70 protein-coding genes are annotated in these 93,846 nt (G+C 42.8%); 34 read left to right on the top strand and 36 right to left on the bottom strand.

The window, feature by feature from the left end; genetic code table 11:
• Window positions 1-111 precede the first annotated feature (111 nt).
• Window positions 112-330: a hypothetical protein gene (locus tag DEM91_RS01300; protein WP_249857603.1), complete on the top strand. Its 219-nt coding sequence runs from the start codon at window positions 112-114 to the stop codon at window positions 328-330.
• 111 nt (window positions 331-441) lie between these two features.
• On the opposite strand, the gene aspA is transcribed toward DEM91_RS01300, so the two are convergent.
• The 12 genes from aspA to DEM91_RS01240 form a co-directional block, all read right to left on the bottom strand.
• Window positions 442-1,860 (bottom strand): aspartate ammonia-lyase, encoded by a 1,419-nt coding sequence (aspA, locus tag DEM91_RS01295; RefSeq protein ID WP_249857602.1) that lies wholly within the window; start codon window positions 1,858-1,860, stop codon window positions 442-444.
• A 401-nt stretch (window positions 1,861-2,261) separates the two neighbouring features.
• Complete coding sequence (locus tag DEM91_RS01290) at window positions 2,262-3,176, bottom strand: DMT family transporter (protein ID WP_249857600.1); 915 nt, start codon at window positions 3,174-3,176, stop codon at window positions 2,262-2,264.
• A 162-nt stretch (window positions 3,177-3,338) separates the two neighbouring features.
• Window positions 3,339-3,914: a chromate transporter gene (locus tag DEM91_RS01285; RefSeq protein ID WP_249857598.1), complete on the bottom strand. Its 576-nt coding sequence runs from the start codon at window positions 3,912-3,914 to the stop codon at window positions 3,339-3,341.
• A 1-nt stretch (window position 3,915) separates the two neighbouring features.
• Complete coding sequence (locus DEM91_RS01280) at window positions 3,916-4,506, bottom strand: chromate transporter (RefSeq protein WP_249857596.1); 591 nt, start codon at window positions 4,504-4,506, stop codon at window positions 3,916-3,918.
• A gap of 112 nt (window positions 4,507-4,618) precedes the next feature.
• A complete protein-coding gene (purL, locus tag DEM91_RS01275; RefSeq protein WP_249857594.1) occupies window positions 4,619-8,323 on the bottom strand; it encodes a phosphoribosylformylglycinamidine synthase in 3,705 nt (1,234 codons plus the stop codon).
• Window positions 8,324-8,937: 614 nt separating this feature from the next.
• Window positions 8,938-10,041 (bottom strand): efflux RND transporter periplasmic adaptor subunit, encoded by a 1,104-nt coding sequence (locus tag DEM91_RS01270; RefSeq protein ID WP_004347880.1) that lies wholly within the window; start codon window positions 10,039-10,041, stop codon window positions 8,938-8,940.
• A gap of 93 nt (window positions 10,042-10,134) precedes the next feature.
• The gene (locus DEM91_RS01265) at window positions 10,135-11,379 is read right to left on the bottom strand and encodes an ABC transporter permease (RefSeq protein ID WP_249857593.1); all 1,245 of its coding nucleotides are present in this window, start codon (window positions 11,377-11,379) and stop codon (window positions 10,135-10,137) included.
• A 3-nt stretch (window positions 11,380-11,382) separates the two neighbouring features.
• Entirely contained in the window at window positions 11,383-12,645 is a 1,263-nt protein-coding gene (locus DEM91_RS01260) for an ABC transporter permease (RefSeq protein WP_249857592.1), read from the bottom strand.
• A gap of 19 nt (window positions 12,646-12,664) precedes the next feature.
• Window positions 12,665-13,384 carry an ABC transporter ATP-binding protein gene (locus DEM91_RS01255; protein WP_008123530.1) on the bottom strand — a complete coding sequence of 240 codons (720 nt, stop codon included), beginning with the start codon at window positions 13,382-13,384 and terminating at the stop codon, window positions 12,665-12,667.
• Window positions 13,381-13,935 carry a TlpA family protein disulfide reductase gene (locus tag DEM91_RS01250; RefSeq protein ID WP_249857591.1) on the bottom strand — a complete coding sequence of 185 codons (555 nt, stop codon included), beginning with the start codon at window positions 13,933-13,935 and terminating at the stop codon, window positions 13,381-13,383. The genes DEM91_RS01255 and DEM91_RS01250 overlap by 4 nt, the downstream gene beginning before the upstream one ends.
• 6 nt (window positions 13,936-13,941) lie before the next feature.
• On the bottom strand, window positions 13,942-15,612 hold the full coding sequence (locus DEM91_RS01245; RefSeq protein ID WP_249857590.1) for an ABC transporter ATP-binding protein: 1,671 nt from the start codon (window positions 15,610-15,612) through the stop codon (window positions 13,942-13,944).
• Window positions 15,613-15,631: 19 nt separating this feature from the next.
• Entirely contained in the window at window positions 15,632-16,519 is an 888-nt protein-coding gene (locus DEM91_RS01240) for an NAD kinase (protein WP_249857588.1), read from the bottom strand.
• Between the two features lie 739 nt (window positions 16,520-17,258).
• Between DEM91_RS01240 and DEM91_RS01235 the strand changes: the two genes are divergently transcribed.
• The 6 genes from DEM91_RS01235 (at window position 17,259) to DEM91_RS01210 (ending at window position 25,167) form a co-directional block, all read left to right on the top strand.
• Entirely contained in the window at window positions 17,259-17,828 is a 570-nt protein-coding gene (locus DEM91_RS01235; RefSeq protein ID WP_249857586.1) for a DJ-1 family glyoxalase III, read from the top strand.
• 101 nt (window positions 17,829-17,929) lie between these two features.
• On the top strand, window positions 17,930-18,604 hold the full coding sequence (locus DEM91_RS01230; RefSeq protein WP_249857613.1) for a 2-C-methyl-D-erythritol 4-phosphate cytidylyltransferase: 675 nt from the start codon (window positions 17,930-17,932) through the stop codon (window positions 18,602-18,604).
• Window positions 18,601-20,703, top strand: coding sequence for an ATP-dependent DNA helicase RecG (gene recG, locus DEM91_RS01225; RefSeq protein WP_249857584.1), 2,103 nt, complete (start codon window positions 18,601-18,603; stop codon window positions 20,701-20,703). The genes DEM91_RS01230 and recG overlap by 4 nt, the downstream gene beginning before the upstream one ends.
• 386 nt (window positions 20,704-21,089) lie before the next feature.
• Window positions 21,090-22,040, top strand: coding sequence for a peptidoglycan DD-metalloendopeptidase family protein (locus DEM91_RS01220; protein WP_249857583.1), 951 nt, complete (start codon window positions 21,090-21,092; stop codon window positions 22,038-22,040).
• Between the two features lie 441 nt (window positions 22,041-22,481).
• On the top strand, window positions 22,482-23,339 hold the full coding sequence (locus tag DEM91_RS01215) for an OmpA family protein (RefSeq protein WP_025072061.1): 858 nt from the start codon (window positions 22,482-22,484) through the stop codon (window positions 23,337-23,339).
• 355 nt (window positions 23,340-23,694) lie between these two features.
• A complete protein-coding gene (locus DEM91_RS01210) occupies window positions 23,695-25,167 on the top strand; it encodes an alpha-amylase (protein ID WP_025072062.1) in 1,473 nt (490 codons plus the stop codon).
• 95 nt (window positions 25,168-25,262) lie between these two features.
• Here the strand turns inward: DEM91_RS01210 and DEM91_RS01205 are convergent, their stop codons facing one another.
• Complete coding sequence (locus tag DEM91_RS01205; RefSeq protein WP_249857582.1) at window positions 25,263-26,294, bottom strand: porin; 1,032 nt, start codon at window positions 26,292-26,294, stop codon at window positions 25,263-25,265.
• A gap of 238 nt (window positions 26,295-26,532) precedes the next feature.
• On the opposite strand from DEM91_RS01205, the gene DEM91_RS01200 reads away from it, so the two are divergent.
• Genes DEM91_RS01200 through DEM91_RS01190 form a run of 3 tightly spaced genes read left to right on the top strand, consistent with a single transcriptional unit; the run spans window position 26,533 to window position 30,481 of the window.
• Window positions 26,533-27,423, top strand: a complete 891-nt coding sequence (locus tag DEM91_RS01200; protein WP_249857581.1) for a leucine-rich repeat domain-containing protein — start codon at window positions 26,533-26,535, stop codon at window positions 27,421-27,423.
• A gap of 47 nt (window positions 27,424-27,470) precedes the next feature.
• Complete coding sequence (locus tag DEM91_RS01195) at window positions 27,471-29,534, top strand: RNA degradosome polyphosphate kinase (RefSeq protein WP_249857580.1); 2,064 nt, start codon at window positions 27,471-27,473, stop codon at window positions 29,532-29,534.
• Between the two features lie 44 nt (window positions 29,535-29,578).
• Entirely contained in the window at window positions 29,579-30,481 is a 903-nt protein-coding gene (locus DEM91_RS01190) for a Ppx/GppA family phosphatase (protein WP_249857578.1), read from the top strand.
• Window positions 30,482-30,569: 88 nt separating this feature from the next.
• Here the strand turns inward: DEM91_RS01190 and pncB are convergent, their stop codons facing one another.
• Window positions 30,570-31,790, bottom strand: a complete 1,221-nt coding sequence (pncB, locus tag DEM91_RS01185; protein ID WP_249857576.1) for a nicotinate phosphoribosyltransferase — start codon at window positions 31,788-31,790, stop codon at window positions 30,570-30,572.
• A gap of 224 nt (window positions 31,791-32,014) precedes the next feature.
• Between pncB and DEM91_RS01180 the strand changes: the two genes are divergently transcribed.
• Together DEM91_RS01180 and cysS are read left to right on the top strand one after the other, a co-directional pair.
• Window positions 32,015-32,821: a Cof-type HAD-IIB family hydrolase gene (locus DEM91_RS01180; protein WP_249857574.1), complete on the top strand. Its 807-nt coding sequence runs from the start codon at window positions 32,015-32,017 to the stop codon at window positions 32,819-32,821.
• Window positions 32,822-32,955: 134 nt separating this feature from the next.
• Window positions 32,956-34,446, top strand: a complete 1,491-nt coding sequence (cysS, locus tag DEM91_RS01175; RefSeq protein WP_249857572.1) for a cysteine--tRNA ligase — start codon at window positions 32,956-32,958, stop codon at window positions 34,444-34,446.
• Between the two features lie 120 nt (window positions 34,447-34,566).
• Here cysS and miaB read toward each other — a convergent pair whose 3' ends face one another.
• From miaB to DEM91_RS01160, 3 genes are all read right to left on the bottom strand, one after another.
• Complete coding sequence (miaB, locus tag DEM91_RS01170) at window positions 34,567-35,922, bottom strand: tRNA (N6-isopentenyl adenosine(37)-C2)-methylthiotransferase MiaB (protein WP_249857570.1); 1,356 nt, start codon at window positions 35,920-35,922, stop codon at window positions 34,567-34,569.
• Window positions 35,923-36,397: 475 nt separating this feature from the next.
• A complete protein-coding gene (locus DEM91_RS01165; protein WP_249857568.1) occupies window positions 36,398-37,363 on the bottom strand; it encodes a phosphatase PAP2 family protein in 966 nt (321 codons plus the stop codon).
• Window positions 37,364-37,400: 37 nt separating this feature from the next.
• On the bottom strand, window positions 37,401-38,396 hold the full coding sequence (locus tag DEM91_RS01160) for an NAD-dependent epimerase/dehydratase family protein (RefSeq protein ID WP_249857566.1): 996 nt from the start codon (window positions 38,394-38,396) through the stop codon (window positions 37,401-37,403).
• A 137-nt stretch (window positions 38,397-38,533) separates the two neighbouring features.
• Between DEM91_RS01160 and rnr the strand changes: the two genes are divergently transcribed.
• Window positions 38,534-40,729 (top strand): ribonuclease R, encoded by a 2,196-nt coding sequence (gene rnr / locus DEM91_RS01155; protein WP_249857564.1) that lies wholly within the window; start codon window positions 38,534-38,536, stop codon window positions 40,727-40,729.
• A 132-nt stretch (window positions 40,730-40,861) separates the two neighbouring features.
• On the top strand, window positions 40,862-41,329 hold the full coding sequence (locus tag DEM91_RS01150) for a PH domain-containing protein (protein ID WP_008123916.1): 468 nt from the start codon (window positions 40,862-40,864) through the stop codon (window positions 41,327-41,329).
• Window positions 41,330-41,413: 84 nt separating this feature from the next.
• Here DEM91_RS01150 and DEM91_RS01145 read toward each other — a convergent pair whose 3' ends face one another.
• The 5 genes from DEM91_RS01145 to DEM91_RS01125 form a co-directional block, all read right to left on the bottom strand.
• Complete coding sequence (locus DEM91_RS01145; protein WP_249857562.1) at window positions 41,414-41,953, bottom strand: TIGR00730 family Rossman fold protein; 540 nt, start codon at window positions 41,951-41,953, stop codon at window positions 41,414-41,416.
• 59 nt (window positions 41,954-42,012) lie between these two features.
• The gene (locus DEM91_RS01140; protein WP_102188718.1) at window positions 42,013-42,411 is read right to left on the bottom strand and encodes an HIT family protein; all 399 of its coding nucleotides are present in this window, start codon (window positions 42,409-42,411) and stop codon (window positions 42,013-42,015) included.
• A 12-nt stretch (window positions 42,412-42,423) separates the two neighbouring features.
• The gene (greA, locus tag DEM91_RS01135; protein ID WP_249857560.1) at window positions 42,424-42,891 is read right to left on the bottom strand and encodes a transcription elongation factor GreA; all 468 of its coding nucleotides are present in this window, start codon (window positions 42,889-42,891) and stop codon (window positions 42,424-42,426) included.
• A 948-nt stretch (window positions 42,892-43,839) separates the two neighbouring features.
• Entirely contained in the window at window positions 43,840-44,412 is a 573-nt protein-coding gene (locus DEM91_RS01130) for a porin family protein (RefSeq protein ID WP_249857559.1), read from the bottom strand.
• Window positions 44,413-44,570: 158 nt separating this feature from the next.
• The gene (locus DEM91_RS01125; protein WP_249857558.1) at window positions 44,571-48,002 is read right to left on the bottom strand and encodes a DEAD/DEAH box helicase; all 3,432 of its coding nucleotides are present in this window, start codon (window positions 48,000-48,002) and stop codon (window positions 44,571-44,573) included.
• Between the two features lie 171 nt (window positions 48,003-48,173).
• On the opposite strand from DEM91_RS01125, the gene DEM91_RS01120 reads away from it, so the two are divergent.
• Window positions 48,174-48,641 carry a nucleoside deaminase gene (locus tag DEM91_RS01120; protein ID WP_249857612.1) on the top strand — a complete coding sequence of 156 codons (468 nt, stop codon included), beginning with the start codon at window positions 48,174-48,176 and terminating at the stop codon, window positions 48,639-48,641.
• 65 nt (window positions 48,642-48,706) lie between these two features.
• On the opposite strand, the gene DEM91_RS01115 is transcribed toward DEM91_RS01120, so the two are convergent.
• The gene (locus tag DEM91_RS01115; RefSeq protein WP_249857557.1) at window positions 48,707-49,702 is read right to left on the bottom strand and encodes a YqiA/YcfP family alpha/beta fold hydrolase; all 996 of its coding nucleotides are present in this window, start codon (window positions 49,700-49,702) and stop codon (window positions 48,707-48,709) included.
• A 183-nt stretch (window positions 49,703-49,885) separates the two neighbouring features.
• Here DEM91_RS01115 and DEM91_RS01110 point away from each other — a divergent pair, with 183 nt between their 5' ends.
• Window positions 49,886-53,056 carry a glycoside hydrolase family 2 TIM barrel-domain containing protein gene (locus DEM91_RS01110; RefSeq protein WP_249857556.1) on the top strand — a complete coding sequence of 1,057 codons (3,171 nt, stop codon included), beginning with the start codon at window positions 49,886-49,888 and terminating at the stop codon, window positions 53,054-53,056.
• A 93-nt stretch (window positions 53,057-53,149) separates the two neighbouring features.
• Here DEM91_RS01110 and DEM91_RS01105 read toward each other — a convergent pair whose 3' ends face one another.
• Genes DEM91_RS01105 through DEM91_RS01095 form a run of 3 tightly spaced genes read right to left on the bottom strand, consistent with a single transcriptional unit; the run spans window position 53,150 to window position 55,399 of the window.
• Window positions 53,150-53,680, bottom strand: a complete 531-nt coding sequence (locus DEM91_RS01105) for an RNA methyltransferase (RefSeq protein WP_008123898.1) — start codon at window positions 53,678-53,680, stop codon at window positions 53,150-53,152.
• 15 nt (window positions 53,681-53,695) lie between these two features.
• On the bottom strand, window positions 53,696-54,118 hold the full coding sequence (locus DEM91_RS01100) for a SufE family protein (protein WP_249857554.1): 423 nt from the start codon (window positions 54,116-54,118) through the stop codon (window positions 53,696-53,698).
• A 24-nt stretch (window positions 54,119-54,142) separates the two neighbouring features.
• Window positions 54,143-55,399, bottom strand: a complete 1,257-nt coding sequence (locus tag DEM91_RS01095; RefSeq protein ID WP_249857552.1) for a peptidase U32 family protein — start codon at window positions 55,397-55,399, stop codon at window positions 54,143-54,145.
• A gap of 570 nt (window positions 55,400-55,969) precedes the next feature.
• Between DEM91_RS01095 and DEM91_RS01090 the strand changes: the two genes are divergently transcribed.
• The gene (locus tag DEM91_RS01090) at window positions 55,970-57,010 is read left to right on the top strand and encodes a C1 family peptidase (protein WP_249857550.1); all 1,041 of its coding nucleotides are present in this window, start codon (window positions 55,970-55,972) and stop codon (window positions 57,008-57,010) included.
• 92 nt (window positions 57,011-57,102) lie between these two features.
• Here DEM91_RS01090 and gyrB read toward each other — a convergent pair whose 3' ends face one another.
• A complete protein-coding gene (gene gyrB / locus DEM91_RS01085; protein ID WP_249857548.1) occupies window positions 57,103-59,076 on the bottom strand; it encodes a DNA topoisomerase (ATP-hydrolyzing) subunit B in 1,974 nt (657 codons plus the stop codon).
• A 196-nt stretch (window positions 59,077-59,272) separates the two neighbouring features.
• Between gyrB and DEM91_RS01080 the strand changes: the two genes are divergently transcribed.
• Window positions 59,273-59,965 carry a hypothetical protein gene (locus DEM91_RS01080; RefSeq protein ID WP_249857547.1) on the top strand — a complete coding sequence of 231 codons (693 nt, stop codon included), beginning with the start codon at window positions 59,273-59,275 and terminating at the stop codon, window positions 59,963-59,965.
• A 59-nt stretch (window positions 59,966-60,024) separates the two neighbouring features.
• Here the strand turns inward: DEM91_RS01080 and rpsT are convergent, their stop codons facing one another.
• Window positions 60,025-60,279 carry a 30S ribosomal protein S20 gene (gene rpsT, locus DEM91_RS01075; RefSeq protein WP_008123888.1) on the bottom strand — a complete coding sequence of 85 codons (255 nt, stop codon included), beginning with the start codon at window positions 60,277-60,279 and terminating at the stop codon, window positions 60,025-60,027.
• 219 nt (window positions 60,280-60,498) lie between these two features.
• On the opposite strand from rpsT, the gene recO reads away from it, so the two are divergent.
• Complete coding sequence (gene recO / locus DEM91_RS01070) at window positions 60,499-61,224, top strand: DNA repair protein RecO (RefSeq protein WP_195252834.1); 726 nt, start codon at window positions 60,499-60,501, stop codon at window positions 61,222-61,224.
• 626 nt (window positions 61,225-61,850) lie between these two features.
• Here the strand turns inward: recO and DEM91_RS01065 are convergent.
• Genes DEM91_RS01065 through dut form a run of 4 tightly spaced genes read right to left on the bottom strand, consistent with a single transcriptional unit; the run spans window position 61,851 to window position 66,626 of the window.
• Window positions 61,851-63,482 (bottom strand): murein hydrolase activator EnvC family protein, encoded by a 1,632-nt coding sequence (locus tag DEM91_RS01065; protein ID WP_195252833.1) that lies wholly within the window; start codon window positions 63,480-63,482, stop codon window positions 61,851-61,853.
• Window positions 63,479-64,378 (bottom strand): DUF4292 domain-containing protein, encoded by a 900-nt coding sequence (locus DEM91_RS01060; RefSeq protein WP_249857546.1) that lies wholly within the window; start codon window positions 64,376-64,378, stop codon window positions 63,479-63,481. Before DEM91_RS01060 ends, DEM91_RS01065 begins: the two co-directional genes overlap by 4 nt.
• Window positions 64,375-66,159 carry a tetratricopeptide repeat protein gene (locus tag DEM91_RS01055; protein ID WP_249857545.1) on the bottom strand — a complete coding sequence of 595 codons (1,785 nt, stop codon included), beginning with the start codon at window positions 66,157-66,159 and terminating at the stop codon, window positions 64,375-64,377. The genes DEM91_RS01060 and DEM91_RS01055 overlap by 4 nt, the downstream gene beginning before the upstream one ends.
• 29 nt (window positions 66,160-66,188) lie before the next feature.
• Window positions 66,189-66,626 (bottom strand): dUTP diphosphatase, encoded by a 438-nt coding sequence (gene dut / locus DEM91_RS01050; protein WP_249857543.1) that lies wholly within the window; start codon window positions 66,624-66,626, stop codon window positions 66,189-66,191.
• Window positions 66,627-66,789: 163 nt separating this feature from the next.
• On the opposite strand from dut, the gene dgt reads away from it, so the two are divergent.
• Window positions 66,790-68,127, top strand: a complete 1,338-nt coding sequence (dgt, locus tag DEM91_RS01045) for a dGTP triphosphohydrolase (RefSeq protein ID WP_249857542.1) — start codon at window positions 66,790-66,792, stop codon at window positions 68,125-68,127.
• Window positions 68,128-68,298: 171 nt separating this feature from the next.
• On the opposite strand, the gene DEM91_RS01040 is transcribed toward dgt, so the two are convergent.
• The 4 genes from DEM91_RS01040 to DEM91_RS01025 all read right to left on the bottom strand — a co-directional run bounded on the left by DEM91_RS01040 (window position 68,299) and on the right by DEM91_RS01025 (window position 76,506).
• A complete protein-coding gene (locus tag DEM91_RS01040) occupies window positions 68,299-71,172 on the bottom strand; it encodes a glycoside hydrolase family 27 protein (protein WP_249857540.1) in 2,874 nt (957 codons plus the stop codon).
• An 871-nt stretch (window positions 71,173-72,043) separates the two neighbouring features.
• The gene (locus DEM91_RS01035) at window positions 72,044-74,401 is read right to left on the bottom strand and encodes a GH92 family glycosyl hydrolase (protein WP_249857537.1); all 2,358 of its coding nucleotides are present in this window, start codon (window positions 74,399-74,401) and stop codon (window positions 72,044-72,046) included.
• Window positions 74,402-74,572: 171 nt separating this feature from the next.
• Window positions 74,573-75,562 carry a GNAT family N-acetyltransferase gene (locus DEM91_RS01030; protein ID WP_249857610.1) on the bottom strand — a complete coding sequence of 330 codons (990 nt, stop codon included), beginning with the start codon at window positions 75,560-75,562 and terminating at the stop codon, window positions 74,573-74,575.
• A gap of 116 nt (window positions 75,563-75,678) precedes the next feature.
• Complete coding sequence (locus tag DEM91_RS01025; RefSeq protein ID WP_249857535.1) at window positions 75,679-76,506, bottom strand: glycerol acyltransferase; 828 nt, start codon at window positions 76,504-76,506, stop codon at window positions 75,679-75,681.
• 344 nt (window positions 76,507-76,850) lie between these two features.
• Here DEM91_RS01025 and mraZ point away from each other — a divergent pair, with 344 nt between their 5' ends.
• The 14 genes from mraZ to DEM91_RS00955 all read left to right on the top strand — a co-directional run bounded on the left by mraZ (window position 76,851) and on the right by DEM91_RS00955 (window position 93,241).
• Window positions 76,851-77,327 carry a division/cell wall cluster transcriptional repressor MraZ gene (mraZ, locus tag DEM91_RS01020; protein WP_249857533.1) on the top strand — a complete coding sequence of 159 codons (477 nt, stop codon included), beginning with the start codon at window positions 76,851-76,853 and terminating at the stop codon, window positions 77,325-77,327.
• Entirely contained in the window at window positions 77,327-78,262 is a 936-nt protein-coding gene (gene rsmH / locus DEM91_RS01015) for a 16S rRNA (cytosine(1402)-N(4))-methyltransferase RsmH (protein ID WP_249857608.1), read from the top strand. Before mraZ ends, rsmH begins: the two co-directional genes overlap by 1 nt.
• Complete coding sequence (locus DEM91_RS01010; protein ID WP_249857531.1) at window positions 78,259-78,747, top strand: FtsL-like putative cell division protein; 489 nt, start codon at window positions 78,259-78,261, stop codon at window positions 78,745-78,747. The genes rsmH and DEM91_RS01010 overlap by 4 nt, the downstream gene beginning before the upstream one ends.
• Window positions 78,744-80,900, top strand: coding sequence for a penicillin-binding protein (locus tag DEM91_RS01005; RefSeq protein WP_249857530.1), 2,157 nt, complete (start codon window positions 78,744-78,746; stop codon window positions 80,898-80,900). The genes DEM91_RS01010 and DEM91_RS01005 overlap by 4 nt, the downstream gene beginning before the upstream one ends.
• Window positions 80,901-80,919: 19 nt before the next feature.
• Window positions 80,920-82,371, top strand: coding sequence for a UDP-N-acetylmuramoyl-L-alanyl-D-glutamate--2,6-diaminopimelate ligase (locus tag DEM91_RS01000; RefSeq protein WP_249857529.1), 1,452 nt, complete (start codon window positions 80,920-80,922; stop codon window positions 82,369-82,371).
• A gap of 31 nt (window positions 82,372-82,402) precedes the next feature.
• Window positions 82,403-83,671 (top strand): phospho-N-acetylmuramoyl-pentapeptide-transferase, encoded by a 1,269-nt coding sequence (locus DEM91_RS00995; protein WP_008123857.1) that lies wholly within the window; start codon window positions 82,403-82,405, stop codon window positions 83,669-83,671.
• 151 nt (window positions 83,672-83,822) lie between these two features.
• On the top strand, window positions 83,823-85,154 hold the full coding sequence (gene murD / locus DEM91_RS00990) for a UDP-N-acetylmuramoyl-L-alanine--D-glutamate ligase (RefSeq protein ID WP_249857528.1): 1,332 nt from the start codon (window positions 83,823-83,825) through the stop codon (window positions 85,152-85,154).
• The gene (locus tag DEM91_RS00985; protein WP_249857527.1) at window positions 85,154-86,437 is read left to right on the top strand and encodes an FtsW/RodA/SpoVE family cell cycle protein; all 1,284 of its coding nucleotides are present in this window, start codon (window positions 85,154-85,156) and stop codon (window positions 86,435-86,437) included. The genes murD and DEM91_RS00985 overlap by 1 nt, the downstream gene beginning before the upstream one ends.
• A gap of 86 nt (window positions 86,438-86,523) precedes the next feature.
• Window positions 86,524-87,642 carry an undecaprenyldiphospho-muramoylpentapeptide beta-N-acetylglucosaminyltransferase gene (murG, locus tag DEM91_RS00980; RefSeq protein ID WP_249857525.1) on the top strand — a complete coding sequence of 373 codons (1,119 nt, stop codon included), beginning with the start codon at window positions 86,524-86,526 and terminating at the stop codon, window positions 87,640-87,642.
• Between the two features lie 29 nt (window positions 87,643-87,671).
• The gene (gene murC / locus DEM91_RS00975; RefSeq protein WP_249857524.1) at window positions 87,672-89,045 is read left to right on the top strand and encodes a UDP-N-acetylmuramate--L-alanine ligase; all 1,374 of its coding nucleotides are present in this window, start codon (window positions 87,672-87,674) and stop codon (window positions 89,043-89,045) included.
• Window positions 89,042-89,836, top strand: a complete 795-nt coding sequence (locus tag DEM91_RS00970) for a cell division protein FtsQ/DivIB (protein WP_249857522.1) — start codon at window positions 89,042-89,044, stop codon at window positions 89,834-89,836. The genes murC and DEM91_RS00970 overlap by 4 nt, the downstream gene beginning before the upstream one ends.
• A 68-nt stretch (window positions 89,837-89,904) precedes the next feature.
• On the top strand, window positions 89,905-91,344 hold the full coding sequence (gene ftsA / locus DEM91_RS00965; protein ID WP_249857521.1) for a cell division protein FtsA: 1,440 nt from the start codon (window positions 89,905-89,907) through the stop codon (window positions 91,342-91,344).
• A gap of 48 nt (window positions 91,345-91,392) precedes the next feature.
• Window positions 91,393-92,724: a cell division protein FtsZ gene (gene ftsZ, locus DEM91_RS00960; protein ID WP_028900916.1), complete on the top strand. Its 1,332-nt coding sequence runs from the start codon at window positions 91,393-91,395 to the stop codon at window positions 92,722-92,724.
• A gap of 64 nt (window positions 92,725-92,788) precedes the next feature.
• The gene (locus tag DEM91_RS00955) at window positions 92,789-93,241 is read left to right on the top strand and encodes a GatB/YqeY domain-containing protein (protein ID WP_249857520.1); all 453 of its coding nucleotides are present in this window, start codon (window positions 92,789-92,791) and stop codon (window positions 93,239-93,241) included.
• Window positions 93,242-93,846 lie beyond the last annotated feature (605 nt).

The raw sequence follows: 93,846 nt of genomic DNA, 5'->3' as shown, positions 1-93,846 counted from the left end.
CAAAAGGGCTGACACCTCGTGAGAAGTGTCAGCCCTAAATTATTTTGTTTAATAAAGTTTTACCGGACAGCAATAATCTTCAACACTTCGGGTGGCAAACAAACCAACGATTTGAAGTTTCAAAATGGTGCATACTATAATCCCACAGGTGTAAACTTAGGTGTGGTGACGGGCATCAACAATGTTGCTCAAACATCGAAAACGACTTCTGTTAAGATATATACCCTCCAAGGCTGTGAGATAGGGACAACGAATAATGTTCAGCGTGCATTGCAGCAGTTGCCAAAGGGAGTGTATCTCATCAATCATCAAAAGGTTGTCGTGCCATAAATATGAAGCATTGTGCGGTCTTGTTTTAGCAAATAACAATCAATAAAAAGGACGTGGACAACATTGCCCACGTCCTTTTCATTGAGTCTAAAGAAGTTTCGGATTACCCTGTTATACTTCTATCTTCTTGTGTACGTTGAGCATACCTTTGGGATCGAGAATTTTGTCTACCTCTTCTTTGGACAAGAATCCTTTTTCCACTACAATTTCGTGCAAGCTCTTGCCTGTTTTTAACGCTTCCTTAGCCACTTTGGTACTGTTCTTGTAACCAATGTAAGGATTCAATGCGGTAACAATTCCAATGGAATGGTTCACCACATCAAGATTGTGCTGGGTGTTAATGGTAATACCTTTCACACATTTATCAGCCAATGTATTCATGGCATTGTTCAGCCACTGTGAGCTTTCAAACAGACATTGCACAATGATAGGCTCCATCACATTGAGTTGCAACTGTCCAGCCTCTGCTGCTATGGTGATGGTTGTATCGTTACCAATGACCTTGAAGCAAACTTGATTGGTTACTTCTGGAATCACAGGATTTACCTTGCCTGGCATAATGGAAGAGCCGGGAGCCATAGGAGGCAAGTTGATTTCGTGTAGACCACAACGAGGACCCGATGCCATCAATCGCAAGTCGTTACAAATCTTTGATAATTTAACAGCCAATCGTTTCATGGCACCTGAATAGCTCACATAATCGGCTGTGTCGGGTGTAGCAGCAATCATATCGTCTGCTTCCTTAAAATCCTCTTTTGTGTATTCTGCCAAATACTTGGTCACCAACTTGTCGTACCCTGGTGCTGCGTTAATACCTGTACCAATGGCAGTTGCTCCCATGTTGATGGTCAAAAGGCGCTTGGCGTTTTCGTTTAGGAAGTCTATTTCTTGCTCTAAACTGTGTGCAAAAGCCTTAAACTCTTGCCCTGAAGTCATAGGCACTGCGTCTTGTAACTGTGTACGTCCCATTTTCACAGCATCTTTGTATTCATCGGCTTTGCTGTTGAATGTGTCTACAAGGTGGCGAAGACTCTCCACCAACGTCTTGTTCATTCGATATACAGCGTAACGTAGTGCAGTGGGATAAGCGTCATTGGTAGACTGTCCACAGTTCACATGGTCGTTAGGATAGCAATGCGCATAATCCCCTTTTTTATACCCCATGATTTCCAATGCACGGTTGGCAATCACTTCATTGGCATTCATGTTCACCGATGTACCAGCGCCACCCTGAACCATATCTATAGGGAATTGATCTTGCAACTTTCCCTCAATAACGTCATCACAGGCTTTGCAAATGGCTTCTGCAATGTGTGCATCTAAGAAGTCTGCCTCTGCATTGGCTTTAGCAGCAGCCTTCTTGACATAGGCTATCGAGATAACAAAGTCGGGATAGTCGCTCATCTTTCCTGTCGATATCTTGTAATTGTTAATAGCACGCTGAGTTTGCACGCCATAATACGCATTTGTAGGAACTTGTAATTCTCCTAACAAATCACTTTCTACTCTGTAATTTTGGTCTTTTTCCATTGTGTATTTTTTTTTCGTTAACATTTTATATGGTGATATTTTTCTCTTTATGATATTGTGAGATGAATTCTGAATTTGTCGTGATAAATGTACCCGCCATCACTGCTTTCCTAAAAAGTATATGTGGCATGTCCTCCATTGTAAAGTCCACTAAATGTTTTTAGTGTTTGCGCTGTACTGCTACCACAGAAGATAGACAGAATGATAATCAGGATGTTTTTCATCAATTGATATTTTTGAAATATCGCCTTTCCTTTTTTATAATCTTCTTTTCAGATGATATAAATAGTTGTTAATATGACGGTTTTGCAAGATGGTTTGCACATCTTTATTTCCTTTCGCAAATATAGATATAATATTTGACATGCGCTCTTGTTTACGTCTTATTTTATGGTGTTTTTTCAAATTGAAGAGACAATATCTTTTTCTGCTTTTGTCTTATGGTGTGCATTTTTAAGAATTAACACTGCTACGGCAATCAATATCAACACAAATCCGATGGCTATGTGTACCGTAAACGGTTCGCCAAAGACCATAATGCCGATACACATCGCCGTTAGTGGTTCGAAGGCACCGAGTATTGCCACCAAGGTGCTGCCAATACTCTTCAGCGACAAGATGAGGGTGATGTTGCTTACTACTGTTGGAAGCAAGCCCAACAGGAAGAGGTTGAGCAGGACCGTACCCGTATGAATGGCTGGCAACCCACCTGAGGTGAATATGGCGTATAACATGAGCAGCAGCATCGTGAAGAAGAAAATATAAAAGTTTACTTTTATGGTGGGTATGGTGCGTATGTTCATAGTAGGATAGGCAACCATATAAATAGCGTACGACAGTCCTGACAGAAGCTCTAAGCAGATGCCCAAAACAGAGATGTTGCCAACACCGTTCTCAATTCCTGATAAGAAACATACCCCTGCCACTGCCAGTCCTATGGCTAAAAAGGTAGTACCCGATGCCTTTTCACCCCTAAAAATCATCATTAACAGAGCAGTCCACACAGGATATGAAAACATGATAACGGTTGCGATGCCGCTGGACAGATAACGATAGCCCTCGATAAGGAAAACTGCCGACCCGGTATACATAGTGGATAGCAGCATGAGGCGGAGCGATTCGCCAAAGCGAAGATGTAGACTTTGCCGTTGGTACATCAGCACAACAAGCATAATGAGACAAGCAAAAGCAAAACGATACACTAACACTGCGGTGGAGGGCATGCCCGTTGCTAATACTGGAAGACTAAAGAGTGGTATAAGCCCAAAGGCTGTTGCAGATGTGATGGCTCCTACAAAACCATGTATTTTGTTCATTGGTTTTTAGTTAATGAGTTAATGAGTTAATGAGTTGATAAGTTGTTTTAGTTCACGAGTTCATAAGTTGATGAGTTCATAAGTTGATGAGTTGATCTCCATTACAGCAAACTTGCAAACTAATCAACTCAGAAACTCAGAAACTTACAAACTTATATACTCTCAATACAGCAACATCAACCCTGCGAATGCCGCATAGCAAATCATTCGGATAGGATTAATTTTGATATATTTCGTTCCTATAAATGTTGCGATGAATAAGGCAATACTAATCCAAAACTGCCATGGATTTCCTACCATTGAGCCAAAGTTTTCCTCGTTCATCAGCAGTAGGGTAGCAGCAGCCAAGAGACCAACAACAGCAGGTCTAAGACCACTAAAGATATTTTGCACTGGTTCTGTATTCATATATTTCATAAACATCTTACTAATGAGTATCATGAGGATAAGGGAAGGTAGCACCAAGGCAGTGGTGGCAACAACGGAGCCTAAAACCGACATCCACATGCCATATCCTGCATTGTGAATAGCAGCATAGCCACAATAGGTGGCAGAGTTGATGCCTATGGGGCCAGGTGTCATCTGACTGATAGCCACAATGTTGGTAAACTCCGCACTTGTCAACCAGTGGTGTTGTATCACTGTCTCTGTTTGTATGAGCGACAGCATACCGTAACCACCACCAAAACCAAACAAACCTATTTGGAAAAAGGTAAAGAAGAGATAGAGATAAATCATATTACTCAGTAGGCTTGATAAACTGTCCGTAAATATATCCACCTGCCGCTGCAGCTATGATAATAAAAATAGGGTTGACTCCAACCGCCCATATCAGCAGCGCAGAAATAATGGGTATCCAACAGTTGACTAACGAAATCTTTGCACTCTTTGCTAAGTTGAAGGTGGGTACGGCTATCAAGGCGACAACCGCAGGTCGAATGCCATTGAACATGGCTGCTATCCAAGGCACGTCCATAAAACAATGAAAGAACATCGCAATCAGCAAAATGATGAGAAAAGACGGCAATGCCGTCCCTGTAGCCGTACAAATGGCTCCGGGTGTGCCTCGTAACTTATAGCCAACAAAGGTGCTGATATTGATAGCAAACACACCGGGACAGCTCTGTGCAACGGCGATGAGGTCGAGGAACTCATCTTTCTCTATCCAATGATGCTTCTCCACTACCTCTGTTTCGATAATGGGAATCATGGCATAGCCACCACCAAGGGTAAACGCTCCTATCTTGAAGAATGTCTTAAAGAGCGTCGTCCAGCGGTAGTTGTCCTGCGATGTCTCTGCCGTGTTGGGTGTTTTGATATGATTGCCCATGCGCTATAAAAAGTGATAGTCTCTTTACTTGAATACCTTTTTTATCTACTTATCAACTCGTCAACTTGTTAACTCGTCACCTTGTCAACTCGTCACCTCGTCAACTTGTTAACTATACTTTCCCTTCTATCCACTTTCTCGCATTTACAAATGCCTCTATCCATGGAGTCACTTCATCACAGCGATGCTTGTGTGGATAATAAGCAGTTTGCCAAGGGAAGATAGCGCGTTCTAAGTGGGGCATCATTGCCAAATGACGTCCATCCGCAGAACAGATGCCAGCCACACTGTAGTCGCTGCCATTTGGATTTCCTGGATATTCACTGTAGTTGTATTTTGCAACAATATGATACTTGTCTTCTGACTCTGGCAAGCTAAACTTCCCTTCTCCATGTGCTACCCATATACCCAATTTGCTATGAGCGAGGCTGCCAAGCATCACACTGTTATTCTCTGGAATAGAAAGACTTAAGAATGCACTCTCAAACTTTTGTGAGTCGTTGTGCAATAAGTGTGTGCGGTGTTCATGTTCAGGGTTAATCAAGTTCAGCTCTGCCATCAACTGGCAACCGTTACAGATTCCTAATGAGAGCGTATCCTTACGAGCATAGAACTTATCGAGTGCTTCTTTCGCTTTGGGATTGTATAGGAATGCGCCTGCCCAACCTTTTGCTGAACCCAACACATCACTGTTTGAGAAACCCCCACAGAATACAATCATATGGATATCTTCCAGTGTTTCTCGACCAGATATCAAGTCGGTCATCATCACATCTTTCACATCAAAGCCTGCTAAGTATAAGGCATAAGCCATTTCGCGTTCGCCATTGGTTCCTTTCTCTCGGATAATGGCGGCTTTAATTCCTGATGCGGAGCGACGGTTGGCATCCAACTGGTATTGAGAGAGCTTGCCCGTGAACCCATCCTTGAAGTGCCACTCAACGGGTTGTTGCCAATAGTTCTGTCGGCGTTCGTCTGCTTTTCCATTCATGCTCTGTCGTTGATCCAGCAGATAAGATGTCTGATACCATGTGTCACGCAATGCATCAATCTCAAATTTGTGTTCCCATTCACCTTTCTTTATCACGAGCTGGCGTACTTTGGGGGTAGGGTAGCCTATCTTGGCATATCCAATACCTTCAGCTTCTAAGTATTCGCGCAATGCTTGTTTGTGCGTGTCGGATACCTGAATGATGACACCCGGATTTTCGGCAAATAGGGCTTTCACTACATCCTCTTCTGCAAAATCGTAAAGATTTACGTGGATGCCCCCATCAGGATTGGCAAATGTCATTTCTAAAAGGGTAGTAATCAAGCCACCAGCACTAATGTCATGGCCTGCCATCACCCAACCTTTCTTGATTAAGGCTTGAACTGCTTCAAAACAATCGGCGAAATACTCTGGGTTTTTCACCGTCGGAACGTCACTCCCCACTTTTCCTAAGGTTTGCGCAAAGGCACTTCCACCCAACCGCTGGTCGTCGAAAGAGAAATCAATGTAGTAGAGTGATGAGTTCTTATCGTTCACTAATACAGGTGAAACCACTTTTTTCACATCTTCCACTTCGCCTCCTGCGCTGACAATGACGGTTCCCGGAGAGATGATTTTCTCGCCATTAGGATATTTCTGGGTAAGCGACAGCGAGTCTTTTCCTGTGGGTACGTTGATGTGGAGCGAGCAACAGAAGTCGCTCAACGCCTCAACAGCAGCATACAGGCGTGCATCTTCGCCCTTTTGTGAGCGGCAAGGCCACATCCAGTTGGCTGATAGCGAGATGCCTTCCAGCCCATCTGTGAGCGGAGCCCACACAATATTGGTGAGAGCCTCTGCCACACTGAGCACGCTCCCCGCTTGTGGCGAAGCCAATCCTGCTTGTGGCGCATGCCCTATCGCTGTTGCAATACCTTTCTTGCCGCGATAGTCTAAAGCCACGACACCACAGTCGGAGAGAGGCAACTGTATCTTGCCTTGACATTGTTGGCGTGCAATCCTTCCTGTTACAGAGCGGTCCACCTTGTTGGTGAGCCAGTCTTTACACGCTACAGCTTCTAATTGTAGCACTTTGTCAAGATAGCTATCTATTTGGTCTTGGCTATAGGTGGCGTTTTCGTAATGGCGTTCTACCGTCTCATCTTTCATAATGGTCTTGGGCGAATGTCCAAACATTTGTGCCACATCTAAGTCAAACGGTTTCTTTCCATCCCCTTGTACGAATGAGAAGTGAGCGTCGCCAGTGGTCTCACCTACCACGTAGAGCGGTGCACGCTCACGTTCGGCAATCGCCTTTACGTGGTCAAGATGTTGCTCGTCAATGAGCAGTCCCATGCGCTCCTGACTCTCGTTGGCAATGATTTCCTTGGCACTGAGCGTCTTATCACCAATCGGCAACTTGGTCATGTCAATCTCTCCACCGCAGTCTTCTACCAATTCAGACAAGCAGTTCAGGTGTCCTGCACTACCATGGTCATGGATAGACACCACAGGGTTGCTGTCTTCTTCCACCAAAGCCCTTACCAAGTTGTAGGCACGCTTTTGCATTTCGGGGTTAGCACGCTGTATAGCATTCAGTTCTACACCACTGGTATAGCGTCCTGTATCAACAGATGACACGCTTCCGCCACCCAAACCAATGCGGTAGTTGTCGCCACCAACTACTACCACCTTATTGCCTTTTTGCGGTTCTTTCTTCAAGCAGTCGCGTTTTTTGCCGTAGCCAACACCGCCAGCCAGCATAATTACCTTGTCGTAACCCAATTTTTGGTCGTCTTCTTGGTGTTCAAAAGTGAGTACCGAACCGCAGATTAAAGGTTGTCCGAACTTGTTTCCGAAGTCGCTGGCACCATTCGAAGCCTTGATGAGTATTTGTTCGGGCGATTGATAGAGCCATTTACGCACGGGCAGGATGTTCTCCCATGACCGTGCTTCGCCTTGCAATCGGGGGTAGGCTGTCATGTAAACGGCTGTGCCTGCTAATGGCCAAGAGCCTACGCCACCACCCATACGGTCGCGAATCTCTCCACCTGTTCCTGTTGCAGCACCGTTAAAGGGCTCTACGGTGGTGGGGAAGTTGTGTGTTTCGGCTTTCAAAGAGATGACACTCTCAATGTCTTTTACTTTGAAATAATCACTGGTCGCCTGATTTTCGGGTGCAAACTGTTCTATCATGGGACCTTGTGCAAAAGCCACATTGTCCTTGTAGGCAGACAGTATCTTGCCCGGATTCTCTTTGGTGGTACGCTTAATCATGGCAAAGAGCGAGGATTCTTTTTCTTCACCGTCAATGATAAATGTGCCACCGAATATCTTATGCCGACAGTGTTCAGAATTGATTTGTGCAAACCCGAATATTTCGCTGTCGGTGAGGGGTCTTCCGTTCTGCTTTTCTATGGTGTGTAGGTACGCCATCTCTTCTGGCGAGAGTGCCAATCCCTCTTGCTCGTTATACTGTTCCAGATTTTCAACCAGCTTGATAGGCTCTGGTTGGTGATTCACCTCAAAAATGTCTTGTCCCAATCCGTCGTACATTCTTTGCAACATCGTGTCATGTTCCGCCTCTTTTGAGCGAACAGGGAAGAACTCCTCAATACGCAAAATGCCGCTTAGATTCATATTTTCAGTAATCTCAACGGCATTGGTACTCCATGGAGTAATCATTTCGCGCCGTGGTCCTACGAAGAAACCCTCAAGCTGCTCTGCATCCAAGCAAGTAGCTTGCCCAAAGAGCCAACACAGTTTGTCGATGTCTTCTTGACAAGGTTGGTGGTTTATCTCCGTTGCAATGATATTCTTTTGGGGTGTTTCAAAGAAAAGAATCATATCTGTAAAATTAGTATAAAGGTGAATGTTTGTCTTTTAAGAAAAAGATAATATCTACACCCAAGAATAGTTTGTAGATGGGCATGATTTATCTCTTTGTTGAGGCGAAGCCTATCTTCTCTGCAAAGATACTGCAAACTGTGGACAGCACAAAATAAAATGATTGATATTTGCCTTATACGGTTTTTATAAGGAAGCAAAATAGGCTGTTTTGGTGAGTAAAACAGCCTATTTTGCCAGATAAAACAGTTTATTTTATAAAAGAAGTATCATCATAAAAGCAATAATGGTCATTGCGCTACTGTGTGAATCTGCTTTTTATAGGAATGTGAATAAAAAACGTATTCGCTTTTCGTGAAGGCAAAAAAGAGGGTATAGAGACGTGTAGGATGTGGACGTTAGGCTGGTTCTATAAATTAGCTTTGTTAGATTTTGTGCTTATTTTTGAGGTCAAAAATGTAAGAGAGTGAAGGAGTGTAGCGAGCTACACGACTGAACGAACTTGCATTTTGAACCAAAAAGAAGCGCAAAAGATGACAAAACGTATTTCTTAAAATTTAATTATTATATACGGTGGTAATTTATAGAACCAGCCGTTAGCAATACATAGCGGATTAGTCTTCCTTTACTTTCTTAGGTCCGCGCACCTTTTCGTTCTTGTTCAAGCCGCTTTTTATCTCGATGTTCAGACCGTCGCTCATGCCTGTTTCTACTTTTCGACGCTCGTAAGTCTTATTGTCCTTATCTCCCTTGACGACATATACATAGGTTTGTTTTCCACTAAACTCTATGGCACTCTCGGGAACAGTCAACACGTTTTGCGCACTTGCCAGCACAATCTCGGCATTGGCACTGTACCCACTGCGTATCTTCTTGCCCTGGATGTTACGAATGGCGGCTTTTATCTCAAATTGATTGGCACCGTTTTGCTCAACAGCTTTGGGCGAAACATATTCGAGAGACGCCTGTAAGGTGTTGTCCTGCAAGGCTCCGATGGTTATCTTCATCGGCATGCCTACAGACAGTTGTCCCACTTCCGTCTCGTCGATGTTGCCTCGGAAGATAAGGTCGCCCATGTTGGCTACCGTGGCAATGGTGGTTCCGTCGTTGAAGGTGTTGCTCAAGATGACCGTGTTGCCCACTTTTACGGGTACATCAAGAATTAAACCGCTAATGGTGGAGCGAATAAGTGTGCTGCTGGTGTTGGCATTATTCTTCGACACACCGTCGCGAACCACCTCTAAGTTGTCTTGTGCAGCCTTCACTTCCTCTTGAGATTGCTGGTAGGCTTGCCGTATCTTGTCGTACTCATCGCCTGCTACTAATCCTTTGTCGTAGAGCTTCTTCTCACGGTCGTAGTTCACTTTCGCTTGCTTCACGTTGATTTGCGCCAAGCGAACGCGTGACTGTGCGTTCGACAATTGGTTCATATCTGGCACCACTTTCACCTTTGCGATAATCTCTCCAGCCTGCACCATCTCGCCCGCTTCTTTCATAATCTCGGTGATGATACCCGAAATCTGCGGCTTCACGTTCACCTCGTTGCGAGGTTCTATCTTGCCAGTGATGACAGTCACCTTCTTCAGGTTCGACATCTTGGGGGTAAACTCGTCGTAAACCTCGGGTTGAGGGCGTGACTTGAACCATAGGAAAACAAATGTTCCGATAAAGATGAGGGCGATAACGCCTGCAACGATAAATTTGATATTCTTTTTCATAATGGTGTAATGTATGGTTCACAATGCGCAACTCGTTCTGCGGTCGGCAGTGTGTATCATGAATAGGTTCTATAATCAGTTTTCTTATTTGGATTATTCGTCTCGCATGGCATCCACAGGTTTGATAGACATGGCTCTCAGCGCAGGTGCCAATCCTGCCAAAACGCCAAGGATAGACAGCATGATGACAGCGCCCACGGCAGTCCAGAAGTTTACTTGGAAGTGTGCAGCAGTAAAGCCATCGGTGGTGCTACCCATCTCTGCTAACTGTAGAATGATGACGGCAAAGAGTATTCCACTCATGCCAGCTACCGCTATCAGGATGATGCTCTCTGCGATAATCTGTCCTAATATGGTGCGTGGCGTGGCGCCAATGGCACGCCTGATGCCAATTTCTGTAGTTCGTTCGCGCACTGTTACCATCATGATGTTGGACACACCGATTGCTCCAGCCAGCAAAGTGCCGATGCCTACGAGCCATACCAAGAAGTTGACGCCGGCAAAGAGACTGTCAACCATGCCATACATCACTTCTGTATTGAACACCGTGATGCCCTTTTCATCGGTCGGATCTATGTGGTGCGCACGGGCGATGACATCCCTCATGGGTTGTGCCACCTTGCTCATTTTGACCCCAGGACGCCCAGTAACACAAATAACGTGAACGGTTTGTCCCAAATTGTAGGCTTGTTGCATCAGTGGGAGCGGTATGACGACGCTCTCTTCTGCCGACCCATTGATTTGCATGTTACCTGCGCTATAGTCTACTCCTACGACACTGTAGTAGATAGAGTCTATTCTAATGAGCTGACCGCAAGGGTCTCCACCGCCTGGGAATAGATTTTTGTACACTTTCTTGCCTAATATGCACACCTTCCTGCGTTGCTGCATGTCCATTTCGTTGAGGTATCTGCCGTAGTACATGTGTGGCGTTTCCACCTTAGCGTAATCCGCCATCAGACCTTTGATGTTGCAGTTGCTTTTCTTGTCACCAAACACAGCGTTTCCACCCCATTGTGACAGCCCTGGTGTAACGATGTCTAAGTCACGTACGTTCGCCTTGATACGTTCCACGTCTTTATATTCCAACGTCCATTGGCGTCCCTTCCGATAGCCGTCGTATGGCTTGGTAGTGGGTTGAGCGAAGATGACTGAGGAGTTGGTAGCAAAGCCTTCGAACACTCGATTGAGTAACTCTCTGAACCCTTGTCCACCTCCGATGAGTCCCATGAGCATGAAGATGCCCCAGAAAACACCAAAGCCGGTGAGGAAAGAGCGACTCTTGTTGCGCGAGAGTGTCTCGATAATCTCTTTGTATGTGTCAATATCAAACTTCATGGCTTATTCTGCTCTTAGTGCTTCAATGGGTCTTACGTGTGCCGCTTTGCGTGCGGGAATGAGTCCGGCGATGGTGCCTGCCACCACCATCAGCAGCGTGGCGTTGATACAAACGTCAAGTCCAACGGTGGGATTGACAAACATGGTGGTGGTAAACAAACCCGAATCAACCTTCATGTTGCCAATGGTGGCATTCATGTATTCATTGGCTGCAATGCCTAACACCATGCCGATGTATCCGAAAAAGGTGGTGATGATGATGCTCTCAATGATGATGAGTCGCAGGATAGACCATGGTGTGGCGCCGATAGCCTTGCGGATACCGAACTCGTGGGTGCGTTCTTTCACCGTGATGAGCATGATGTTGGAAACCCCGACGATGCCACTGAGCAGGGTAAAGATGCCCACTATCCATAATGCCGTGCGCAACATGCCCATTCCTGTGTTCATCTGCATGGCTTGAGTAAATCGGTTCCATATCCAAACCGCCTCTTCATCGTCGGGCGCAGCACCGTGGTTGCCGTTGAGATTAGCACGGTAACGCTGTTCGAAAGCTTCGTTTTGCTGTTCTGTCTCCAAGCCTTTGAACGAGAAAACGATGTTGCCCGTCTTGTCGCCCACATTATATATAGTACGATAGGTGGTGAAAGGGATGAACGCATCGGTACCCATCATGCTCTTGTCTACTTGATAAATACCCACAATGTGAAACGCCAAGTCTTCCATTCTCACGATTTGTCCCAGCATATCTTCTACATTTCCCGTGGGTGAAAGCTCTTTCGCCATGTCATCACTGATGACAATTGACTTCCTGCGGTCTCTGATATCTATCTTATTAATAAATCTCCCGTAGATCATGTCACGCTTGTTGATGATGTAATCGTTGGGATATACGCCACTGATGTTAGCGGCAGTGTACTCTTTTCCATGGCTCATAGTGGTGTTGCCATGGTCGAGTTCGGCACCCACCTCTTCCACATTGTCGCTGAATCGCTCTTGGGTGATTTCCATGTCACGGTCGTTCAACTCTATCTTGCGCCCCTCTTTTAGGCCTTTGTGTGCCTTTGACGTTTGTCCGCCAAATATCACCATGGAGGTATTGAGATACCTATTTGAGTTCTGTTGCGTGGCGTTGATCAGTCCGTTGCCTGCTCCCAACAGGAATATGAGCATGAAGATGCCCCACGCTACCGCAAACCCAGTGAGGGTAGTGCGCAGTTTATTGCGTCGTGCGGTCGCCCATATTTCTGTTAAGATGTCTCTCATGTCCAACTTATTTTAAGCATTATTTCATGATACCTCCTGTCCCGAATGGGCTTGAGTTATGGTCGAGATTCTCCTCAATGCGTCCTATCAGTCCGTCCTTGATATGGATAATCTTGTTTGTCTCGTTGGCGACACCGCTCTCGTGCGTTACCACAACAATGGTCATGTGCTCATCTTGGTTGAGCGACTTGAGCAGTTGCATCACCTCCACGCTGGTTTTTGAGTCCAAAGCTCCCGTCGGTTCGTCGGCTAAGATAATCTGTGGTTTGGTAATCAGCGCACGAGCAATGGCGACACGTTGCTTCTGTCCGCCCGACATCTCGTTAGGATAGTGGTCTGCCCACTGCGCCAATCCCAATCTGTCAAGATATTCAAGGGCTTGCTGACGGCGTGTTTTTCGACTTACTCCTTGGTAGAACAAGGGCAATTCCACGTTTTCTACCGCTGTCTTGAAGCCGATGAGGTTGAACGATTGAAAGATAAAGCCAATCATCTTGTTGCGGTATTCGGCAGCACGCCTTTCGCTTAGGTTCTTGATGAGCGTACCCGACAGCACATATTCGCCACTGTCATAATTGTCGAGGATGCCTAATATATTTAATAAGGTAGACTTCCCCGAGCCCGATGCGCCCATGATAGAGACAAATTCGCCTTCCTCTATGTCAAGCGTGATGCCCTTGAGAACGTGCAAGGGCTGTGCGCCAAAATAGGTCTTGTTGATGTCTTTGAGATGTATCATTTGGCTTTTAGACGACAGCATGGTTTCGAAAGTTGCACCAGCTCGGCTAATTTTTTCTCGATTTTTTCCACCATCACCGTTCTCATGACAATCTTTCCTTCTGGATTGATAAGATAGAAGGAGGGAATCCACTTGATGTGAAAATCCTTTGCCACTTTCGATTCTTTCATCTTCTCGAAGTTGCAAACATGGTATGCTTGCTTGTTTTTGCAGTTTTGCTGTACGTATTGGGTCCATGCCTCTTTGTTGGTATCAAACGAAACATGTATGAAAGCCACGCCATGGTCGGCATATTTTGCTCCCAACTCTTCCACTTTCGGTGTGATTTTGCGGCAATCGGGACACCAAGAAGCCCAAAACTCTAACACCACATACTTCCCTCGGACGTCGTTTAGTGATAAGGTCTCGCCGTTGATGGTGGGCAGTGAAAGGGCTGGTGCTGTCGTTCCAACCTCTAAAAGCTGAGTGGCATACTTGGCATCATCATCTTGTGCCAACAATGTTGCAACTGTGCAAAACAGGCAAAAAGTGAGAAATACAATTCTTTTCATGATTAATTATTGTTTTTGTAGATGTAACGTTTGGTCGCAGTAGTCTACTACGGCAGGTCTGTGAGTAATGAATATCACGGTTTTGTCGTGATTAGAGAGAATATTATGTAAGAGTTGTCGCTCCGTTTCGGGGTCTAAAGCACTGGTAGCCTCATCGAATAGCATGATTGGACGGTTGCGCAACAAGGCTCGGGCAATGCTGATACGCTGTGCTTGTCCTTCGCTCAATCCGCCTCCTGCTTCCGTACAAACGGTGTCTAAGCCGTCAGGAAGCTCCATAACAAATGAGGCGCAACTCATTTTCAACGCTGTTTTTATTTCCTCTTCCGTTGCGTTGAGCTTACCCAATCGCAAGTTGTCGCGAATCGTACCACTCATCAGCGTGTTTCCCTGTGGTACATACACAAAGTTGCAGCGCATCAAGGGCGACAATTCTTTTTGCTCCTGTTGATTGTATAGGATGACTTTCCCCTCATTGGGGTGTAACAGCGCCAAGATGAGTCGTATCAGCGTGGTCTTTCCTGCGCCCGTTTCGCCCAAGACAGCCGTGCACGAACCAGGGTAAAAATCAAAATCTAACTGTTCAATCACATTACTGTCGCCATCGTCGTATGCGTAGGTAATGTGTTCCAAGCGCACTCCACACGGTGCTGTCAGAGGGATAGGGTCGCCTTGTTCCTCCAAAGGATTCTCCTCAAGTTCCATCAATCGCTCGGCTGCCGTAAAGACTCCGACAAACACAGGTGCTAAGCGAGTGAGGTCGCGCGCTGGTCCTTGGATACGATTTACTAATTGCAAGAACGCCGTCATGCCTCCGAAAGTCAGCGTTTGGTCAGACATTCGCAAGGCTGCCCATAAGAAAGCGATGAGATAACCCACAGAGAATCCTGCGTTCAGGATAAAGTTTGATACCACACTAAATGCCGTTCGCTTTACCACCCGATGCCGAAGTTCGCTCTGTGTGCTTTCCAATCGATCCACCATGATGCTGTCGCTCTCCAAAGTCTTGATGAGCATACGGTGCTGAATGGTCTCTTGCAGCACACTTTGCACCTTGCTATCCGAGTCGCGTACCTGTCGGGTGAGCCGTCGCATCTGTCCAATATACAGCTTACTTAACAGCACAAACACTGGAATAATGCCTACGATAACAAAGGCAAGTACTTTGTCCATAGAAAAAAGATACAGGAAAGCGCCCACAAACATTGCCACTACCGAAATGGTATTAGGAATAGTTTCGGTTAGAAAACTTACCACCGTGCCAACATCCTGTTCCAATCTGTTGAGTACATCGCCTGAGTGATGCGACTCTTTTCCCGTCCATTCCGACCGCAAAATACGGTCGAGCATGCGTTGCTGCATACGGTTTTGCGCCTTGATGCCCAAGATGTTGCGCACCCAAATGGAACAGATACGCAGGGCGAAGCCGCAAAGAACGAGCAATGCCATCACCCCTACAGACCAGTAGATTGACCCTTCCGCGTGTCCAGACGCCACATCAATGGCATGCTGTACTGCCCACACTTGTGCTAAACTCACCACAACAGAGAGCAAACCAATGGCGGCATTGAGGATAGCCTGCAACTGATTGCCACGCCAAGCACGCCAAAGCCATTTGAAAATGATCTTGGCGGAATATTTGGGGGTAGGAATCTTAAACCATTGTCGGATGTTCATAAGCTGCTATGTCTATGTGTTATCCCCTTGTGTCTGCCCCCCACATCATCTTTTCACGCAGGGTTGAGAAGTAACGTTGACCAAACCGTTTGACAAATAGGGTTGCAAAAGGAGCTTTGCGAATAGTCAGTTGCGTATGCTCACCTAACTTTGTAGAGCGACCGTCAATGGCAGCGAGGAAGTTGTGCGAACGTGATTCTACCGTGAGGGTAATGACATTGTTGTCGTTAATCACGATAGGACGGATGTTCAGACTATGCGGAGCCACAGGTGTGAGACACAAATTGCTGGTCGATGGCACCATGATTGGGCCGCCATTTGACAAGTTGTATGCCGTACTACCCGTAGGTGTCGCAATTACAAGACCATCGGCTTGGTAGGTTACCAAGTAGTCATCGTTCACGCAAGCACGGATGGTAATCATCGCCGCATTGTCACGCTTCAGGATTGCAATGTCGTTGAGGGCGTAAGGGTTGATGTCTAAGGCATCTCCGTTGGTCTCTAATTGAATGACCGAATGCCTCTCTAACTCGTAATGGTGGGCGTAAATGTCAGCAATAGCTTCCTTTAACTCACTCGGAAGGATGTTGGCAAGAAAACCGAGTCTGCCAGTATTTACCCCTATTAGCGGAATTTGTTTGATGCCCACACGTCGGGCAGCCTTGAGAAAAGTACCGTCTCCACCCACAGAAATCACAAAATCGGCATCGAAGTCTTGTCCTTCAAACCGCTGTACGGTCTCCGATTTGAAATGAACATCTTGACATAAGAAGTCGTAAAACGTGCTATCGATGCTCACGTGAGCATCGTGTGCCTGCAACTCCTCGATAATTCGCAGGAAGAAAGCTGTTTTCTCAGGCTGGTATTCGTTGCCAAAAAGGGCAAATCTTAGTTTTGGTTCAGGCATATATGGATCATCTATCGTTAAGTTGTCTTCTTTGTGACGTTCCCAAAGCCATAATAAACAGTGGCGGGAAGGTATCGGGCAATTACTTGCAAATGTACATATTATTATTGATAATTGAATAAAACCACCCATGAAAAGCGTATGAAAATAAAGAAAAAATCATGAAAGCAATAAAAAGAACTGGTCTTGTTTTTGAGCGAGGAAACAGAGAAAAACAGCATTATATTTGACAATTTTAAGGCTCTTAAAAAAGGATGAGTTTTCTATCTCTTAGCTCTAAAAATCATGTTGCTAACAAATTTCTGCCCTGTTTTTTGCCTTTGTCGAACTTATCTCAATGAGTTATGCGTTCTATTCCATGCTCATAGATGCCTTGTAACGTGTCTTTAACAGGCTTAAAGCATGGAGATAAGCCGCTTAACTCATTGGGTTAGTTTTGTTGCAGTTTTCTATAAAAATGTAAATCGTTGATAATAAGCAGTTTATATTTTGCTTAGATTTTCGGCAAATTCAGGACTTTCATGGGAAATAACGCAAAATAAGCTCTCCCAAACATGAGTTTTGTCAACTTTTTTCGCATTGAGGAATGAATCTGGTAAACAACGTTAATCAGCGTCAATCATTCTGAATTGATAACCGAGAGATGTATTTTATCGTAAAAAAATAGTATATTTGCAGAAAGAACCTATTTATATTTCGATCAACCAACGGGTCGTTAGACCCACAAAACAAAAAAACTATGGCAAAGGTATATGAATTTTTGGCAACAGGCTTCGAAGAAGTAGAAGCCTTACTCCCAGTAGATATTTTGCGTAGAGCAGGTGTAGAAATCAAGACAGTGAGCGTTACAGGCGACACATGGGTAACGTCTTCGCATGGTGTTACCATTCAAGCCGATTTGAAATTTGAAGACATTCGTCACTTTGATGATGTAGACATGCTCTTACTTCCGGGTGGAATGCCTGGCGCAACCAACCTAAATGAGCATGCAGGTGTACGGGAAGCCTTGCTTGCACATCACGCCAAAGGCAAGCGGATTGGTGCTATCTGCGCTGGTCCTATGGTCTTAGGAAGTTTAGGACTATTGAAGGGACGTAAGGCAACCTGTTACCCAGGCTTTGAAAAGTATATGGAAGGTGCCGATTATACGGCAGAATTGTTCACCATCGATGGCAACATCATCACAGGAGAAGGTCCTGCAGCTACTTTCCCATACGCTTTCGAAATTTTGAAAGGATTTGTAGGTGAGGCAGAAACCAAAGACTTACAAAAGCAAATGCGGTTTACTCACTTGATGGAAACAAAGTAACTTGCCTTTTCTTATCATTCACTCGTCCACTCATGTACTCGAATACACATCCATGCGACACCTCGTCCACCTGTCACCTCGTCACCTCGTCCACTCATAACATGCGATTTATCATCATTGTAGCAGGTGGCAAAGGACTTAGGATGGGAGGTGACATCCCCAAGCAGTTTAGAATTGTGGGAGGGAAACCTATCCTCATGCATACCATTGAGCGGTTTCATCAGTATGACTCCGAAATAGGAATTATTGTGGTGCTACCTCATTCGCAACAAGCGTATTGGAGACAATTATGCTATGAATATAACTTTCATGTGGGGCATACCGTAGTGAATGGTGGCGCATCGCGCTTTGAGTCGGCGAAAAATGGTTTGTCAGTCATTCCAGTAGAGGTCTGTGGCACGGTGGGTATCCACGATGGAGTTCGTCCTTTTGTGTCAACAGAAGTGATTAACCGATGCTATCTTACTGCTCAAAGATGTGGCGCAGCCATCCCTGTACTTCCTGTGACCGATACGTTACGCCATATCAGCGCAGACGGCAATAGCAAGAACGTGCTTCGCAGTGATTACCGCATCGTGCAAACGCCACAAGTGTTCGACATTGCATTGCTAAAAAAAGCGTTTGCACAACCCGAGCAGGAGGCGTTTACCGATGATGCTTCGGTGGTGGAAGCCATGGGACAAACGGTTGAAATGGTAGAAGGCAACCGAGAAAACATCAAGATTACCACACCGTTTGATATCAAATTGGCAGAACTATTGATACCGCAAACATGACCAGCATACTCAGTCAGGACATCAAATACCTTACAGGCGTAGGACCAAAGCGTAAGGAAATTTTGGAGAAAGAACTCCAAATGTCTACGTGGGGTGACCTGTTGGAGTATTATCCTTACAAGTATGTAGACCGAAGTAGGATTTATCGTATTGGTGAATTGCGCGGCGACTTGCCATTTGTGCAATTGAAAGGCAAGATACTGAGCTTTGAAGAGTTTGATATGGGCGCTCATCGTAAACGAGTGGTGGCACATTTCAGCGACGGGACTGGTGTGGTAGACTTGGTTTGGTTTCGTGGTGCGCAATATGTCTATAAGACGTATAAGGTCAACGAAGAATATATCGTCTTCGGACGACCAAGCATTTATGGCGGTCGTTACCAGTTTGCACATCCCGATATAGATAAGGTGACAGATGTACAGCTTTCAGAAATGGGCATGCAACCTTATTATATGACCACCGAACGCATGAAAAAGATGGGGCTGACCTCTCGCTCCCTTGAAAAACTTACCAAGACTTTGGTGGAGAAACTCTCCGAGCAGACCATTTCAGAAACATTGCCACCTTATATAATAGGACCCTTACACTTGATTTCTCGCACGGAGGCATTGCATAAGATCCATTATCCGAAAAGTCTCGAGGACGTGCAACGAGCCCAAGTCAGGTTAAAGTTTGAGGAGTTGTTCTATGTTCAGCTGAATATTTTGCGATATGCCCACGACCAACGCCGCAAATATCGAGGCTATGTTTTTACACAAGTAGGTTCGTTATTCCATTTTTTCTATCACAACAACTTACCTTTCGAACTCACCAATGCACAAAAGCGAGTGATGCACGAGATACGCAACGACATGGCTACGGGACAGCAAATGAATCGCTTGGTGCAAGGAGACGTGGGATCGGGCAAAACATTGGTGGCACTCATGTCTATGCTCATCGCTATTGGGAATGGTTTTCAGGCGTGTATGATGGCTCCCACGGAGATTTTAGCCGAGCAACATTTTGCCACCATTCGTAAGTTTTTAAGACAGATGCCCGTGCGCATAGAGCTGCTCACGGGGATAGTGAAAGGCAAAAAGCGAGAGGAAATATTAAACGGTTTGCTCACGGGTGAGGTGCAAATATTGGTGGGTACGCATGCTGTCATTGAGGACAATGTACAATTTTCACGTTTAGGGTTGGCAGTGGTGGATGAGCAACATCGCTTCGGTGTGGCGCAACGTGCCAAATTGTGGGGTAAAAGTCAGCAGCCTCCCCATATACTCGTGATGACAGCAACGCCCATTCCTCGCACATTGGCGATGACGATTTATGGCGATTTGGATGTGAGTGTCATCGACGAATTGCCGCCAGGGCGGAAACCAATACAGACCATTCATAAGTATGACAACCAACTCACCAGTCTGTACCAAGGTATAAGGCAACAAATTCGGCAGGGTAGGCAGGTATATATCGTGTTTCCTCTCATTACAGAAAGCGAAAAAATCGACCTGAAGAATCTCGAAGCGGGATATGAGTCACTGTGTAGTATCTTTCCTGATATGAAATTGAGCAAGGTACACGGTAAGATGAAGCCGAAAGAGAAAGACCTTGAGATGCAAAAGTTTAGTAAGGGAGAGACCCAAATATTGGTCGCCACCACTGTGATTGAAGTGGGAGTTGACGTTCCCAATGCTTCTGTAATGGTTATTCTGGATGCACAGCGGTTTGGTTTGTCGCAACTGCATCAGTTGCGTGGACGTGTGGGGCGCGGTGCAGATCAGAGTTATTGCATTTTGGTGACGAATCACAAGCTCACACAGGAAACAAGAAAGCGCATTGACATCATGTGTCAGACCAACGATGGCTTTCAGATAGCCGAAGCAGACCTAAAACTTAGGGGACCTGGAGATTTGGAGGGGACGCAGCAAAGCGGAATTGCTTTTGACTTAAAAATTGCCGACATCGCCCGTGATGGACAGCTGATACAGTTGGCTCGTGATGAGGCACAGAAGATTATCAATGATGATCCTGACTGTGAGAAGAGCCAATACAGCATGCTGTGGAATCGATTAAACGAGCTACGAAAAAGCAATGTGAACTGGGCTGCTATTTCTTAGCGTCATTATTTGCTGTGAATTTGTGGAAAAAAGCAACAATAAAGATACACTTTTTAACAAAAACACTCACAAAACACTGAAAGAAAAGAATAGTAGAGCGTCTGCATAAATATTGCTTAATTATAACAACAAAACCCATGTAATAGGGGAGAATATCCCAAAAAGAGGCATAGACAAAGGTGTATATACGTATTTTTATGGCATTTGTAATTGATACACTTTGGTTAAAGCGTCTATAAAATCTGTTAAGACTGTAACAAGATTGCAATAAATTGACTATTTTTGCAACAGATTTTTAAGAATCATGAGGATTTGATTGATTTGCCTTGAAGATCTGTAAAAGGTTTTTAATAACCTCCATAGGAGACCTAAACCCAAATTTGTATATGAGACTACTGAATAAGATTAAGACATTTGCTTTTATTACTTTGCTTGCAGCATTCGCACAACCAACCATTGCGCAAGACTTATTGGCAAGACAAGCACCCGTAGATAGGAAGATGAAAGCAGTGGATACACTCTTACTTCACAATATTATCGAAAAAGAAAATCTGGAATCTCCAGCAGCTCAGTTATATAACGAATGGGACAATCGTTATGCCCATCGACAGACAGCACTTCCCGATAGTTTTAGGATTGATCTTAGGCATTTCTGCATGCCCACACCGAGCCGTGTAATTACCAGTAATTTTGGTCCTCGTTGGAGAGGACAGCATAAAGGCTTGGATATAAAGGTATATATTGGTGACACAATTCGTGCTGCGTTTAGTGGTAAGGTGCGTATAGTACGCTATGAAGCCGGAGGCTATGGAAATTATATTGTCATTCGTCATGGCAATGGATTAGAGACGATTTATGGACACTTATCTAAGCAATTGGTAAGTGAGAATCAAGAAGTGCGTGCTGGAGATGTCATTGGACTGGGCGGAAATACCGGTAGAAGTACAGGCTCTCACCTGCATTTTGAGACAAGATTGTGCGGTGTAGCATTGAATCCCGCCTTGTTATTTGACTTCCGTGCACAAGATGTGACAGGAGACTATTACACCTTTAGAAACAATTCTTATCAAAAAGAGTCGGCAGAAGCGAATCGCTTACGCGGTAAAATTGGCAATGGGGGTTACACACCAGATCAAGTTCGAGGCGGTGTAGCAAGCAGACGTGAGGATGTGGAAGCTTTCAATACCGTACAGGTACAGTACCACAAGGTACAAGCTGGCGAGACCTTGAACTCGATTGCGCGTAAACGTGGCGTTACAGTAGAACAGATATGTCGATTGAGCCATATAAGTAAGTCTGAAAAAATTAAGCCTGGACGAATCTTAAGATATTCGTAAATGGCTTAGAACTTTCACTCAATGATATCTTATCCTCTACGTTTGGATGAGTAAAATATTAGAATTATTACCAATCTAACAGTCTATCTAATATGGATAGACTGTTTTACTTTATATCAGAAGCGTTAGAGAAAGGATAGAATGAATTTGATTTGATAGTTTGGGGTGGTGAGAGACGTGTTATGGTTCTCTATGCGAAGTCTAACAAGAGCGTTATCCAACGGCAAGTGAACTTACATCTATCGTGTTAATGCACAATAAATTGCGATTGAAGCGGTTAAAATTTTATAATTTGTTTTGATATCTCACATATTTTGATATCTTATTTATATATTTGTACACAAATCGTATCGTGTAGAGATGCTTACTCACTAAATAAATAATAGGAAAGGGCATTGACGCATGAAAGAAAAATATTTAACTAAAAACGAATTGATTATGATGAAGAAACATGGATTAATATTCCCTTTGCTTGCTGCTGCTTTATTGGTTTCGAGTTGTGCAAGTAAGAAAGATTTGGAAAACTGTCAGTCTGAAAATCGTGAGTTGACTTCTAATTATCAGACAGCGAAAGAGCAGTTGGCAGCATCACAGGCGCGTGTTACCTCTTTGGAAGAGCAATTATTGCAACAAAAACGTGACTACGCTGCTTTGCAGAATTCATTGGATAAGAGTTTGTTAAACACAAAATCCAATAATATTAACATCTCTAAATTGGTGGATCAAATTAATGAGTCGAACCAATATATTCGACACTTGGTAGAGGTGAAATCTAAATCTGATTCACTGAACATGGTTTTAACCAACAATTTGACCCGCTCCTTGAGTCGTGAAGAGCTGAAAGAGGTAGATGTTCAGGTGTTGAAGGGCGTGGTTTATATCAGCTTGGCTGATAACATGCTTTATAAAACCGCTTCTTATGAGATTAACGACCGAGCTGCAGAAACTCTGAGTAAGATTGCTAAAATCATCATGGATTATAAAGAGTATGACGTTTTGGTGGAGGGAAATACCGATAATGTTCCTGTGAATCCAAACAGTCCGTTGATGAAGAATATTCGTAACAACTGGGACTTGTCTACGCTCCGTGCATCAAGTGTGGTGCAATACTTGCAAAAGAACTATGGTGTGGATCCTAAACGTATGACCGCTGGAGGACGTGGGGAGTACAATCCATTGACATCCAATAATACAGAGTTGGGTAGACAGCGTAATCGTCGTACTCAAATTATCATCACACCGAAGCTTGATCAGTTCATGGACTTGATTGATGAAGCACCTGAAAATACGAAAGAGTAAATCTTCAGGAAAAACAGGGAGATAGTTTTGCTCTATCACTTGTCGATTTTTCTGCTTTTAGTTGTGGTTGAAATGAAAGACGATTGCTGTATAAAAAGCAGATAGCATTTGAACAATATGAAGAAACGAAGTGTATCTTTCGTTAATGACTTATGGCGTTGCTACCACAACTCCACAGTCTGACGAAAGATACACTTTTTATATGTACCTATCACGAATAAAGTTTGAAAGAAAAGCTTCGCTTATTAGAAGGCGATAGTAGCATTAAAATAGCAAGGATATAATTCAATCGTAAACGGTAAAATTCATGATTTGAAACTTGTGAAGTACTGGTTTTACACAAAGAAATAAAAATATGAATCAAACAATTTTGCAAGGTTTCCACTGGTATACAGAAGGGAACGGAGTGTTTTATAAGCACATGAAGAAAATTTCTGATCAGCTCCAGAAGTTAGGTATTACCATGGTGTGGTTTCCACCAGCTTACAAAGCTGCAGGAGGTGCTAACTCTGTGGGGTATGACCCTTATGATTTGTTTGACTTAGGAGAGTTTGACCAAAAAGGAAGTATTCCCACCAAGTATGGTACGAAAGACGAATATATTGATGCCTGCAAAACCTTGCAGAGTAAAAAGATTGCGGTAATGGTTGATGTCGTCTTGAATCATAAGGCAGGAGGAGATGAGACAGAGCATTTCCATGTGGTAAAAGTTGATCCTAACAATCGTCAGAAGAACATTTCGGCACCCTATGAAATTGAAAGTTATACGAAGTTTACCTTCCCAGGTCGAGGGGATAAATATTCTAATTTCAAATGGGATTTCACCTGTTTCTCTGGTGTTGATTATGCAGTGGGAGAAGATAAAGGTATCTTTCAAATCATCAATGACCATGGAGACGGCTGGGAATCTGTAGTAGGGAATGAGAAAGGTAACTACGATTACTTGATGTACAATGACATAGAGCATCGTAATCCCTATGTAAGAAAGGAACTTAATGATTGGGGAAAATGGTATCATGATCAAGTATTCTTTGATGGTGTGCGCTTGGATGCTGTGAAACATCAATCTCCCAAGTTTTATAAAGAATGGTTGACTTTACTCCGTTCGAACACGGGAAAAAATATTTTTGCTGTTGGTGAGTATTGGACGCCAGGCTTATTGCCGTTAATGTTAGAGTATCTAAAAGCTACCGAAGAATGTATGAGCCTTTTTGACGCATCTCTGCAGCAAAACTTCCATGTTGCTTCAAAGAGTGGAGATTCGTATGATTTACGTCGAATCTTCGATGAGACATTGGTTTCTGCACGTCCAGATAAGGCTGTTACAGTGGTGGCTAATCATGACACTCAACCTTTACAAGCCTTAGAGGCACCCGTAGAGCCATGGTTTAAGCCGTTGGCTTACGCCCTTATCTTGTTGCGACAAGATGGCTATCCTTGTGTTTTCTACCCTGATTTGTTTGGTGCTCATTACAAAGACACAGGAAATGACGGTCAAGAATATGAGATATTCTTGGATAAGGTGGATGGTATCGAAGGGTTGATGAAAGCTCGCAAGGAGAATGCTTATGGATTACAACGCGATTATTTTGAAGATGCAAATTGCTTAGGGTGGACTCGTGAAGGTGACGGGTTTAACCGAGGCTGTGCCGTTGTGATGAGTAATAAAGATCAATACGAAAAACCTATGGAAGTTGGAAAGGCTTACGCAGGACAGTATTTCTATGATTTATTGGGTCGATTTGATCACAAAATTCAAATTGACGAAAATGGCTGGGGTAATTTTACATGTCCAGCAGGGAATGTTTCCGTTTGGGTTCCAGCGTGATTCCTTTGCTCTTTTCTATAATAGTGATGGGGAATATGATACGATTTGTTCATATTCCCCATTGTTGGTAGGATAGTGTGATGTTCATCATAGTATCAGAATCGAGTCATCACTTCAATGACAAACTTATCTTTTTCTGACATTTTTGCGAACTGATTTTGCTCATAAAAGTACTTTTCATAATTCAAACGGATATCTGAGATAAAGGGTTTGTCGATGCTTAATGTTACACCACCAGTGAGACGCGAACGTTTATAGTCGTTGATGATGAGTGTTCCGTTTTCATCTTTCACACCATTCTTATAGCGGAACCCATCACTATGATCGGACATATAATCATAACGAATAAGAGGAGACACTTTTGTAAAGAAACATCTCCTTAGTGGAACGTCGTAATTAATAAAGGTATTGACAGAATTAACATCATGAAAAGCCTGGTGTGCATACGTCTTGTGAAGATATTCCAGTTCAGCATGCCAACCATGAGCATGATAATACATCCCTGCATCGTACATCATGACAGTTAAATGTGCTGGACTAATCTTTTGAGCACTAAGTGTGAAGTTCCATTTTCCTGCGACAAACGCTTGTAATTTGGTGGAGAAATTAATTTCATTCGTCCAAAAATCTACTTGATGTGTCAGTCCCGAACCATTGAAGATACCGACCTCAAGTCGCATAGGGAAGAACATCTTAAAATTATATCCCGCTGTTAAGCCCACATCGCGCACATCGCCCACCTGTTTAGCAATGAACGATCGGTTGGCAAAATACTGTTGATGGGGTGACCGGTGTGCATCTATCGTAAACGGAACCCGCATTTGTCCAATCGTTATTTGCAAACGTTCTAAGGGTGTTATCTTGGTATAGGCATCCAACATCCTAATTTGACCCTTGTCAGAGAGGTCTATTTCGGTTTTGTAAGATACATTGTTTGCTACGTTACCAGATAAACTAAACCGAGCTGTACGCACTTGAAATCTGCCTTTTTGGTCTTGGGGTTGGTACTCATACTTACCTCTAAAAGTACCGTGAATATGGGGCGTGTAATCTACGTCATTCGTGTTCTGCGAAAAGCCAGACAAGCAGAGGGGTATCATCCATATCGTTAGTTTCAGGGCTCTCATGATTTATTTGAGTTGAGTGATGCTTATTTTGCCACAAAATTACATGTTAACTTTTTTATTGAGGTGATAAATTTGTTACATTTTTATGACAAAAGATAAGCGGTTGCGCACAACAATCAATTGAAAGAATCCTATTTATAACGATAGTCACATAAAAATGTAATATAATTGTAAAAAGCAATACAACAATATTTCGATATTATATCTTAAATTTGCAACAAACTAATTGTATCGTTGTATGAAAGAGAATAAAAAACTCATCAAGGATGTCCTCAAGAAAACCTTAAATAGAGAGGATAAATTCGAGAATTTGGTATTAAATCTTGCCTTGAAAAAAATGGCAGGAGCCAAGGAGGATGCGGCTGGCGTGTTCTATTCCAAGAAACAAAAGCGTGTCATTATGGCATCAAAGACCTTAGAAGGTGTCTACGAAATCCCTGAAGGAACTGAAACAATTGATGATAATGCGTTCTGGGGATGTGCTTATGTGGAGGAGATAAAGATACCAGAGACCGTTACTCGAATTGGTAATGAGGCTTTTGCCAGATGTATGTCATTGAAAAAATTGGTGATTCCTGCATCTGTAAAAACTCTTGGATACAATCCTTTCATCGATCTCAATAGTCATGTAGTAGATTGTCAATCTCCTCATTTCGTGATTGAGAACAAATTGTTGTACTCAGCTGATCAGAAAACGCTCATTGCATGCTTAACGGATGCAGCCATGGTCATCATTCCGAAGACCGTTGAACAAATCTCGGATTTTGCTTTCACCCGTCGTCGAAACCTTAAAAAAGTTGTCATTCCTGACACAGTAAAAGCTATAGGGAGTGATGCTTTTTCTGACTGTGATAGTCTCGAAGAAATCGTGATACCCGCATCAGTAAGCACCATTGAAGGACATGCCTTTGCGGAATGCGACAAATTGAAGAAAATTACCTTTTTTGGAGTAGTAGAGCATGTTGCTCGTACGACCATTTCTAACTGTGAGTCGCTCAAGAAAATCATTGTTCCAGAGGGGGCTTCCAAACATTATATTAAACAGCTCCATGTACCTTTAGAGTTAGAGGACATTGTAATGGAGAATGTGAAAAAGGGAGACAAACATGTTGAAGCCTCGGAAGAATAAGCTTCTCTCTTGTAATTTTCATCGCCAATAATAATCAAGACTGCTTTATGACAACACGGAAAAATAATAAGAATCACAGCTATGTTGAGCGTGATGTAAGTTGGATGTACTTTAATCATCGTATCTTACAAGAAGCACAAAAAGAACATGTGCCTCTGTTAGAACGTCTTTCATTCCTTGGTATCTATTCAAATAACTTGGATGAGTTCTTCCGAGTGCGTGTAGCTTCTCTCAATAAGATTTTAGATAATGGTAGAATTGAGACTCAAACCGAAAAGAAAATCAAGAAAACCATCAAGACGATTAACCGTCTGAACGAAGAATACAACAGAGAATATACCCAGGTCATCAATCAGGTATTTGACGATTTGAAAACACATCATATCCGATTGCTTGACGATACACAACTCAACGAGGAGCAAAAAACTTTCCTGACCGAGTTTTATTACGATAAGTTGAATGGCTCAACCAATCCTATATGGCTCTCACAGATAGATGATATCAGCGTGTTAGAAGACAATCGAATTTATTTAATGGTAAAGCAAACCAAGGAAGGGAACCATAAGCCAAAGTATGCCATCATTAAAGTGCCCGATCGCATCTATGGGCGTTTTATCAAAATACCATCTTCCGACGGTTATGACAACTTTATGTACCTTGACGATGTCATTCGTTATTGTTTGCCACTTGTCTTTATTGGGATAAAAGGCTGTACGTATGAAGCTTATTCCTTCAAGTTCACAAAGGATGCAGAGATGGAGGTTGATAACGAATCTGATTATGGAGTCATGGAACGCATCGCTATAGGAGTGAGCAGCAGGAAACGAGGAGAGGCTATTCGATTGGTTTATGATAAGAACATGCCTTCAGATTTAAAGAAAAAAATGATGCATCGCTTGAATATAAAAGAGTTGGACACACAATTAGCTGCGGGCAGATATCAAAATCATAAGGACTTAATGGATTTTCCTTCATTTGGTCACAATCAACTTAGTTATCCCAAATGGCCAGGAATACTGAAGCCAGAATTCTTGTCAGATGACAGTATCTTTGACCTTATCAAGGCGAAAGATCGATTTATCCATGTTCCTTACCATTCTTTTAATGGATATATTCGACTGCTTAGAGAGGCAGCGTTGCGCCCAGAGGTTCAGGAAATAAAGACGACACTCTACCGTTTGGCAAAAGATTCTAAAGTGGTCAAGGCCTTAATCTGTGCAGCACAAAACGGTAAAAAGGTCACAGCAGTCGTCGAATTGTTGGCTCGTTTTGATGAAGAGAGTAATATCAAGTGGAGTAAACGAATGCAAGAGGAGGGCGTGAATGTTATCTTTGGAGTGGAAGGACTAAAGATTCACTCCAAATTGTTGCATATCACGACCAAATCAGGGAACTTCGCTTGTGTGGGTACAGGTAACTTCCACGAGGGTAATGCCAAGACTTATACCGATTATCTCATGATGACCGCCCGTCCACGTATAGTCAATGAGGTTGAAAAGGTGTTTAGCTTTATAGACAAACCTTTTTCACAAGTACGGTTCAGAGAGCTGATGGTGTCACCCAACTCGATGAAGACGCGTATTATTCGGATGTTAGATACCGAGATGAAGAATGCGCAGGCAGGACTTGAGGCTTGGGTTAAAATCAAAATCAATCACATCACAGATGCTGATATCGTTGAAAAATTGTATGAAGCTTCTTCAGCTGGTGTTCAAATTGATATTCTTCTTCGTGGTAATTGCTCATTGGTACCTGGAATAAAAGGAGTTAGTGAAAATATAAAGATTATAGGAATTATTGATAGATACTTAGAACATTCCCGCATTTTGATATTTTGCAATGGTGGTAAGCCACGTTATTTTTTAGGCTCAGCCGATTGGATGCCCCGAAATCTGATTAATCGTATAGAGGTTATGTCTCCCGTTTATGACGATGATTTGCAGCAAGATTTATTACGTACCATTGAATACGGAATGCAAGATACTGCTAATGGGCGAATCGTAGATGGGTTTGGAACCAATGAAATTCAATCTATTCCTGACCAGCAACAGCCTTTCCGTTCGCAAGAAGCTTTGTTTCGAGCTTATCAAAATGAGCAAGAACAGGCTTAATAGCTGGAAAATAATGAGGTAGAATAATTAAAAACTTAAAAATAATGAAAGCAAAAACATACGCTGCCATAGATATAGGGTCGAATGGTGCTCGCTTACTAATCAAGCGATTTGATGACAATGCGCCCGAGTTCGACCGCATTAAACGCGTCCTATTCATCCGTGTACCGCTACGTTTGGGTAAAGATGTCTTTACATTAGGCAAGATTTCAAAAGAGCGCGAAGTCATGATGATGCACATGATGAAAGGTTTTAAGCATTTTATGTTATTGAATCAGGTGGATGATTATCGTGCTTGTGCAACGGCAGCAATGCGTGATGCAGAGAATGGCAAAAAGATAATGAAATCAATAATGCAGGAAACAGGCATCAAACTGGAAATTATTCGAGGAGAAGAAGAGGCGCGTTTGCTGTGCAATAACGTGATTGAGCAAACCAATAGCAATAGTGGTAGCTATGCCTATGTAGATGTCGGAGGAGGTAGCACCGAAATTTCATTGCTGCATGATGGGGTGTTAGCGGAGAGTCATTCGTTCGATATCGGTACCTTGCGTATGCTCAGTGGAAAAGTAACTAATGCTACCAAGTATCAAATGCGCGGTATGCTGGACATGTATGCTGAAGAGTTTCCTGGTGCGCAAATCATTGGTTCGGGTGGAAACATCAATAAACTCTTCAAGTTGACGCACAATAAAAATGACGAGAAGGTCATAAAAGTGAGTGAACTAAAGGAGATATACCAAGAACTTGCTCAACTCAACGAGGAAGAAAGGAAAGAAAAATATGGTTTGAAAGACGACCGGGTCGATGTTATCATACCAGCAGCAGAAATCTTTCTAATGGTAGCCAGCGGCTTAAAATGCGATGCTATATATGTTCCTAACATCAGTTTGGCAGACAGCATTGTAGATGGTATGTATCGCAGCCAACTCAAGAAGCAGGGATAATACACATCGTTTCATTGATAAGACGGTGCTGTTCAGCACTTCTGATACAGCACCGTCCGTACCATTTCCATTTATATAGACCTCTTGGCTACGCTAATTGCTTGAGGAGATAGGCACACTTCTCAGGATTTCCTACCGTTTTACCTTTATCGCACGACAGTTTTACGCAATCGTGCCATTCGCGTTTTTCTGTAATTCGGCTCTTTGTTAGTTTCACAACAATATTCATTGGTTCCGCATTCTCCACATCGCAGGTTAAGAAAGTCCCCATACCATAGCTGTCTTGTATGCGGCCATTGACATATTCGTGTATTTTGATTGCCTTCTTGATGTCGAGTCCATTGCTATACACCACTTGCTTGGTTTTAGGATTGATACCCAAGCTCTTGTATTTCTCAATAATCTTCTCTGTCTGTTCTTGCTCGTCACCACTATCTACACGCAGTCCTGTAAACATCATAGCCATGCGTTTGGATAGATTATTGAAGAAAACTTTATCGCCAAAGCAGTCGTATAGATAAATACCATTATCGCCATCGTAGACGTCACTAAATTTTTTCATGACATTAAAGTTGCATTCAAAGACACCACTGATGTTTTCTTCAAATTGTATCAGTTGATGACTCATGGTTCCGATAGGCGTCAAATCGTGCTTCATTGCCAAATACACATTGCTTGTTCCTGTCAACTTCCCTGTCCATTTGTGATATCCAGCCTCGTCTTGATAGCCCCCTTGTTCGTAAGTCTCTTTCATTACTTTCACTACCATGTCGTGATGGTCGAATGAGAACCTGCGCCGAGTACCCATATCCCCTAAGACAATACCATTTTTCAATATCTCCCTTGTCTTTTCTATGGCTCTTTTTCGTTCCGTTTCTAAGTCGTATCTCTCAAAATTACCATGTAGATAGTGCATCAACTCGGATATGGTAGCCAAGATAGGCATTTCCCACATAATGGCTGAATACCATTTGCCGCGCACTGTGATTTGCAAATGTCCTGCTTCGTCCTGCGTTACCGTTACTTCGTGAGGATTGAATCGATAACCACGAAGAAACGTAAAATACCATTCGGGAAGGTAGTACATCCTACGTTTCATGAACGAAATCTCCTCCTGCGTTATCATGACTTGCGGCATATAGCCTAGTTGTTCTTCCACCAACCCTGCAAATCCTTCTGGATAAATGGTGTCGTTACGGTCAAAGAAGTTGTATTCTACCTCTGCACGAGGATATTTTTGTAAAATATAATATTGGCAACTAAAAGTATAGGCGTCGTTGTCTGTAAGATGACTGATAATTTGTTTCATATTCTTAGGAAATGTCTATTCTTCGGTTTTCGGCATTGTAGCAAACGCAAAGATACATATTTTCTTGACAAATATCACCTTAAGGGATTGATTATTGAATCTTAACGAAATATTTTTTATTCCCCTTTTTAATAATCGTACCTTTGTAGAAAGACAATAATAGACATCACTGTTTTGGGCAAAGGAGCAACATTCACTTTGAACCAAGGAAAAGAAATCTGCGTATGAATCATAAAATAAAAGCGTTGTTTTTTGATATTGATGGCACACTGGTTAGTTTTCAAAACCACCAAATACCTACCTCCACGGTACAGGCATTAGAGGAGGCAAAGGCTAACGGCGTACAAGTGTATATTTCTACAGGCAGACCGTTGTCGTTAATCACGGTTCTCGGTTCCATTCAACATTTGATAGACGGCTACATCACCACCAATGGCGCTTACTGTTTTGTCGGAAATCACGATGTATGCCAGCACGCCATCCCTCGAGAGAGCGTTGACTTTGTCATTGCGCAAGCTATAGAACAGCAGTTTTGCTGTGTCTTGGTGGGAACCAAACATTTATGTGTGTTTCAGCAAGATGAAACGTTCAACCAAGTTTTCTTAGAGCTTCTTAAGGTTCAGGGCATAGACAAAGCGGTATCACAGGATGTAGTCTTACAAGAGCCTATTTTACAATTAAGCCCTTTTATTACGCAACAGCAAGAAATAGACCTGATGAGCAAGCTTCCCACATGTCAGTCGGGGCGTTGGCATCCTGCTTTTACCGACATCACTTCCCTTTCTGCTGATAAGGGACAAGGCTTGCAAGCGATGGTCAACTATTTGGGACTTTCGCTCGATGAGACGATGGCTTTTGGCGATGGAGGCAACGACATTACTATCATTCAGAAGGCTGGAATAGGGGTAGCTATGGGAAATGCCGTACCTGAATTAAAGCAGACTGCCGATTACATCACTACTTCTGTAGACGAGCATGGAGTTCGAGAGGCACTCATCCATTACGGCATTATTGCTAAAGACACTCTGTAGCAGTACTTCTTCTTTTTCTCTCATGGTTTTTCTTTGAGAGAAAAATAGAATTCTTTTCACTCTTATGTTCAAATCCTATCGTTCTTTTGTCTAAAAGCTGTATCTTTGCAACAGCTAACTATGTTGATAGACTTATGGAACAGAAACTTTTTGTTTATAATACCCTGACACGTAAGAAGGAACTCTTCGAGCCTTTGCATGCCCCCAACGTTGGTATGTATGTGTGTGGCCCTACTGTTTATGGCGATCCGCACTTGGGACATGCCCGTCCGTCGATTACTTTTGACATCCTTTTCCGTTATCTCAAGCATCTTGGGTATAAGGTGCGCTACGTCCGTAATATTACTGATGTGGGGCATTTGGAACACGATGCCGACGAAGGTGACGACAAGATTGAGAAGAAAGCTCGCTTGGAACAGTTGGAACCTATGGAGATAGCGCAGCATTATACCAATCGTTATCATGCTGCTATGGAAGCCCTAAACGTGCTGCCTCCAAGCATCGAGCCGCATGCCACAGGTCACATCATAGAGCAAGAGGAACTGGTAAAACAAATTCTTGCCAATGGTTATGCTTACGAGAGCAACGGTTCGGTGTATTTTGATATTGAGAAATATAACAAAGATCATCACTATGGCATTCTTTCTGGGCGAAACTTGGACGATGTCATCAATAACAGCCGTGAGTTGGACGGTGTAGGCGAGAAGCGCAATCAAGTAGACTTTGCCCTTTGGAAGCGTGCCATGCCCGAACATATCATGCGTTGGCCCAGTCCTTGGAGCGATGGTTTCCCCGGCTGGCACTGTGAGTGTACCGCCATGGGGCGTAAATATTTGGGCAATCATTTCGATATTCATGGCGGGGGAATGGACCTTGTCTTCCCACATCACGAATGTGAGATAGCGCAAGCTGTAGCCAGTCAAGGCGACCAGATGGTGCGCTATTGGATGCACAATAACATGATTACTATCAATGGGAAGAAGATGGGAAAGAGCTTGGGCAATTTCATCACGCTCGAACAGTTCTTTACCGGCGAGCACGATAGTTTGGAACAGCCCTATTCACCCATGACAATTCGGTTCTTCATCCTGTCGGCTCACTACCGTGGAACGGTAGATTTTTCCAACGAGGCATTACAAGCAAGTCAAAAAGGTTTAGAGCGTTTGATGAATGGTGTACACGATTTGGAACGTTTGCAAGCAGTGGCAACCTCGGATGAGACTACACATAAGTTTGTTGCCGAATTGCGCCAACAGTGCTATGATGCCATGAATGATGATTTGCAAACACCAGTTGTCATTAGTAAGTTGTTCGAGGCGTGCCACATCATCAACACTTTGCTCGACCACACAGGCAGCATTGATCAAAAAGATTTAGACGAATTGAAAGAAGTGATGCACTTGTTTGCTTTCGACTTGTTAGGACTTAAAAATGAGCAAGGCAACGACAACGATGCTCGTGAAGCAGCATACGGAAAGGTGGTAGACATGGTGCTTGAGTTAAGGGCAAAGGCTAAGCAGGCTAAAGATTGGGCTACCAGCGACCAAATACGTGATGCCTTGGCTGCTAATGGCTTCGAAGTGAAAGATACGAAGGATGGTGTAACGTGGAAATTGAATAGATAATCCCGTATTTCTTGTATAGTTTATCGGCACAGCGAGTAAGATAGAACACTGTTAAAGGTCTTACTTGCTGTGCCGATAGCATTTGGTGACTTGCTTATTCACCGCTCAATGCGTCGCCCACTACTTCGTAACTTCTTCTCCAAACAGGGTTGCCGAGGTACTTCTCATGATGCGCACACGTACCGTTTCACCAATGTGATGCTTGCCTTTGTCAAACACCACCATCTTGTTTTGCTCTGTTCTGCCACAGAGTTGCTCTCTGCTACGCTTGCTAAATCCCTCTACTAACACCTCAAACTCTTTGCCTTCATCCTTTTTATTAGAGATGGCACTCAGTTCGGTTTGTAGATGTATCATCTCATTGAGGCGTCGAATCTTCTCCTCCTCGGGTACATTGTCGGGCAAATGTTTCGAGGCGTAGGTGCCTGGTCGTTCAGAATACTTGAACATGAAGGCGGAGTCGTAACCCACGGTGCGCATCAATTGGAGCGATAGTTGGTGGTCTTCTTCTGTCTCACCATGATAACCTACAAATATATCGGTAGAAATGCCGCAATCGGGAATGATACGTTGTATGGCACGAATGCGATCCATATACCATTCCACTGTGTATTTGCGGTTCATCAGCTTTAGAATTTTGTCGCTGCCACTTTGTACTGGTAAGTGGATATGCTTGCATACATTGGGCTCTTCGGCGATGACGCGCAAAGTGTCGTCGCTCATATCCTTGGGATGCGATGAGGTAAAACGGATACGAATATCGGGTACTTCATGGGCGACACGGCGCAACAGTTGTGGAAAGTCAATGGTGTGGGCAGCGATAGTCTCTCCATTGTCCAACTGTCGTTCGGGAACAGTGAAGCAATATGAGTTCACGTTTTGTCCTAAGAGTGTGATTTCCTTGTAATGCTTGTCGCGCAAATCACGCACCTCGCGCAGGATGCTCTCGACATCTCTCGACCGTTCTCTGCCGCGCGTGTAAGGAACGATGCAATAATGACAAAAGTTATTGCAACCACGCATAATGCTCACAAAGCCACTCACTTTGCCTATCATCAGGCGTTGAGGCACTACATCCTTGTAGGTCTCTGTTTTTGAAAGTTCTATATCAATAGCCTTGTTGCCTGTCTCGGCTTGCGCCATCATGTCGGGCAAGTTCAGATACGAGTCAGGACCGCACACCAAGTCAGTATGATGATTGTTCAACAAGTCGTCTTTCACACGCTCTGCCATACAGCCTAACACACCTAAAATAAGATTTCTACCTTTCTTGCGTTCTGCATGCAAGGCATCTAAGCGGTTGTATATTTTGTTCTCAGCGTTCTCGCGGACACTACATGTATTTAAGAAGATAGCGTCAGCCTCTTCTTCTTGTTCGCAAAGTTCGTAGCCAGCCATTTGCATGACCGATGCTACTACCTCACTGTCAGCCACATTCATTTGGCATCCATACGTCTCTATAAAAAGTTTTTTCATTGTCTTTGTCATTAGGGTACAAAGGTACAAAATAATTTTGATATGGTTGTGTTCAGTATTTGGTACTTATCAGCTTCTATTTTTAAGCAAATTCATGCTGAATTATCTTTACAAGTGCCTCTCCATAATTCGCGTATTTGTCAGCAAGTGGGGAAGTGGCGCTGAATATGCGAGTATTGGAGAAGTTTATTCTTGCTTGATAATCAGAAAGTTAGTTTTTTTTTCTGTTTTTCGTGTCACCTAAAGCAATGCTTTAAGCTCATTAACTCATGGAGATAACACCGTTAGATGGTGCTTTCAGCAGTGTTATAAACACGAGATAGCGCCATTAAATGCATGTTTTAGCAGATTTTGTTCATAAAAACAGGAAAAATGACTCCTTATTTTACATCAAATAACCCATTTTTTTGTGTAGAATGAGGAGTGTAGAAGTGTTAAATTTCAGTCATTTTTTAGGACAAAAGTGCATGTAGAGCTACCCCTTCATGTTCCTACTGATATACATTAAAAAATAGTAAAAAAGCACTCCTGTGATGAGACCAGCAAAGGCATCAATGGCATAATGTGCCTGAATGTACACGGTCGCCATGCACAAAAAGAGGTAAAAAGGAAGCATGATGTAGAGCAACATCCTATTTTTGGTATGACCTATGAGCAGGAGGCAGATGGTAGAAATGCCTACGTGAGAGCTGGGAAAGGCGGCTGTGGGACGCTCGCCAGCGGCTTTGGCATCCTCTACAAGATGATAAAAGAAGCCTTCGTGGTATCCAGGACTGGGCAAACAGTCTTGATGAAAGTTGAAATAATCGTACATAGGAGGGAAGACTCCTTTTGCTGCTTGTTCGAGTCCGATGGCTTTGAAATAAAAGGTAGGACCCACAACGGGCAGCAATACATAAATGGCATAAAAGAGAAAGAATGCGGCAGTGAGGACAAAGGCACTTCGTTGGAACTCTTTTCGGTGAAAAAACAAGTAGAAAAGAGGCACAGCTGCTACCAAGGGGTAGTACGAAGCATACCCCATATCCATCAATTCGCTGATGATGGGCGAGGAGAAGTGATGTACAAAAGCCAGTGCAGGTTGCATTCCGAAGAGTTGTTGCTCCCAAGTGGCGAAGAGATGATCAAGGTTTGGGAGTACTCTGTTAAGCTCGTAGGTGTCGGGATACCACCACACTAACAACCCCATTTGTACGAAGGAGCGTATCACCTTGATGAACCGACAGGGCAACAAGCGGTAGACTCCCCATAAAGCCATGGTAATAATGGCAATTTGGACACGCCCTATGAGCATTGACTGTGGGTTCACCAACTTGGTATAAGTCAACAAAATCATGAGAAACGTGAATCCCATGTAAAGAAACATAGCCCACTCTATGGGTAACAGTCCGCGTACGGGTTTCTTTTCTCGTGTGAAAAAGTCAGAAATGAAATAGTTCATTTTGATTCAGTTCTTTAAGATAAGCAGGAAAAGGGGGCTATAACCATTGATTTTCCCGATACCATTTAATCGTTTGAGGCACGCCATCGGACAGTGTATAATGTGGGTGATACCCCAATTCGTCCATGGTTGGTTCTATGTTACAGCGCCAGTTGCGTTGGCGTATGATGTTATATTTGTCTTTGTTCAGCGTCGTTGCCTTGCCTGTATATTTTCCCAAGTATTCACAAAGATTGGCGATGAGGCGCAATAACCATATTGGTGTATGTAGATGTAGACACCATGGATTGCCCAATTCCTTTCTGATAAGGTCGTTGAACGCATTAGATTGGTACACTTTCCCATCTGTAATGAAGTATTTACGACCATTCATACCTCGGTCCAAGGCTAAAAAAACCGCTTGAACTACATCGAGAACGTAAACGAAAGTGAGGTCTTGGCGTTGAAAACCTACTGAAAAATCTATGTGATTTTTGATGCTTTTGGCGACCAGATAATAATCTTTTTCGCGTGGACCATAGATGCCTGTAGGACGTAGAATGACGTATGGGAAATCGTTACCAATGCGATCAAGATACTGTTCGGCTGCTAATTTGCTTTTGCCGTAATGAGTATTGGGTTTTGGAACATCGTCTTCGTTGATTTCATGATAAGGTATCGTGTCCTTGATGGTACCAAATACGCCTAATGAACTGAGGTAGATGAACCGTTTCATGGGCATGCGAAGTTGGAGTAGGGCATCAACAAGGTGTTTTGTCCCTTCGGTGTTTACCTTGAAAAAATCTTCTGCATGCACGCTCTTCGTAATTCCTGCGGCATGAACCACATAGTCAAATGTATAATCTTTGAGTTGTTTGACCAATGTTTCGGTAGATGATAGGTCGAGTGTAATAAAATGGATGCGCTTATCTTGGAGGTATTCACGTGAAGAAGAAGGCCTCACAGCCGCCCATACCTCCATACCTCGTTGTAAGGCTTCGCTGACAATAAAGCTGCCAACAAAACCACTTGCACCCGTAATAAGAATATTCATCAATAAATATAATTAAGGTGCAAAGTTACAGAAATATCTTCGAAACTCAAATTTAATGCAAAATATTCGATACAAAACGGTGCGTTATCAATTCTTTTTTGTTAATTTGCAATTATCATTATAAAACACAAAACGTTATGGGAAAAGGAAAAAAAGGTGGGAAACGAATGTCAAAGAAACAGTTAAGTGAAAAACTGGAAGGCTTCTTCTCTACACAACCCGGGCAAACCTTTGGTTTGAAGGACATCTTTCGCTCGTTGAGATTAGACACACATCCTTTGAAAATGTTGGCTATTGACATCATGGAAGAGATGGCGTGGGATGACTTTTTGACTAAAGTATCTGACAACTCTTATCGTCTCAACGAGATGGGGCAGATTTTGGAAGGTGTATTTTGCCGTAAGGGGAATGGTAAGAATTCGTTTATCCCAGACGAAAGTGATAAGCCCATCTTTGTTCCAGAACGTAATTCTATGTCTGCTTTGAACGGTGATCGTGTGAAAGTCTCGCTTTTAGCACGTCGGGAAAAGCACATCAGAGAAGCACAAGTCATTGAAATATTATCACGAGCACGCGATCAGTTCGTTGGGAAATTGCGTGTAGAGAAAGATATTGCTTATCTTGTTACACAAGAAAATTTGTTTGTACACGACATTTTGATACCGAAAAGTAAGCTCAAAGGAGGAAAAAATAATGAGAAAGTGGTAGTCAAAGTAACCAAATGGCCCGATCCAGAGCATAAGAACATTGTGGGACAAGTCGTGGATATCTTGGGTGATACAGGCGACAACGATGCTGAGATGAATACTATTTTAGCCCAATATGGCTTGCCTTATAAGTATCCTAAAGCTGTAGAGCAGGCTGCTGATAAGATTTCAGGCGATATATCTCAAGCAGAATTGCAAACTCGGGAGGACTTCCGAGACGTCTTTACCTGTACCATAGACCCCAAAGATGCCAAGGATTTTGATGACGCACTGTCTATTCGGAAGTTGAGTAGAGGCATGTGGGAGGTCGGCATCCATATCGCAGACGTCACACACTATGTGAAAGAAGGCTCTATCATTGACAAGGAAGCTCAAAAGCGTGCCACTTCGGTCTATTTAGTCGACCGTACTATTCCCATGCTCCCAGAACGATTGTGTAACTATATCTGTTCGCTTCGACCTGATGAGGAGAAACTTTGTTATAGTGTCATCGTGAATATGGATGAGCAAGGTGTGGTAGCAAACACTCGGATAGTGCATACTGTCATAAAAAGCAATCGTCGCTATGCCTACGAAGAGGTGCAACAACTTCTTGAAGAGAATGGAGTTAAGGATGGAACAGGGCAACCTGCTCCCCAACCACGCAATGGTAAATATGTAGGAGAAAATGCCGAAGAACTTATTATGCTCGATAAATTGGCAAAGAAGTTGCGTGAGGCAAGATTTAAGAATGACGCAGTGAAGTTTGATAGTGAAGAACTTCACTTCGATATAGACGAGACAGGAAAGCCCATCAGATGTTATTTTAAGCGCTCGAAAGATGCCAACAAGCTGATTGAGGAGTTTATGTTGCTAGCAAATCGCACGGTGGCAGAGAGCGTGGGAAAGGTAAAGAAAGACAAGAAATCAAAGACATTGCCTTATCGTGTGCATGATGTGCCAGACCCACAGAAGCTTGAAAACCTAAAAGACTTTGTTGTTAAATTCGGCTATAAGGTGAAAACAGAAGGTACAAAGGGCGAGATGGCACGCAGTCTCAATAAACTTATGGACGCTGTAGAGGGAAAAGACGAGCAGAAATTGGTACAGACGGTGGCATTAAGGGCGATGATGAAGGCAAAATACACCATTCATAACATAGGACACTTTGGGTTGGCATTCCCTTATTACACCCATTTTACATCTCCTATTCGTCGTTATCCTGACATGATGGTGCATCGGTTGCTAACCCGATATGCGCAAGGTGGACGGAGTGCCAACAAGGAATATTACGAAGAACTGTGTGAGCATAGTTCGGAGATGGAACAAATTGCTGCCAATGCAGAGCGTGATTCTATCAAATATAAAATGGTAGAATTTATGGGAGAGCATCTTGGTGAAGTGTATGATGCACACATCAGTGGCATTCAGAATTATGGTATCTATTGTGAAATTGATGAAAATCACTGCGAAGGGTTAGTGCCTATACGCGACTTGGATGATGACTATTATGATTTTGATGAAAAGAATTATCTATTAGTAGGACGTAGACATCATCATAAATATCAGTTGGGAGATGCCATTCGGATTAAGGTTGCACAGGCTAACCTTGAGAAGCGACAACTCGATTTCACGATTGTAAAATAGTTGTTCATCAATAGAAGTAGGGCTACTTGCCGTCAACAGTGGGGGATGAAAATAACTTTCGAGTAGGTGAATGTTTACCACACCGACAGTCAGCTCATGATAATGAAGCGGCAGTAATTTCAGTGAGATAACATGAAGTATATAGATAAACATTTAATGGAAGGTGAACAGGTTGTTTACATTCCGCAGTTGCACTCTTCTCTTTATTGGGGAGCATTGTCTTGGGCTGTTTTCGGAATCGTTATCATGGTGTTTCCTACCGACGGAACACTCTTCAAAATTCAGTTGTCAGCAAGTCTTATCCTAATTCTGATCAGTGTTTTGAAGTGCATAAAGATGTACGGAGGTCGTCAATATGTCCTCACTAACCGTAGAATTATTGCCAAAAAGGGGTTGGTGCAGCGTGACTCGCTTGAACTCTTGTTGCGCAAATGCGAAGGTGTACAGATAAGGCAGAGTGTCTTGGGACGCATCTTTGACTATGGAACAGTAATAGTAACCACGGGAGAAGCAACCAACTACTTTGAATACATCAAGAATCCGATTGCGTTTAGTAGTGCTATCAATCAGATGATAGACTCATTAAAGTCGTTTGAATAAATCTTTCATCGGCAGACAGAAGGTGTCGGTTCTGTCTGCCGATGATAGGAAAGAGAAAGAAAATCTTTGTGGATATGTGTTTCTTTATGCGTTCTCGTTGATGAAATGTGCTATTTCATCAAGGGAGTTTGCTATCTTTATTTGTCGGTGATAGTCGCCTCTAATCATTCCCCTTCGTGTCATATCATCCAGTAGGGCAATGAGCGAATCCCAAAACCCATTGATATTGTATAAGATAACAACGTGATGGTGGTAGCCAATAGAATGTGCTGAAACGATAGAAAATATCTCGTCAAGGGTGCCAACACCGCCAGGAAGTGCTATCGAAATGTCACTTTGTGCAAGCATCAGCTCTTTTCTGTCACTTAAGTTGACGCAGGGAATTTCTATGTCTACGGCATCTGATACCTTTCCATTCTTTTCAATGATGGACGGAATGACCCCAATTGTTCTGCCACCTCTTTGGTGTACTGCCTTGGCAATACAATCCATGAGTCCTAAGTTGCATCCGCCAAACACCAAGTCGTGGTGTTCTTCAGCCATCCAGTTGCCTAACTCTTTCGTTCTTTCAAAGTAAACAGGATCAATGTGGTCGTTGGCGGAACAGAAAACTGCAATTTTCATATTGTCTTTTGTTGTAGATAAGATGCTGAAAGGAATTTCCTTATGGTCTCTTGATGTTTTTACAATTTCATAAATTCACTGTGGATACGTTCCGCAATAGCAGTGAATTCTTCTTCAGAAAAGATAATTCCCTTTTTATGGAAATCTACATCGCCCTCATTATCCATAGGGATGAGGTGGATATGCGCATGCGGCACCTCCAAACCTAAAACGACTTGAGCCACTTTCTTGCATGGATAAGCACTCTTAATAGCCTTAGCTACCTTTTTCGCAAACACTTGGAAAGCAGCTAACTCCTCATCTTCCATGTCAAAAATATAATCAACTTCACGACGTGGAATGACTAATGTATGCCCTTCTTTCAAGGGATTGATGTCTAAAAAGGCATAAAATTGAGCATCTTCTGCACATTTATAGCTTGGAATTTCACCAGCAGCAATTTTTGAAAATATATCCATAAGTTATCAAATTTATTCAATAGAGATGTTGTCAATACGTAGATGAATCGTGCCAGCTGGAATCTTGATTTCAACTTCATCACCCACCTTCTTGTTTAATAATCCTTGTGCAATAGGAGTCTTGATAGAGATTTTCCCTGCTTTCAAATCCGCTTCGCTTTCACTTACAATGGTGTAAGTCATTTTAGCTTTGGTTTTTAGATTGGTCATCTCTACCTTTGACAGAATCTGAACCATGTTAGCACTCAGCCGAGAGACGTCCACTATCTTTGCTTCTGCAATGGTCAGCTTCATTTTGTTAATCTTATCTTCAAGGTGAGCCTGTGCTTCTTTAGCAGCATCGTATTCAGAATTCTCACTTAAGTCTCCCTTATCACGCGCCTCTGCAATGGCAGCTGATGCCTTTGGGCGCTCGATAGACTCGAGCCTATTAAACTCGGCTACAAGATTGTCGTAGCCTTCTTGCGACATGTAAGCCATAACGTTATAAGTATTTTTGTTATTAATTGTTTTCCGTGAGGAATATAAAACAAAGAATTCCGACAATCAACTTATGTGTCGGAATTCTCTTTCCTCAAATCTTTTATATTTATTTCTTTTTGCAAAGGTAGCGATTCTTTTTCAATAAACAAGTATTTTCACATTAATTATTATACATCGAAACAGCTTTGAAATGCAATAAAAAAAAGCCATAATGATTGATTTATATCAAGAAAACAGCACTTTTTGATATTTGTTTGCGTAAACAGTTGATAATATTGTAGCAATCCTCTATCTTTGCATCGTGTTTTTCATAGTATTAGATTTAAGGTTAACAAAGATTGGGACTCAGCGGAGTCCTTTTTTTATGCCCATACGTTATTGACGATACTGATAGAAAGCCCATTTGTGTACTATCGTTGGCATCGTAAAGTAATCTCTCTTGTTTGTTAAAATATTTCATATTTTAAGGCACTAAAATTTGAATATTTGGAATCAAACAGTTAGTTGGTCTCAAATACGCTAAAAATATAAAGTGTTGATACACAAGAGTTTGTTAAAACAATGTGCTCTTTACGTTGCTTAAAGCATTGAGATAGGGTGGTTAAGTCATTACTTCAAGGCAACAACTCCATGTAGATATCCACCCAAAAGAGTGCTTTTAAGCGTGCTAAAGCGTTGTTTTAACCCAAAAACATGACAAAAATTGGTTGGAAAGATGCACTTTCGGATTGGTTTTCTTTCTAAAATCAAAAAAATAAAAAACGCGATTTGTCAAGATAATTCACAGTTTTACGACTTGCTGTTGCTGTGACTTTTTTCCTGTACATCGCTCTCTTATATATGCTGGCAAAACACCTCGAGTACTGTTGATGAAAGCGAGACAACAAAAAAAGCAACCATTTCTGGTTGCTTGATAAGTTTTCCTTTTTCTGAAAGGAGTTCGACTTACAAACCGAACTTGTAACCCAATGTTACTTGGAATACACTATTTTTTGGTTTTCCGTTTTCCCATGCTTTGGTAACTCCCCAGTTGTAACGTCCGTCAATGAAGACATTGGCAAACTCGTATGAAAGACCTACAGGGATAGAGAAGTCAAACGTCTTGTTGTTATAGTCGTTCTTGCCAACTAAGAATGCAGGTTGAACACCTAATTTTACAGCCAATCCTGGAACAACATATACGTTAGCCATTACAGGAACATTGATGTAGCCTAAATCCAGCTTAGTATCTTCCTTCTTAAATTCTTTGCCAAAGAAGTCTAATTTAAAGCCGTCCTTGAACTTTACACCTTCCTGTGCATACATGGCACCTGCAGAAAGGCTTACAATGTCAGTGATTTGATACTCTAATTCTGCACCTGCAACAAATCCAACCTTCATCTTGGTGTTGTCAAACTCGGTCATGGTAGCACCCGTTACACCTACTTGAGGCTTCAAAGAAAGTGAACCTACTTCATGTTGTGCAAATGCACCTACAGACGATAGCAGTACTACTGCCATTAAAATCATTTTTTTCATCTTCAATCTTTTTTACAATTAAAAACTTTACCTAATTATATTAGAATAATAATTTACATTTCCTTTGTAAATGTTCGCTGGCAAATATAGGCTTAAATATACGATGGGCAAGCATTATCCCTTGTTTTTTATGGTAAAAAAATATTATTACAAATTTATTAACGCAAATGATGAGGAATTTGCTCTATCAGTGCTTTGAACAAAGGATTGGCAGATAAAATGGACTTGTTGCCTAAAATGATAAGCTGTTTACGTGCGCGCGTTATCGCTACATTCAACTTTCTGTCAATCAGTTTGTCGTCCTCATAAAAACTATTGGACGTGAGGAAATCCAATTGATATCGGTGCTGGACAGTGAACGAATAGATGATGATGTCTCGTTGACTGCCTTGATACCGCTCTACGGTGTCGATGCACACGTCTTTGAGTGCTGTGTTGCCAGTCTTCTCTATCTCCTGTCTAATCATTGCAATCTGGTTACGATACGGCACAATAACGCCCACAGTGCGTAAAGGATCAAAGTTTTTTTGTGTCAAAGTATAGATACGGTTCAGCAAATCTGCCACTTTCTGCGCTTCGTCGATATTCACTTTGTCCGATTTCCCCATGGCTTCGCTCTTTTTAGAGGCATAGTAGAGCAGCCGATGCTGTACCAATTGTTGGTCTGTCTCGTCCTTCGGCTCTCCCAAGTAACCAATATCAACCGCCAATTGGTGAGGAAGCGGTACGGGTTGTAGCTGCTCTTTGAAGTAAAACATGCGGTTGGGAAAAGCCGATAGTTCAGGATGCATTCTTCCCTGTTTGTGCAATATACCCGTGAAGTCGGTTCGTCCTTGTTGCTCTTCCCAATGTATGAGACGTTCAAAGAGCGAGTTGCGACAGTTGGAAAGTCCGATGGAAAGTAGTTCAGGGACGTCCACCTTTGATTCCTCTTCACTTTGTTGAACAACGGCAGGTAATTGTTTATAATCGCCAATGAGAACAAATTTGTCGATGCTGGGTTTGTTCTCTTCGTTCGATGTTGTGGCGTTTGCAGTAGAACAATGATGCGCCAAAATGCCGATGAGGTTGGGTTCGAGTATCTGACTGGCTTCATCAATGATGGCTAAACTAAAATGTTTCAATGCAAAGATGAAGGGTTTGTGCATCATCATTGAGGTGGTGCTGACAATGATGCGTGTTTTTTCAAGTCGTCTTTGCAGGTCGGTGAGCTTTGTATGGTGTTTAATGGCTTGTCCCAAAAGATGAAATGTGAAGCGTGGCTCGCAGCTAAATTCATTGCCCAAACGCAAATAATCAAGGTCAGCACTTGTCAACATACTGCAAATTTCATCAACAGCTCGATTCGTGTACGCCATTAGGAGCAAGTTAGTATCTGAATTAGCTAACTCTTCTTCCACCACATAACGCAGTGCCATGGATGTCTTACCCGTGCCGGGAGGTCCAACTAATAAGAAATAGTCGCATGCCTGTTTCGCCTGAAGCAACACATCGTCATAATCAGGGTGATAGCTTTTCGTCAGCGTTCTTGTTTTGTCAGCCTGTGGTTTGCGTTGACCAAGCAGCAAATCACGCCTATCTTTTTGTGTTGTCATCAGCGTGTGCAAGGCATGAAAAGCTGAACTACCACTGGCATCGGAGGCACTATGTTCCACAGCATACACCAAAGGCATACGACGAGTATGTGTGACTTCATCACGATGAACAAAGAGGATATCTTCATTTTGTTGTGCATCGGCAAGGTGGATCACGATTTCATGGGTTTTAATGTCTTTCATAAATCCCTTAAATAAGATGCTTCGACGTACATCGGGTACGGCATCGGGATGATAACCATAGAGATATACCATGTCTCCACGTCTAAAGTTGGGCAGGAATTCTGCACCTTGGTCGGGTACGGCGAGTGTGATTTCATCGAAACCTCGTTGTCCTGTCCGTGTTTTCTTGGTGATGTGTAGCCCAGTGTAGATGTTCCCCATTTCTCTTTTTTCACTCAGAGGCATACTCCACAAGTCGGCATTGCTGCGCCCATTGCCATCGGCAGACCCTGCTTTTGAAATGAGTTGTTCTTTCAAAACAAATGTCATCATTCTACAGAAATACGCTTTTTCAAGTGAAGACATCTCCTGTAGTGGTTGCGTTATGGTTTTTATCTGAGGCAACAGGTAACGATTGTAGAAGAAAGTGTCGTTTTTTGCGGTGTTCAGCGTTTGTGCATTCAACAGGTTCAGTATGTTGCCAAAGCCGCCGATAGCACCGTTCATGTCGGTAGCCACGATAAGATTGCGGAGCTTGATGGTCTCTTGCAGCAACATGTCCAATCTGGTAACAGAAAGCAAGCCAGCAGGGAGCGGATATTTAGAATACAACAAAAAAATCTGGGTTGCACTGTTGGGCAGTTGAAAATTGTATTTGAGTACCCCAGCATATAGTAACGCTTGAACATAATGCGACTCAACGTGCTGTGTGCCATGTGAGTTGCGGCGGTTGTACTCTAAGTTCATATTCTTTCCCGACTTCTGTTCTACTAACAATCGGAAGTCTGTTGTCATCAAGTCTACACGTCCCTGAATGCCTAAGGTCTCGCAAACAAATGACGGTTCTAATATGGCATGGTTGCGCTGATAAGTCTTGAAGAGTTCTGTGACAATTTGTTGCATATTCTGCGCTTGCTTGGCAGCATCGGTCTTGAACAGAGTTGGGTTGAGTGTGGTGCAGGTGCAGTACTCCAAAGCCTTTTCTTGATAGTTCTCTTTCAAAGTCTCCGCCAAACTAAAGGGACGGTCTGGCTGTGCAAAAACCATATTGTCTAATGCGCACCCTGCAAAGTTTCCTAAAATGGTATGTTGCGTATTTGGCTTCTCCCTCATGCGATTTAGCGTGTAAACGGCTGGGTGATGACCATAATCTGTAAAGCAAGCAGCAAGAGAACTAATGTCAATGAGGCAATCGGGTTCTACAACAATCAGACGAGGTGTAATGAGATGCTCTTCTATCTGGCAATCCAAAAGGTTGAGTTGCATGCCAGTTCGCAGGATTTCTTGGAGATACGACATATCTGCAAACTGTTGTTTGCTGGCGTATTCCACTTGGAGGAGCTGTTCGTCCGTATCACCATCTGGCAGTACCCATATATATTGGTCGTCCCAGTGTCTCACAATGCAACGGATGTAGCGTTTGTCCAGTCGCAATCCTTTCTGTAACTCCTGCCCACGAGCGGGTAATTTTTCCACTAAAAAGAAAGGGATGGCTTCACGAAACACTGCAGAGATAAATACACAAAGGGAACGAAGATCGTACAAAACATCCTCGGGCAATAACCGTGAACTGCTGTTCGAATGACGCCGCATCCTATGAATGGCATGGGTATCTTGGGCTGATATTTGGCATTGAGAGCAGAGACGGTCTACCCTTGCACGTAGGTCGCCAAAGCTGTAAGTACTGTTTCGTAAACCTGCAGCACACGTTAAGACCAAGGTTTCATGCATCATTTTATTGACAAGTGCAGGAGAGTGTTCATTTGTTTCAATGATTTTCCCCACTTGCTGATAAAGCTCTTTAGCTGTGATATAGGTATCTGTCTGGTTCATACATCAAAAGTTCACCTCCATGGTGTGCAAGTTAAATAGTGTTTCGTTTGCGTTCATCGTCCGCATGGAGTGCAAAGATAACCAAAAATATCAACTTCATCTTGGCATTATTCTTTCATTTTTGGTTATATTTGTGTGCAGGATGGCTGCAATCCTTACAATATAACAATGATGAATCAAAAAGATATTATGCGCAGGGCGATAGCCTTGTCTGAAGAGAGTGTGTTATCGGGTGGGGGACCCTTTGGTGCTGTCATCGCAAAAGGGGACAACATAATCGCAGAAGCCTCGAACACAGTAACGATAGACCATGACCCTACGGCTCATGCGGAGGTGAATGCGATTAGGAAAGCAACGCAAAAATTGGGGACATTCGACTTGACGGGATGTGATATTTACACGTCGTGTGAACCTTGTCCCATGTGTTTGGGTGCTATTTACTGGGCACATTTGGACCGTATCTTTTACGCCAATAATCGGAAAGATGCCGCCCGTATAGGTTTTGATGACGACTTTATTTATCAAGAGATAGCCTTGAGTCCTGCTGAGCGACACAAACAAATGCAAGTTTTATTACCCGATGAGGCTCGAAAGGCTTTTGACAGTTGGGCAGAGAAGTTGGACAAAACCGAATATTGATGCCCTTTAGGAATGCCGTAGTAAAGAAACTACGGCAGCCTTTCTACGCTTTTGGCAAGAAAGGCTTATTGTCCGCCCAACCTATTAAAATAGGTAATGAGTTCTTCCCACGTCTTGAATTCATCGCTACCATACACCAAACAAGTACCCATGAAATCTTTTTCTAAGGTTGGCGTAATGAGATAATCGCCCAAGAGCAAATGCTTTTGGTTGGTAAAGATTACTTTGTTGTATGCTGGTGTAGATAGGTATTCCTCTACCCATGTTTGAACATCAGTCAAACTCGTATGCTCATTCGTGGGTGCAGGAGCAGTAATCAACACTTGGTACTGCTCTATGAGCATCTCATAAGCCTTGTGCATGCTCGATGTGGCTTTGCCGAAGCTGTCATGCAGGGTTTCGTAATCAATGTAAATAATGGGTCTTTCATGCTTTTCTTGCTTGTCGTCAATCCATCGAATGACGGGAATGAGATAATGAAATGCCACCTTGTTGGTTAATTGATGCGCTCCGTGAAAGCGTATCGCGTTGAGGTAGTGTTCATAGAACATGTCAAAAGTATGCACCAGTGGGTCTTTATCGCCAAATAACCCATACACTCTTTCCCTTTCTTCGTCCGTGATAGCCTGAAAACATTGTTGGGTTATCTCTTTATACTCATTGACTAAAGATTTCGTTACGATTACTTCTTGAACTCCGTCTTTACGTGGATTCAAAAATGTTTGTTTGCCCATCATGTTGTGGTCACGCATGGTTTCGCCCATTTGAAAAGCAGGATTCACCACGATACGGTCGTAACCTTTCAGCATCTCTGTGTACATGCCGCCCATGGAAGAGCCAATGATGAGATTGGGTTGATGCTCTTGGCACAGCTTTTTCAATAATTCAATAGCTTCGGCTGGGTGTATAGGCAAATCTTCTGCAATGATATTCGCTTCGGGGAGCAAATCTTTAAGAATGCTGACCGTTCCCGATTGAGCGGATGACATAAAGCCATGCACATACATAATGGTCTTACCAACCATCAAATCAGGATATTGTTTTTGGCGTACGGTGTCCATCTTTTTAGAATTTAGTGATGTGCAAATGTAGCTTTTTTTGAGGAATTGTACAAGTGTCCCTTGTCGTCTCTTCCTTTTTTTAATCAATAAGGCTATTGAATCAGCGAAAAAATCGTTATCTTTGTGGCAGTAATGCTAACCTCTTAGGATAGTTTGTAGAATTTATACCTAACCACTACTCACATGAAAAAAATACTTTTAATAGCTGGATGTCTGTCGTTTTTGGGATTCCCAGCAAGCAGTCAAGGTTTTCCAATCGAAGAACAGAGAATAACCACCGATACAGAATGGCGAGACTTGCAAGATAATGAAGTAAACAGGTTCAAGTTGCACACAAATTATTTTGCGTATGAATCGGTGGAAAAGGCATTGTCTGGTGACCGCAAGGCATCGGAGAACTACCTTTCCCTCAATGGCACTTGGAAATTTCATTATGCAGAAACTCCCGATAACCGACTCAGTGACTTTTACTTAAGTAATTATGATGACTCCTCATGGAAAAGCATGCCCGTGCCAGGCTTATGGGAGTTGAACGGATATGGTGACCCCGTATATGTGAATGTGGGCTTTGCTTGGCGTGGACATTTCAAGAACAATCCACCTTTGGTTCCTATTAAAGACAACCATGTGGGTAGCTATCGCCGCATTATCAATATTCCCGACAATTGGATGGGACGACAGGTAATTGCCCATTTCGGAAGCGTTACCTCCAACATCTACTTGTATGTCAATGGCAAGTATGTTGGCTATGCAGAAGATTCAAAGGTGGCTGCCGAGTTTGACATTACACCTTTCTTGAAAAAAGGACGTAACTTAATAGCCTTCCAAGTGTTTCGTTGGTGTGATGGGTCATATTGCGAAGATCAAGATTTTTGGCGATTAAGTGGCGTGGGGCGTGATTGTTTCCTGTATGCGCGCAATAAAGACGTGCAAGTAAGTAACTTGAAAGTCAACACAGACCTTCAGAATGGTTATAAAGATGGCGTGCTATCTATTGACTTAGACGTGAAGGGAAATCCCACAGTAGACTTTGATTTGCTCGATGCCAATGGTGTTTCGGTGTCCAAACAAACGGTCAACTTCAAAGGATTGCAACATGGAAATGTGCAATTCAACATTCAAAACGTTAAGAAGTGGACAGCGGAGACGCCCTACCTCTTTACCCTACTGACAACAGTAAAGAAAGGTAACAAGGTTGTTGAGGTGATACCGCAGCGCATAGGTTTCAAGAAAGTAGAGATAAAAAACAGCCAGTTGCTCGTTAATGGACAGGCCATCTATATAAAAGGAGTCAATCGACATGAGATGGATCCTGACGGTGGGTATGTTGTGAGTCGAGAACGCATGATACAGGACATACAAATCATGAAGCAATTCAATATCAATGCAGTGCGTACTTGCCACTATCCAGACGACCCGCAGTGGTATGATTTGTGTGATGAGTATGGACTTTATGTGGTGGCAGAAGCCAACCAAGAGAGTCATGGCTTCCTGTATGGAGACGATTCTCCAGCAAAACAACCCATGTTTGCTAAGCAGATATTGGAACGCAATCAGCATAACGTGGAGATGTACTACAACCATCCGAGCATCATTATGTGGTCTATGGGAAACGAAACCGTTGATGGACCTAACTTCACGGCAGCGTTCAACTGGATTAAGAGTGTGGATAAATCGCGTCCCATTCATTGGGAACGTGCAGAAAAGGGTGCCAACACCGAAGTGTATTGCCCCATGTATCGTTCTCAACAGGCTTGTGAAGAGTATGCAAAGTCTACTGCACCCGCTGATCAAAAGCCGCTCATCCAATGCGAATACAATCATGCCATGGGCAATTCGGGCGGAGGTTTGAAAGAATATTGGGACTTGGTACGCAAATATCCTAAATTCCAAGGAGGTTTTGTGTGGGACTTCGTCGACCAAGCTTTGCGTGATAAAAAGCGTGGAATCTATGCATACGGTGGCGATTATAACGATTACGCCCCCAGCGATAACAACTTTAACTGCAACGGACTTATCAGTCCAGACCGTGTACCCAACCCCCATATGTACGAATTGGGTTATGAGTATCAGAACATTTGGGTACAACCAATTGACTTGATGCAAGGGAAAATAAAGGTTAAGAACGAATATTTTTTCCGAGACTTGAGTAATTATGCGTTAGTGTGGACAGTGCTTGCCAATGGCAAGGCGGTGCAATCGGGAACCGTTAACGAGTTACAAGTGCAACCACAGCAAAGTGTCGAGGTGGTGCTTCCATGTCATTTGGCACAAATCACCAGCCTGCCTGAAAATGAGGATGTGCAGTTCAATGTTGATTTTGTATTGAAGCAGCCGGAACCTCTCATGCAGAAAGGGCAGCGAGTAGCTTACCAACAGTTTCCTGTAAAAGATTATTATGTAGAAAAAAGTACGACGTCACTTCCCGAGATGGAACCACTTGTGTGGTATGGGAAATTGAAGAAAATAAGCAAAAAGAAAGATGCACAATTGACATTTGCCAGTCATCAAGTAACGGTGGCGTTTGATAAGCAAACCGGTTTACTTGCCCAATACATGGTGAATGGTAATTCTTACTTGGGTGAAGGGGGGACATTAAAACCTTGTTTCTGGAGAGCAGTGACGGATAACGATATGGGTGCAGGGCTTAGCACCAAGTATCAGGTGTGGCGTAACCCCACTTTGAAGTTAACCGGCATGAAGGTGAAACAACTTAAAAGTAAGGACAAGAAAATTCAGGTAGTAACCTCTACTTACGATATGCCCGAGGTAAAGGCGCAGTTGATAGTAGATTATGCTATCTATCCTTCTGGTGAGATGCGAATAGAACAAAAGTTACAGACAACACAAGGAGCGAATGTTCCCAACATGTTGCGCTTTGGCATGGTGATGCAGCTGCCTTACGACATGGAACAAAGTGAGTTTTTTGGGCGAGGTCCTATTGAGAATTACGCTGACCGTAAGTTCTCTCAACGCTTCGGCATCTATCATCAAACGGCAGACGAACAGTTCTATCCATATATCCGACCGCAAGAAACAGGTACCAAGAGCGACATACGTTGGTGGAAGCAAACCAACAAAAGAGGTATGGGACTATTAGTGCGCTCGGACAAGCCTTTCTCTGCATCGGCATTGCATTATACGGTAGAAGATTTGGACGATGGTGTTGCCAAGGAACAAAGGCATGTGCAACAAGTACCAAAGTCTCTTTTCACCAATCTTTATATCAACAGTGAGATGGCTGGTGTAGGAGGAGTAGATTCGTGGAGTGCCAAAGCCGAGGCTTTGGAAGCCTATCGTGTGGTTTATGGCGACAAGGCGTTTCGCTTTACATTGCTCCCCGTTGGGCGTTAATTAAACGAAATCTTCAAAAATCCTCTGCCATTCGTCAGCTGAGTGGCGAATGGCAGAGGACGAAAGTTGGGGGAGAATGTTGTTAGCGTAAGTTTACAAGAACATTTTACGTGCGAACTCCCACACAACAATGCCAGCAGTTACCGAGACATTGAGCGAGTGTTTAGTGCCAAATTGGGGTATCTCTAAACATCCGTTGCACGCATCAACAGTGGTTTGATTCACACCTTTCACCTCATTGCCAAACACTACGGCATATCGCTGATGACGGTTGAGCGTGAGGTGTTGTAGTTTTGTAGAACCTTCTACCTGCTCAATGCTATACACGAAATACTCGTTTCTTTTCAATTCTTCTACCGCTTCTGTGGCTGATGCAAAGTATCGCCACGCTACACTATCCTCTCCACCGAGGGCAGTCTTGTGTATTTCGGGATGTGGGGGCGTGGCGGTGATGCCACACAGATATACCGCTTCTACTCGAAAGGCGTCGCACGACCGAAATACAGACCCTACATTATATAATGAGCGCACATCGTCAAGCACAACGATGAGTGGTAGTTTGTCGGCTTCTTTGAACTCTTCTACCGACAAGCGGTTCATTTCTATGGTCTTGAGCTTTCTCACTTTTTTGATAAATGATTATAACAGCTTGGATTGATACACCACAGCATACATTTTCATTTGTTTTGTCATTGCCAACAGTCCATTGGCACGAGTGGGCGAGAGATGTTCACGAAGTCCGATGCGGTCGATGAAATACAAATCTGCATCAATGATTTCTTTCGGCGTGTGATTGCTCACCACACGAATAAGTAAGGCAATAATGCCTTTAACAATCAGCGCATCGCTGTCTGCGGTGAATATCAATCTGCCGTCTTTCTCATCGCATTGCAGCCAAACCCTACTTTGGCAGCCATCTATTAAGTTTGATTCTGTCTTGTATTGCTCATCTAATGGCTCTAATTCGTTGCCTAAATCAATGAGCATCTGATACTTGTCCATCCAGTCGGTGAACTCTGAAAATTCTTCTACTACCTCGTCTTGCAGTTCGTTTATGGTCATATCTTTCTCCTTTTTCCTTGTTTTTTATCTCTTGCTTTGTGTTTTTACCAATTTGAAAAGCTTGTCATTAGGGCGCACCTTGTCGGGAACAGCGATGGAGATGCGCCAACCTTTTTCGGCTTTCGGTACGGGTTGTAGCTCGTAGCGTATCTCGTTGGCGTCAAAGTACATCACGCCAGTGGTGGGGCCCGTAATGAGCAAGTGTTCGCCAACCTCAATTTCAGCGGCTTCAACTGCCAACTCAGCTACGCCCAACTTAGAGAAATACTTCACTACCTTGCCCACTAAGATTTTTTTCTCGGTGGCTTTGTTGCCATAGTTCTTTGTCCATTCGCCCAACTTCTGTCCCTGATAGTAGCCGTCCCAAAAGCCTCTGTTGAAAACGGCAGACAGACGTTCGTCCCATGCGTCTTTCTTCTCTTCGGTGAAAGTACCATCGATGACCGACTGAATGGCTTCCTTGTAACACGTTACCACGTTGTACACATACTCTGGACCACGAGCCCTACCTTCGATTTTGAACACGCGTACGCCTGCATCCATCATGCGATCGATGAAGCGAACGGTCTTCAAATCCTTCGGACTCATGATATATTTGTTGTCTATCTCCAGTTGGTTGCCCGTTTCGTTATCGGTGACGGTGTACGAACGGCGGCATATTTGCACGCATTCTCCACGGTTGGCGGAGCGATTAGCGTCATGAAGACTCATGTAACATTTTCCACTTATTGCCATGCAGAAGGCACCATGGCAGAACATTTCGATACGAACCAGTCCACCATGTGGTCCACATATCTGTTGCGCCACTATCTGTTGGTGGATTTCTTTGACTTGATTCATGTTCAATTCGCGTGCCAAAACCACTACGTCGGCAAAGCGTGCGTAGAACTTTAAGGCTTCTATGTTCGAAATGTTGAGTTGCGTTGACAGGTGTACTTCCACACCTTTCTCCACGCAATAGGTCATTACAGCTACATCGCTGGCTATGACTGCCGAAATGTTAGCGTTTTTTGCGGCATCAATGATTTGGTGCATGGTGTGAATGTCCTCGCCATAAATAACGGTGTTCACCGTGAGATAGGTTTTGATGCCATGCGCTTTGCAAGTATCGGCAATGTCGTGCAAATCGTCAATCGTAAAATGATTGGCTGAGTGCGAACGCATATTTAATTGTCCGATGCCAAAATAAACGGCACCAGCCCCTGCTTGTATGGCTGCTGCAAGACTTTCACGAGAGCCAACAGGAGCCATGATTTCAAAATCTGATAGCTGATAGTTCATGGTTGCAAAGTTAAGGTTATTTGTAATAATCACAAAACAAAACCGCTTTGTTTTGTTCATGAGACAGTTCAATAAAGGATGGATAATTGGGCTATAGCGTCGCCTTTTTTTTTCTGAAAAATTTTTACTACGGGGTTCAAAACTCGCGTATTTGCGAGCAACTGTTAGTTGGGTCGCAAATTTGCGAGTATTTTAACTGCTTTATTATCAATCACTTCGTGTTTTTACTTGCCGAACATAGGTGTTGAAGCATTGAGTTAAGGTGCTTAGAGTAATGTAATAACACCACAAAGGTAATGGAGTAGTGAGCCAAAACAGTCATTATAGCGCGATTAACTCATTACTTTTGCGGAAAAAATGCGTTGTGACGAAGATAAAAATGCAATTTTTGATGCCAATTGGAAGCTAGAATCAACTTTTATTTTTCTGAATTATATTTACAATTTGTTCGTTTTCTTTCTCATGAATGTGTGTGATTTTTATACGATAATACAGAATGGCGGCGCTTACAATATGAAATTACTTGATTTTCTTTGTTATTCATTAGAATACTGCTAACTTTGCTTTCGCATGAATAGAATATGGACAGCTTGTTTGTTAGTCATCACCATTTTAGTGGGATGTAGCCACCCTCTTCCTCCAACACGTGTGGACGAGAGGTTTACCGACGATGTACTCATCAAGACAACTCCCGTAAAATATCAAGGAGCGAGTTCGCTGTGTTGGCTTTACGCCATGTTGGGAACCATTGAGTCTGAGCGTTTGATGATGGGGGACTCGGTAGATTTATCGGTCGACTATTTGGCAAGAAAGTTGTTAGAGGAGCAGACACAAGCGGCTTTCTTTATGAGAGGAAGGAAGCCCGTTCAGTTGCGAGGAGTTGCATCCATGACACTTGATTTGATTGAACGTTACGGCTTGTTACATGAGGATTCATACCCAGCTAAAAATGTGAATTACAATGTGTTGCGTAGAAAAATGCGACATTTGGCTTCTTGCGCATCCTCGCTAAGTCAATTGCGGCATCTCATGGAGGATAAGTTAGACCAAGAGCTTGGCTCTTTGCCTCGCTTCGTCTTCTTTTTACACGCCGAATACACGCCTTTGGAATTTGCACACAGTGTGTGTCTGCCTCAAGAATATCTCTCATTGACCAGTTTTACGCACCATCCTTATGGGCATTCGTTTGTGTTGGAGATACCAGACAATCAGTTTAGGCAAGCGTTTAAGAATCTTCCTTTGGATACTTTAATGACGCATCTCAAAAAGGCGTTGCAAGCTGGACATCCTGTTTGCTGGGAAGGTGACATCAGTGAGCCTGGCTTTTCGTTTGCCAATGGTGTGGCAACGCTGGAAAATACGCCTGTTCATGTGACTGCAGAAATGCGACAGCGCGCGTTTGAAGCCTTAAAAACCACAGACGACCATTGTATGGTTTTAGTGGGGATGGCGCACGATAGACAGGGCAGAGTGTTCTTTAAGGCGAAAAATTCATGGGGTACAAACTCCCGTTATCGAGGTTATATGTATCTCAGTGAGGAGTATGTGCGCTTTAAGACGATTGCGCTGTATATGAGTCAAGCAGCTTACCACCAATCAACGGCACGATGATGTTGTGAATGTCAATGACTTATCTTGTCATTCAATAAAAAACGGAACATGATAACGCTTATCATGTTCCGTGTAAATAAGGAGTGAGTTACTTATGCATCAATATTCGCATAGGTAGCATTCTTTTCAATGAATTCACGACGTGGCTCTACGTCATCGCCCATGAGCATGGAGAAAATCTCATCTGCATCGGCAGCATTCTCAATGGTTACTTGCTTGAGCAAACGAGTCTTGGGGTTCATAGTGGTCTCCCAAAGTTGCTCGGGGTTCATCTCTCCCAAACCTTTGTAGCGCTGCGTGTGAATGCTTTTGCTGTCTTCTTCGCCATTGGCGTATTTGTCAATGAACGCCTGTCGTTGTTGTTCGGTGTAGCAATACTCGCTGGCTTTGTTCTTGTATGAGCACTTGTAGAGCGGTGGAGTAGCGATGTAAAGGTGTCCTTCTTCAATGACTTTCGGCATGAATCGATAGAAGAGCGTCATAATAAGGGTGTCTATGTGTGAACCATCGACATCGGCGTCGGTCATGATGATAATCTTGTCATAACGTAGTTTGTCAATATTTGCCTCACGGTCGGCTTCTCCTTCTACACCAAAGCGCACGCCAATGCTTTGAATGATGTTCATTACCGACTCTGCTTCAAAGACACGATGCCATTGTACCTTTTCGACGTTCAAAATCTTACCACGTAAAGGCAAAATTGCTTGTGTGTATCTATCTCGTCCTTGCTTAGCAGAACCACCTGCAGAGTCACCCTCGACGAGGAATATTTCGCAATCTTTTGGGTCTTTGTTAGAGCAGTCTGCCAACTTACCTGGCAATCCTCCGCCACTCATAAAGTTTTTGCGCTGTACACTTTCGCGTGCTTTACGTGCGGCAATACGTGCGGTTGCGGCTAATACAACTTTCTCACAAATCTGTTTGGCCTCTGCTGGATGTTCTTCAAGATAGTTGCTGAGGGCTTCTCCTACAGCCTGTTGAACAGCACCAGACACCTCGCTATTGCCTAATTTAGTTTTCGTTTGACCTTCAAACTGGGGTTCAGCTACCTTAATGGAGATGACAGCAGTGAGTCCTTCACGGAAGTCTTCGCCAGCAATCTCTATTTTTGCTTTCTCTATTTGTTTGGAAATCGTAGGCTCACTGTCTGCATACGTTTTCAACGTACGTGTCAATGCGGCGCGGAAACCAGTGAGGTGAGTTCCTCCTTCAATGGTGTTGATGTTGTTGACGTATGAATGGATGTTTTCTGAATAGTCAGTATTGTACATGATGGCTACCTCAATAGGGATGCCTTGCTTTTCGGTTTTGAGATAGATGACATCATCAAACAGGTGTGTGCGGTGCCTGTCTACGTAGCGAACAAACTCTTTGAGTCCGTCCTTGGCATGAAATACCTCTGTTCGTGTCTTACCTTCATCGTTAGGACGCATATCTGTAAGCGTGATGCGGATGCCAGCATTGAGGAAAGCAAGCTCACGCATGCGCCTTGCAATGATGTCCCACTGGAAATGAGTAGTCGTAAAAATGGACTTATCGGGCCAGAATTGCTGGCGTGTGCCTCGCTTGTCGGTTTCTCCAACAACCTTTACAGGGTAGAGCGCTTTTCCTCTTTCGTATTCTTGTTGATAGATTTTGCCATCTCGGAATACCTGAGATGTCATGTGAGATGATAATGCGTTGACACAACTCACACCAACTCCGTGAAGACCTCCACTGACTTTGTACGAGCCTTTGTCGAACTTTCCGCCGGCATGGAGTACCGTCATGACCACTTCTAAGGCGGACTTGTGTAGTTTTTCGTGTTGGTCTACGGGGATACCACGCCCATTATCTTGCACAGTGATGGACTCATCTTCGTTAATGGTTACCTCTATGTCCGTGCAATAGCCTGCCATCGCCTCATCAATCGAGTTGTCTACAGTTTCGTTGATGAGATGATGAAGACCTTTCTCACTGATGTCGCCGATGTACATTGCAGGGCGTTTACGAACCGCTTCCAGCCCTTCCAATACTTGAATATTACTGGCTGAATAGTTATTTTCGGTATTTTGTTTTTCTGCCATTTTATATCTTGTAAAATTATATTTGCAAATTGAAGAAAACTTAAAGCAGACAAGTTTTCTTTGTCTGCAGAAATACTTCGTACATTGTTGCAAAGATACGAAATTAATGGGAATTGATGAAATGTTTTACAACTAAAAATGCCTAAAAACGAGGGCTGTTTCCATCGGATTTTTATTAAATTTGCAGGTGGAAATCATGATGCAAAAAATTACTTTTTTATTCGTCTTAGGTTTATTCGCCATTTCTTCAATGGCAGGTGTTGTATTTACCACGACACAAAAGGTCAGCTTTCAACGACAACGTTATCAAGTATCTGTTGAGTTTCCGTTAGAAGGTGAGGCAGGAGCTGTAAGGAGTATTCGAAATTGGATCAACGATGTGGTTGGTGTGGAAGACGAACAGGCGAGCGATGAACGCGCTTTCTTTCAGGTTTTAGAGCGTAGTTATCAAGATTATCTCGAGACAAATCCTGAAGGGAGTCGGCACATCGAGATTTATAGAGCTTATGAGGATGAAGATTGTGTGACCTTTGAATCCGTCATTACAGATCAAGATTCTGTGGTTTGGAAAACTTGTGATTGTGCTACATTTAGCAAAAAAGACGGGCATCGCCTAAAGGTGAATGAAATTTTTAATTGTTCTGAAGAAAGAATTAAACAATTAATGTGGGAATGGCGAGGCGATTTACCTGTGGAGGTGGCTTCGGCTAACGACTTGATAGTGGGAGAAGCGGGATTTATTGATGGCTGGGTTGTTGTGATAGGTCCTGCACGAAATTATACGGGTGCACCTTTTCGGATTCGTTATCAGGCAGCAGAACCTTTTTTGATGGGCTCCAAACATGGTGGATATTACCACGATGTGCATACCAAGTCTTCGAGAAAATAGTAAAAGGCCACATTTCATAAGAGATGTGACCTTTGAATATTTTCAATGTTCAAATAGACTTATCCGAGGCTGTTAATGTGTTGTGACAAGCTTGATTTCAAGTTTGCAGCCTTATTCTTGTGGATGGTATTAGTCTTAGCTAATTTGTCTAACATTTTCTGTACTACAGGAAATAGCTTGATAGCTTCATCCTTGTTGTCCATAGCACGCAACTTGCGCACTGCATTACGCATTGTCTTTGCATAATACTTATTGTGCAAAGTCTTAACTTTGTCCTGACGGATTCTTTTAAGTGATGATTTGTGGTTTGCCATCTTCTTTGATTTTCTTTTTATTTCAGTAGTAGTCCCTAGCAGAATCGAACTGCTCTTTTGAGAATGAAAATCTCACGTCCTAACCGATAGACGAAGGGACCGTGCCATTTGATTAGCGGGTGCAAAGGTAGGACAATTTTCTTTATGTACCAAATATTATCGGATATTTTTTAATAAATCAATGAAAATTAGTATTTTTGTTCTTCAAATTCAGAATTTATGTTGGTAAAGACAGAAGCAATTGTACTGCGTGCACTTAAGTATGGCGATGCTCAATTGATCGTGGATTTGTTCACAGAACGAATGGGTTGCGTCACTTTTATACACCGTGTCAAGAAAACGAAGCACGGTCGCATAGGAGTACAATTTTTTCAGCCGCTTACTCATTTAGAAATTGAATATGATGCACTTCACAACGGACGTCTTCCACGCTTGAAAGAGGTGCGTATGGTTAATCCATATTTAAGTATTCCTTTTGATGCATTGAAGCTTTCCATCTCGCTTTTCATTGCCGAATTTCTGTATCAATGTGTGAAAGGAGAACAAGCCAGTGGGGCGTTGTATCAATATGTAACAACAAGTGTACATTGGTTAGATGCTGCGACAGCAGGCTTTGCCAATTTCCATTTGGTTTTTATGTTGCATTTGACCCGATTTATTGGATTTTATCCTAACTTGGAGGACGACACGGGTCATGATTTCTTTGATTTGCGCAATGGCGTTTTTACACCTAATCAACCTGCGCATGGGGATTTTATTGTGCCGAGTGAGGCATCTAAAATTCGCGTTCTCATGCGAATGAATTACGATTCCATGCATGTTTTTAAGTTTACCAGACAGGAACGCAACCGTTGTGTTGAGATGATATTAAAGTTTTATCGATTGCATGTACCTTCGTTCCCAGAGCTAAAATCGCTCTCGGTGTTGCAAGTGCTATTTCAATAAAATACGTTCTTTTGTGCTAAATTGTAAGTCATATCGCCTGTTATGCGGACAGTAGTGGCAACGAGTGATGAAACAACTGCGTAAGAACTTATTGAAAAATGTTAGATGCTTACGGTTGATTGGAGTTAAAAAGTTCTGTAAATAGGTCGAAATTAGTCTTACGATATTAACCCTTGATAAATCGAATGCGTTGCAACCGATAACGTATAAATAAAACTACGAAAGGGAAAAGCGACAACCAACCGAAGAGAAATGCGTGGAAAGAATTAGAACCTATATAATAAAGATAAAACTGAGTAGCTAAAAATGTCAGACAACAAAATAAGCAGGTGATATAAATAGGCAATGGCTCTTTTTCAAGTTTTATCAGTTGTTGACAGTGGGGACATGTGGATGTGCTATCTCTACCTCTAAAATAATATCTGTTCACCACTTTGGGAGGTAGTATTTTCCCACAGTGAGGACATATGTGTGCGGAACTTGCTTTACTTTTCTTTTCCATTATTTAGCAGGTTAAAATCAATTTCTTGTTATAATTGAAAATAATACTCATTGTTAAGAATAGACGTCCCATGTAGATGCACTGTATTCTTCAAAAACATCATGCAGCCAAAGTTAGCCAAGACTTATCTTCCCAACCAAGACTCGGGGTTCAGTTTTGCGGTGCCATGGCGTAGCTGGAATTGTAGGATGTTATCTTTTCCTACGGTGCCGAGTGCCTGCCGCGTACTTACTTTTTGTCCTTTCACAACTCTGACGGAACTCAAATTACAGTAAACAGAAATGTACGAACCGTGACGAACCATGATGACCGTTGTTCCTCCGTACGTCATGACGGCACTCACCTCGCCATCGTAGATAGAGCGAGCTTGACAGCCAGCACTTCCTAAGATATTGATACCTTTATTATCAAGCGTCACATTTTTGAGTCCTTCCACTTGATACTGCCCAAAATGGCTCACAATTCTATAACCTCCTGTGATAGGGATAGGTAATCTCCCTCGATTGGCTTCAAATCCACCACTCAACATTCTATCCACAGAACTCATTTTCAAGCTTTCGTCCGCTCTCTTCTGGGCTCTTTCAATGTTTTCTTTGTTGCGAACAGCATCGCTTACCGCTTTTCGTTCGGCAGCCACACGCGCTGCTTCAGCTTCTCGAGCTTTTTGTTCAGCCGCTTCTCGAGCTTGTGCTGCAGCTCGTGCTTGCGCTTCGGACTGTTCTTGGCGAGCTTTCTCTGCTGCGGCGGCTGCAGCTCGTGCTTGCGCTTTTTGTTGTTCTTCTCGCAGTTTGGCTTCAGCGATACGTCGTGCGTTCTCACGGGCTTCAGTTTCGGCTTCAGCTTTCTTCCTGGCTACTTCTGCAGCTCTCTTTCGTGCAGCTTCTGCCAATGCTGCTTTTCTCTTCGCCTCGGCTTCGGCACGTGCCTTTGCCTTTGCTACTTCTATGGCTATCAACTTATCAATTTCGGCATTCAGAGCAGCATCTTTTTGTCGCTGTTGCGAAATGACAACTTGAATGGTTTTTTGTTCTTTCTGCAGACTGCTTACTTTCTGCTTCTGTTCATTTTGTTGACCTTCAAGTGTTTCCTTTTCCTTCTTTCCTTTCCAAAGCAAGTTATTCTTCTGTCCTTTTACGCGATGCAGTTGTGCTTGTTTGTCGTTTACTTGTTGCTGTTTGGCTTTCAAGCTTTCACCTTGGGCACGTTGGTAGGCAGCATAATCACGCACAAACTGATAGCGACGGTACATTTGCGCAAAGTCTTTTGCCGAAAAGATAAACATTAATTTTTCTTGAATCGTATGGCTACGAGTCATATACGCCATTGATTTGATATATTTCTTCTTTCGTTCAGCCAGTTGTTCCTCTAAGGTTTGGAGCTGTGTATGCAGTATTTGGATATTTCCATCCAAATGCTGAATATCGCTCTCAATGGTCTCTATGTTTTTTTGTCTATCCGTGATGGCAGTGTTGAGAATGAGAAGATCTTGCAAACGCTTCTTCACATCCGACTGATTTGCTCTCAACGCACGCTCTTGTTGCTTGATTTTACGCCGGACTTGACTGCGTTGATTCTCTAAGCCCTTGATGGATGGCGTAGAGTACTTGGCTGTCTTACTATTTTTTTTCTTGACGTTTGTGGTCTTCTTTGTAGTCGTTGTGGTCTTTGCCTTCCTTTTAATAGGAGTCCGTTTCTTCTGTGCCGAAAGAGAAATCGACAAAGACAGTGCTACAAGTATAATTAGATATCGTTTCATTTACTGTATAAAAGCTTTCCTATTATGTCCTCTGCATCTACTCGTTGATAGCGGTTGGAAACGGTGGAGCGTTCTTCCCAATCAGCATCTGTTTTTAGGTCATCCATTGCTATCGTTACTTCTCCATGCTGACGGGTCTTTGCACCTTGGCGAGTCGTAAAAGTAAACGACTGTGTTGAGGGAAAATATTGCAACCCAATACTCTTAAAGTTTTGATAATTCCATGTCAGAACAGATTTTTCTTGTTGACTGTTCACATAATTAATCACCGCAGTAGCTATTCGCCCATTGTTTTTGTTGGCATTCCAAAGATAGGTCATAGCTCCCTTCACTAAAGTAATGGGGTAAAAGTCTCCAGCTTGAGTTAGATTTACTCTAAAGCTTTCTAAGTCAGATGCTTTAACTTGTTTTTCGCCAGGAATCATCAATTGGTTCCAAAACAGCGCCTGCAAGCTATAAAAGTTTAACCCATTGTTTCGCAGAAATGCAACATCGTCATAAGTGGCTTTGACATATTCTTTGTGAATCCTATCAATAACCAGCACTCCATCGGGTGTAAATTCTATCCTACCTACTTCACTACCCAAGAATGGAATGAATAGTTGCAGGCGTATTACCTTGTCTTTACGCATTTTCAATGAGCCTGGTGCAGAGATGCGCTGACTGCCACGTGTTAATTGAAAAGATATTTTTCCCACAATGTTCGGTGCATATACTCCATTGTCTATCACCTTCTCCACGAAGAGGTGTTTACTCATCTCTTCTGCAGGTATTTGAGTGGATTGCTTAGAAATCTCTCCTTTTACGGGTTCCTTCGTCATACTCTTTTTAGATGCACAAGAGGTAATGAAGAGAAGCCCGAAACTCAAGTATAGAAAGTGTATGATGTATTTCATTTTTTGATGTATTTCTTCTGTTTTATCTTTCTTTCAATGAAAGCCTTGTCACTTTTATCTGCCAATTTTAAGGCTTTCGTCCAATACTCCAATGCTTGCTGCATCTGACCGTTCATAGCATAAATATCTCCAGCATGGTCTATGATAACGCTGCTTTGCAAAGAGTCCGTGTCATTTTGAAGAGCTTGGTCAATATACAACTTCGCCTCTGTATATCGCTCTTGTAAGAACAAAATCCAAGCGTATGTGTCCAAATAAGTGGCATTGGAAGGCTCTGCCTTGATAGTTCGATAGCTCATCTCCTCGGCTTTTGACAACTGTTTCCCATCTTCACTCAGGAAGTATGCGTAATTGTTCAGACAACTAATGTTATCGTCTTTCCACTGCAAGCAACTATCGTAGGCAGCAAACGCTTCTGTTTTTTCACCTTGTTGGTGCAAAAGGTCGCCCATCATGGCATAAAACTCACTCACTAATCCAGCATCGCTACTGGCGTTAATCGTACTCACTCCTTTCCTTAAAGCCTCAATGGCTGGTTTTTGATGATCTTGCTGAACGTGCGCCCATGCTAAATAGTAGTAGTAAGCCATTTCGTTAGGAGTGAATTGTGCCCCTTGTTCGCAAATCTCTATGATTTTCTGCCAATTCTTTTTGGGTACATATGTCTGCAAGAGTTGCAGTCGAGCAGCCGATTGTTCTGGTGCAATATCAATCACATGCTGCAAAGCCGCCTGTACTGTGTCCGTTGGCATGTGCTTCAAGTACATGTACGTTGCAGCCAAAGAGGCGATATCTGCATCCTTGGGGTTGGCATTCATTACTTTTTGGAACAGGTTGAGTACTTCTGTACTGTCACGTTGATGCGCTTCATTGTCACGAATTACCTGTTGAAACATCGTTAATTTGGTTTGTAATGGTGTTTGCTTACTCATCAAAATACGATCTCGCAAATCGATAGCCTTGTCTTTATCTCCCACCGTGTTGTAGTAATCGTACAGTGAAGCGAGTACTGTGGCATTGTTAGGCTCTTCCTTGTAAGCTTGTGCAAACAGTTGATAAGCTTTTTTCTGTTTATCGTTCTGCATCAGCCAATTGCCCAACATTACTCGATATTCAACATCATTCGGGAAAGATTTTGTCAACGCTTTCAATGTTTCATAGGCTCTGGTCTTGTTGCCCTGCATCTCATAGATATTCATTCTCGACAAAGTCAGTTCTGCACTTTTGCCTTCAGCCAATTCTATTCTATCTATGATTGACAACATTTTGTCATAATCCTTCTGTTGATTGTATAACTGTGCCAAAATATTGAGCACGTCCGACCGCTCATGATGGCTTTCGTAGATTTGCTCATAAGCAGTAATTGCTTTTTCGTAAGCACCCGTACCGATATAATATTGTGCCACTCGCTCTTGATAATCGGTGTTCTTTGGCTGGAGTGAAGCAGCCTTTTCAAAATTTTGAAGTGCCAACGAGTCATTGCGCTGTTTGGCGTACAGCTGTCCTTGTAAGAAATAAGCTTCGGCAGCTTGTGGGTGAATGGCAAGGCATTGTTTCAACAAGTCAAAGGCTAAGTCATTTTTCCCATTGAGTTGTTGGCACACGGCTTGCAAGAATAGATAGTCATAGCGTGTTTGAGCATCATCCCAAAGCATGGATTTCAGTCCTTCTTCGGTCACAACTTCATCTTGTCTCTCTTGTGCAAGCATGGGCTTCGAGAGAAACAGAAGCATGAATAAAATCCATGTCCAAGGGGTATGATATTGATACAATATTTTCAACTTATTCAATTTTTACGTCTAACCATCAATTATTTGACACCAGTGTGGCCGTATCCTCCTGCTCCTCGCTCGGTTTCGTCTAACTGTGTCACTTCAACAAATTGTCCCTGCTCATGTCGGGCTATGACCATTTGAGCAATGCGCTCACCATCGTTGATAACAAACTCCTTGTCAGAGAAGTTTACTAACAACACCATTATCTCACCTCGATAATCGGCATCGATTGTTCCTGGTGTGTTCAATACAGTTATGCCATGTTTCAGAGCCAGTCCACTGCGTGGCCGTATCTGTGCCTCATAGCCTTCGGGCAGTGCGATATACAACCCCGTAGCTATGAGTTTGCGCTCCATAGGTTTTAAGATCTGCGGAGCTTCTATGTTTGCCCGCAAATCCATTCCAGCACTTTGTGCTGTCGCATAGGTTGGTAAAGGCTGGTGTCCTTTGTTGATAACTTTTATCTGTATCATCTCATTCATTCTTCATTTAATCTGGAAATCGTGCCATCACTTAAGTGGTTCTACTTCGTATGATGCTGATTATAAGATGCAAAAATAACGAATAATCGCCATAATGTGGCATTTTTATCCTTAAAAAGAACCAAATTACACAAATTACTTGTACTTTTGTGCTATGAAGTGGCAAACTCTAATTTCTAACAAACGCTTCGGACAAGAGCTAAAACATGCCGAGCGTCATGACGATCGGTCGGAATTTAAGCGTGATTACGACCGCCTCATCTTCTCTGCGCCATTTCGGCGTCTGCAAAACAAAACGCAAGTCTTTCCGCTACCAGGGTCTATCTTTGTCCACAACCGTTTGACTCATTCTCTGGAAGTGGCTTCTGTCGGTATGTCTTTAGGAATGGATGTCTCCACTTTGCTTTGCGAACGACACCCCGAATTGCGTGGAACCTTGTTTGAACAAATCGGTACCATCGTGAGTGCCGCATGCTTGGCGCATGACATGGGTAACCCTCCATTCGGTCATAGTGGTGAACGAGCCATACAAACTTTTTTCACCGAAGGAGCTGGAAATTACTTACAATCACGTTTAAGCAAACGTTTTTGGGACGATATCACCCACTTTGAGGGCAATGCCAACGCATTCCGATTGCTTACTCATCGTTTCAACGGCAGACGTATCGGTGGGTTTGTCATGACATACGCCACCTTGGCAAGTATTGTAAAGTACCCCTTTGCCAGCAGTTTAGCAGGAAATCACGGCAAATTTGGCTTTTTCTCCAGCGAAGAGAAAACATATATAAAGGTGGCAGACGAGTTAGAAATAGCGAAACTTTCGCAACCAGGCGAGCCGATACGTTATGCCCGGCATCCTTTGGTTTACTTGGTAGAAGCCGCAGATGATATTTGTTATGAGATTATGGATATTGAAGATGCCCATAAGCTCAAGATTCTTTCTTTTGAAGAAACTGCACATTTGCTGATGGGCTTCTTTGATGAAGAAACACAACGGCACATCAAACAGCGTATAGCGGACGAGGGACTTACCGATAACAACGAAAAGGTTGTGTATATGCGAGCCTGTGCTGTCGGCAAACTGGAAAACAAATGCGTTGAAGCCTTTGTTGCTAACGAGGAGGAAATCTTGAATGGAACGTTCGAAGGGAGCCTCATCGACCACATTGACGAAACGCAACGTCAGGCCTACAAGCATTGTTCAGCACTTTCATATCAGCGCATTTATCACAGCAAGCCCGTGTTGGATGTAGAGTTAGCTGGTTATAAAATTATGCAAACGCTGATGGAAACGATGATTGAAGCCGCAGTAAATCCCGAACGGTTTTATTCGCAACAGCTCCTCCGCCGTTTTAGTAGTCAATACGACATACAAAGCCCCGACCTTGAAACACGCATCATGGCTGTCATCGATTATATCAGTGGCATGACCGATGTGTATGCGTTGGAGATTTATCAGAAAATCAACGGCATATCTTTGCCCATCATTTGATAAATTGTAAAGTATTTACTGTACGGTCACACCTTATTTTATTTAAGTCTTTCATTTTTCTCACACTCTTTTTCAAAAATAAGACGCAATGAAGTTTTTCATAGAACTCCATTGCGTCTTATGCGATGAGTTATGCTCAGGGTTATAGGCGAATGGTCTTTATCCCATTTTTTATAGAAACGCCTTTGATTTTTCGTTCACGATGCGACCTGAAAGATCATAGCGAGGTGTTTCATTGTTAGTTTGTAAAGACCCTACAATATTTTTAATAGCAGTGTCATCACCCTTGTGAGTGGCTAAAACATAAACTTTTGTCTCGTAAGCATTGAGCGACCCCACCACCAACTCATTTTCGATTTGAATGTCCGTCTTCGACCAAATTTCGTGGCAATCGTATTTCGTATCCGCTTTGAGATAAAGATAGATGAGTTTTAGTGCGGGTATCTCTACCGTCGAACCACTGCGGTTAGTCACAGATACCGCTATTCGTCCACCTGTCAAATCTTTCACATAGACATCATACCCCGTACTGGAGTAGTTCACCTTACCTGTCGAAAGCGACTCCATATATTCAGCCTGTTGTCCGAGTGCATCTTGGTTAATGGCAAGAATTTCTTTGTTAGTTAGCGTTTCTATGTCGGCATTGGTAATCAGTGGGATAGGTAGGTCTTGAATAGAGTTCGCCTCACCTTTAGGAGTTTCACGGAGGTCACACGTCAAAGCCAGAGGACTTGAAAGCATGCACCACAATGACATTTGTGTACGTGCTTGCGAATCGGTCAAACCTTTAATCTTCCCACCATTCTGTTGATGTGCAGCTGTATTATTGCTTGGTCCTCCTAAGCCATGAAGTCCGATACACATCATATCAAGATCATTAAAACGGTTCACTCCAGCGTACATCCATAAACGTCGAACTTCATCAACGCCACCAATCACACCAGGTCTCGAGTTGTTACCTATCCAGTCTTCACGAGCATCACTTGTGGCACGCCAGCTTGACCCTCCAGCTTCGGCATCCCATGTCCAAGGTTGGGTTTTACCCCACTCACAAATGTTGAACACGAAAGGCGTTTCGCCTTTGGCTTTGCGTGTTTTGTTAAGTTCGGCTATCACCTTGCCCATTCGGGAATAACTTACTTGAGTGCTTGCTTCACGGTTACAGTAGTCATATTTAAGCATATCTATGCCCCATGAGTCGAATAACGCAACGTGTTGGGCTTCATGTCCGTACGATCCTGGTTGATAATTCTCGCAAGTCATAGACCCTGCGTCACTGTAAATGCCAACTTTCAATTGTGGATTGATTTTCTTGAGGGCGGTTTTTAAGCCAGTAATGCCATTAGGAAACTTTAGGGCGTCATATGTCAAGTCGTTCTTGTCGGTGGTTTGTTTAGCCCATGTGTCATCCAACACGATGGAATTGAAACCAGCATCAATAAGTCCATATTTTTGCATGCCTTTGGCAATGTCTATAATTTTATCGTGAGCGATAGAATGTGCAAACCAGTTCCATGTCAGCCAGCTCATCATTGGAGTAGGAGACTGCATGTGAGCGTCTACGATAAGGCGCACTTTAGTCAGTGTTTCTTCTCCTCCGTTGTCCCCTTTGGTTTTCACAGTGTACACATATTCGCCCTCACTTGTGGGCGCTGTGCCTGATACGTACTTGTATTTATTGCCCAAGGCGATGCGATCCTCTTTCAGCGACAAGGTCGGGATTGCCTGAAGGTCAACATCAATGACTTTTTCTCCTTCATTGGGTGTCAATTTGTGCATGTATGGCGCACCTGGGAGGGCATACATTAATGTGGCGCAAGGCATAGAACCAGCAGAGGGATCAACAAACTTCCATGCGGAATTGCCGTCATCGGCACGCCAAAGATTGAGGACACAACCATAGTCAATGCCACCTGTAAAGTTGAGCGAGGGAGAGCTTGCTGTGGGGTTTGTGATTTCGCTTGGAAGGATAGCCACACTTTGATCAGAGAGATAGTACATCTGCCAAGTGCTTGCCTTTGATTTTTCTGTCGCATATCTCACATAACTTTCGTTGGTATGTGTTTGACTACTACCGTTTGCCACGTTGATATAAGTAAGGTAGCACTTCGCAGACAAGTCATAAATGAAATAATGCCCTTGGCTTTCAGATTCAATCATGATAAATTTATCCGCCTCACTTCGTTTGGTGGTATGATGCAAGTTGCTGTCTGTCATCTTGATATAAGCCATGGGCATTTGCAACAAATAAGGATATTTCTTTTCTGCCTCAATGCCATTGGTTGGCGTAAAGAATTGGATGAACTTCACGTCTATTTGGTAGTTGAGGTTGTCTATCGTCACCTTTGCAACGCTACCGCCACCAACACTCACCTTTACATCGCTTTGCCGAAGATCGCCTTTAATAGTTATTGATTGATTTCCCTGTGCATTCAGTCCTTTGAACACTTGCCCGTTGATGGTAACCGTTGCAGAACTGGGCATGCCGTCGCTGAAAAGAATATAGTTGTGTTTAACACCGACTTCTGTTAAGAACCATCTTGAACCAGCGTCCTGAGTGCCGTTGTCCGTCCAAAGTCCAAGCGTAACGGTGCCGTTTTCAGGATTAGAGTTTCCTACGCCTTGAAACCAATTTAAGTAGATACTTGCAACACCAGTGGTGGTGTAGGGTTGAATTTCAAAAGCCCCATCCTGAATCTCCGTGATTTTATAAATGGCAGCCGTTTGTTTTGCATCCGTCATTGACACGAAGCCTTGTTTGGGAGAATACTGGTTAGCTACCTGATAGCTCACCCATTTGTTGGCGGTCATATTATAGATGTAGTAGGAATCGACTTTGTCACTCTTGTAAAAGGCAAACTTGGCATAATTTGCCGAGTTCTTTGTTGGTGATGTGGTTGCGTTGCAATAATAACCTTGTCCATTGGCTATCGTGTAACAGTGTTCAGGCTTTCCATCTGTAGGTAGTGTTTGGCTCGTCTGGATAGCTGCCATGGCATTGAATGCAATAGTTAGTACATACGTTAAAAATAAAAATTTCTTCATTCCAGTGATTTAAGTTAAGTAAGGCTGGTTCTATAAATTAGCTTTGTTAGATTTTGAGCTTATTTTTGAGGTCAAAATGCAAGAGAGTGAAGGAGTGTAGCGAGCTACACGACTGAACGAACTTACATTTTGAACCGAAAAGAAGCCAAAAGATAACAAAACGTGTTTCATAAACATTTAATGACTATGTGCGGTGGTAATTTATAGAACCAGCCGTAAGTAAATTTGTAGTTAAGTGAGCTTGTAAGTATCGTTCATCTGTTTTCTGCGTGTCAAAGATAGCTAATATTAAACAGATATACAACTATTTTTCTTCTTTTTCCAAAGGGATTACATCAGAGCACTGTACTTAAATACAAGATGATGTGAGTTTTCATTCCTATGCTCATGTGGGAACGTTTAGCGTTGTAGAAATCAATTATTTTCCGATAGCTACCACCCAATCATAGAATGAAAATTGGTGTCGGTTATTAAATGTGGACAACGAGCATCCTAAAAAGCCGAATAGTAGTCATCTCATTTTCATCTATGTCACGTAGAAGAATTGGTAAAAATCTTGACAATTTGCTTTCGTTTGCCTTGCGTCATTTAGGTGCTTTTCTTAACTCATGGAGATAAGGCGACTAACCCATGGAGATAAGGCAACAAAGTTACGGAGATAAACCGCTTATCTCCATGAGTTAATAACGCTATGATATTTGAACGACGTCAACGTTCCTAAGAGGGATAACTAAAACTTTGAATATAAGGAAGTTATGAAGAGAAAAGAAAATGTGCATAACTGTCAAATTTTGAGTAGCTATGCACGTTTTCTTGAGATTTTGGAGGTTGTTTATACTTCCAAATAAAATGTGAAATATATTTACATTTCTTAGTATTTATCCTTGGGCGTATTACCCATTGTCACCTCTAACTTTCCACCTTTGGCAAAGGTAGCAAAAGGCAGGTAGGTACTGTTCAGCACATCTCCATTGAGTTTGTACTCTTGCACGTAGATATTGTCCTTGCTGTTGTCCTTCACCTGAATAACGAATTGTTTGCCAGGATAATAATCCTTGTTCAGACGAATGGTTATTTTGTTGAACAGAGGGCTACCTAATCCAAAGGCTGGCTCTTGTGCCGTCAAGCCTTTCACATCGAACATACCAATGGAAGATTGTACGAACCATGCGCCCAGCTGCCCTTGGTCTTCATCTTGACCGTAGCCGTAACCGTGGATGCCGTCGATGCCATAGAACTCGTTCAAAATGGCACGAACCCATTTCTGTGTGTGCGATGGTTTGCCTGCTTCGTTGAACATCCATGAAATGTGTAGACAAGGTTGGTTACCTTGGTTGTATAGTGTCTCCAAACCAGCGAATGCTCCTACCTCTGTGCCGCCACTAAAGATCAGTTTTTGTGACTGGGTGAAGATGCTATCCAAGCGGTTGGTGAATACTTCCGTCCCCACTTTATCCGCCAAAGCCTTGGCATCGTGAGGCACATAGAAGGTATATTGCCATGCGTTACCCTCTTGGAAACCGCGCCATACTTGCATTGGGTTGAAGTTGTCGATAAACTTTCCATCCGCTTTCTTTGGACGTACGAAGTTGGTTTCTTTGTCATAAATTCGCTCCCAACCTTTCGACAGCGACATGAGCTGGTTGTAATCGTCGGTTTTCCCCAACGCCTTTGCCATTTGTGCCGTTGCCCATGCGCTAAACGCATACTCCAAAGTGTGCGATGCTGAGAACATAAACATTTCATCAGCTCCCTCACCTGTGTCTTGATGAGGCACATAACCGTGTTCTACAAAGAGTTTGGTATCGGTCTTTCCTGCACCAAATGGGCGATTCTCGCCATCCAGTTCGTTCTTTCGGCAAGCCTCGTAAGCCAAGTTGACATCAAAATCACGAATGCCACAAGCATAAGCTGCTGCAATCATCAAACTGAGTTGGTTGGTTCCCACACCCGACACATAGCGGCTGTTGGCTAAGCCATCGCCCAACCAACCACTGTCTTTGAATACCTGTAGATGACTGCTGATAAAGTCTGACATATGTTCTGGGTAAGCCATAATCCATACTTGGTTAAGATTCCATTGTGCTCCCCACATGGCGTCCGTGTTATAGAGGTTGAAAGCTGGCTTTCCATCCTTCATTTCAATCTGTCCTATCGTACCGTCGTGTTTAGGATAGGCACCATTAACATCGCTGGCAATGCCACGACCCAAGATGGCATGATACAATCCTGTGTAGAATTTTACCTTGTCGTCTTTGTTCTCTGTTTCTACTGCGATGCGACTCAAATGTTCGTTCCAAGTGTCGTGCGACTGCTTCTTGGCTTCATCAAAAGCCATGTCTTTCGCTTCTGTCTCCAAATTCAAGCGTGCATTCTCTACAGAAGTGTAGGAGACACCCACTTTCACGGTAATCTTTTCCTGAGCGGAAGTCTCGAAAGTAAGGTACGCACCCGCACCGAGTCCATTAGCAGTCAGCGAGTCTTTCTTTACCTTTTCGCCGTTGAAAGTTCCCACAGCGGTAGGTTTCTTGTCGATGACCGCATGGAAATACAGAGGAACCTCAGCGCCCGGCTGATATTTCTTCACGTATTCCGGCAAGGTAATCACCCAACCTTCTACGACCGTTCCATTATCTTTGATTTCAACCTTGGCATCCTTTACGGCGCCACTCTCGCCTTGTCGATTGCCGATGTCGAACAATATTCGGCTCTCTTTACTTTCAGGGAAAGTGTAACGCTGGAAAGCCACACGTGTGGTGGCAGTAACCTCTGCTGTGACGTTGTAGTCTTTCAACAATACAGAGTAATAACCTGCTGTTGCCACCTCATCATCGTGGGAGAACGTAGAGCGATAGCCTTTGCGCTCACCCGTCATGGCGGTATCGCCTGGTACAGTGAAAAGCTGTCCCACGGTAGGCATCAGCGTGATGCCACCAATCTGAAATTCATGCAAACAAGGGAATCCCTCAATACTCTTGTCACGATAATCATACCCAGTAGCCTCCCAGCCCGACTTGTTACCATAATGACCATTGGTAGACGGTCCGGGCTTTGCCATACCAAAAGGCAAGGCACCCGGTGCCATGTGGAAATAGCGACAATGAGCCGTTCCTATGCGAGGCTCTACATAAGTTGTAAAGTCTTCTTTGGATGTACTTCCAGTATTCGTACACGACATCATTCCCAACATGCCAACGAATGCTAATAGCATCATCGAAATTTTTCTCATATTCATTTGTTTTATTAATTAATAATAGATTTATATTCAGTATAAAATGTAACGTTTCTTTTCCAAAAGCGAAGGTGAAAGAACCTGTGGGGCGCATGATCTTTTTGGAGGAATCAACGATGGTTAGTTTTTGCGTTCTCCCAACGTCTGTCAGAATTAGCAGAACAAGTTTTATTTATCTTTGTAAATGACCTTGTTCGCGCCTGATGTGATTTCGAGCGATTCGCGGTGTTCCTTGATAAAGCTCTCGATGTGTCTTACTCTTTTGTCTTCCAATATTTCATCCACGGCTATTAAGATGCCTGTCTCTTCCACGTCGCCAAATCCATCGTTAATAGCTGTACCAAAAAGTTTCATGGTAGGACTCAAGCCCATATAGGCATTGACTAATGGCGGAATGTTATAGCCTAATTGACGGATTTCGCGATTTAGTATTCGATAATTGGCTTTAAAATCATTCCCACAGAACAATGCGTCTAACTCCTGCGGATTCGCTTCTATCTTCAAAGGTCGCACAGGAACAATCAAGTGTTCGCGGTCTCCGAAATGTTTTTCTAAAAAGTAAAGAATCATATCCCGCCCTTTACGAATGTACGACGGATACATGGTCATCTTTCCAAAGAAATATTTGAGTTTGGGGTTGAGTACCGTCAATGCCCCTAAGCCGTCCCACAAGTTGTCCAAGGCAAAAATACTCTTGGTGTTTCTACGCACATTTTGATATTCTAAACTGACAAACGAGCGTCCTAACTCCACAGTGTAAGGCATGTAGTCTTTCAAAAACTTTTCAGAAAAATGGAAGAGATGACTTGTTGCTAATTTAGGTTGCCCATCTTCGTCAAGTTCCCAATCTTCACCACACAGATAGCGATACCCCCCAATAATTTCATCTGCATCAGGATTCCAGACGATGAGTTGTTTATAACAGTTTTCGCAGGTGTCGTATTCGTCGATATCCATTGACTTTCCTGTTCCTCCTCCAGCCGTACGGAAAGCAATTTCACGCAAACGCCCTATTTCTTTCATTACGTGAGGGGCGTTGTGAGCTGTGATTACGAAAATCTTATTATGACTTTTGTTGGTCATTCTTAGACGCTTGTCAGGCGTTAATTCCGCTTTCAAAAGCTCTTTATCTATGGGGTCAATAATCTCTTGCTGCATGGTTCTTTTCGAGGATTGGTGAGAAAGAATAGATTTACTGGTGGCTGGGTAAGGGTCAACGCTCATCTTTCTACGTCTGATTGATATTTATATTTCTTTATTTCATCCTTTGCGGGCTATAATTGGTAAACAATGTTTTGAACATATTGCGCCCATTCTCTGGGTGTTTTAGACTTGTCAAAAGTCTGCCAAGGTATAGGTTTTCCAATTTTCACATGGAAAGTTTGATGTTTATTCTTGAACATCTCATCTACAAGGAACAGCATCGCCAGATTAACCTTTAGGCGAAAAACTTTACAGAGATGAGCTAAAAGGTAGAATCTGTCAGAATTTCGACCATCGAAGTGAATGGGCACGACATCCCGATGATGCTCCACACTTTTGGAAATAAAAGTTTTCTTCCATGGAATATCACGAATTTGTCCATTTATTTTTCGTGAACAGAGTCCTGCCGGAAACATGATGATGTGGTTGTCACTCTGAAATCCTTCCTCTACCATGGCGGGAAAGTTCCTTCCTTGCTTGCCAGTTTTGTTGATACCGATGCTCACAGGCTTTAATGCAGGAAGATTGAGAAGCAAGTCGTTGAGCAGGTAACGGAACTGGTTACCATAATGACGCCCAATAATGGCACCTATCGCCACGCCGTCTGCACCTCCTAAGGGGTGGTTTGATACAAAGGTATAAAGTTTTCCATTGTGCGGATCAGGCAGGTTTTCTTCGCCTTGTATTTCCAAGGTGACATCCAAGAAATCGATACAGGCTTCCAACCATTCTGTTCCTGTTAGATGTTGATGATTCCAAAGAAAAACATTGATTTCGTCTTGATGAGTAATTTTTTTGAGCCATGACGCAACAAAACGGGGGAGATAGTTGACCTTGTCTCCCAATTTATTTTTCAAGATTTCATCAATATCTATGGTTTTCTCTATTTCTTCGTGCATTGAAACAATAAAACTTATAGATTGCAAATGTAACATAAGTTTTTGTAATATACCGCTTCTTTATGCAAAATTGTTCAAAAATTATCTCAACTGTTACTTCATTGTAACAAGGCATTTCATTCTTCAAGCTCAAAAGTTGACTCACGACGAGTCGGTTATCATTAAGATAATATTTTTTTCAGGGGTAATTATTTCATTCGAGGAAGTAGATCACACATAAGTTGAACCGTTAAATATTGCAAATTTTTATTGAAATATAGATTTTAAGTATAAAAGTGGGGAAATGTGGGGAATTTTATGTATCTTTGACAGCAAATAAATTTTTGCTTATAAAATAGGTACACATGCGTTTTTTAGGAAATATAGAAGCTAAGGTTGATGCCAAGGGCAGAGTCTTTCTCCCAGCCACTTTCCGCAAGGTGCTACAAGCATCTGGCGAAGAAGTGTTGGTGTTGCGCAAAGATGTATTTCAATCTTGCCTCACGCTCTATCCCGAAAGCGTTTGGAATGAGCAATTAGATAACTTGCGTGCAAAACTATCTCGATGGAATGCGGCAGAGCAACAAATCTTTCGACAGTTTGTGTCAGATGCAGAATTGTTGACCTTAGATGGAAATGGTCGCTTTCTCATTCCCAAAAGATATCAAATATTGGCTCATATTGAGCAATCAGTCAGATTCATTGGAATGGACGATACCATAGAAGTGTGGTGCAATGAGCGTGTCAAAGAGCCTTTCATGGACTCACTGGAGTTTGGAGAGGCGTTGCAACACCTGATGAATTCGGCGACAGAAGAGACGACAATCAATTCTTCAAAATGATGATAAAGACAGCAGGAAGTTACCATGTCCCCGTTCTTTTAGAACAAAGTATTGAGGGATTGAACATTCACCCAGAGGGCATTTATGTTGATGCCACCTTTGGTGGAGGGGGTCATTCTATGAAAATACTTTCTCAACTCAATGAAAAAGGACATCTTTTCAGCTTTGATCAAGATTTGGATGCGGAAAAAAACATTCAACAAGAAGGGCATGAGGTGCTGTTGCAGGATAACTTTACTTTTATACGTTCAAACTTCAGATACTTGAAGAACTGGATGAGATATTACAAGATAGATAAGATAGATGGGATATTGGCTGACCTCGGTGTTTCGAGTCATCATTTCGATGATGAAAATAGGGGGTTCTCATTCAGGTTTGATGCTCCACTTGATATGCGCATGAACACCAAGGCGTCGCTGACAGCTGCCGATGTGATTAACACCTACGATGAAGAACAGTTGGCTGATATTTTCTATTTGTATGGAGAACTCAAAAATGCACGAAGGATAGCATCGTTATTAGTCAAAGCCAGAAGTCAAAAGAACATAACAAGTACCCATGACTTGATACAAGCAGTGGAAGCTGTGTTTGGAAAAGCGCGTGAGAAGAAAGACCTCGCAAAACTATTTCAAGCACTCCGTATCGAAGTTAACCATGAGATGGAGGCATTAAAAGAGTTGCTCAATAGCGCTCAAGAATTATTGACTACTGGTGGGAGATTGGTTGTTATCACCTATCACTCCTTAGAGGATCGCATGGTAAAAAACATCATGAAGACAGGCAACGTACAAGGAAAAGTGCAGCAAGACTTCTTCGGAAGAATTGAAACGACTTTCAAACTTTTGAACAATAAGGTTATCACGCCTACACCACAAGAGCAACAGGAAAATCCACGTAGCCGAAGTGCTAAACTAAGAATCGCTGAGAAGATATGACAACGGATGAAAAAGACATAGATGTACAGCCCATTCCCACAGACGCTTATAAAGATGCGGATGCAGCGTTGGATTCTTCGGTAGATAAAGACACCGAAGAAGCGCCTACCTTGAAAGAGGTTATCAAAGAGCAAGCGCGTGAAGAAGAAGCACCTTTATCGAGAAACTTTACTTTAAGAAAGATTCTTGGTGGAGATATTCTAACCACGTCAACTGTACGCAAACAAATTTGGATTTTCCTCCTTATTACGTTCTTTACTATCATTTACATCTCTAATCGTTACAGTGTTCAGCAAAACCTTATCGAGATTGATAAACTTCAGAAAGAACTTAAAGATGCAAGATATAAGGCTTTATCCAGCAGCAGTCAGCTTACCGAGAAAAGCAGGGAAAGCAACGTGTTGGATATGCTTAAAAATAATCAAGACAGTGTATTAAAGATTGCGAATCAACCACCATATATTATCCAAGTTCCAAATAAATGAATAAGTTTGATTATAAAAAAATTATGCCTCGTTACAGCGCCATCGCCATTATGATGACCTTGGTAGCTGTTGCCGTAGTGGGTAAAACACTCTATATTATGACAGCGAAACGCGATTATTGGACAAAGGTTGCCGATCGAGTAAAGCGCGATAGTGTTGATATCAAACCCATGCGTGGAAACATTTTAAGTTGTAATGGAGAACTAATGGCAAGTTCGTTGCCTGAATTTAAAGTGTACATGGATTTCAAGAGTCTCCGTACCTCGAAAAACGATTCTCTTTGGGAAGTAAAGCTCGACTCTATCTGTGAAGGTTTGCATCAGATATTTCCAGAAAAGCCTGCTTCTGCCTTTAGAAAAGAATTGGAGACAGGACGACAGCAACAAAGTCGTCACTGGCCTATTTGGAAGAAACGTATCGACTATAATTCTTTTACGGAAATCAAGGCTTTGCCCATATTTAATCTCTCCAAATATATGAGCGGTTTTCACTATGAGGAGTTCAACGCTCGGCAGCGTCCTTATGGCTCATTAGCGGGACGTACAGTTGGTGCCATGTATGGGGCAAAGGATACGGCTCGTTTTGGATTGGAGTTGTCTTACGATTCTATTCTTCGTGGTAAAAACGGTATCGTACATCGTCGCAAAGTACTCAACAAGTTCTTGGACATCATGGATACCCCTCCCATTGACGGTGCAGACATTGTGACTACCATTGACGTAGGAATGCAAGATTTAGCCGAACGAGCTGTCATTGATGAGTTGAAGAAGATTAACGGCAATGTGGGTGTTGCCTTAGTCATGGAGGTGAAGACAGGTGACATCAAGGCAATTGTAAACATGGAAAAATGTTTTGATGGCGAATATCGGGAAGTTAAGAATCATGCGGTCAGTGATTTGTTAGAGCCGGGTTCGGTTTTCAAAGTTGCCTCAATGATGGTCGCACTCGATGATGGTGTCGTGGATACAACGGCTCGTATAGAAACAGCTGGAGGTGTTTGGCCCATGTATGGGAGACAAATGAAAGACCACAACTGGCGTCGAGGAGGTTATGGAACACTCACCTTGCCTCAAACTCTTTTATATAGTTCTAATATTGGTGTGAGTCGCATCATTGACGATCATTATCGTGACAACCCAGAGAAATTTGTGCAAGGTCTCTACCGTACAGGTTTAGCAGACGCCCTCAACATTCCATTGGTAGGCTCCTCCTCTGCGATCATTCGTATGCCTAAGAAAAATGAACGTGGACAATGGATTAACTGGAGCAAGACTGCCTTGCCATGGATGAGCATTGGTTACGAGACTCAAGTGCCTCCTATTTCGACGCTTACCTTTTATAATGCCATTGCCAACAATGGAAAAATGATGCAACCCAGATTTGTTAAACAGGTGGTAAAAGACGGTGAAGTACTCATCGATTTTCCTCCAAAGGTATTGCGTTCACAAATTTGCAAACCTAAAACGTTGGGAGAGATTCAAACAATCTTAGAGCATGTAGTGAGTCAAGGCTTGGGACGCAAAGCAGGGTCGCCATCTTTCAAAGTCTCTGGTAAAACAGGAACGGCACAAATCTCACAAGGTTCGGGCGGTTATAAGGTTGGACGAACCAACTATCTCTTAAGTTTTGCAGGCTATTTCCCTTCAGACAATCCTCGTTACAGTTGTATTGTCTGCATTCAAAAGTCAGGACTTCCAGCTTCAGGCGGTGGGATGAGTGGCGTTGTCTTTCATCACATCTCGGAAGGCGTCATGGCTCAAGACTTAAAGTTAGATGTGAAAGATGCCAAAGACTCTACCTCCATTCTTATTCCAGCGGTAAAGAACGGAAACGTGCTTGCTGCCAATTATGTGTTGACTCATTTGGGCATCAATACCAACCGTAACTGGAGTGGAACCTTTGCAAACGGTAATCCAATTTGGGGAACAGCTGAGATTCAAAACAATTCGAGTGTTGAGCTGAAAAAAGCTAAGATGTATACGCATCAATACATCCCTGATGTTTTAGGAATGGGTGCACGTGATGCTGTCTACATCCTTGAGAATAGAGGAGTCAAGGTGCGTCTCAACGGTCGCGGGAAGGTGGTTCAACAAAGTCTTCCACCAGGACATCGCATTCAGAAAAAACAAGTATGCCTCCTTACATTAAGTTAATGCACAATAATTCAAATATATGATTTGTAACGAATTAATCAAAGACATTAAATGCACTGACATTTTGGGTGATACGAATGTCAGTATATCGGGAGTAAACATTGATTCCCGGAAGATAAAACCTGGTCATCTGTTTGTGGCTATCAAAGGGACACAGGTGGATGGACACGATTATATTGATAAAGCCATTCAGTTAGGAGCTGTCGCAGTACTATGTGAAAAAGCACCGAAAGAACCGTTGTCTGGCATTACCTACATTGTTGTCACATCAACCGAAGATGCTGTCGGTAAGGTGGCGACACGCTTTTACGGAGAACCCTCCAAGCACTTAAAGCTTATTGGTGTCACAGGAACAAATGGGAAGACAACCATTGCCACCTTATTATATAATATGTTTCGCAAATTGGGGCATCGCTGTGGTTTGCTCTCAACGGTATGCAATTATATCGAGGATGAGCAAATACCTGCCGATCATACCACGCCTGACCCCATAGAGCTAAATGAACTGTTGGCAAAAATGGTAGAGCAGCATTGTGAATATGTATTCATGGAATGCTCGTCACATGCCATTGCGCAAAAGAGAATTGGTGGATTGAACTTTACAGGAGGTATTTTTACCAACCTGACACGTGACCACTTAGATTATCATAAGACTTTTGAGAACTATCGCAACGCTAAGAAGTCCTTCTTTGACCACCTGCCCAAGTCGGCTTTCGCTATTACAAACGCGGACGATAAGAATGGCATGGTCATGGTGCAAAATACCAAAGCAACAGTAAAGACCTACTCTGTCCGTACCGCAGCTGACTTCAAAGCTCGTATCATCGAATGCCATTTTCAAGGTATGTACTTAGAGATTGATGGTCAGGAAGTGGGAGTGCAGTTCATCGGTAAATTTAATGTCAGCAATCTGTTAGCCGTTTACGCTACTGCACGCATGTTGGGTAAACAACGAGAAGAGATTCTGATAGCGATGAGTACGCTGCACAGTGTCAACGGACGTATGGACACGCTTCACTCTCCACAAGGATTTACGGCTGTTGTGGACTATGCGCATACTCCTGATGCATTGAAAAATGTACTCCTTGCCATTCATGAAGTAGACGGTAAAGGTCATGTCATCACCGTTTGTGGGGCTGGTGGTAATCGTGACAAGGGTAAACGTCCGTTAATGGCAAAGCAGGCAGTACAGCTAAGTGATAAAGTGATTATCACCAGTGACAATCCTCGATTTGAAGATCCGCAAGACATTATCAACGATATGTTAGCGGGTTTGGATGCACAGGATATGAAAAAGGTGTTGAGCATTGTAGATAGAAGGGAAGCCATACGCACCGCCTGCATGCTTGCAGATAAGAACGACGTTGTCCTTGTGGCAGGGAAAGGACACGAAACTTATCAAGAAGTCAAGGGCGTAAAGCATCATTTTGACGATAAAGAAGTGCTGGCAGAAATTTTCAAACAATCATAATACGTTTCCACAACCCTATTAAACTTAGAGGATGTTATACTATTTATTTAGATTTTTAGAGCAATACGGCATTTCAGGTGCGCATCTATGGGGATATATCTCTTTTAGGTCGCTGCTTGCCCTCATTCTTTCGTTGGTTATCTCAGCATGGTTTGGTGAAAAATTCATTAAATATCTTCGTCAGAAACAAATCACGGAAACCCAACGTGATGCCTCTATCGACCCCTTTGGAGTTAACAAAATAGGTGTTCCCTCCATGGGTGGGGTCATCATTATTGCTGCCATACTCATACCCGTACTGTTGTTGGGACGACTTCGCAACATCTACCTCATCCTGATGATTATTACTACCGTTTGGTTGGGATTTCTTGGTGGGATGGACGACTTCATCAAAATCTTCCGCAAGAACAAAGAGGGACTGAAAGGCAAATATAAAATTATTGGGCAAGTAGGCATTGGCTTGATAGTAGGACTGGTGTTATGGTCCTCACCAGATGTAAAAATCAATGAAAATTTGGCTATCGAACAGCAAGGTCATGAAATGGTGATTAAGCATCGAACAGATGCTCGGAAATCACTCAAAACAACAATCCCTTTCGTGAAAGGTCATAATCTGGATTATTCGGGCGTGATGAGTTGGTGCGGAAAATACAAAACTGCGGCAGGATGGATATTGTTTGTCATCATGACAATTATCGTAGTGACCGCAGTTTCTAACGGTGCCAATCTTAACGACGGCATGGATGGAATGTGTGCAGGCAATTCTGCTATCATTGGCGTTACGCTGGGAATCTTGGCGTATGTTAGTTCACACATTGAGTTCGCTGCTTATCTCAACATTATGTATATTCCAGGCTCGCAGGAGTTGGTGGTCTTTATGTGCGCCTTTGTCGGTGCGCTCATCGGCTTTTTATGGTACAACTCTTTCCCCGCACAGGTGTTCATGGGCGATACAGGCTCACTAACTATCGGGGGTATCATTGCGGTCTCTGCCATTATCATTCATAAAGAGTTGTTACTCCCTATACTCTGTGGTATCTTCTTTGTAGAGAGTTTGAGCGTGATACTCCAAGTATATTACTATAAGAGTGGGAAGAGAAAAGGGATAAAGCGACGAATTTTCAAGCGTACTCCTATCCATGACAATTTTCGCACACAAGATTCTCAGCTGGATCCTGCATGCAATTACCTCATTAAAAAACCTCATTCGGCCATCCACGAATCGAAAATTACCATTCGTTTCTGGATTATCACCATTATATTAGCAGCCATGACGATTATTACTCTTAAGATAAGATAAATGATAGTGGTTAGCTCCAATAAAATGAAGTCATTGAGTGAATAAAGCAATAAGATGTATCAGCTAATATTAAAAGATAAAAAACTGTTCATCAGCAACTTGTAAAACTTCGTTGATACGTGGCTATGATTAGAATAAAAAGAAAAAAGATATGAAACGAATTGTTATTCTCGGTGCAGCAGAGAGTGGAGTAGGAGCTGCCATATTAGCCCAAAAAGAAGGCTTTGATGTATTTGTATCTGACATGGGTGAGATTAAAGACAAATACAAAAAGATGCTCGATGCACACCACATCCGTTGGGAAGAAAAGCAACATACTCCCGATTTGATTCTAAACGCAGATGAGGTGATTAAGAGTCCGGGCATTCCAAAGGAAGCACCTATGATACAAAAGCTCATGAAGAAGGGTACCAATATCATTAGCGAAATAGAGTTTGCAGGACGATATACGCATTCTAAAATGATTTGCATTACGGGCAGCAACGGTAAGACGACGACGACCTCGCTGATTTATCATATCTTCAAAGCAGCCGGATATGACGCAGGATTGGCTGGAAACATTGGACGGAGCTTGGCTTTACAAGTAGCGGAAGACCCACACGAATACTATATCATAGAATTAAGCTCGTTCCAGTTGGATAACATGTACAAGTTTAAGGCAGATATTGCTATCTTGTTGAACATCACTCCCGACCATTTGGACCGCTATGACAACTGCATGCAAAACTATGTAGACGCCAAAATGCGCATTATCCAAAACCAGACCGAAAAAGATAGCTTCATTTATTGGAACGATGACCCTATCATCAAGCGAGAATTGCAAAAGTATGATATCAAAGCCGTACAGTGTCCATTTTCAGAACTGAAAGAGAAAGGTTCGATAGGCTATATTGAGGAAGGACAGTACACCATCGAAAAGCCCACTCCTTTCAACATGGAACAAGAAGCACTTTCACTCACGGGGAAGCATAATGTGTACAACTCTTTGGCTGCAGGTATTGCCACTGACATTGCCGGAATACGAAATGACGTGATAAGGAAAAGCTTGAGCGACTTCCCTGGCGTGGAACACCGGTTAGAAAAGGTGTGCAAAGTGGGCGGTGTAGAATATATCAATGATTCGAAAGCCACAAATGTCGATGCTTGTTGGTACGCATTGGAGAGCATGAATACACCGACAATCTTGATTCTTGGAGGAAAAGATAAGGGCAATGACTACCAACTTATTAAGGAATTGGTAAAAAAGAAATGCGTTGGATTAGTGTATTTAGGCGCAGATAATACGAAACTTCACAATAATTTCGACTCCTTGGGCATCCCTGTGCGTGATACCCACTCTATGAAAGAATGTGTAGAAGCCTGCTATGACATGGCACGTCCTGGCGACACGGTATTGCTAAGTCCTTGCTGTGCCAGCTTCGACTTGTTCAAAAATATGGAAGATAGAGGAAATCAGTTTAAGACATTGGTAAGAAATTTATAATGGATAAAACATTAGGAAATATCTTTAAGGGAGACAAGGTGATTTGGATGGTCTTTTTCTTTTTATGCATCATCTCGATCGTCGAAGTATATTCTGCCTCCGCAGGTCTGACTTATAAGGGCGGACATTACTGGGCTCCTATCGTCAAGCACACTGGAATCTTGCTGGTTGGTGTGTTTGCAATGGTCGTGACGCTTAATATTAAATGCAAATATTTCAAGATTGTGACTCCTTTCCTGCTCGTACTCTCAATCATTGCCTTGATTACAGTACTCATTGCAGGACAGTCCACCAATGGTGCCCAACGTTGGATTAGCATCATCGGCATCCAGTTCCAGCCGTCCGAAATAGCCAAAGGCACGATGGTTTTGGCCACTGCGCAGATTTTAAGTGCTATGCAAACAGAACAAGGAGCAGACAAAAATGCCTTCAAATACATCCTTATTGTCAGTGGCTGCATCGTACCTTTCATTATGGTGGAAAATCTTTCAACAGCCATGTTGCTGTGTTTGGTTATCTTCCTCATGATGATGATAGGACGAGTACCTGGCAAAATATTAGGTAAGGTGTTGGGAATCGTTACGTTACTCATTGTAACAGTGTTCGCACTCGTCATGTTAGTGGGGCAAGACAGGGAAAAAATAAATGTCCAAGGACAACAGGTTGTACAAGTATCTAATACGGCGGAGAAAGAGGAAACAACGATGTTCACGAAAGTCTTTCACCGTTTTGACACATGGAAAGCGCGCATCGATCGTTTCATTGATGGCAAAGAGATTGCTCCTGAGGATTTCGATTTGGACAAGGATGGACAGATTGGGCATGCCAATATTGCCATTGTTTCCTCCAATGTGATAGGAAAAGGTCCAGGAAATTCGGTGGAACGCGATTTCCTATCCCAAGCCTTCTCCGATTTCATCTACGCAATCATCATCGAAGAGATGGGAATTATCGGTGGGATCTTTGTCGCCATGCTCTATATTATCCTTCTCTTCAGAACGGGGCAGATAGCCAATCGCTGTGAAAACAACTTCCCTGCCTTTCTTGCCATGGGCTTGGCTTTGCTTTTAGTGACACAGGCATTGTTCAATATGTGCGTAGCGGTGGGCTTGGCACCTGTTACTGGGCAGCCACTTCCTTTAGTAAGCAAGGGTGGAACGTCAACTATCATCAACTGTGTGTATATTGGAGCTATCCTTAGTGTGAGTCGATCGGCGAAGAAAAAACAAGTAACCGATGAAGATAAAGACATGGAAATGAGCACCGCAATGGCTTCAGCATAAGAAACGCAAGATAAGATAAATATCATTGAATATGGTAAAATCAAAGAAATTTTGATTACTTTTGCCTATTCATATAAATATAAAAGATGAACAGTGATTTGAGAATCATCATCAGTGGAGGTGGAACGGGAGGACATATATTTCCCGCTATCTCTATAGCCAATGCCATTAAGAAAGAACGCCCCGATGCAAAGATTCTTTTTGTCGGTGCTCAAGGTCGAATGGAAATGGAGCGCGTGCCAAAAGCAGGATATGAAATCAAAGGACTGCCTATTGCAGGATTCGATCGGCATCATCTGCTTAAGAACCTCTCCGTGTTGGTCAAGATATGGAAGAGTCAACGATTGGCAAAAGCCATTATTAAGGATTTCAAGCCAATGGTGGCAGTTGGTGTTGGCGGATATGCCAGTGGACCCACGCTCAACGTGTGTTCCAAGCTACATATTCCCTGTCTCATACAAGAGCAAAACTCGTATGCAGGGGTCACTAATAAACTGTTAGGTAAGAAAGCAGACAAGATTTGTGTGGCGTACGAGGGTATGGAACGCTTCTTTCCCGCAGACAAAATTATCATAACAGGAAACCCCGTAAGGCAAAATGTGTTGCAGACAACATTATCAAAAGAAGCTGCCAGAGAGACCTTTGGATTAGATCCAAGCCGAAAGACGATACTTTTGGTAGGTGGAAGTTTGGGTGCCAGAACTTTGAATGAAAGCATCCAAAGCCACTTGGATATGATACGAACAAGTGAGGTTCAATTTATTTGGCAAACAGGAAAATATTACTATAAGGATATTTGCAACGCATTGAAGACACAAGCGCCATTGCCCAACCTCTATGTCACCGACTTTATCAGTGATATGGGGGTAGCTTATCAGGCTTCCGACTTGGTGATTAGTCGTGCAGGAGCAAGCTCGATTAGCGAATTTTGTCTGATTGGAAAACCTGTCATCTTAGTTCCAAGCCCCAATGTAGCGGAGGATCATCAAACGCAAAACGCAATGGCACTGGTCAATAAAAATGCGGCTATCTACGTAAAAGATGTAGAAGCCAAAGACATTTTGCTCGAACAGGCGATGAAAACAGTGCAGGATGATGCAAAGTTGGCATCCCTCAGCGAAAATATTTTGAAACTCGCATTACCAAATTCTGCTGAAATCATTGCAAAAGAGGTTCTCAAATTGGCTGCTCGTCAACAGCATTGAACGTATAAGAGATTATAGGAAATAAAAAAATGGATATAAAAGAAATCAAATCGGTATATTTCTTGGGAGCTGGTGGCATAGGAATGAGTGCCATCGCACGCTATTTTCTGCATAAAGGATTGGTGGTAGCGGGGTACGATAAGACGCCTTCTGCACTGACACATCGACTCGAACAAGAGGGGATGCTCCTGCACTATGATGAAAATATCGATGAGATTCCGCACGCATGTCGCAATCCGCAAGTTTGTATGGTTGTATATACCCCTGCCATTCCTGAATCTCATGTGGAGTTGCAGTACTTCAAGTCGAACGGCTTTGAGGTATTAAAGCGAGCTCAAGTCTTGGGTTCGTTGACAAGAACCCATCGAGGACTTTGTTTTGCAGGTACGCATGGCAAGACAACAACCAGTACGATGTGCGCACACATCATGCACCAAAGTCATGTGGATTGTAATGCTTTCCTTGGAGGAATCTCCAAGAACTACGGCAGCAATTACATCCTTTCCGACACAAGTGATTGCATTGTCATTGAAGCCGACGAGTTTGATCGTAGCTTTCACTGGCTTCGTCCTTGGATGAGTGTCATCACATCGACAGATCCTGACCACTTAGACATTTATGGAACCAAAGAGGCATATTTAGAAAGTTTTAGGCATTACACAACATTGATAAAGCCTGGAGGCGCCTTGATTATTCATGAAGGGTTGGAAATGCAAGAGGATGTAAACGATGAGGTGAGGGTGTTTCGGTACAGTCTCAATGGAGGTGATTTCCATGCAGAAAACATCAAAATAGAAAATGGAACCATCACCTTTGACTTTATCTCGCCGATAGAGAACGTCACCCAAGTAGAATTGGGACATCCTATTCCCATTAATGTGGAGAATGCTGTCGCTGCAATGGCAATGGCGCAACTCAACGGTTGCACTGCAGAGGAGTTGCGATATGGCATGTCAACCTATAAGGGTGTGGACAGACGCTTTGATTTCAAGGTAAACAATGAGCGACATGTTTTCCTTTCAGATTATGCACACCATCCAAAGGAAATTTATCAAAGTGCAAAAAGCCTTCGTGAGCTGTATCACGATCGGCATGTCACAGCAATATTTCAGCCACATCTTTATACAAGGACGCGAGATTTCTATAAAGAATTTGCAGAAGCACTGAGCCAACTCGACGAGGTTATCTTATGCGACATCTATCCTGCACGAGAAGCCCCGATACCAGGAGTTACCTCAGCGCTTATTTACAATGAGCTCACCTGCAAAGAGAAGAGCATGATACATAAGGAAGATGTGATTGATTTGGTTAAAAAACGCGATTTTGATGTACTTGTTGTCTTGGGTGCAGGTGACCTCGACAATTATGTATCACAAATGACTAAGATCATTGAAAATAAGTGAGACGTTGGAAAAAGATATTGACAATCGTACTTGATGTTATCTTGGGAATATACTTAGTATTTGCATTCACCGCGTTTAACAAACCCGATGAAACGGCAAACGTGTGTACCAAGGTGACCATCAATATTGCGGATGAAACGGCAAATGGTTTTATCAATGCGGCAAAGATACAAGACCGACTTGAAAAGCATCGCCTTTATCCGCTGGAAAAACCTATAAAATATGTGGATGCTCGCAAGATAGAGGACATGCTTAAAACCAGTCCTTTCGTCAAGAATGCAGAGTGTTTCAAGACACAGAATGGACACGTCAATATTTCTATCACACAGCGAATGCCTGTGGTACGCATCAAATCGATAAATAATGATGACTATTATTTAGATGATCAAGATGCTATCATGCCAAACTCCAACTACACAAGCGACTTAATCATCGCCACAGGATACATTAATCGATGGTTTGCCACCCATTATGTTTCTGCCTTGAGCAAAACAATCATGCAAGACGAGTTTTGGAAGAACCAAATTGTCCAAATCAACATCTTGCCAGATCGGGGTGTCGAGTTGGTTCCAAGAGTAGGAGACCATATCGTTTATCTCGGATACTTGCCGACAAGCAGTAATCAGCAAAAACGATTGGCATTGATACAAGACTTTACCAAGCAAAAGTTAACACGCTTAGAAAAGTTCTACAAATATGGGCTCTCCCAAGCAGGTTGGAACAAGTACTCGTATATCAACTTGGAATTTGATAACCAGATTATCTGTAAAAAGAGAGAGGCTCAACCATAAGGTGTTCAGCTAACGGCACTTGAAAAAAGATATTATAACGAATTTGAATTGATAAAGATATAAAACGTATGACAAAGGAATTTATCGTAGCTATAGAACTGGGATCTTCTAAGATTACCGGTATTGCAGGAAAAAAGAATCCTGATGGCAGCATTTCAATTCTTGCTGTTGTTAAAGAGGATTCCACCTCGTGCATACGCAAGGGTGTAGTCTTCAACATTGACAAGACGGTAGTGTGCTTGACTAACATTGTTAAGAAGTTAGAGACCAGTCTCAAAACCAACATTGCCCGTGTATATGTTGGTGTTGGCGGTCAAAGCATACGCAGTGTCAAGAATATTATTGTGAAAACACTGCCTGCAGAAACCATTGTTAGTCAGGACATGATTAACGAATTGATGGACGCCAATCGTAGTATGAGCTATGCGGATCAAGAGATTTTGGACGCCGTCACTCAGGAATATAAAGTCGACTCTTTATATCAACTCGACCCTGTGGGCATTCCTTGTTTGCGTTTAGAAGGAAATTTCCTCAACATTCTGTGGCGGAAAACATTCTATAAGAATCTCAATCAGTGTATTAACAAAGCTGGTATGGAGATTGCCGAGCTGTACCTTGCCCCCTTAGCTCTTGCTGATGCTGTGCTCACAGAAACGGAGAAACGATCGGGTTGCATCTTGGTAGACCTTGGGGCGGATACGACTACTGTTCTTGTCTATTACAAAAATATTCTGCGTCACTTGGCGGTCATCCCACTTGGAGGAGAAAATATCACAAAAGACATCACCTCTTTGCTCATGGAAGAGAGCCAAGCAGAAGATATGAAGCTAAAATATGCATCGGCATATACGGATAATAAGGATATTGACGAGAACAAGAAATATCCAATCGACAGTGACAGAAAAGTTGAAAGTCGTAAGTTTATTGAAATTGTTGAGTCGAGACTACAAGAAATTATCGAAAACGTTTTTTATCAAGTTCCTAACGAATATGCCGATAAGCTGATAGGCGGAATTATCCTGACGGGTGGTGGTGCCAACATGCCAAATATCGAAAAGGCTTTCAAGGATCAGGCGCCAACAGAGAAAATACGTGTTGCTAAGTTCGTTAATCTAAAAATCAATTCAAATTTACCAGAGATTACAGCCCACGACGCAACGCTGAATACCATTCTTGGATTGTTGGCTAAGGGGGATATCAACTGTGCTGGAGAAGAAATCAACACCGATTTGTTCCAAGCAAATGATGCCAAACACACTGCTACCACTTCCACTCAAACCAAAGAACCCAGATCTTTTACAGAGACATCAGGGACTGGTATAGTGCAAACAGAAGAAGAAAAAGAACGACTTCGCAAGCAGAAAGAGGCTCAAGAAGAAGCAGAAAGACTGGCGAAAGAAGAGGAGGAGCGACGCATTGCGGAAGAAAAACGAGAAAACTCTCCAATGAACAAGCTTTGGAAAGGCATTAAAAATTTTGCTCGTAAAATAACGGAAGAAGAAGAATAAAACGTGGGAAAGATGAATTCCAGATATTAACTTTTAAGATTTAGAATTATGCCAGATAGAAAAAATACTCCTGATGTTCTCGATTTCGGAGAACCAGACAAAGCAAATAGCATCATCAAGGTGATTGGTGTTGGTGGTGGCGGAGGTAATGCCGTTAATCACATGTACCGCGAAGGAATCCATGACGTCACTTTTGTTCTTTGTAACACCGATAATCAAGCCCTCAATGATAGTCCTGTACCTTATCATCTACAATTAGGAAAAGAAGGATTAGGGGCAGGTAACAAACCCGAAAAAGCAAGATTAGCAGCCGAGGAAAGCCTTGAAGACATCAAGAACATGCTCAATGACGGCACTCGTATGACGTTCATCACCGCTGGAATGGGAGGAGGAACGGGTACAGGTGCAGCACCCGTCATTGCGCGTATCTCTAAAGAATTGGGCATCTTAACCGTCGGTATCGTTACCATCCCCTTCCGTTTTGAGGGTGACAAGAAGATTAACCAAGCCTTGGACGGTGTGGAAGAAATGGCAAAGCATGTCGATGCGCTATTGGTTATCAATAACGAACGCTTACGAGAAATTTATCCAGACTTGACCGTTTTAGACGCTTTTGGTAAGGCTGACGACACCTTAAGCATTGCTGCCAAGAGTATAGCAGAAATCATCACCAACCATGGGCTCATTAATTTGGACTTTAATGATGTGAAAACAGTGCTGAAAGATGGTGGAGTAGCCATTATGAGTACGGGCTTTGGCGAAGGCGAGGGACGTGTGAAGGCTGCGATTGAAGATGCACTTAACTCACCGCTGCTCAATGACAACGACATCTTTAACTCTAAGAAAATCTTGCTGAGCATTAACTTCTGCAACGAAAAGAATGACAACAGCGGCCTGATGATGGAGGAGATGAATGATGTGAACGATTTTATGGGGCGTTTTGATAGCGACTTTGAAATTAAATGGGGACTCGCCATCGATCCCGATCTCGGCAAGAAAGTCAAGGTAACTATTTTGGCAACAGGCTTCGGTATCAATGATGTGGAAGGCATGAACAGCCACATCGGTAAGCGCCACTCGCAAGAAGAAGCCATGCGCATTGCTGAAGAAGAAGAGCGCAAAGCACAATTGCTCATCAGAAAAGACCAATATTATAAGGACGGCAAAAACTCTAAGTACAAACGTCATCCGCACATCTATCTCTTTAGTAACGAAGATTTGGACAATGAGGATGTCATCTTGGCTGTGGAGAGTTATCCCACCTATAAACGAACACGTCAAATGTTGGACGATATCCGCAAACAAGCGGCTGGCGAAACTGAAGAATCTGAACATAAGGAGAACAATGATCCTATTCAAGGAGTTATCAGTTTTGGATAAAGAGACTTGCAGTTTGGCAGCAATCAAAATGTGATATGAAGTAATACCTCTAAAAATAAATGATATGGCACTATTTGAACAGATTAGCGAAGACATCAAAACCGCGATGAAAGCGCGAGATAAAGTGGCTCTCGACACACTTAGAAATATCAAGAAAGTTTTTCTCGAAGCCAAGACAGCACCTGGAGCCAACGATACACTCAACGATGATGCGGCACTCAAGATTATACAGAAATTGGCGAAGCAAGGTAAAGAAGCCGCACAAACCTATATTGATGCGGGTCGACAAGACTTGGCAGATGTAGAGTTGCAGCAGGTTCAAGTGATTGAGCGTTATTTGCCTCAGCAGTTGTCTATGGAAGAAATTGCCTCAGCAGTCAGAGAAATTATTGAGCAAGTGGGCGCATCAAGTATAAAAGAGATGGGGCAGGTAATGGGGATAGCCACGAAAAAGTTGGCTGGTAAAGCGGATGGACGTGCTATCTCTGAGGTAGTAAAGAAGTTACTCGCCCAATAATCATCACACATTAAGGAAGTGTAATCCCTCGCTCATGTGGGAACAACATTCTTTGTAAAAGCCCATCAAATCCATTCGATTTGATGGGCTTTTACCTTCTGTTGGATAAGCATGTTTGTTGAGGCTTCCAAAAAAAGTAAGAAAATCAATCGCTCATTCATCTCTGACACACCTCTATTAGATATAGTTCCAGTCCGCAGATGGAAAAACGCTAATGGTATAGAATAATCGTAGCGCTTTCATTTGAGAATGATTTTTATATTGAGAAAAACATCAGGAAAACACCATTTGTAAGATGGGTGGACCGCTGCATGAAATGAAAATAAATGCTGAATTTTCTTTACAAAGCGCCTCTCATAACTCGCGTGTAAACCACCAAGGGCAAAGTTGGTCGCAAATACGCGAATTATGAGTGAGGCTTGTAATCTATTGTGATTGAGTACGTTACGTTTACGGTGTCGCTTTTCTTGCCTGTTTTTGCCATTTTTTGGCGACTAAAGCATTGAGATAAGCCTCCAATTTGCATGCTTTGTCTTATACTGAAATAGCTTGACATATTATTAACCTCATAAAAAGTAAAATAATATGACAAAAGAACTTAAAAG

The organism is Prevotella sp. TCVGH, from assembly GCF_023522295.1.
Classification (GTDB): Bacteria; Bacteroidota; Bacteroidia; order Bacteroidales; family Bacteroidaceae; genus Prevotella; species Prevotella timonensis.
Note: the sequence above shows the minus strand (reverse complement) of the source record. Positions and strands in the feature narration are given on the sequence as shown.

Coding starts and splice junctions, on each gene's coding strand:
- aspA (WP_249857602.1), bottom strand. CDS start 1,860: ATGGAAAAAGACCAAAATTACAGAGTAGAAAGTGATTTGTTAGGAGAA.
- DEM91_RS01290 (WP_249857600.1), bottom strand. CDS start 3,176: ATGAACAAAATACATGGTTTTGTAGGAGCCATCACATCTGCAACAGCC.
- DEM91_RS01285 (WP_249857598.1), bottom strand. CDS start 3,914: ATGATTTATCTCTATCTCTTCTTTACCTTTTTCCAAATAGGTTTGTTT.
- DEM91_RS01280 (WP_249857596.1), bottom strand. CDS start 4,506: ATGGGCAATCATATCAAAACACCCAACACGGCAGAGACATCGCAGGAC.
- purL (WP_249857594.1), bottom strand. CDS start 8,323: ATGATTCTTTTCTTTGAAACACCCCAAAAGAATATCATTGCAACGGAG.
- DEM91_RS01270 (WP_004347880.1), bottom strand. CDS start 10,041: ATGAAAAAGAATATCAAATTTATCGTTGCAGGCGTTATCGCCCTCATC.
- DEM91_RS01265 (WP_249857593.1), bottom strand. CDS start 11,379: ATGAAGTTTGATATTGACACATACAAAGAGATTATCGAGACACTCTCG.
- DEM91_RS01260 (WP_249857592.1), bottom strand. CDS start 12,645: ATGAGAGACATCTTAACAGAAATATGGGCGACCGCACGACGCAATAAA.
- DEM91_RS01255 (WP_008123530.1), bottom strand. CDS start 13,384: ATGATACATCTCAAAGACATCAACAAGACCTATTTTGGCGCACAGCCC.
- DEM91_RS01250 (WP_249857591.1), bottom strand. CDS start 13,935: ATGAAAAGAATTGTATTTCTCACTTTTTGCCTGTTTTGCACAGTTGCA.
- DEM91_RS01245 (WP_249857590.1), bottom strand. CDS start 15,612: ATGAACATCCGACAATGGTTTAAGATTCCTACCCCCAAATATTCCGCC.
- DEM91_RS01240 (WP_249857588.1), bottom strand. CDS start 16,519: ATGCCTGAACCAAAACTAAGATTTGCCCTTTTTGGCAACGAATACCAG.
- DEM91_RS01235 (WP_249857586.1), top strand. CDS start 17,259: ATGGCAAAGGTATATGAATTTTTGGCAACAGGCTTCGAAGAAGTAGAA.
- DEM91_RS01230 (WP_249857613.1), top strand. CDS start 17,930: ATGCGATTTATCATCATTGTAGCAGGTGGCAAAGGACTTAGGATGGGA.
- recG (WP_249857584.1), top strand. CDS start 18,601: ATGACCAGCATACTCAGTCAGGACATCAAATACCTTACAGGCGTAGGA.
- DEM91_RS01220 (WP_249857583.1), top strand. CDS start 21,090: ATGAGACTACTGAATAAGATTAAGACATTTGCTTTTATTACTTTGCTT.
- DEM91_RS01215 (WP_025072061.1), top strand. CDS start 22,482: ATGAAGAAACATGGATTAATATTCCCTTTGCTTGCTGCTGCTTTATTG.
- DEM91_RS01210 (WP_025072062.1), top strand. CDS start 23,695: ATGAATCAAACAATTTTGCAAGGTTTCCACTGGTATACAGAAGGGAAC.
- DEM91_RS01205 (WP_249857582.1), bottom strand. CDS start 26,294: ATGAGAGCCCTGAAACTAACGATATGGATGATACCCCTCTGCTTGTCT.
- DEM91_RS01200 (WP_249857581.1), top strand. CDS start 26,533: ATGAAAGAGAATAAAAAACTCATCAAGGATGTCCTCAAGAAAACCTTA.
- DEM91_RS01195 (WP_249857580.1), top strand. CDS start 27,471: ATGACAACACGGAAAAATAATAAGAATCACAGCTATGTTGAGCGTGAT.
- DEM91_RS01190 (WP_249857578.1), top strand. CDS start 29,579: ATGAAAGCAAAAACATACGCTGCCATAGATATAGGGTCGAATGGTGCT.
- pncB (WP_249857576.1), bottom strand. CDS start 31,790: ATGAAACAAATTATCAGTCATCTTACAGACAACGACGCCTATACTTTT.
- DEM91_RS01180 (WP_249857574.1), top strand. CDS start 32,015: ATGAATCATAAAATAAAAGCGTTGTTTTTTGATATTGATGGCACACTG.
- cysS (WP_249857572.1), top strand. CDS start 32,956: ATGGAACAGAAACTTTTTGTTTATAATACCCTGACACGTAAGAAGGAA.
- miaB (WP_249857570.1), bottom strand. CDS start 35,922: ATGAAAAAACTTTTTATAGAGACGTATGGATGCCAAATGAATGTGGCT.
- DEM91_RS01165 (WP_249857568.1), bottom strand. CDS start 37,363: ATGAACTATTTCATTTCTGACTTTTTCACACGAGAAAAGAAACCCGTA.
- DEM91_RS01160 (WP_249857566.1), bottom strand. CDS start 38,396: ATGAATATTCTTATTACGGGTGCAAGTGGTTTTGTTGGCAGCTTTATT.
- rnr (WP_249857564.1), top strand. CDS start 38,534: ATGGGAAAAGGAAAAAAAGGTGGGAAACGAATGTCAAAGAAACAGTTA.
- DEM91_RS01150 (WP_008123916.1), top strand. CDS start 40,862: ATGAAGTATATAGATAAACATTTAATGGAAGGTGAACAGGTTGTTTAC.
- DEM91_RS01145 (WP_249857562.1), bottom strand. CDS start 41,953: ATGAAAATTGCAGTTTTCTGTTCCGCCAACGACCACATTGATCCTGTT.
- DEM91_RS01140 (WP_102188718.1), bottom strand. CDS start 42,411: ATGGATATATTTTCAAAAATTGCTGCTGGTGAAATTCCAAGCTATAAA.
- greA (WP_249857560.1), bottom strand. CDS start 42,891: ATGGCTTACATGTCGCAAGAAGGCTACGACAATCTTGTAGCCGAGTTT.
- DEM91_RS01130 (WP_249857559.1), bottom strand. CDS start 44,412: ATGAAAAAAATGATTTTAATGGCAGTAGTACTGCTATCGTCTGTAGGT.
- DEM91_RS01125 (WP_249857558.1), bottom strand. CDS start 48,002: ATGAACCAGACAGATACCTATATCACAGCTAAAGAGCTTTATCAGCAA.
- DEM91_RS01120 (WP_249857612.1), top strand. CDS start 48,174: ATGAATCAAAAAGATATTATGCGCAGGGCGATAGCCTTGTCTGAAGAG.
- DEM91_RS01115 (WP_249857557.1), bottom strand. CDS start 49,702: ATGGACACCGTACGCCAAAAACAATATCCTGATTTGATGGTTGGTAAG.
- DEM91_RS01110 (WP_249857556.1), top strand. CDS start 49,886: ATGAAAAAAATACTTTTAATAGCTGGATGTCTGTCGTTTTTGGGATTC.
- DEM91_RS01100 (WP_249857554.1), bottom strand. CDS start 54,118: ATGACCATAAACGAACTGCAAGACGAGGTAGTAGAAGAATTTTCAGAG.
- DEM91_RS01095 (WP_249857552.1), bottom strand. CDS start 55,399: ATGAACTATCAGCTATCAGATTTTGAAATCATGGCTCCTGTTGGCTCT.
- DEM91_RS01090 (WP_249857550.1), top strand. CDS start 55,970: ATGAATAGAATATGGACAGCTTGTTTGTTAGTCATCACCATTTTAGTG.
- gyrB (WP_249857548.1), bottom strand. CDS start 59,076: ATGGCAGAAAAACAAAATACCGAAAATAACTATTCAGCCAGTAATATT.
- DEM91_RS01080 (WP_249857547.1), top strand. CDS start 59,273: ATGATGCAAAAAATTACTTTTTTATTCGTCTTAGGTTTATTCGCCATT.
- rpsT (WP_008123888.1), bottom strand. CDS start 60,279: ATGGCAAACCACAAATCATCACTTAAAAGAATCCGTCAGGACAAAGTT.
- recO (WP_195252834.1), top strand. CDS start 60,499: ATGTTGGTAAAGACAGAAGCAATTGTACTGCGTGCACTTAAGTATGGC.
- DEM91_RS01065 (WP_195252833.1), bottom strand. CDS start 63,482: ATGAAACGATATCTAATTATACTTGTAGCACTGTCTTTGTCGATTTCT.
- DEM91_RS01060 (WP_249857546.1), bottom strand. CDS start 64,378: ATGAAATACATCATACACTTTCTATACTTGAGTTTCGGGCTTCTCTTC.
- dut (WP_249857543.1), bottom strand. CDS start 66,626: ATGATACAGATAAAAGTTATCAACAAAGGACACCAGCCTTTACCAACC.
- dgt (WP_249857542.1), top strand. CDS start 66,790: ATGAAGTGGCAAACTCTAATTTCTAACAAACGCTTCGGACAAGAGCTA.
- DEM91_RS01040 (WP_249857540.1), bottom strand. CDS start 71,172: ATGAAGAAATTTTTATTTTTAACGTATGTACTAACTATTGCATTCAAT.
- DEM91_RS01035 (WP_249857537.1), bottom strand. CDS start 74,401: ATGAGAAAAATTTCGATGATGCTATTAGCATTCGTTGGCATGTTGGGA.
- DEM91_RS01030 (WP_249857610.1), bottom strand. CDS start 75,562: ATGCAGCAAGAGATTATTGACCCCATAGATAAAGAGCTTTTGAAAGCG.
- DEM91_RS01025 (WP_249857535.1), bottom strand. CDS start 76,506: ATGCACGAAGAAATAGAGAAAACCATAGATATTGATGAAATCTTGAAA.
- mraZ (WP_249857533.1), top strand. CDS start 76,851: ATGCGTTTTTTAGGAAATATAGAAGCTAAGGTTGATGCCAAGGGCAGA.
- rsmH (WP_249857608.1), top strand. CDS start 77,327: ATGATAAAGACAGCAGGAAGTTACCATGTCCCCGTTCTTTTAGAACAA.
- DEM91_RS01010 (WP_249857531.1), top strand. CDS start 78,259: ATGACAACGGATGAAAAAGACATAGATGTACAGCCCATTCCCACAGAC.
- DEM91_RS01005 (WP_249857530.1), top strand. CDS start 78,744: ATGAATAAGTTTGATTATAAAAAAATTATGCCTCGTTACAGCGCCATC.
- DEM91_RS01000 (WP_249857529.1), top strand. CDS start 80,920: ATGATTTGTAACGAATTAATCAAAGACATTAAATGCACTGACATTTTG.
- DEM91_RS00995 (WP_008123857.1), top strand. CDS start 82,403: ATGTTATACTATTTATTTAGATTTTTAGAGCAATACGGCATTTCAGGT.
- murD (WP_249857528.1), top strand. CDS start 83,823: ATGAAACGAATTGTTATTCTCGGTGCAGCAGAGAGTGGAGTAGGAGCT.
- DEM91_RS00985 (WP_249857527.1), top strand. CDS start 85,154: ATGGATAAAACATTAGGAAATATCTTTAAGGGAGACAAGGTGATTTGG.
- murG (WP_249857525.1), top strand. CDS start 86,524: ATGAACAGTGATTTGAGAATCATCATCAGTGGAGGTGGAACGGGAGGA.
- murC (WP_249857524.1), top strand. CDS start 87,672: ATGGATATAAAAGAAATCAAATCGGTATATTTCTTGGGAGCTGGTGGC.
- ftsA (WP_249857521.1), top strand. CDS start 89,905: ATGACAAAGGAATTTATCGTAGCTATAGAACTGGGATCTTCTAAGATT.
- ftsZ (WP_028900916.1), top strand. CDS start 91,393: ATGCCAGATAGAAAAAATACTCCTGATGTTCTCGATTTCGGAGAACCA.
- DEM91_RS00955 (WP_249857520.1), top strand. CDS start 92,789: ATGGCACTATTTGAACAGATTAGCGAAGACATCAAAACCGCGATGAAA.